General features: G+C 60.4%; 115 protein-coding genes, 6 tRNA genes and 1 pseudogene (1 of these 122 running past the window's edge). 48 read left to right on the top strand and 74 right to left on the bottom strand.

The features are described 5' to 3' along the window. Positions 1-31 precede the first annotated feature (31 nt). The gene (gene lexA / locus OS035_RS19350) at positions 32-751 is read left to right on the top strand and encodes a transcriptional repressor LexA (RefSeq protein ID WP_097625365.1); all 720 of its coding nucleotides are present in this window, start codon (positions 32-34) and stop codon (positions 749-751) included. Here lexA and OS035_RS19345 read toward each other — a convergent pair. Continuing rightward, a complete protein-coding gene (locus tag OS035_RS19345) occupies positions 732-3,161 on the bottom strand; it encodes a ComEC/Rec2 family competence protein (protein WP_183777724.1) in 2,430 nt (809 codons plus the stop codon). The two genes, lexA and OS035_RS19345, sit on opposite strands and share 20 nt — an antisense overlap. A 290-nt stretch (positions 3,162-3,451) precedes the next feature. Here OS035_RS19345 and gltA point away from each other — a divergent pair, with 290 nt between their 5' ends. Beyond that, positions 3,452-4,741, top strand: a complete 1,290-nt coding sequence (gltA, locus tag OS035_RS19340; protein WP_049735207.1) for a citrate synthase — start codon at positions 3,452-3,454, stop codon at positions 4,739-4,741. Between the two features lie 42 nt (positions 4,742-4,783). On the opposite strand, the gene lpxB is transcribed toward gltA, so the two are convergent. The 15 genes and pseudogenes from lpxB to OS035_RS19265 all read right to left on the bottom strand — a co-directional run bounded on the left by lpxB (position 4,784) and on the right by OS035_RS19265 (position 19,401). After that, positions 4,784-5,953, bottom strand: coding sequence for a lipid-A-disaccharide synthase (gene lpxB / locus OS035_RS19335; RefSeq protein WP_183777725.1), 1,170 nt, complete (start codon positions 5,951-5,953; stop codon positions 4,784-4,786). Then, positions 5,950-6,831: an LpxI family protein gene (locus OS035_RS19330; protein WP_097625362.1), complete on the bottom strand. Its 882-nt coding sequence runs from the start codon at positions 6,829-6,831 to the stop codon at positions 5,950-5,952. The genes lpxB and OS035_RS19330 overlap by 4 nt, the downstream gene beginning before the upstream one ends. Before the next feature lie 3 nt (positions 6,832-6,834). Further along, entirely contained in the window at positions 6,835-7,653 is an 819-nt protein-coding gene (gene lpxA / locus OS035_RS19325) for an acyl-ACP--UDP-N-acetylglucosamine O-acyltransferase (protein ID WP_003586666.1), read from the bottom strand. Continuing rightward, positions 7,650-8,117: a 3-hydroxyacyl-ACP dehydratase FabZ gene (fabZ, locus tag OS035_RS19320; RefSeq protein ID WP_097625360.1), complete on the bottom strand. Its 468-nt coding sequence runs from the start codon at positions 8,115-8,117 to the stop codon at positions 7,650-7,652. Before fabZ ends, lpxA begins: the two co-directional genes overlap by 4 nt. Then, positions 8,110-9,177 carry a UDP-3-O-(3-hydroxymyristoyl)glucosamine N-acyltransferase gene (lpxD, locus tag OS035_RS19315; protein ID WP_097625359.1) on the bottom strand — a complete coding sequence of 356 codons (1,068 nt, stop codon included), beginning with the start codon at positions 9,175-9,177 and terminating at the stop codon, positions 8,110-8,112. The genes fabZ and lpxD overlap by 8 nt, the downstream gene beginning before the upstream one ends. Positions 9,178-9,227: 50 nt before the next feature. Next, positions 9,228-11,567: an outer membrane protein assembly factor BamA gene (bamA, locus tag OS035_RS19310; RefSeq protein ID WP_003586671.1), complete on the bottom strand. Its 2,340-nt coding sequence runs from the start codon at positions 11,565-11,567 to the stop codon at positions 9,228-9,230. 203 nt (positions 11,568-11,770) lie between these two features. Next, a complete protein-coding gene (gene rseP / locus OS035_RS19305; protein ID WP_097625358.1) occupies positions 11,771-12,889 on the bottom strand; it encodes an RIP metalloprotease RseP in 1,119 nt (372 codons plus the stop codon). A gap of 37 nt (positions 12,890-12,926) precedes the next feature. After that, positions 12,927-13,757, bottom strand: coding sequence for a phosphatidate cytidylyltransferase (locus OS035_RS19300; protein ID WP_183777726.1), 831 nt, complete (start codon positions 13,755-13,757; stop codon positions 12,927-12,929). Further along, positions 13,757-14,500 (bottom strand): isoprenyl transferase, encoded by a 744-nt coding sequence (locus tag OS035_RS19295; protein WP_003586675.1) that lies wholly within the window; start codon positions 14,498-14,500, stop codon positions 13,757-13,759. Before OS035_RS19295 ends, OS035_RS19300 begins: the two co-directional genes overlap by 1 nt. 37 nt (positions 14,501-14,537) lie before the next feature. Next, on the bottom strand, positions 14,538-15,098 hold the full coding sequence (gene frr, locus OS035_RS19290; RefSeq protein WP_097625357.1) for a ribosome recycling factor: 561 nt from the start codon (positions 15,096-15,098) through the stop codon (positions 14,538-14,540). A gap of 63 nt (positions 15,099-15,161) precedes the next feature. Then, complete coding sequence (gene pyrH / locus OS035_RS19285; protein WP_003573378.1) at positions 15,162-15,884, bottom strand: UMP kinase; 723 nt, start codon at positions 15,882-15,884, stop codon at positions 15,162-15,164. A 96-nt stretch (positions 15,885-15,980) separates the two neighbouring features. Beyond that, complete coding sequence (gene tsf / locus OS035_RS19280) at positions 15,981-16,907, bottom strand: translation elongation factor Ts (protein ID WP_097625356.1); 927 nt, start codon at positions 16,905-16,907, stop codon at positions 15,981-15,983. 239 nt (positions 16,908-17,146) lie between these two features. Beyond that, entirely contained in the window at positions 17,147-17,914 is a 768-nt protein-coding gene (rpsB, locus tag OS035_RS19275; RefSeq protein WP_003573382.1) for a 30S ribosomal protein S2, read from the bottom strand. Between the two features lie 233 nt (positions 17,915-18,147). Beyond that, positions 18,148-18,372, bottom strand: a pseudogene (locus OS035_RS19270) (hypothetical protein); the annotation flags it as partial. Positions 18,373-18,564: 192 nt separating this feature from the next. Next, the gene (locus tag OS035_RS19265; protein ID WP_097625355.1) at positions 18,565-19,401 is read right to left on the bottom strand and encodes a cell envelope integrity EipB family protein; all 837 of its coding nucleotides are present in this window, start codon (positions 19,399-19,401) and stop codon (positions 18,565-18,567) included. A 136-nt stretch (positions 19,402-19,537) separates the two neighbouring features. Here OS035_RS19265 and OS035_RS19260 point away from each other — a divergent pair, with 136 nt between their 5' ends. From OS035_RS19260 to OS035_RS19245, 4 genes are all read left to right on the top strand, one after another. Next, on the top strand, positions 19,538-20,008 hold the full coding sequence (locus tag OS035_RS19260) for a RidA family protein (protein ID WP_183777727.1): 471 nt from the start codon (positions 19,538-19,540) through the stop codon (positions 20,006-20,008). Continuing rightward, entirely contained in the window at positions 20,005-20,724 is a 720-nt protein-coding gene (locus OS035_RS19255; RefSeq protein WP_183777728.1) for a glycerophosphodiester phosphodiesterase, read from the top strand. The genes OS035_RS19260 and OS035_RS19255 overlap by 4 nt, the downstream gene beginning before the upstream one ends. A gap of 78 nt (positions 20,725-20,802) precedes the next feature. Further along, positions 20,803-21,993, top strand: a complete 1,191-nt coding sequence (locus OS035_RS19250; RefSeq protein WP_183777729.1) for a GNAT family N-acetyltransferase — start codon at positions 20,803-20,805, stop codon at positions 21,991-21,993. A 53-nt stretch (positions 21,994-22,046) separates the two neighbouring features. Beyond that, complete coding sequence (locus OS035_RS19245) at positions 22,047-22,472, top strand: HIT family protein (protein WP_097625352.1); 426 nt, start codon at positions 22,047-22,049, stop codon at positions 22,470-22,472. Positions 22,473-22,564: 92 nt separating this feature from the next. Here OS035_RS19245 and clpA read toward each other — a convergent pair whose 3' ends face one another. From clpA to OS035_RS19215, 6 genes are all read right to left on the bottom strand, one after another. Beyond that, positions 22,565-25,057 carry an ATP-dependent Clp protease ATP-binding subunit ClpA gene (gene clpA, locus OS035_RS19240; RefSeq protein ID WP_012557540.1) on the bottom strand — a complete coding sequence of 831 codons (2,493 nt, stop codon included), beginning with the start codon at positions 25,055-25,057 and terminating at the stop codon, positions 22,565-22,567. A 10-nt stretch (positions 25,058-25,067) separates the two neighbouring features. After that, on the bottom strand, positions 25,068-25,418 hold the full coding sequence (gene clpS, locus OS035_RS19235; RefSeq protein ID WP_003586692.1) for an ATP-dependent Clp protease adapter ClpS: 351 nt from the start codon (positions 25,416-25,418) through the stop codon (positions 25,068-25,070). 277 nt (positions 25,419-25,695) lie between these two features. After that, positions 25,696-26,067 carry a phasin family protein gene (locus OS035_RS19230; RefSeq protein WP_097625351.1) on the bottom strand — a complete coding sequence of 124 codons (372 nt, stop codon included), beginning with the start codon at positions 26,065-26,067 and terminating at the stop codon, positions 25,696-25,698. A 272-nt stretch (positions 26,068-26,339) separates the two neighbouring features. Beyond that, positions 26,340-26,543: a DUF3126 family protein gene (locus OS035_RS19225; RefSeq protein WP_037094675.1), complete on the bottom strand. Its 204-nt coding sequence runs from the start codon at positions 26,541-26,543 to the stop codon at positions 26,340-26,342. Between the two features lie 125 nt (positions 26,544-26,668). Continuing rightward, positions 26,669-27,502: a serine O-acetyltransferase gene (cysE, locus tag OS035_RS19220; RefSeq protein ID WP_012557537.1), complete on the bottom strand. Its 834-nt coding sequence runs from the start codon at positions 27,500-27,502 to the stop codon at positions 26,669-26,671. 141 nt (positions 27,503-27,643) lie between these two features. After that, positions 27,644-28,429 (bottom strand): alpha/beta fold hydrolase, encoded by a 786-nt coding sequence (locus tag OS035_RS19215; RefSeq protein ID WP_097625350.1) that lies wholly within the window; start codon positions 28,427-28,429, stop codon positions 27,644-27,646. Positions 28,430-28,595: 166 nt separating this feature from the next. Here OS035_RS19215 and OS035_RS19210 point away from each other — a divergent pair, with 166 nt between their 5' ends. Together OS035_RS19210 and OS035_RS19205 are read left to right on the top strand one after the other, a co-directional pair. Continuing rightward, positions 28,596-28,841: a zinc-finger domain-containing protein gene (locus OS035_RS19210; protein WP_003539274.1), complete on the top strand. Its 246-nt coding sequence runs from the start codon at positions 28,596-28,598 to the stop codon at positions 28,839-28,841. A 28-nt stretch (positions 28,842-28,869) separates the two neighbouring features. Continuing rightward, positions 28,870-30,024: an FAD-dependent monooxygenase gene (locus tag OS035_RS19205; RefSeq protein WP_097625349.1), complete on the top strand. Its 1,155-nt coding sequence runs from the start codon at positions 28,870-28,872 to the stop codon at positions 30,022-30,024. Between the two features lie 11 nt (positions 30,025-30,035). Here the strand turns inward: OS035_RS19205 and OS035_RS19200 are convergent, their stop codons facing one another. Further along, positions 30,036-31,226, bottom strand: coding sequence for a cystathionine beta-lyase (locus OS035_RS19200; RefSeq protein ID WP_097625465.1), 1,191 nt, complete (start codon positions 31,224-31,226; stop codon positions 30,036-30,038). Positions 31,227-31,585: 359 nt separating this feature from the next. On the opposite strand from OS035_RS19200, the gene OS035_RS19195 reads away from it, so the two are divergent. The 4 genes from OS035_RS19195 (at position 31,586) to OS035_RS19180 (ending at position 35,853) form a co-directional block, all read left to right on the top strand. Beyond that, the gene (locus OS035_RS19195) at positions 31,586-32,611 is read left to right on the top strand and encodes an amino acid ABC transporter substrate-binding protein (protein WP_097625348.1); all 1,026 of its coding nucleotides are present in this window, start codon (positions 31,586-31,588) and stop codon (positions 32,609-32,611) included. Positions 32,612-32,708: 97 nt separating this feature from the next. Then, entirely contained in the window at positions 32,709-33,905 is a 1,197-nt protein-coding gene (locus tag OS035_RS19190) for an amino acid ABC transporter permease (RefSeq protein WP_097625347.1), read from the top strand. Position 33,906: 1 nt separating this feature from the next. After that, positions 33,907-35,061, top strand: a complete 1,155-nt coding sequence (locus tag OS035_RS19185; protein ID WP_097625346.1) for an amino acid ABC transporter permease — start codon at positions 33,907-33,909, stop codon at positions 35,059-35,061. 18 nt (positions 35,062-35,079) lie between these two features. Further along, entirely contained in the window at positions 35,080-35,853 is a 774-nt protein-coding gene (locus tag OS035_RS19180) for an amino acid ABC transporter ATP-binding protein (protein WP_097625345.1), read from the top strand. 78 nt (positions 35,854-35,931) lie between these two features. Here the strand turns inward: OS035_RS19180 and OS035_RS19175 are convergent, their stop codons facing one another. Continuing rightward, on the bottom strand, positions 35,932-36,504 hold the full coding sequence (locus tag OS035_RS19175; RefSeq protein ID WP_097625344.1) for a hypothetical protein: 573 nt from the start codon (positions 36,502-36,504) through the stop codon (positions 35,932-35,934). A gap of 505 nt (positions 36,505-37,009) precedes the next feature. Here OS035_RS19175 and OS035_RS19170 point away from each other — a divergent pair. Further along, entirely contained in the window at positions 37,010-37,450 is a 441-nt protein-coding gene (locus tag OS035_RS19170; protein WP_097625343.1) for a DUF3597 domain-containing protein, read from the top strand. 169 nt (positions 37,451-37,619) lie between these two features. Then, positions 37,620-37,931: a hypothetical protein gene (locus tag OS035_RS19165; RefSeq protein WP_097625342.1), complete on the top strand. Its 312-nt coding sequence runs from the start codon at positions 37,620-37,622 to the stop codon at positions 37,929-37,931. 123 nt (positions 37,932-38,054) lie between these two features. Here OS035_RS19165 and OS035_RS19160 read toward each other — a convergent pair whose 3' ends face one another. After that, positions 38,055-38,450, bottom strand: a complete 396-nt coding sequence (locus tag OS035_RS19160) for a hypothetical protein (RefSeq protein WP_003586717.1) — start codon at positions 38,448-38,450, stop codon at positions 38,055-38,057. Between the two features lie 221 nt (positions 38,451-38,671). Between OS035_RS19160 and OS035_RS19155 the strand changes: the two genes are divergently transcribed. Together OS035_RS19155 and OS035_RS19150 are read left to right on the top strand one after the other, a co-directional pair. Continuing rightward, the gene (locus tag OS035_RS19155; protein ID WP_331813984.1) at positions 38,672-39,004 is read left to right on the top strand and encodes a hypothetical protein; all 333 of its coding nucleotides are present in this window, start codon (positions 38,672-38,674) and stop codon (positions 39,002-39,004) included. A gap of 767 nt (positions 39,005-39,771) precedes the next feature. Next, positions 39,772-41,814: a choice-of-anchor Q domain-containing protein gene (locus OS035_RS19150; RefSeq protein ID WP_003586721.1), complete on the top strand. Its 2,043-nt coding sequence runs from the start codon at positions 39,772-39,774 to the stop codon at positions 41,812-41,814. A gap of 287 nt (positions 41,815-42,101) precedes the next feature. On the opposite strand, the gene OS035_RS19145 is transcribed toward OS035_RS19150, so the two are convergent. Beyond that, positions 42,102-42,178: transfer RNA gene (locus OS035_RS19145), tRNA-Pro, on the bottom strand. A 157-nt stretch (positions 42,179-42,335) separates the two neighbouring features. Next, on the bottom strand, positions 42,336-42,587 hold the full coding sequence (locus OS035_RS19140) for a hypothetical protein (protein ID WP_210298545.1): 252 nt from the start codon (positions 42,585-42,587) through the stop codon (positions 42,336-42,338). A gap of 186 nt (positions 42,588-42,773) precedes the next feature. Here OS035_RS19140 and OS035_RS19135 point away from each other — a divergent pair, with 186 nt between their 5' ends. Next, a complete protein-coding gene (locus OS035_RS19135; protein WP_097625340.1) occupies positions 42,774-43,079 on the top strand; it encodes an ETC complex I subunit in 306 nt (101 codons plus the stop codon). Positions 43,080-43,136: 57 nt separating this feature from the next. Further along, a tRNA-Arg gene (locus OS035_RS19130) sits at positions 43,137-43,213 on the top strand. Between the two features lie 32 nt (positions 43,214-43,245). Here the strand turns inward: OS035_RS19130 and OS035_RS19125 are convergent. After that, a complete protein-coding gene (locus tag OS035_RS19125; protein WP_097625339.1) occupies positions 43,246-43,734 on the bottom strand; it encodes a DUF192 domain-containing protein in 489 nt (162 codons plus the stop codon). Between the two features lies 1 nt (position 43,735). Further along, positions 43,736-44,314, bottom strand: a complete 579-nt coding sequence (locus OS035_RS19120; protein ID WP_003573434.1) for a cold-shock protein — start codon at positions 44,312-44,314, stop codon at positions 43,736-43,738. Positions 44,315-44,508: 194 nt separating this feature from the next. Here OS035_RS19120 and gloA point away from each other — a divergent pair, with 194 nt between their 5' ends. The 5 genes from gloA (at position 44,509) to OS035_RS19095 (ending at position 47,105) form a co-directional block, all read left to right on the top strand. Further along, positions 44,509-44,949 carry a lactoylglutathione lyase gene (gloA, locus tag OS035_RS19115; RefSeq protein ID WP_097625338.1) on the top strand — a complete coding sequence of 147 codons (441 nt, stop codon included), beginning with the start codon at positions 44,509-44,511 and terminating at the stop codon, positions 44,947-44,949. 165 nt (positions 44,950-45,114) lie between these two features. Then, positions 45,115-46,176 (top strand): YcbK family protein, encoded by a 1,062-nt coding sequence (locus tag OS035_RS19110; protein WP_183777730.1) that lies wholly within the window; start codon positions 45,115-45,117, stop codon positions 46,174-46,176. A gap of 197 nt (positions 46,177-46,373) precedes the next feature. Continuing rightward, positions 46,374-46,448, top strand: a tRNA-Glu gene (locus OS035_RS19105). A gap of 75 nt (positions 46,449-46,523) precedes the next feature. Continuing rightward, positions 46,524-46,598 (top strand) — tRNA-Glu (locus tag OS035_RS19100). 432 nt (positions 46,599-47,030) lie between these two features. Continuing rightward, a tRNA-Glu gene (locus OS035_RS19095) sits at positions 47,031-47,105 on the top strand. A gap of 49 nt (positions 47,106-47,154) precedes the next feature. Here the strand turns inward: OS035_RS19095 and recJ are convergent. From recJ to OS035_RS19070, 5 genes are all read right to left on the bottom strand, one after another. After that, positions 47,155-48,957: a single-stranded-DNA-specific exonuclease RecJ gene (recJ, locus tag OS035_RS19090; RefSeq protein WP_097625336.1), complete on the bottom strand. Its 1,803-nt coding sequence runs from the start codon at positions 48,955-48,957 to the stop codon at positions 47,155-47,157. Between the two features lie 80 nt (positions 48,958-49,037). Beyond that, positions 49,038-49,283, bottom strand: a complete 246-nt coding sequence (locus OS035_RS19085; RefSeq protein ID WP_097625335.1) for a hypothetical protein — start codon at positions 49,281-49,283, stop codon at positions 49,038-49,040. A 176-nt stretch (positions 49,284-49,459) separates the two neighbouring features. Next, complete coding sequence (locus OS035_RS19080) at positions 49,460-50,785, bottom strand: homoserine dehydrogenase (protein WP_097625334.1); 1,326 nt, start codon at positions 50,783-50,785, stop codon at positions 49,460-49,462. A 62-nt stretch (positions 50,786-50,847) separates the two neighbouring features. Next, the gene (locus tag OS035_RS19075; RefSeq protein WP_003586883.1) at positions 50,848-52,065 is read right to left on the bottom strand and encodes an LL-diaminopimelate aminotransferase; all 1,218 of its coding nucleotides are present in this window, start codon (positions 52,063-52,065) and stop codon (positions 50,848-50,850) included. A 220-nt stretch (positions 52,066-52,285) separates the two neighbouring features. Continuing rightward, positions 52,286-52,699, bottom strand: coding sequence for a hypothetical protein (locus tag OS035_RS19070; RefSeq protein ID WP_097625333.1), 414 nt, complete (start codon positions 52,697-52,699; stop codon positions 52,286-52,288). Positions 52,700-52,845: 146 nt separating this feature from the next. Here OS035_RS19070 and OS035_RS19065 point away from each other — a divergent pair, with 146 nt between their 5' ends. Both OS035_RS19065 and OS035_RS19060 read left to right on the top strand, forming a co-directional pair. Next, on the top strand, positions 52,846-54,696 hold the full coding sequence (locus OS035_RS19065) for a PHA/PHB synthase family protein (RefSeq protein WP_222134747.1): 1,851 nt from the start codon (positions 52,846-52,848) through the stop codon (positions 54,694-54,696). A gap of 206 nt (positions 54,697-54,902) precedes the next feature. Further along, positions 54,903-56,234, top strand: coding sequence for a DUF2778 domain-containing protein (locus OS035_RS19060; protein ID WP_097625331.1), 1,332 nt, complete (start codon positions 54,903-54,905; stop codon positions 56,232-56,234). A 37-nt stretch (positions 56,235-56,271) separates the two neighbouring features. Here the strand turns inward: OS035_RS19060 and OS035_RS19055 are convergent, their stop codons facing one another. Continuing rightward, on the bottom strand, positions 56,272-57,429 hold the full coding sequence (locus tag OS035_RS19055; protein WP_097625330.1) for a pyridoxal phosphate-dependent aminotransferase: 1,158 nt from the start codon (positions 57,427-57,429) through the stop codon (positions 56,272-56,274). 210 nt (positions 57,430-57,639) lie between these two features. On the opposite strand from OS035_RS19055, the gene OS035_RS19050 reads away from it, so the two are divergent. The 6 genes from OS035_RS19050 (at position 57,640) to OS035_RS19025 (ending at position 62,478) form a co-directional block, all read left to right on the top strand. Beyond that, positions 57,640-58,398: a DsbA family protein gene (locus tag OS035_RS19050; protein ID WP_097625329.1), complete on the top strand. Its 759-nt coding sequence runs from the start codon at positions 57,640-57,642 to the stop codon at positions 58,396-58,398. A 160-nt stretch (positions 58,399-58,558) separates the two neighbouring features. After that, positions 58,559-58,996 carry a type II 3-dehydroquinate dehydratase gene (gene aroQ, locus OS035_RS19045; protein ID WP_331813983.1) on the top strand — a complete coding sequence of 146 codons (438 nt, stop codon included), beginning with the start codon at positions 58,559-58,561 and terminating at the stop codon, positions 58,994-58,996. Between the two features lie 20 nt (positions 58,997-59,016). Next, positions 59,017-59,490, top strand: a complete 474-nt coding sequence (gene accB / locus OS035_RS19040) for an acetyl-CoA carboxylase biotin carboxyl carrier protein (protein WP_097625328.1) — start codon at positions 59,017-59,019, stop codon at positions 59,488-59,490. 4 nt (positions 59,491-59,494) lie between these two features. Further along, complete coding sequence (gene accC / locus OS035_RS19035) at positions 59,495-60,850, top strand: acetyl-CoA carboxylase biotin carboxylase subunit (protein ID WP_179867103.1); 1,356 nt, start codon at positions 59,495-59,497, stop codon at positions 60,848-60,850. 7 nt (positions 60,851-60,857) lie between these two features. Beyond that, on the top strand, positions 60,858-61,472 hold the full coding sequence (aat, locus tag OS035_RS19030) for a leucyl/phenylalanyl-tRNA--protein transferase (protein WP_097625327.1): 615 nt from the start codon (positions 60,858-60,860) through the stop codon (positions 61,470-61,472). Positions 61,473-61,548: 76 nt separating this feature from the next. Further along, positions 61,549-62,478, top strand: a complete 930-nt coding sequence (locus OS035_RS19025) for a DUF2167 domain-containing protein (protein ID WP_183853949.1) — start codon at positions 61,549-61,551, stop codon at positions 62,476-62,478. 37 nt (positions 62,479-62,515) lie between these two features. Here OS035_RS19025 and OS035_RS19020 read toward each other — a convergent pair whose 3' ends face one another. The 5 genes from OS035_RS19020 to gatB all read right to left on the bottom strand — a co-directional run bounded on the left by OS035_RS19020 (position 62,516) and on the right by gatB (position 66,060). Then, positions 62,516-62,956: a DUF2155 domain-containing protein gene (locus tag OS035_RS19020; protein ID WP_097625325.1), complete on the bottom strand. Its 441-nt coding sequence runs from the start codon at positions 62,954-62,956 to the stop codon at positions 62,516-62,518. Positions 62,957-63,071: 115 nt separating this feature from the next. Further along, complete coding sequence (locus OS035_RS19015) at positions 63,072-63,470, bottom strand: NADH:ubiquinone oxidoreductase subunit NDUFA12 (RefSeq protein ID WP_003586900.1); 399 nt, start codon at positions 63,468-63,470, stop codon at positions 63,072-63,074. Positions 63,471-63,573: 103 nt separating this feature from the next. Continuing rightward, the gene (locus tag OS035_RS19010) at positions 63,574-64,047 is read right to left on the bottom strand and encodes a GNAT family N-acetyltransferase (protein WP_310805411.1); all 474 of its coding nucleotides are present in this window, start codon (positions 64,045-64,047) and stop codon (positions 63,574-63,576) included. A 3-nt stretch (positions 64,048-64,050) separates the two neighbouring features. After that, entirely contained in the window at positions 64,051-64,554 is a 504-nt protein-coding gene (locus OS035_RS19005) for a GNAT family N-acetyltransferase (RefSeq protein ID WP_097625323.1), read from the bottom strand. Between the two features lie 3 nt (positions 64,555-64,557). Beyond that, positions 64,558-66,060 (bottom strand): Asp-tRNA(Asn)/Glu-tRNA(Gln) amidotransferase subunit GatB, encoded by a 1,503-nt coding sequence (gatB, locus tag OS035_RS19000; RefSeq protein WP_331813982.1) that lies wholly within the window; start codon positions 66,058-66,060, stop codon positions 64,558-64,560. A gap of 268 nt (positions 66,061-66,328) precedes the next feature. Here gatB and OS035_RS18995 point away from each other — a divergent pair, with 268 nt between their 5' ends. Next, on the top strand, positions 66,329-66,505 hold the full coding sequence (locus OS035_RS18995) for a hypothetical protein (protein ID WP_003586904.1): 177 nt from the start codon (positions 66,329-66,331) through the stop codon (positions 66,503-66,505). A 6-nt stretch (positions 66,506-66,511) separates the two neighbouring features. Further along, the gene (locus OS035_RS18990) at positions 66,512-66,886 is read left to right on the top strand and encodes a VOC family protein (protein ID WP_097625321.1); all 375 of its coding nucleotides are present in this window, start codon (positions 66,512-66,514) and stop codon (positions 66,884-66,886) included. 94 nt (positions 66,887-66,980) lie between these two features. Here OS035_RS18990 and OS035_RS18985 read toward each other — a convergent pair whose 3' ends face one another. After that, on the bottom strand, positions 66,981-67,466 hold the full coding sequence (locus OS035_RS18985; RefSeq protein ID WP_097625320.1) for a GNAT family N-acetyltransferase: 486 nt from the start codon (positions 67,464-67,466) through the stop codon (positions 66,981-66,983). Positions 67,467-67,764: 298 nt separating this feature from the next. On the opposite strand from OS035_RS18985, the gene OS035_RS18980 reads away from it, so the two are divergent. Then, entirely contained in the window at positions 67,765-68,022 is a 258-nt protein-coding gene (locus OS035_RS18980; RefSeq protein ID WP_003586907.1) for a YjhX family toxin, read from the top strand. Positions 68,023-68,070: 48 nt separating this feature from the next. Here the strand turns inward: OS035_RS18980 and OS035_RS18975 are convergent, their stop codons facing one another. The 4 genes from OS035_RS18975 to OS035_RS18960 form a co-directional block, all read right to left on the bottom strand. Further along, on the bottom strand, positions 68,071-68,346 hold the full coding sequence (locus OS035_RS18975; RefSeq protein WP_183777733.1) for a hypothetical protein: 276 nt from the start codon (positions 68,344-68,346) through the stop codon (positions 68,071-68,073). A gap of 102 nt (positions 68,347-68,448) precedes the next feature. Further along, a complete protein-coding gene (gene gatA / locus OS035_RS18970; protein ID WP_097625318.1) occupies positions 68,449-69,930 on the bottom strand; it encodes an Asp-tRNA(Asn)/Glu-tRNA(Gln) amidotransferase subunit GatA in 1,482 nt (493 codons plus the stop codon). Between the two features lie 57 nt (positions 69,931-69,987). After that, positions 69,988-70,275, bottom strand: coding sequence for an Asp-tRNA(Asn)/Glu-tRNA(Gln) amidotransferase subunit GatC (gatC, locus tag OS035_RS18965; protein WP_003578934.1), 288 nt, complete (start codon positions 70,273-70,275; stop codon positions 69,988-69,990). Between the two features lie 69 nt (positions 70,276-70,344). After that, entirely contained in the window at positions 70,345-71,049 is a 705-nt protein-coding gene (locus OS035_RS18960; RefSeq protein ID WP_097625317.1) for a metal-dependent hydrolase, read from the bottom strand. 227 nt (positions 71,050-71,276) lie between these two features. Here OS035_RS18960 and ruvX point away from each other — a divergent pair, with 227 nt between their 5' ends. Then, positions 71,277-71,768 carry a Holliday junction resolvase RuvX gene (gene ruvX / locus OS035_RS18955; RefSeq protein WP_097625316.1) on the top strand — a complete coding sequence of 164 codons (492 nt, stop codon included), beginning with the start codon at positions 71,277-71,279 and terminating at the stop codon, positions 71,766-71,768. On the opposite strand, the gene OS035_RS18950 is transcribed toward ruvX, so the two are convergent. The 3 genes from OS035_RS18950 to OS035_RS18940 form a co-directional block, all read right to left on the bottom strand. Next, positions 71,708-72,037, bottom strand: a complete 330-nt coding sequence (locus OS035_RS18950; protein WP_097625315.1) for a DUF6105 family protein — start codon at positions 72,035-72,037, stop codon at positions 71,708-71,710. The genes ruvX and OS035_RS18950 overlap by 61 nt on opposite strands. Continuing rightward, on the bottom strand, positions 72,034-72,207 hold the full coding sequence (locus OS035_RS18945) for a hypothetical protein (protein ID WP_003586917.1): 174 nt from the start codon (positions 72,205-72,207) through the stop codon (positions 72,034-72,036). Before OS035_RS18945 ends, OS035_RS18950 begins: the two co-directional genes overlap by 4 nt. Positions 72,208-72,339: 132 nt before the next feature. Then, on the bottom strand, positions 72,340-72,999 hold the full coding sequence (locus tag OS035_RS18940; protein ID WP_097625314.1) for a TetR/AcrR family transcriptional regulator: 660 nt from the start codon (positions 72,997-72,999) through the stop codon (positions 72,340-72,342). Between the two features lie 247 nt (positions 73,000-73,246). On the opposite strand from OS035_RS18940, the gene map reads away from it, so the two are divergent. Continuing rightward, on the top strand, positions 73,247-74,083 hold the full coding sequence (gene map / locus OS035_RS18935; RefSeq protein WP_097625313.1) for a type I methionyl aminopeptidase: 837 nt from the start codon (positions 73,247-73,249) through the stop codon (positions 74,081-74,083). A gap of 7 nt (positions 74,084-74,090) precedes the next feature. Further along, positions 74,091-74,918, top strand: a complete 828-nt coding sequence (gene radC, locus OS035_RS18930) for a RadC family protein (protein WP_097625463.1) — start codon at positions 74,091-74,093, stop codon at positions 74,916-74,918. A 64-nt stretch (positions 74,919-74,982) separates the two neighbouring features. Here the strand turns inward: radC and OS035_RS18925 are convergent, their stop codons facing one another. The 8 genes from OS035_RS18925 to iolG all read right to left on the bottom strand — a co-directional run bounded on the left by OS035_RS18925 (position 74,983) and on the right by iolG (position 83,702). Continuing rightward, positions 74,983-75,855: a MurR/RpiR family transcriptional regulator gene (locus OS035_RS18925; RefSeq protein WP_097625312.1), complete on the bottom strand. Its 873-nt coding sequence runs from the start codon at positions 75,853-75,855 to the stop codon at positions 74,983-74,985. A 118-nt stretch (positions 75,856-75,973) separates the two neighbouring features. Next, positions 75,974-77,173, bottom strand: coding sequence for a sugar ABC transporter permease (locus OS035_RS18920; RefSeq protein ID WP_097625311.1), 1,200 nt, complete (start codon positions 77,171-77,173; stop codon positions 75,974-75,976). A gap of 34 nt (positions 77,174-77,207) precedes the next feature. Continuing rightward, the gene (locus tag OS035_RS18915) at positions 77,208-78,023 is read right to left on the bottom strand and encodes an ATP-binding cassette domain-containing protein (protein WP_097625310.1); all 816 of its coding nucleotides are present in this window, start codon (positions 78,021-78,023) and stop codon (positions 77,208-77,210) included. A 76-nt stretch (positions 78,024-78,099) separates the two neighbouring features. Further along, complete coding sequence (locus OS035_RS18910; protein WP_097625309.1) at positions 78,100-79,176, bottom strand: ABC transporter substrate-binding protein; 1,077 nt, start codon at positions 79,174-79,176, stop codon at positions 78,100-78,102. 286 nt (positions 79,177-79,462) lie between these two features. Continuing rightward, a complete protein-coding gene (locus OS035_RS18905) occupies positions 79,463-80,431 on the bottom strand; it encodes a hydroxyacid dehydrogenase (RefSeq protein WP_097625308.1) in 969 nt (322 codons plus the stop codon). Beyond that, the gene (locus OS035_RS18900) at positions 80,431-81,240 is read right to left on the bottom strand and encodes an HpcH/HpaI aldolase family protein (RefSeq protein ID WP_097625307.1); all 810 of its coding nucleotides are present in this window, start codon (positions 81,238-81,240) and stop codon (positions 80,431-80,433) included. Before OS035_RS18900 ends, OS035_RS18905 begins: the two co-directional genes overlap by 1 nt. A gap of 11 nt (positions 81,241-81,251) precedes the next feature. After that, positions 81,252-82,688 (bottom strand): NAD-dependent succinate-semialdehyde dehydrogenase, encoded by a 1,437-nt coding sequence (locus OS035_RS18895; RefSeq protein ID WP_331813981.1) that lies wholly within the window; start codon positions 82,686-82,688, stop codon positions 81,252-81,254. A 3-nt stretch (positions 82,689-82,691) separates the two neighbouring features. Next, on the bottom strand, positions 82,692-83,702 hold the full coding sequence (gene iolG / locus OS035_RS18890) for an inositol 2-dehydrogenase (RefSeq protein WP_206099934.1): 1,011 nt from the start codon (positions 83,700-83,702) through the stop codon (positions 82,692-82,694). Between the two features lie 102 nt (positions 83,703-83,804). On the opposite strand from iolG, the gene iolD reads away from it, so the two are divergent. The 7 genes from iolD (at position 83,805) to OS035_RS18855 (ending at position 93,153) form a co-directional block, all read left to right on the top strand. Next, positions 83,805-85,655 (top strand): 3D-(3,5/4)-trihydroxycyclohexane-1,2-dione acylhydrolase (decyclizing), encoded by a 1,851-nt coding sequence (iolD, locus tag OS035_RS18885; protein WP_097625304.1) that lies wholly within the window; start codon positions 83,805-83,807, stop codon positions 85,653-85,655. A 1-nt stretch (position 85,656) separates the two neighbouring features. Further along, the gene (locus OS035_RS18880; RefSeq protein WP_097625303.1) at positions 85,657-86,475 is read left to right on the top strand and encodes an SDR family oxidoreductase; all 819 of its coding nucleotides are present in this window, start codon (positions 85,657-85,659) and stop codon (positions 86,473-86,475) included. Positions 86,476-86,484: 9 nt separating this feature from the next. Beyond that, positions 86,485-87,540 carry a sugar phosphate isomerase/epimerase family protein gene (locus OS035_RS18875; RefSeq protein ID WP_097625302.1) on the top strand — a complete coding sequence of 352 codons (1,056 nt, stop codon included), beginning with the start codon at positions 86,485-86,487 and terminating at the stop codon, positions 87,538-87,540. Between the two features lie 8 nt (positions 87,541-87,548). After that, a complete protein-coding gene (locus tag OS035_RS18870) occupies positions 87,549-88,724 on the top strand; it encodes a Gfo/Idh/MocA family protein (protein ID WP_239620335.1) in 1,176 nt (391 codons plus the stop codon). A 225-nt stretch (positions 88,725-88,949) separates the two neighbouring features. Next, positions 88,950-90,356: a Si-specific NAD(P)(+) transhydrogenase gene (sthA, locus tag OS035_RS18865; protein ID WP_054183296.1), complete on the top strand. Its 1,407-nt coding sequence runs from the start codon at positions 88,950-88,952 to the stop codon at positions 90,354-90,356. Between the two features lie 60 nt (positions 90,357-90,416). Continuing rightward, on the top strand, positions 90,417-91,220 hold the full coding sequence (locus OS035_RS18860; RefSeq protein WP_183777735.1) for an endonuclease/exonuclease/phosphatase family protein: 804 nt from the start codon (positions 90,417-90,419) through the stop codon (positions 91,218-91,220). 157 nt (positions 91,221-91,377) lie between these two features. Beyond that, entirely contained in the window at positions 91,378-93,153 is a 1,776-nt protein-coding gene (locus OS035_RS18855) for a B12-binding domain-containing radical SAM protein (RefSeq protein ID WP_183853666.1), read from the top strand. Between the two features lie 52 nt (positions 93,154-93,205). Here OS035_RS18855 and OS035_RS18850 read toward each other — a convergent pair whose 3' ends face one another. From OS035_RS18850 to OS035_RS18830, 5 genes are all read right to left on the bottom strand, one after another. Beyond that, the gene (locus OS035_RS18850) at positions 93,206-93,643 is read right to left on the bottom strand and encodes a nuclear transport factor 2 family protein (RefSeq protein ID WP_310805372.1); all 438 of its coding nucleotides are present in this window, start codon (positions 93,641-93,643) and stop codon (positions 93,206-93,208) included. Positions 93,644-93,799: 156 nt separating this feature from the next. Further along, entirely contained in the window at positions 93,800-95,287 is a 1,488-nt protein-coding gene (tig, locus tag OS035_RS18845) for a trigger factor (RefSeq protein WP_097625298.1), read from the bottom strand. A gap of 174 nt (positions 95,288-95,461) precedes the next feature. Then, positions 95,462-95,546, bottom strand: a tRNA-Leu gene (locus OS035_RS18840). 152 nt (positions 95,547-95,698) lie between these two features. Continuing rightward, positions 95,699-96,289, bottom strand: coding sequence for a GDYXXLXY domain-containing protein (locus OS035_RS18835; RefSeq protein ID WP_097625297.1), 591 nt, complete (start codon positions 96,287-96,289; stop codon positions 95,699-95,701). Further along, positions 96,286-97,389 carry a DUF2157 domain-containing protein gene (locus OS035_RS18830; RefSeq protein WP_331813980.1) on the bottom strand — a complete coding sequence of 368 codons (1,104 nt, stop codon included), beginning with the start codon at positions 97,387-97,389 and terminating at the stop codon, positions 96,286-96,288. Before OS035_RS18830 ends, OS035_RS18835 begins: the two co-directional genes overlap by 4 nt. A gap of 871 nt (positions 97,390-98,260) precedes the next feature. Here OS035_RS18830 and OS035_RS18825 point away from each other — a divergent pair. From OS035_RS18825 to trmFO, 3 genes are all read left to right on the top strand, one after another. After that, positions 98,261-98,407: a DUF1127 domain-containing protein gene (locus OS035_RS18825; RefSeq protein ID WP_331813979.1), complete on the top strand. Its 147-nt coding sequence runs from the start codon at positions 98,261-98,263 to the stop codon at positions 98,405-98,407. Positions 98,408-98,707: 300 nt separating this feature from the next. Further along, positions 98,708-98,851, top strand: a complete 144-nt coding sequence (locus OS035_RS18820; RefSeq protein ID WP_003539017.1) for a DUF1127 domain-containing protein — start codon at positions 98,708-98,710, stop codon at positions 98,849-98,851. A 107-nt stretch (positions 98,852-98,958) separates the two neighbouring features. Next, complete coding sequence (gene trmFO, locus OS035_RS18815; protein ID WP_331813977.1) at positions 98,959-100,392, top strand: methylenetetrahydrofolate--tRNA-(uracil(54)-C(5))-methyltransferase (FADH(2)-oxidizing) TrmFO; 1,434 nt, start codon at positions 98,959-98,961, stop codon at positions 100,390-100,392. Between the two features lie 8 nt (positions 100,393-100,400). Here the strand turns inward: trmFO and OS035_RS18810 are convergent, their stop codons facing one another. The 5 genes from OS035_RS18810 to yajC all read right to left on the bottom strand — a co-directional run bounded on the left by OS035_RS18810 (position 100,401) and on the right by yajC (position 105,123). Next, on the bottom strand, positions 100,401-100,868 hold the full coding sequence (locus OS035_RS18810) for a hypothetical protein (protein WP_331813976.1): 468 nt from the start codon (positions 100,866-100,868) through the stop codon (positions 100,401-100,403). Positions 100,869-100,939: 71 nt separating this feature from the next. Then, positions 100,940-101,797 (bottom strand): phytoene/squalene synthase family protein, encoded by an 858-nt coding sequence (locus tag OS035_RS18805; protein ID WP_097625293.1) that lies wholly within the window; start codon positions 101,795-101,797, stop codon positions 100,940-100,942. A gap of 2 nt (positions 101,798-101,799) precedes the next feature. Then, entirely contained in the window at positions 101,800-102,186 is a 387-nt protein-coding gene (locus OS035_RS18800; RefSeq protein ID WP_012557491.1) for an Mth938-like domain-containing protein, read from the bottom strand. A gap of 4 nt (positions 102,187-102,190) precedes the next feature. Next, positions 102,191-104,731 (bottom strand): protein translocase subunit SecDF, encoded by a 2,541-nt coding sequence (gene secDF / locus OS035_RS18795; RefSeq protein WP_331813975.1) that lies wholly within the window; start codon positions 104,729-104,731, stop codon positions 102,191-102,193. Between the two features lie 44 nt (positions 104,732-104,775). Continuing rightward, positions 104,776-105,123, bottom strand: coding sequence for a preprotein translocase subunit YajC (yajC, locus tag OS035_RS18790; protein ID WP_003573534.1), 348 nt, complete (start codon positions 105,121-105,123; stop codon positions 104,776-104,778). 203 nt (positions 105,124-105,326) lie between these two features. Here yajC and OS035_RS18785 point away from each other — a divergent pair, with 203 nt between their 5' ends. Further along, on the top strand, positions 105,327-106,199 hold the full coding sequence (locus tag OS035_RS18785; protein WP_331813974.1) for an ATP-binding protein: 873 nt from the start codon (positions 105,327-105,329) through the stop codon (positions 106,197-106,199). A gap of 123 nt (positions 106,200-106,322) precedes the next feature. On the opposite strand, the gene OS035_RS18780 is transcribed toward OS035_RS18785, so the two are convergent. From OS035_RS18780 to scpB, 8 genes are all read right to left on the bottom strand, one after another. After that, the gene (locus OS035_RS18780; protein WP_331813973.1) at positions 106,323-107,915 is read right to left on the bottom strand and encodes a peptidoglycan DD-metalloendopeptidase family protein; all 1,593 of its coding nucleotides are present in this window, start codon (positions 107,913-107,915) and stop codon (positions 106,323-106,325) included. Between the two features lie 139 nt (positions 107,916-108,054). Next, positions 108,055-108,708, bottom strand: coding sequence for a protein-L-isoaspartate(D-aspartate) O-methyltransferase (locus OS035_RS18775; RefSeq protein ID WP_003573541.1), 654 nt, complete (start codon positions 108,706-108,708; stop codon positions 108,055-108,057). Then, the gene (gene surE, locus OS035_RS18770; protein WP_097625288.1) at positions 108,705-109,478 is read right to left on the bottom strand and encodes a 5'/3'-nucleotidase SurE; all 774 of its coding nucleotides are present in this window, start codon (positions 109,476-109,478) and stop codon (positions 108,705-108,707) included. Before surE ends, OS035_RS18775 begins: the two co-directional genes overlap by 4 nt. A 4-nt stretch (positions 109,479-109,482) precedes the next feature. Continuing rightward, entirely contained in the window at positions 109,483-110,766 is a 1,284-nt protein-coding gene (gene serS, locus OS035_RS18765) for a serine--tRNA ligase (RefSeq protein ID WP_097625287.1), read from the bottom strand. Between the two features lie 99 nt (positions 110,767-110,865). Beyond that, positions 110,866-111,693, bottom strand: a complete 828-nt coding sequence (gene tatC / locus OS035_RS18760) for a twin-arginine translocase subunit TatC (protein WP_097625286.1) — start codon at positions 111,691-111,693, stop codon at positions 110,866-110,868. Further along, entirely contained in the window at positions 111,690-112,316 is a 627-nt protein-coding gene (gene tatB, locus OS035_RS18755) for a Sec-independent protein translocase protein TatB (protein ID WP_183777740.1), read from the bottom strand. Before tatB ends, tatC begins: the two co-directional genes overlap by 4 nt. 51 nt (positions 112,317-112,367) lie before the next feature. Continuing rightward, on the bottom strand, positions 112,368-112,559 hold the full coding sequence (locus OS035_RS18750; protein WP_003538990.1) for a twin-arginine translocase TatA/TatE family subunit: 192 nt from the start codon (positions 112,557-112,559) through the stop codon (positions 112,368-112,370). A 187-nt stretch (positions 112,560-112,746) separates the two neighbouring features. Further along, positions 112,747-113,320: the 3' portion of an SMC-Scp complex subunit ScpB gene (gene scpB, locus OS035_RS18745; protein WP_097625284.1), read on the bottom strand. 143 nt of this gene lie beyond the right edge of the window; 574 of the gene's 717 nt are visible here — the last part of the coding sequence; the start codon falls outside the window, past its right edge; the stop codon is at positions 112,747-112,749.

Genomic DNA, 113,320 nt, shown 5'->3' with positions numbered 1-113,320 from the left:
TGGATTTGTTTCAATCAGGGGTCACACGCCGATGCTCACGCGCAAACAACAGGAGCTTCTCCTTTTCATTCATGAGCGCATGAAGGAATCCGGCGTTCCGCCATCTTTCGACGAGATGAAGGATGCCCTGGATCTGGCCTCCAAATCCGGCATTCATCGCCTGATTACAGCGCTCGAAGAACGCGGTTTCATTCGCCGCCTACCGAACCGCGCCAGGGCGCTCGAGGTCATCAAGCTTCCCGAAGCCTATAGTCCCAGCATCCAGCCCCGGCGCGGCTTTTCGCCGAGCGTCATCGAGGGCAGCCTCGGCAAGCCCCAGCCGGTCGCCGCCCCCGCGCCTGTAAAACCCGTCGCCGACAACGGCAACTCGGTCTCGGTGCCGGTCATGGGCCGAATCGCTGCCGGTGTTCCGATCTCGGCAATCCAGAACAATACCCACGACATCGTCGTTCCCGCCGACATGCTCGGCTCCGGTGAACATTATGCGCTGGAGGTGAAGGGCGATTCGATGATCGACGCCGGCATCTTCGACGGCGACACGGTGATCATCCGCAACGGCAGCACCGCAAGCCCCGGCGACATCGTCGTTGCCCTCGTCGATGACGAGGAAGCGACGCTGAAGCGCTTCCGCCGCAAGGGCGCCTCGATCGCGCTTGAGGCGGCCAACCCGGCTTACGAGACCCGGATCTTTGGGCCCGACCGCGTCAAGGTGCAGGGCAAGCTCGTCGGCCTCATTCGCCGCTATCACTGACACTGGACAGGCCGGATTCGGTAAAACTGTTGCTGCGCCAGTCATAGGCGCGCTGGCGCATCCATGGCCGCGACAGCGTTTCGAATGCGGTTGCGACCTCCAGGCCGGTATCTGCGAAGCGCAGCTCGAGGGAACCGGTCTTGCGCAGCGTCTCACCGGTGAAGAGCGTCGCGCCTGAGCGGCAGCTGTTGAAACGCAGGCGGACCGGCGTCACGACGATATCGGCTGCATCGCAGGCCGGGCCGAGATAAGCGGCATTGTCGATGATGCTTACCACACGGCCATTGCCAAGCCTTGATATGCACCAGGCCTTTTTGACGCAGGAGAAGCGGTTTGTTTCACCGCCCGCGGCGGCCCCCCGCATCGCTGTCCTTGCTTCATTCTGTTGCTCGCGGGAAAGCCTGACGCGTCGGTCTTCCCCCTCCGGCGGGATAGCGGGGCCACCCAGCATCTTCGGCGGGTGATGCGTCGGCAGGACCAGCGCTCTTTGCCACTGGTCGAAGATGAAATCCGGCGGGTTTTCACGATTGGAAGCCATTGCCGCGGTCTCGACGAGCGCGACCAGACCGCCATCCTCCGAAATCACCAGATCCGGCGGCCGGGAAACCGGCAGAATCAACAGAATGAAGGTCGAAACGGCGAGGATTGCTGAGCCGGCATGGCGCAGCCGGGTGCGGAGCAGCGTCAGCAGCAGGAAGCCTGCCACGGCGATGGCGAAATACCAGGCGGGCAAGCGGCCGACGCCGATATCGCCGCCCCAGCCGGACACTGTCTTGGCGACCGCGATCACCAGATCAAGGCCGAAGCCGACCACCTTCCAGAGCGGAGCGTCCAGACCGAACGGCATGAGCAACATCGCCAGCAGCCCGGCCGGCATCACGATGAAGGAGATGATCGGCATCGTCGCGAGGTTTGCCGGCAGGCCGTAAGCGGTCAGGCGATGAAAATGTTCGATCGAAAACAGCGCCGTGGAAAAACCGCCGATCAGCGAAGTCAGGAAGACGCCGCCGAAGAAACCGGCGACCGCAACGAGCGGCCGGAAGACCGGCAGCCTCAGCAAAGCGTTTTCGCGAATGCGCCGCTCCTTCCACAACTGATAACCCGATACCAGCGCCAATGTCGCGGCAAAGGACATCTGGAAGCTCGGGCCCAGGACTTCGGAGGGCGAAATGGCGATGATGACGAGGGCCGAGAGCACGACATTGCGCAGGCTGATCGACGGCCGATCGAAGAAGACGGCAATCAGCATGATGGCCATCATGATAAAGGCGCGTTCAGCCGAGACCCCGAAGCCGGAGATCAGGTAGTAAGCGGTGACGGCGATGAGCGCGCCTGCTGCGGCGATCTTCTTGGTCGGATAGGCCTGGGCAGCACCTGGAAAGAGGCTGAGCAGCATCCGGAAGCCGACGAAGAAGATGCCGGCCGACAACGCCATGTTGAGGCCCGAGATCGCGACGATATGAGCAAGGCCGGACTGGCGCAGCGCCTCCGTCGTCGCATTCGAGATGGCGCGCCGCTCGTCGGTCACCAGAGCAGCGGCAAAAGCGCCCGTATCGCCGGGCAGGATCGATCGAATGCGATCGCCGATACCGCTGCGCAGCCGGTAAAGCCATTCGAGCATTGCTTCCGACGTCGACATTGCACCCTGCGGGCCCGCCCCCAAATCCCTCTCCGGAGCGCCATAGAAGAAGCCGTTGGCACCGATGCCGTCGAAATAGGCACTGAAGGAGAAATCGTTGAGTTCAGGCAGCGCTGGGCCTGCCGGAGGCGTCAGCCGCGCCCTGCCGGTGATGATGTCACCGATCTCGAAAGGCGTATCGGCGCCGCGGACGATCGCGGTGATGCGCCCCGGCCGCCGCTTCAGCTCCGGCGCCTCCGTGCCGGTGACGGCAAGGATGTAGCGCCAACGCCCACGTCCATCGCCTTCCCGCCGTTCGACACGGCCGGTCACCGTCGTCGTCACGGATGAATCGAGGATCACGGTCGAAGCCCTCCAGCTCTCGAATTGTGCTGAGAGCATGCCGCAGGCGAAAAGCGCCAACGCCAGGAAGCTGGCCTGCAGCACCGGCCGGCTGGGGCCGGCGACGAGAACCACGACCGCCGGCATCGCCAGGCAGAGAAGCGACGCGACGAGGGGAAAATCCCATGGCGCGAGAAACCAGAAGGCCGCCCCGGCGCCGAGGAAGACCGGCGAGAACAGCAGCAGTCGGCCATGGTCGGCCTCCTCGCCCAGCATGCGGATTCCGGCACGCAGCGATTGCGAGGCCGCGGCCGGCAGCCGGTGGCGCAACGGCATCGCGGACTGGGTCCTTGCCGACCGTTTCACCACCGCGGGCGCGGCAAAACCTGGGGAATCGGCCAGGCCGGCGCCCGCTTCCGGCCGCAATTCGACTGTCGTCAATTCCTCCATGCCCCGCCCAAGATCACCCGCGCCTGCGGGCAGAATGCAACCTTCAATCAAAACGAGCAAGAATAATCGATTGAAATATGAGGGAAAATCGCCACCGCCAAAAGAGCAGTCGAATCATTGGCTTCCGGTATGCGCGCAGCTCATCGCTGCAGTGCCTAAAAGGTGATGCCGCAATGCACAAAATGCCGTCACGGTAACTTGGCATTAGCTTCGCGATCATATAGCTATCGGTGAGGACGCTTAACCCCTATGGCGCTTTTATGGCGCCACCGCCATTTCGGAGGATCAGTATGACGGATCAAAGCGCTACAATAAAAATCGGTGACAAATCTGTCGACCTAGCCGTCAAGAGCGGCACGATCGGCCCGAGCGTCATCGATATCGGTGCTCTCTATAAGAACACCGCTTCCTTCACTTACGATCCGGGTTTTACCTCGACCGCATCTTGTGAATCCAAGATCACCTACATCGACGGCGACGAAGGTGTGCTGCTGCACCGCGGCTATCCGATCGAGCAGCTGGCCGAGCATGGCGACTTCCTCGAAGTGTGCTACCTGCTTCTCTACGGTGAACTGCCGACCACCGCGCAGAAGAAGGATTTCGATTATCGCGTTACGCACCATACCATGGTGCACGAGCAGATGAGCCGCTTCTTCACCGGCTTCCGCCGCGATGCGCATCCGATGGCCGTCATGTGCGGCTGCGTCGGCGCCCTGTCGGCTTTCTATCACGACTCCACCGACATCACCGATCCGCACCAGCGCATGGTCGCCAGCCTGCGTATGATCGCCAAGATGCCGACGCTTGCCGCGATGGCCTACAAGTACCATATCGGCCAGCCTTTCGTTTATCCGAAGAACGATCTCGACTACGCCTCTAACTTCCTGCGCATGTGCTTTGCTGTGCCTTGCGAAGAATACGTGGTCAATCCGGTGCTCGCCCGCGCCATGGACCGCATCTTCATCCTGCATGCCGATCATGAACAGAACGCCTCGACCTCGACCGTCCGTCTCGCCGGCTCGTCGGGCGCCAACCCGTTCGCCTGCATCGCGGCCGGCATCGCCTGCCTCTGGGGCCCGGCCCATGGCGGCGCCAACGAAGCAGCGCTCAACATGCTGAATGAGATCGGCTCGGTCGACCACATTCCGGAATATATTGCCCGCGCCAAGGACAAGAACGATCCGTTCCGCCTGATGGGCTTCGGTCACCGCGTCTACAAGAACTACGATCCGCGTGCCAAGATCATGCAGAAGACGACGCATGAAGTGCTCGGCGAACTCGGCATCAAGGATGATCCGTTGCTCGAGGTGGCGATGGAGCTGGAGCGCATCGCGCTCACCGACGAATATTTCATCGAAAAGAAGCTCTATCCGAACATCGACTTCTATTCCGGCATCACGCTGAAGGCGCTGGGCTTCCCCACGACCATGTTCACCGTGCTCTTCGCGCTTGCCCGCACCGTCGGCTGGATCGCCCAGTGGAACGAGATGATCGAGGATCCGGAGCAGCGCATCGGCCGCCCGCGCCAGCTCTATGTCGGCGAACCGAAGCGCGACTACATCCCGGTTTCGAAGCGCTGATCGCTTCGGCCAACATATCGGCCCGAAAAGGAGAAAACCCGGTCAGAGACGACCGGGTTTTTTCTTGTCCAGCACGTCGAGCAGGATTTCGGCGGCATGTTCGCCTGGTGGTTTTTCCGTCTGCATGCGCTGCCAGATGAGATCATAGCCTTCCTTCATCGCCTTAAGCTGGTAGGTGTCAGCCGACAGCCTTTCCATCCAGCGGGCGAGGCTTGCCCCGCGAACGACGTCGTTCAGATATTCCGGGACGACGGCGTAATCGGCAATCAGGTTCGGCAGTGCGCCAGTCCAAGTCTTGATGCTTGACGTCAGCAGACGCATGATCCAGTCGACCTTGTAGGCGGAGACGACAGGAACATCGGCAAGCGCCAGTTCAAGAATGACGGTTCCCGATGCCGCCATCGCCGCATCGGCTTCAGCGAATGCCTTCCATTTAGCTTCAGCGCCGACAACGATCTCCGGCTTGACCGCCCATCCCGCCGTCAGTTGGCGGACAAGCGCTTGCCTGTGCGTCACCGTCGGCAGAACAAAGCGCGTCGGCCCATTGCGGGCGACAAGTTCGCTTGCCGCCACCTCGAAATGGGGCAGGAGCTTCTGGATTTCCGAGGAGCGTGAGCCGGGCAGAAGCAGGATCGCGTCGTTGCCGGGCTGCCTGTCGGCGCGCCGGCGCCGGGTCTCCAAGAGCGCCGGGTCGGCGGTCAGGCGATGGCCGACATAGGTGGTTGCCGGCCCGCCAAGGCGCTGCATCGCCGCCGGTTCGAAGGGCAGGACGGCGAGCACATGATCGACATAGGCGAGCATGCGCGTGGCGCGATATTCTTTCCAGGCCCAGACGCTCGGACAGACGTAATTGACGACAGGCAGATCGGGCAGCGCGGTGCGGACGCGCTTTGCGACGCGATGGGTGAAATCCGGGCTGTCGATGATGAGGAGAATGTCGGGCCTTGCAGCGACGATGGCAGCGGTCGTCTGGCGGATCAGCGTATACAGCTTCGGCAGCCGGCTCAGCACCTGGGTGATGCCCATGATCGACAACTCGGAGAAATCGAACAGGGATCGCAAGCCCTCGGCCTGCAGCCCCTCGCCGCCGACGCCGACAAGTTCCACCGGCCCGGTGTGGACCCGCTTCAGGGCGGCGACGAGATCGGCGCCGAGCAGATCACCCGATACCTCGCCGGCAATGACGGCGATCTTCAGCGGCGCCCCGTTCATTCGAGCCCCCATGCCGGCAGCCCGCGATCGATGCCGCAGACGAAAAGCCCTGCCTCATCGGCGGCCTTGATGACGGCGGCGCGATCGAGCACCAGCGAGCGGCCGGCCTCTACCGCGATGCCGCCGAGACCGGCTTTTTTTGCGTTCAGGATCGTGGAAACGCCGATCGCCGGCAGGTCGGCGCGGATATCCTGCTGCGGCTTGCAGAGCTTGACGAGCGCGCCGCGGCGCCGCGGCGAGATGCGCCCGGCGGCTCTGAGACCCGCGACACGGTCCAGCATCTCATCCGTACCCTCGAGCCCCTCGAGTGCCACGACACGGCCGCCGATGCTGATAGCACCCTGCCCGACATCCAGCCGACCGAGCATGTCCGCGGCTTCGGCGGCGCGGCGGATATCGCGCCGGTCTTCCTCACTAGGCGTCGTCGCGCCAAGCGCACCAACAGAGGCAAGCAGATCCGGAGCAATTTCATGGGCGCCGACAACCCGGCGGCCGTTCCCCTCAATCAGCCGGATCACCATCTGCAGAACCGTGTCGTCGCCGCCGGAGAGCAGTGTGCGGATGGCGGCCGGCACTTTCATCAGAATGCGCAGTGTCGGACGCACCTCGCGCCATTCCGGTCGGCGGGCGACGCTGCCCGACATCACGACACGGCCGACACCATAACGGCTGAGCAACCCATCAAGAGCTGCGAAATCGCCGATGCCGATGACGGCGTGATCATAGTCTTCCCAGCGCCGGTCGCTTTCATCCTTCAGGGCGACGATGACGGGATTTTCACCCGCCGCACGCGCGGCTTCGGCGACATAAGAAGGCAGAAGACCGCCGCCGGCAATGATCGCCAGCCGGCCCGCAGCGGTGTCGCCTGATAAAGCCACGGATCAGCCCTTCTGCCCCCGGGTCGGCGAGGACAGAGCGCGATCGCTGTCGGCGGCGATGAAATCGAGGATCTGGACCGCCTGCTCGCAATCGGCATATTCGTCGCGGATGGCGGCGGCGTTTTCGCGGACGGAGCCCGTTCCTTCGAAGATCGACTTATAGGCGCGGCGTACCCTGTGGATGACGGCGCGGTCGACGCCGGCGCGGGTCATGCCGACGACATTCAGGCCGCTCAGCAGACCGGGATTGCCGTTCAGCATACCGTAGGGAATGACATCGTAACTCACTGCCGAAAGCCCGCCGACGAAGGCCTGACGGCCGACACGGGTGAATTGGTGAACGGCCGAGCCGCCGCCCAGAATGACGCGATCCTCGATGACGACATGGCCGGCGAGCATGACATTGTTCGACATGATCACGTGATTGCCGACCTTGCAGTCATGCGCGACATGGGAATTGGCAAGGAAGAGGTTGTTGTCGCCGACGATCGTCTGGCCGCCGAAATCGGCCGTGCCGGTGTTCATCGTCACACCTTCGCGCATCGTGCAGTTGGCGCCAACCGAAAGCGTCGTCTCCTCGCCGCCGTGATGCACGCTCTGCGGATCGCCGCCGATGACGGCCATCGGAAAGATGCGCGTGCCCTTGCCGATCACGGTGCGGCCGGTGACAATAGCATGCGACAAGAGCTCGACATTTTCATGCAGGACGACGTGCGGCCCGACATGGCAGAAGGGACCGATCTTGACGCCCTCACCGATCACAGCCCCGTCTTCGACGACAGCCATCGGATGAATGCGGGCGCTTTCGGCAATAGTGCTCATGCCTGTTCCTTACGAACGATCATTGCGCCGATATCGGCTTCGGCGACCAGGGCGCCGTCAACCTTGGCGTCGCAATGGAATTTCCAGATATTGCCGCGCTGCTTGTGCTTGGCGACATGGAATTCGACGCGGTCTCCAGGAACGACAGGCTTGCGGAAACGGGCATTCTCGATGGTCATGAAGTAGACGAGGTTGCCGGGCTGGCCTTCCTTCTTGGCACAGATCGCACCCGCGGTCTGCGCCATGCCCTCGATCAAAAGCACGCCCGGCATGATCGGAGCTTCCGGAAAATGGCCGGTAAAATGCGGTTCGTTCACCGTGACATTCTTGATGCCGATCGCCGAGTTGTCGCCGTCGATCTGGATGATCTTGTCGACCATGAGGAAGGGGTAACGATGCGGCAGCAGCTTCATGATCTCGATGATGTCCGCCGAAGAAAGCGTTGTCGTGGCTTCTTCAGTCATTTTCCTTGCCTCCAGGGTTCCGACCGCGCAACTTGGACTTCGACACTTGTTGTGCGGCCTCTCTCAGATAGTCTTTTAGCGGACGGGCCGGTACACCGCCATATTGCCCGCCGGCGGCAAGATCGGTCATGATACCGCTTTTGGCCGCGATCTGCACGCCGTCGCCGATCGTTACATGCCCCTTGATGCCGGCCTGGCCGCCGATCTGCACGCCATTGCCGATCTTCGTGCTGCCCGCGATGCCGACCTGCGCGACAATGGCGCAATGGCGGCCCATCTGGACGTTGTGGCCGATCTGGACCTGGTTGTCGATCTTGGTCCCCTCACCGATCACCGTATCGTCCATGGCGCCGCGGTCGATCGTGGTATTGGCCCCGATCTCGACGTTGTCCTGGATGATCACCCGGCCGATCTGGACGATCTTGATCATGCCGCGCGGACCGGGCGCATAGCCGAAACCATCCTGACCGATGCGGACGCCGTTATGGATGATGACGCCGTTGCCGATCAGCGCGCAGAGAATGCTGGCGCCGGCTGCAATCGAACAATCGCGGCCGATCTTGACATTCGGGCCTATGACACTGTGGGCGCCGATGCGCGTGCCTTCGCCGATTTCGGCATGCGCGCCGATAACCGCCAGGGGCTCGACGATCACACCTTTTTCCAGCCTGGCGCTCGGATCGATCACCGCGCTCGGCGCAATCTCGCTTTCACCCGGCGAAATGGCGACCGGACGCAATGCTGCCGGGTAAAACAGTCCGCCTGCCATCGCAAAGGCCGCGTGCGGATTGGACGACAGGATGATGGGGATATGCGGGGGGACGAGATCGGCCAGCGCCTTGTCGCAGATCACCGCCGAGGCTTCGCATGTCGCCAGCTCATCGCGGCTGCGACGCGACAGGATATAACAGACATCACCCGCCCGCGCCCGGTTGATTGGGGCCACGGATCGGACGACGATGTCGGCATGGTCGGAATTGGGAAGTTCCGCCCCAAGAAACTCTGCCAGCTCAGCGAGCTTCAGACCTTCATGGGGCAGAAAAAAAACGTTTTGCTCCATCGGCAATGCTCCAGAACGGAATTGAGTCTTACAGTTCCGGACTGCCGATATCAGAATTGGTTGTTGATGCCAAACTTGAAGTTCTGCGTCTTGTCGAAGTCTTCCTTGAGAACCGGGATCGCGTAATCCAGGCGTAATGAACCGAAGGGAGACTGCCAGACGACACCGACGCCGACGGAAGCGCGCAGAGAGGCGTCTTCACCATCAATGCCGTCGCCCCTCAGGTCAACGTCATTGCCGAACAGCGTGCCGGCATCGGCGAAGACCGCGCCGCGCAGGTTAAAGTCACGCGGGAAGCCCGGCATCGGGAAGGTCGCTTCGGCCGATGCGGTGAAATACGTCGTACCACCCAGAGGATCATCGTTGGTGCCGGAAACGCGCGGGCCGATGCCCTTGTTTTCAAAGCCACGAATATCGCCGTTGGTCAGGGTGAACTGATCGAAGACATTCAGATGGTCGCCGAGGCCGATGACATAACCCGCCGAAGCAGAAACCGAGCCGATGATATCGGCATCGTCAGCGAGCAGACGGTAATAACGGGCCTTGCCGTAGATCTTATAGAACTGCGAGTCGCCGCCGAGGCCAGCCAGTTCCTGCGTCGCCGTCGCATAGATGCCTTCACGTGGCAGGACGGTGTCATCAAGCGTGTTATAGGTCAGCGTCTGCGAGATCGAAGAGCGCGTCCACGGGCTGTCTTCAACGAGGTGCTGATACGGAGCTGACAGATCGGAAAGATCGCTGCTGTCCGCGTCATACTTCATCTGCTTGTAGTTATAGCGGAAAGTCGTCGCCAGGTCTTCGGTGATCGGCGCGGTGACGCGCAGAACGACGCTGGTTTCCTCATAGTCGTAGTTGTCGTTGCTCGACGTCTCGCTGTGGTTGACGTCGAAGCCTGCGGCCAGACGATAACCGAGGAAATAGGGCTCGGTGAAGCTGACGCCGTAGGCGCGCGAACCTTCCTGACCGCCGCCGGCCGAGATGCGGATATACTGACCGCGGCCGAGGAAGTTCTTTTCTTCGATGGACGCTTCAAGCAGCAGGCCGTCACCGCCGGCGGCATAACCGGCGCCGACACCGAACGAACCTGTCGACTGATCCTGCACGTCGACGACCACCACGACACGATCCGGCGAGCTGCCCGGCTGGGTTGAAATGTTGACGGACGAGAAGTAACCGAGCGCTTCGAGGCGGCGCTTGGCCTTGGTGATCATCTGCTGGTTGAAGGCGTCGCCTTCGCTCATATCGAATTCGCGGCGGATGACGTAGTCGCGCGTGCGGCTGTTGCCGCGGATTTCGATACGCTCGACATAGGCGCGCTCGCCCTGGTCGACCAGATATTCGACACCGATCGTATTGTTGTTGAGGTCGCGGTTACCGCGCGGCGTGACGCGCGCAAAAGGATAACCGGCAGACGCGACCTGATCGGAGATCGCCTCGATCGACTTCTGCACTTCCTTGGCGTTGTAGACATGACCTTCATGGGTGCGCACGAGCGGCTGCAACTGCTCGGAACCGACGCCTTCGACGGTCGACTGGACGGTCACCGGCCCGAAGTCGTAACGCTGGCCTTCCTCGATGTTGAAGGTGAGCGTGTATTTGTTGGTCGCATCGTCGAAGGTGGCATCGGAAGAGACGATGCGCATGTCGGCATAGCCGCGATTGTAATAGAACTGGCGCAGCGCTTCTTCGTCGGCATGCAGCTTGTCTTCGTTATAGACGTCCTTGCGGGTCAGGAACGACAGGAAGTTCGAACGCTTGGTGTTGATGACAGCAGCCAGGCGGCCGGCGCTGTAGGCATTGTTGCCGACGAAATTGATCGAATCGATCTTGGTGCGATCGCCTTCGTTGATGACGAAGGCAAGGTTCACGCGGCCTTCGCCGAGCGGCACCACCTGCGTCGTGACTTCGACTTCGCTGCGGCCGGTGGCGGCGTAAGCTTCTTTGATCGACTGGATGTCGGACTGGATCTGGGTGTCGCTGTAGGGGCCTGCGGCATGCGTCTGGACGATGGTCGCGAGCTTGTCATCCTTGATCTTGCGATTTCCGTTGAAGACGACCTGGTTGACGAGCTGGGCTTCCTGGACGTTGACGACAAGCGTGCTTCCGGAGACTGAGATCTTCACGTCGGAGAAGTAACCCGTCCCGTAGAGCTGCTTGACCGATTCATCGATATCGGTGTTCGAAAAGCTCTTTCCGGGAGCGATGGTGAGGTTCGACCGGACCGCTTCCGCGCCGACGCGGCTTGCGCCGCGCACATCAATGCGCTGGATGACCGCGGCCTCGGCGGCGGTAGCGGAAACGAACGTCAAAGCACCTGCGCCCGAAGCAACAACACTAGCAGACAGCGCAACCGCCGATACTGCGTTCAAAAACTTTGAACCAGCCTTCATTTCACCTATTACCTTTTTTTCCCTCGTCCCCGGCCTCAGGAAAACCCGATTCCGGTCACGTGTGTCGTTTTACCCGCTTTTGACATACAAGCAAGGGAGGTCGTTAATTTCTGTTTACTTCATTTCGAAGCGTGACCCATTCGCCACTACAGCCTTGAAACATCGTAAATAAATAGTAATTCCCCTGCTTCGCGCGTTTACCCTTAGCTCGCGCCAATGTCGTTCCAGGTCGTGAAAACCATCAATGTCAGTATCATGGCCAAGCCAATGCGAAATGCGATTTCCTGGGTCTTGGCGCCCAGCGGTTTTCCTCTGACCGCTTCCACCGCATAGAACATCAGGTGGCCGCCATCAAGTACCGGAACCGGCATCAGGTTAAGCAATCCTATCGAAACTGAAAGCATGGCAGCAAGCTGCAACACTGCCCCTATTCCAAGCTTCGCCATCTGGCCCGAAGCTTGCGCCACACGGATCGGGCCGCCTAGTTGATCGGCCCGCATCGTTCCGCGGAAAATATTGCCGATATATTTGAAGGTGCCGGTGACGATATCCCGGGTCTCGATCACACTTTCGCGCAGCGCCTGGAGCGGTGTGTAGGTCTGCAGGCGGAAATTGCCGACCTCCTTGCTGGTCACGATGCCGATCTGGCCGACCTCGATCTTGTTGCCGAACTGGTCGGTCATGTCGACGCGCTGCGGCACCATCGGCAAATCCAGCTTCTGGCCGCCGCGCTCGATGGTGACGACGATCTCCTGACTCGGGCGGATGGCGACATAGCGGCGCACATCGTCGAAGGTCTCGACCTTGCCGCCGTCGATGGCGACCAGCAGATCGCCGGGGAGGATGCCGGCGGCAGCCGCCACGCCCTCCGGCTTAACTTCGGAAACGACGGGATCGGCGACCGAGCGGCCGTAGACCGAGAAAAGAAGGGTGAAAATAGCGATGGCCAGCAGGAAATTGGCGATCGGGCCAGCTGCGACCGTTGCTGCACGTTTCCACAATTTTGCTCCGGCAAAGGAGCGCGCCCTGTCCTCTTCGGACATGGCCGCGATCTTGTCGCTGTCGGGCTTGCTCGAGGCGTCCTCGTCTCCGAAGAAACGGACGTAACCGCCAAGCGGGATCACCGAGATCTTCCAACGCGTTCCATGGCGGTCGGTGAAGCCGAATATCTCCGGACCGAAACCGACTGAGAAGGCAAGGATGCGGATGCCGCTCCAGCGTCCGACGAGGTAGTGGCCCATCTCGTGCACGAAGACGAGCAGCGAGAGCACGAGGATGAAGGTGACGATATTCCCCATCAGGAATGCGTATATATCGGCCATCACTTCTATCAGTTCCTTCCGTCAGGCTGCCGCGTCATCAAAGGCCGAACAAGGCCGCGCCGAGCGACGTCATCGCAGTCCCCTTTATCAGGGAAAATAATCCAGCTAGCAAGAACGCCGAAAAACAGGCGAAAATCAGTCCGTCGACACGGTCCATGACGCCGCCATGACCAGGAATGAGACGGCTTGAATCCTTGACGCCGAATTTCCGCTTGATGAACGATTCGAACAGATCTCCCGACTGGCTGCAAACCGAGAGAACGAGGGCTGCGACGGCAGCGATGATTACCGTGCCTGGAAGGAGAAAGTGGATAAGAACGACGCCGGCTACGACCGCCGAAACGGCACCGCCGATTGCCCCCGACCATGTCTTTCCAGGCGAGATCGAAGGGGCAAGCTTCGGCCCGCCAAGCGCCCTGCCGACGAAATAAGCAAGGATGTCGGTTGCCCAGACGACGGCAAAGACGAAGAGCATGGCATAAAGGCCGGGCCGGTCATCGCTTCTGATCGCGGCGAGCGCGAGGCCCGTGGCACCGGCATAAAACAGGCCCACGGGCAACCATCGGCTGGTGCCGTGCAGGATGATCAGCGCTATGCCGACGGCGGTGACGCCGGCCAGCATACCGGCGGCGAATTCGAAATTGCCGACAAGCACGAGGAAAGCAATCGCCGCCTGGCCGATCCAGCCGACGGCATTGGCGACCCAATCACGCGCGACGCCGGTTATTGTCGACCATTCATAATAGATCAGCAGGCCGATCACGGCCGCCAGGATGCGGAAGGCAAACCCGCCGTACCATGTGGCGGCAAGAACGATCACCGCAAGAATCAGGCCTGAAACGATGCGAAGCTTCAATTCCTGCTGCATCAGGTGCCGACCGCGGCTGCCTGCGACGACAGGCCGCCGAAGCGCCGGTCGCGGGAGGCGAATTTCTCCAGCGCCGAGCGGAAGATCTCGGGGCTGAAATCCGGCCAATACTCCGGAACGAAGATGAATTCCGAATAGGCGGCCTGCCAGAGGAGGAAGTTGGAAAGCCGCTCCTCGCCGCTGGTGCGGATGATGAGGTCCGGATCGGGGATACCGGCCGTATCGAGACGGGCGTTGATCAGCGATGGCGTGATATCCTGCGCCCTCAGGCGGCCGGCCTCGACGTCTCTCGCCAGGCTGACCACAGCCCGCGAGATCTCGTCGCGCGAGCCGTAATTGAAAGCGATGACCAGCGTCAGCGCCGTATTGTCCTTGGTCGTTTCCTCCGCCTCGAGCAGCAGGCCGAGAATGTCGTTGCGCAGGCTGTGGCGGTCGCCAATCACCTTGATCCGCACATTCTGGCGATGAAGCTCGGCAAGGTCACGGCGGATGAAAGCCTTGAGCAGACCAAGCAGGTCGGAGACCTCGGCCTCCGGCCTGCGCCAGTTCTCCGAGGAGAAGGCAAAGAGGGTCAGATATTTTATGCCGGCCGCGCCGGCGGCGCGCACTGTCTCGCGGACCGCCTCGACGCCCTTCCGATGGCCCATCGTACGCGGCAGGCCGCGCTGCTTGGCCCAACGGCCATTGCCGTCCATGATGATGGCAACATGCTCTGGCACAGTCACAAATACAGATTCCGACATTTCCCGTCCGGTCTTTCCAGGCAAAGGCACAGATCCACTAGACCTGCATGATTTCCTTTTCCTTCTCGCCAAGCAAGCGGTCGATTTCGGAAATCGTCTCGTCGGTCATCTTCTGTACACGTTCCGACTGCGCCCTGCCCTCGTCCTGGCCGATTACGCCATCCTTTTCGGCCTTCTTAAGGCCGTCCATGCCGTCACGGCGTACATGGCGAATCGCGACCTTGCTCTTTTCGGCGTAATCATGAGCCACCTTGACGAGCGACTTGCGGCGCTCCTCGTTCAGTTCGGGCAGCGGAATGCGCAGGTTCTGGCCGTCGACGATCGGGTTGAGGCCGAGATTGGATTCGCGAATGCCGCGCTCGACGGCGCTGACCATCGACTTGTCCCAGACGGAAACCGACAGCATGCGCGGCTCGGGCACGGTGATGTTGGCGACCTGGTTCAGCGGCATGCGCGAACCATAGGCCTCGATCGTGACCGGATCGAGGATGTTGGCCGAAGCGCGGCCGGTGCGCAGCGATGCGATGTCGCTCTTGAATGCGGAAACCGCGCCGTCCATGCGGCGCTTCAGTTCCTTGATGTCGATACCTTCACTCATGTCGATGCTCCCGTATAAAGCGCGTCGCGATGGCTGCGCCTGACAAAGGCGGCGCAGTCTATATCAGTTGTCGGAGACGATGGTCTTGAGGCCACCGCCCGTCAGGATTTCAGCAAAACCGCCTTTCTCGTGGATCGAGAAGACGATGATCGGAATGGAATTCTCCCGGGCGAGCGCCACGGCGGCAACGTCCATCACCGCAAGCCCCCTGTCCAGCACTTCCTGGTGCGTCAGGCGGTCAAGCCGGGTCGCATCGGGATATTTCTTCGGGTCGGCGGTATAGATGCCGTCGACCTGCGTGCCCTTGAAAATCGCTTGCGCGCCCATTTCGGCGGCGCGCAGCGCTGCGGCCGAATCGGTGGTGAAGAAGGGGTTGCCGGTGCCGCCGGCAAAGATCACCACACGTCCCATCGACAGGTGATAGAGGGTCGCGCGCTGCGAAAAGCTCTCGCAGATCTCAGGCATGGAGATGGCCGAAAGCACCACGGTATCGATGTTGAGCTTGCGCAGCGAGGTCGCCAGCGCGAGCGCATTGATGATGGTGCCGAGCATGCCCATGTGGTCGCCGGTGACCCGGTCACCGCCCTTGGACGCGACCGCGACACCGCGGAAAATATTGCCGCCACCGACGACGACGCCGACTTCCACGCCCATATGCCTTGCTTCGGCGATATCGGATGCAATGCGGTCCGCCACCGCAACATCGATCCCGAAACCCTGGCTACCCATGAGCGCTTCGCCGGAAGCCTTGAGTAGAACGCGTTTATAGACAGGCTCTAAAGACATCTTGGCTCCTCGTAAATTGCCGTGAATGCCCGATACACGAAGGGCACCGCGTTGTCACGCGATGCCCCTGTTGTTTTCCCAATTATGGCTGGAAGATCAACCCTTGACGGCAGCCGCAACTTCGGCTGCGAAATCGGTTTCTTCCTTCTCGACGCCTTCGCCGAGCAGAAGGCGGGCCATGCCGGCAACTTCGATCGGCGCGCCGACGGCCTTTTCAGCTTCCTTGACGGCGGCTGCGACGGTCAGATCCGGATTGATGACGAAAGCCTGCGAGAGAAGGGCGACTTCCTCGAAGAATTTGCGCATGCGGCCATCGACCATCTTCTCGATGATGTTGTCCGGCTTGCCGGAAGCGCGCGACTGCTCGATGAAGACGTTACGCTCGCGCTCGGCGACGGCGGCATCGACTTCCTCGGGGCGGATCGCCAGCGGTGCGGTCGCAGCGATATGCATGGCGACCTGGCGGCCGATTGCGTTCAGGGCTTCCTTGTCGCCGGTCGACTTCAGCGCGACGAGAACGCCGAGCTTGCCGAGGCCGTCGGAAACAGCATTGTGGATATAGGTGGCGACGACACCGTCCTCGACGGAGAGCGCGACCGAGCGGCGCAGGTTCATGTTCTCGCCGATCGTTGCGATCGCGTCCTTGATCGTGTCGGAAACGGACTTGCCGGATGCCGGGTAGGTCGCAGCCGCAACGGCCTCGACGGTGCCGTTTGTGGAGACGGCAACCTTGGCGATGCCGCGGACCAGATCCTGGAAGGCATCGTTACGGGCGACGAAGTCGGTTTCGGAATTGACTTCGACCACAACGGCCTTGGTGCCCTGGCTCGAAACACCGATGAGGCCTTCGGCAGCGGTGCGGCCCGACTTCTTGTCGGCCTTGGCGATGCCCTTGGCGCGCAGCCAGTCGATCGCCGCTTCCATGTCGCCGCCGGTTTCAGCAAGAGCCTTCTTGCAATCCATCATGCCTGCGCCGGTCTTTTCGCGCAGTTCCTTCACCATTGCAGCCGTAATCTCGCTCATTAGCTTCCTCTTGTCGGTTCATACGGTGGGCCGCAAAGCGCGGCGCGGCACCGGATTGAGGCACGAAATGTACCTGTATGTATGACAGCGTGATGAAGACGCGTCATAACGAAACTTATCTGGCAAAGAGCCTGATGCCCTCGCCCTGAAACAGGCAAGGCCGCCGAACTTCGATGAGTCGCGAGCGGCCTTTCCCAGTCATGCAAGCTTTGGCGGACCTTTCGATCCGCCAGCTTTCATCAGCCTTCGGCTGCTTCTTCGAGAGCCGGCTCGACCGGAACTTCGGAGGATGCGCCGAGATCGCGGCCGGAAGAGCTCTGCTGACGCGCAATGCCGTCGATGGCCGCGCGGGAGATCAGCTCGCAGTAAAGAGCGATGGCGCGCGATGCGTCGTCGTTGCCCGGGATCGGATAGTCGATCAGGTCCGGGTCGCAGTTCGAGTCGATGATGGCAACGACCGGGATGCCGAGGCGCTTGGCTTCGTCGATCGCGATCTTTTCCTTGTTGGTGTCGATGATGAACATCAGGTCCGGAGTGCCGCCCATATCGCGGATACCGCCGAGAGCCTTGTCGAGCTTTTCACGCTCGCGCTCGAGGTTCAGGCGTTCCTTCTTGGTGAAGCCCTGGGCTTCGCCGTTGAGGATCTCATCGAGCTTGCGCAGGCGCTGGATCGAGTTGGAAATCGTCTTCCAGTTCGTCATCATGCCGCCGAGCCAGCGCGAGTTGACGTAGTACTGGGCCGAACGCTTGGCGCTGTCGGCGATGATCTCGGACGCCTGGCGCTTGGTGCCGACGAAGAGAACGCGGCCGCCGCGGGCAACGGTATCGCTGACGACCTGCAGGGCGCGCGACAGCATCGGAACGGTCTGAGCCAGGTCGATGATGTGGATGTTGTTACGATCGCCGAAGATGTACGGCTTCATCTTCGGGTTCCAGCGGTGCGTCTGGTGACCGAAGTGGACGCCTGCTTCGAGAAGCTGGCGCATAGAGAAATCGGGCAATGCCATGCCTTTGTATCCTTTTCCGGTTGAACCTCCGCAAGGCGAACAGCATCCTCTTCGAGAATGCCACCGGGCGGAACGATCCGGATTTCTCCCGGACAATCCCATGCCTTACGTGTGGAATGCCGCTGCCCATACATTCCGTCCGGCATAAAAGCAAGGAAAACATTCCAATCGGCAGACAAACAAGGTTTATGCCGAGAAATTCAGCCGCTGCCCCGCCCTTCGCATGCGTCCGCTCAGCTTGCCAGCATCGTCAGCAGCGACAGCATCAGCTCGGCGTCCGGCATCGGCAGGACGGCATCGACCTCGGCCGGCAGCAGGCTGCCGATTGCGCTGTCGGCGGTGCCGGCGGCGGCTCCTGGCGGACCGCGGAAGCCGTGCCTCGTCCAGGCCAGTTCCTGCAGCTTCGGGCTCACCAGCGCCTCGATCAGCCGATCGGCGTTCTCGTCGACGACGATCAGCGAGGCGGGCTTTCCAGGCTTGCGACAGGTAATCGCCTGGAGACCCATCTTCGCAATAAGCAGGCCTTGTCACGATGGACTGGCCGCTAGGATCACACCGACCCGAAAAGCAGGACGACGGAAGACGCTGGTCGCCGCACAATAATGAACTTTATGATACAGTTTTATGACAGTTGGAAAAGCTTTGCAGGCTTACTTGCAAACCTCGGCCTTGCGGTCGAGCAGCTCGAGCTTTGCGAGCTTGCCGGTCAGAACGAAATCGCCGTAATCCATGGTCAGGTCGCGCGTGATGCCGTTCTCATAGAGCTTGAACGACATACGGTAGACCGGCAGAGCGTCGGATTTTGCATTCTCGTTGAAATAGGCGATCGTCACCGGCCAGAAGGCCGTCTTGGAGAAAGCGCCGGCATTGCCGGAATCTGCCTCCTCGGCAACCGGCGTCTCCTGTTTGCCAACGATCGTCGTCGTCACCAGCGACTTGTCGCCGTCATCCGAGCCGTCGAAGACGCGGGCCTCGAAGAAGCGCTTGCCGTCCTTTGCGTTCTGGATCACGTCGAGCATATGTTCGGTCGGGAACCGGCTTTCGGCAAGCTGCAGTTCGCGGCTCGACGGTTGCTTGAGATCGACCTTGACCCCGTCCGGCTGATCCTGAGCCGCACCGTTGACCTCTTTGTCGAGCTGTTGGTCGGTGAAGGATTTGGTGTCGAAGGTGAACTTGCCGTCCTTGAGATTCTCGAAGGTCTTCGTCTGCTGGTCGCTGACGCGGACGCTGTCGCCGGTGTCGATCTGCGTCACGAAGCGGAAGTTGGTGGTGAAGCCCTGGCAATAGCTGCCGTCGAACTCATAGACCATGCGACCGTACATGCCGGCAATGCCGGAGCGGTCAGAGGCGTCCTTCAGTTCCAGATCGTAGACCGCGCGATGTGCGACGAGGCCGGTCGCGATCGCAGCGCTTACCGCGGGCGCGGCCGCCCATGCATTGGCGGAAACGCTGGCGAAAAGCAGAGCGACAAGACCTGATCGGAACATTCATTAACTCCTGTTGGACTCGGTCGCGATGTTATAAGAACGCTTTCGGCCAAATCGAGGCTCGAACCTGTCATATTAAAGATTCTAGTCTTGATGCATAATTTTTGAAGAATTGACAACAAAAGCGGAGACGAAAATGTCGGATGAAATTGCAAAGCGCCTGACTGAGATGGGGATAACCCTGCCCGAAGCCGCAGCGCCTGCTGCAAATTACGTTCCTTACGTCATCAGCGGCAATCTCCTCTACATCTCCGGCCAGCTGCCGCTCGAAGGCGGCAAGATCGCCGTCTCCGGCCATCTCGGCAAGACCGTGGACGTTGCGAGCGGCCAGCGCGGCGCCGAGCTCTGCGCCATCAACATCCTAGCCCAGGCGAAGGCAGCACTTGGCGGCGATCTCGGCCGCATCCGGCGCGTCGTCAAGCTGAACGGCTTTGTCGCCTCGGCGCCCGACTTCGTCGAGCAGCATCTCGTCATCAACGGCGCTTCGAACCTGATTGCCGGCGTGCTCGGCGAGGCCGGCAAACATGCTCGTGCCGCCGTCGGCATGGCCGCCCTGCCGCTGAACGCCGCCGTCGAGATCGATGCTATCATGGAAATCGCGGAATGACCAATGCGGCCTGGATTCGGGACGTGCCCGTCGCCCATCGCGGCTATCACGACCTCAATAAGCTCGTCTGGGAAAACACGCTTTCGGCCTTTTCACGTGCCGTCGAAGCGGGCTTTGCGATCGAATGCGACCTGCATTACGCCTCCGACGGCGTGCCGGTCGTCTTTCACGACGAGGACCTGCAGCGGCTCTGCAATCTTCCGGGCGACATCCGCGAGCGCACCTCCCGTGAGCTCGGACTGATCGTCGTCGGCGGCACTGGAGACAAGGTGCCGACGCTCCGCCAGCTTCTCGATCTCGTCCAGGGCAAGGTGCCGCTGGTGCTGGAGCTGAAGGGCCGCGAGGCCGATGACGAGGGATTTGCAGAAGCCGTGCTCGAAGTGCTTCAGGATTATCAGGGCAAGGTGGCGCTGATGAGCTTCGACCACTGGCTGCTGCGCGATCTGAAGGCGCTTGACGCCCCCTACCCGCTTGGTCTTACCGCCAACGGCAACACACCGGAGGAGTTTGCGACGCATGCGAAGGCGATGGAGATCGGTCTCGATTTCATCTCCTATTATTATGACGACCTGCCGAACGCCTTCATCACAGGCGAACGTGAGAAGGGCATCCCCGTCATCACCTGGACGGTGCGCGACGAAGAAGCGCGCCGGCTCACCTTCGCCAACGCGGACCAGATGACCTTCGAGGGCTTCGACCCGCGTGTGGCGGTTTGACGCTCGCTTTTTGGCCAAGATCATGCGCAGACTGAGGCAGAGCCGAGATCATCCTACCACAGGCTTCGCATCTGCCCCATGACCGATGAACTATCCATTCGCGTAGAACGCTCCTTCACCGCGATTTCCCCGGAGAGCTGGTCCAGGCTTTCCGGGGCATCGAAGACTTGCCCGACGCTTGCCTATAACCCCTTCGTCTCGCACGCCTTTTTGTCTTCGCTGGAAGAGTCCGGTTCGGCCAGCGCCGAGACCGGCTGGCTCGGCCACCACCTGCTGCTCGAGACCGAGCGCGGCGAACTGATCGGCGCGCTGCCCGGCTACCTCAAGAGCCACAGCCAGGGCGAATATGTCTTCGACCATGGCTGGGCCGATGCGTTCGAGCGGGCGGGGGGGCGGTATTATCCCAAACTCCAATGCTCGATCCCCTTCACCCCGGCGACGGGGCCTCGTCTTCTCGTCGCCGAGGGACTGCAGCGGCTGCCGATCCAGAGCGCGATCGCCGAAAGCCTGAAGGAGGTCGTGCGCCGACTCGGCATCTCGTCTGCCCATGTCACCTTCGTGCCCGATGAGGAGATCGGCGTCTTCGAGATGGACGGCTATCTGCACCGCACCGACCAGCAGTTCCATTTCATCAATGACGGCTATGCCAATCATGAGGCATTTCTCGAAACGCTCGCGTCGCGCAAACGCAAGGCATTGCGCAAGGAGCGGCGCGCCGCGCTCGAAAACGGCATCAGCATCGAATGGCTGACCGGCCGTGACCTGACGGAACGCATCTGGGACCAGTTCTTCAAGTTCTACATGGATACCGGTGGGCGCAAATGGGGCCGGCCCTACCTCACCCGCAAGTTCTACTCGCTGATCGGCGAGCGCATGGCCGACGACATCCTGCTTGTCATGGCCAAGCGTGACGGACACTATATCGCCGGCGCCATCAACTTCATCGGCGGCGATACGCTCTATGGCCGTCACTGGGGCTGCGTCGAGGATCATCCCTTCCTGCATTTCGAGGTCTGTTATCATCAGGCGATCGACTTTGCCCTATCGAAAGGGTTGAAGCGGGTCGAGGCCGGTGCTCAAGGCGAACACAAGCTCGCCCGCGGCTACCTGCCGGTGACGACGCATTCGGCCCATTATGTCGCCCATGCCGGGCTTCGCCGGGCGATCGGCGACTATCTCGCCCGCGAGCGCGCCGATGTGGAACAGATGAGCGAGCTGCTGAGCGAGCACAGCCCGTTCCGCAAGGGCGAGCGCCAGCAGGAGGATTGACGCCGCCCTGCCGGCGGCGTTACCCGATCAAGAGGAAATGAGGAGATTTCGCGATGACCAGCGCCTATGACGACAACAATATCTTCGCCAAGATCCTGCGCGGCGAAATTCCCTCGCACCGTATCTACGAGGATCAGCATACCGTCGCCTTCATGGATGTGATGCCGCAAGCGCCGGGCCATGTGCTCGTCGTGCCGAAGGCGGCGTCGCGCAATATTCTCGATGCCGATCCAGCCACCCTCACCCATGCGATTACCGTCGTCCAGAAGATTGCCAATGCAGTTAAGGACGTCTTCGACGCCGACGGCGTGTTCGTCGCCCAGTTCAACGAACCGGCCGCCGGGCAGACGGTCTTTCATCTGCATTTCCACGTCATCCCGCGCCACGAGGGCGCCGCACTCAAGCCGCACTCCGGCAAGATGGAAGATGGCGCCGTGCTTGCCGCTCATGCAGAAAAGATCCGGGCGGCACTGGCCTGACATTGATCCCGAAGCGAGACAGAGGCTACGGAAAGAGCAGAAACGGAAAAAGGCCGCGATGACGCGGCCTTTTTCAATTCAACGAGGAAAGCTCACTTCTTGCGCGGAACCTTCGGAACCGTGCTGCCCTTCTTCGGGGCGTCGCGAACCTCGGGCTCGGCCTGCGGGACCGTCTTGGCGCGAGTCTTGGGCGCCGCCTTGGTCTTCAGCTCGCCGTCGCCCTGGTCGTCGGCGTCGGGATGGACGACCTCGGCTTCCGGCTTCGGCTTGATCGGCGCCGTATCCGGGATGGCCTCCAGCACGATGCCGGGCTTGCCGTCTTCCTTCGGGCCGACTGTGACGTTGACGACGCCGCCCTTCTTCAGCTTGCCGAAGAGGATTTCGTTGGCAAGCGGCTTCTTGATGGTGTCCTGGATCACGCGGGCCAGCGGGCGGGCGCCCATCTTCTCGTCGTAACCCTTTTCCGACAGCCAGGCGATCGCGTCCTCATGCAGGTCGAAGGTGACGTTCCTTTCGGAAAGCTGGGCCTCCAACTGCATGATGAACTTCTGCACGACCTTGTGAATGACGGCCGTCGGGAGTGCCGCGAAAGGAATGATCGCGTCGAGACGGTTGCGGAACTCCGGTGTGAACAGGCGGGTCAGCGCCTCCTCGTCCTCGCCAGTGCGCTTAGACGAGCCAAAGCCGATCGCCGCCTTGGCCATTTCGGACGCGCCCGCATTCGTCGTCATGATCAGGATGACGTTGCGGAAGTCGATCTTCTTGCCGTTATGGTCGGTCAGCGTGCCGTGGTCCATGACCTGCAGCAGGATATTGTAGATGTCGGGATGCGCCTTCTCGATTTCATCGAGCAGGACCACGCAATGCGGGTGCTGGTCGACGCCATCGGTCAACAGACCGCCCTGGTCGAAGCCGACATAGCCGGGAGGTGCGCCGAGCAGGCGCGACACCGTGTGCCGCTCCATATATTCCGACATGTCGAAGCGCAGAAGCTCGACGCCGAGCGACGATGCCAGCTGCTTTGCCACCTCGGTCTTGCCGACGCCGGTCGGACCGGAGAAGACATAGGCGCCGATCGGCTTGTTCGGCTCGCGAAGGCCGGCACGCGCCAGCTTGATCGAGGTCGAAAGCGCTTCGATGGCGATATCCTGGCCATAGACGACCGAGCGCAGTTCCTGCTCTAGATTGGCAAGCACCGCTTCGTCATCCTTGGAGACGGTCTTCGGCGGAATGCGCGCCATCGTGGCGACCGTCGCCTCGATCTCCTTTTCGGTGATCAGCTTGCGGCGCTTCGAGGGCGGGAGCAGCATCTGGGCAGCACCCGTCTCGTCGATCACGTCGATCGCCTTGTCCGGCAGCTTGCGGTCGGAGATATAGCGGGCCGAGAGTTCGACGGCCGACTTGATGGCATCGTTGGAATAACGCAGGTGGTGATATTCTTCGAAATAGGGCTTGAGGCCCTTCATGATCTCGATCGCGTCATCGATCGACGGTTCGCTGACGTCGATCTTCTGGAATCGGCGAACCAGCGCCCGGTCCTTTTCAAAGAACTGGCGATACTCCTTGTAGGTGGTCGACCCGATGCACCGGATCGCGCCCGACGACAGGGCCGGCTTCAAGAGGTTCGATGCATCCATCGCGCCGCCCGAGGTGGCACCGGCGCCGATCACCGTGTGGATCTCGTCGATGAACAGCACGGCGCCCGGATATTCCTCCAGTTCCTTGACGACCTGCTTCAGGCGCTCCTCGAAATCGCCGCGGTAGCGCGTGCCGGCAAGCAGCGTGCCCATGTCGAGCGAGAAGATCGTCGCATCGGCGAGCGCTTCGGGAACCTTGCCTTCGACGATGCGCTTGGCCAGGCCCTCGGCGATCGCCGTCTTGCCGACGCCGGGATCGCCGACATAGAGCGGATTGTTCTTCGAACGGCGGCACAGGATCTGGATGGTGCGGCTCACCTCGGCGTGACGGCCGATCAGCGGGTCGATCTTGCCGCCCTTGGCCTTCTCGTTGAGGTTGACGCAATAGGCCTTGAGCGCATCCTGCTGCTTCTTCGGGCCGCCCTCTTCCTCGCCGCCGCGCGCCGTCGGCTTGCTGCTCTCGGCTTCCTCCTCGGCGCCGCGCGGGGGCCGCGCTTCCGAAGCACCCGGGCGCTTGCCGATGCCGTGGGAGATATAGTTGACGGCGTCGTAGCGGGTCATCTCCTGCTCCTGCAGGAAATAAGCGGCATGGCTTTCGCGCTCGGCAAAGATCGCGACGAGCACGTTGGCGCCGGTCACTTCCTCGCGGCCGGACGATTGCACATGGATCACGGCGCGCTGGATGACACGCTGGAAGCCGGATGTCGGCTTTGAATCCTCGTCATATCCGGTGATCAGATTGGAGAGTTCGTTATCGACATATTCGACGAGCGTCTTGCGCAGCGCGTCGAGATCGACATTGCAGGCGCCCATGACCGCGGCCGCATCGGCATCGTCGATCAGGGCGAGCAGCAGATGCTCGAGCGTCGCATATTCGTGGTGCCGCTCGTTGGCAAAGGTCAGTGCCTGATGGAGCGCCTTCTCTAAACTAGGCGAAAATGTTGGCACGTTCAGATCCTCACTTCTTTTCCATGACGCATTGCAGCGGATGCTGGTGCTGCCGGGCGAAGTCCATCACCTGGCTGACCTTCGTTTCCGCCACCTCGTATGTGAATATTCCGCATTCGCCGACGCCGTGGTTATGGACATGGAGCATGATGCGGGTGGCACTTTCACGATCCTTTTGAAAAAAACGCTCCAGAATATGGATGACGAATTCCATGGGCGTGTAGTCGTCATTCAAAAGCAGCACGCGGTAGAGATTGGGCTTCTTGGTCTTCGGCTTGGTGCGTGTGATGACCGAGGTTCGATTTCCGTTCTCCCCGTTCCTATCGCTGTCGTTCTGCATCCGGATCGGCTTTGCGATCATTGTCATTCATTCCTCAAGCAATCCGGCGGAGCATGGGAGGGTGCTTTTCCCGCCGAATATCTGAAACACTAACTTAGTTCATAATAGGCCGATTTTAAGCCCCCTGTCAGTCACTGCAATCAAGAAATGGCCGGCATGCACGGGAAAGACCAAAAAAGTCCCCGGCCAATCCCACGGAGGTACTGCAGCATAAAGTGGAAACAAAAAGACCGGCTACAGATGCGTAGCCGGTCCATAATTTTCAATATGTAGCGCAGGTTGCGCCGTCGCAATCAATTCATGCAGCGGCTGGTGTGGAAGGCTGCGCCTGCCGGCTGGTCTTGGCGACGGCAGCGGCGATCGGCGCTTCATAGGGCTTGTAAGCGGATTTGGCGAGATCGGCATACATCTCGCTGAGCTTCGTCGTCTCGGAAACGAGACCTTCGAAATAGGACTTGACGTAGTTGGTCTGAAGTTCGAAAGCCGCCTCGAAGCTCTTGACGCCAGCCAGCGTTTCGAAATGCGTCACCGCGTCCTGAAAGGATTTCTTCGAATAATCCGCTGCTTCGGCAGCGATCGCCTGAAAGCCCCTGGTCGTATCCGAATAGGTTCTCAGCGCCGTATCAACGGCTTCCTTGCTCTTCTTGTTTGCGTCGTCAAAGTTGAACATGACCGTCCTCCGTTGGGCTGTGGGATGGCGGCAGGGTAGCTGCAACGCACAAATAGTCAAGTAGTCTTGTGCATTGCAAAACACCCACCGGTTGTGCAACAATAATAAAACAAAGGATGCGCGCCGGGGCACGTACGTCTTTAACTGTTTTTGCTAATATATATCAGATAAACGCAACCTGAAGCTTCAAATAAATTTTGAACTGAAGCCCAGAAAACGAAAAAGACCGAACGGATCGCGCCGTTCGGTCCCTTGGAAAGCGTTCGAGCGGATTAGAGATCGACGTCGAGGATCGCCATCGAAAAGTTGTAGGAGCGGTCGCCGTCCTCGTCATCGATATAGACGACGCCCAGAAATTCTTCGCCGAGATAGACTTCTGCAGAATCATTCTTGCGCGGACGCGCCTTGACGACGATCTGCGGATTGAGCATGCGTTTGAAATAGGCGTCGAGCTTCTTGATTTCTTCAGGCTTCACTCTGTATCTCCGTAAACGGTCTTGATTGACCGCTTCTTGCACAGGAAAAGCAGCGGTGTAAAGGCAAGGTTGCCACTTGGCAATTTTCGTCCCCGCCGACCTTTCCCAATCCTTCCGGCAGCCGATCAGATATCGGCGCCGATCACCTGGTCCATGTTGCGCGACGGCTCGGAACAACCTGCTTCGCCGACGACCTTGGCCGGTACGCCGGCGACCGTCTTCTTCGGCGGCACCGCTTTCAAGACGACGGAACCGGCGGCGATGCGTGAGCAGTAGCCGATCTCGATATTGCCGAGGATCTTTGCGCCGGCGCCGATCATGACGCCGCTGCCGATCTTCGGATGGCGGTCGGCGCCCTCTTTGCCGGTACCGCCGAGCGTGACGTTATGCAGGATCGAGACGTTATCGCCGATCACAGCCGTCTCGCCGACGACGAGGCCGGTGGCGTGATCGAGGAAGATGCCTTTGCCGATCCGGGCGGCCGGATTGATGTCGGTTTGGAAGACGCTAGAAGAACGGCTCTGCAGATAGAGCGCGAAATCTCGCCGGCCGCGGTTCAGCAGCCAATGGGCGAGACGGTGTGTCTGCAGCGCGTGGAAGCCCTTGAAATAGAGCACGGCTTCCATGAACCGCAGGCAGGCGGGATCGCGATCGTAGATGGCTTGGATGTCGACGCGCAGAATGGAACTCCATTCCGGCCAATCGGAGAGCATTTCCTCGAAGGTCTGGCGAAGCAGGTTCGCCTGCATGTCGGGGTGATCGAGACGTTCGCAGATGCGATGGATGACGCATTCCTCGAGCGAATGGTAGTTGATCACTGTCGAGTAGAGGAAGGCGGCGAGAACCGGGTCCCGTTCGGCGGCGAGCCGGGCTTCCTCGCGCAGGCTGTCCCAGATGGGATCCATCACCTTTAGCGGATGGCCTGTCTCAAAAGCACGAATATCAGTCTTGGCGACCATGGCCGCTCTCCTCGTTGCCAACAGGAATGCCGTTTTCGGAATGCCAATATATAGTGGAAAACGCCAATAACATAAATGGGTGCCGTCGCCATGGTTTTTTAGCATGGGTTTTCGGCATCATGATGATCTCACCCACCAATGTCACCCGCTGGCGACTTTCGCGTAGAAGGCCAGCACCGCCTGCTTGAAAACCTTGTCGCCGACGGCGAGCATGTGATCACGGCCCGGAATATCCAGCGCTTCGGCATCAGGCATCAGCGCCGCCAACGCCTGCGGCGAGCCGGCGATATCGTCTTTTGTGCCGACGCCGATCAGCGTCGGCATGTCGAGCCTTCCCATATCCGTGCGGGCAACGAGATCGCGCGAGCCGCGGATGCAGAGGGCAAGGGCGACGCGATCGCTCTTAGTCTGTTCGGCGAAGGCGCGGAACATGCGGCCGCGGTCATGCGTGACGTCCTCGAGCGAGGGAGCAAGCAGCGCATTGGCGATCGGATCCCAGTCGCCGACGCCGTCGGTCATGCCGATGCCGAGACCGCCGAGCACCAGCGAGCGGACCCGATGCGGATTGGCAAGGGCGGCAAAGACCGAAATGCGCGCGCCCATCGAATAACCCATGACATTGGCTTCCGGGATGCCGAGATGATCCAGAAGCGCGATCGCATCGCCGGCCATCACCCATGGACGATAGGCTTCGGCATCGTGCGGCTTGTCGCTTGCGCCGTGGCCACGATTGTCGATGGCGATCACCCGGTAGCCGGCATCGCCCAGCGTCTTCAGCCAGCCGGGGTGCACCCAGTTGACGTTTGCGGTCGAAGCAAATCCGTGGATCAACAAGACGGGCAAGCCGGCCGGATCGCCCTCATCGAAGAAGGCGAGCTTCAATCCGTCATGGGTGAAGCTTGAAAATGCAGGCGTGTTCAGGTTCATCGCGTCTTCCTTCAGGGCCTTTTCCGCGCGACCATAATCGAGCCGCCATTCATCGTGAAGCTAGAAACTGTGCCTAAAAACAGTACCCACCGCGGCGCTTTGGCTCTACACATTTGCGGCGAAGGCTTATAAGGTCCGCGCAGATTTCAAGCATTCGGAGAGCGACATGGCCGGCCACAACATTCCCCACTTCCAGAACGACGGCGGTCACCGGGTTATCGAAGTCGGCGTCAAGGAATTCATGTGCACCGGCGCTTCGGCCCCGTTCGACCATCCGCATATCTTCATCGACATGGGCGACGACAACGAGAAGGTCTGTTCCTACTGTTCGACGCTCTATCGCTTCAATTCCGCGCTCAAGCCGAGCCAGACCAACCCGGCCGGCTGCGTTTTCCACGTGAAGGCGGCGTAACCCGTCCAGATTTCGGATCGGACGGATAATGCCGGTCGAACATGCCGCCATCATCGGCGCCGGGATATCGGGGCTGACCGCTGCGCTATCGCTTTCGCGTCGGGGCATCAGCTCCGACATCTTCGAGCAGGCGGGTGAACTCACCGAGGTCGGCGCCGGCTTGCAGGTTTCGCCCAACGCCTCGCGCATTCTTGCCGAACTTGGTATCCTTGACGGGTTGTCAAAGGTCTGGCTCGAGCCGGAAACGATCCGGCTGATCTCGGGCAGTTCGCTGCGCCAGCTGGCAGCCGTGCCTGCAGGCACATTCGCACGGCAGCGCTGGGGCGCTCCCTATGGCGTCCTGCATCGCAGCACATTGCAGAAAACCCTTTTGGCCGCGGTCGAGGCCGATCCGCTCTGCCGGCTTCACCTTGGTATCAGGATGGAATCGGCGCTGCCGGATTTCGAGCGGGACGCCGATGCCGTCATCGGCGCCGACGGCGTCTGGTCGAAGCTGCGACAATTGGTTCCGGGCAGCCCCTCGCCACGGTTTTCCGGCAATATCGCCTACCGCTTCACCATTGCCGAAACCGAAGCGCCCGGCTTCCTCGACCGACAAAGCGTATGCGCTTTCCTCGGCGGCTCGGCACATCTCGTCTGCTACCCTTTGAGGGAGACTGCCAACTTCAACATGGTGGCGATAACCGCCGGCAACAGCGCGCCGCAGGCCTGGCAAAGCGAGCCGACGGCCGAGCAGCGCGCAGAACTCAGGAAACGCTTTTCGGGCTGGAACGCCGCGATCGTCTCGCTGTTCGACCAACGCCGGAAGCTGACGTTCTGGCCGCTGTTCGAAACCTCCGCCGGTGCGTGGCAGGACGGCCGCAAGACAGTTCTGATCGGCGATGCCGCGCATGCGATGATGCCCTTTGCCGCACAGGGCGCGGCCATGGCGATCGAAGACGCCTACGAACTTGCCGTGTTTCTTTCCAATCGTCCGGCGGCGGAAGCTATAAAGCTCTTTGAAAGCCATCGGGCGCCACGCATCGCGAAACTTCGCCAGCGCGGCGCCTTCAACCGGTTCGCCTATCATGCGAAGGGGCCAATCCGGATCGGCCGCGATCTCGTGCTCGGCCTCAAGCCGCCGCAAAGCCTGGCGGCGGACCTCGACTGGATTTACGGGTACCGGGCTCTGCGTCTGCCATAAAGCACAGCGTGTCAGACAGCGCTTGCGGCGGCAAAACCCCTTTCGATATCGGCCTTGAGGTCAACCACATCCTCGATGCCGATCTGCAGGCGGATGACAGCACCATCCGTCGGAGCCTTGGCGACCGTGCGGTCGTTGAGATAGGCGTGCAATGCGAGGCTTTCAAAGCCACCCCAGGAATAGCCGAGACCGAAGATCCGGAGCGCGTCGAGAAAGGCATGCGCCTTTGCCCTGGATTTTTCCGGGCCATCGGCGGCGAGCACGAAGGAAAAGATGCCGCTGGCGCCTTTGAAATCGCGCTTCCATAGATAATGAGAGGGGAAACTCGGCAAGGCCGGATGCAACACGCGGGCGACGTCCTCCCTGCCCTCCAGCCATTGCGCGATATCAAGCGCGCTTTCATAATGCCGCTCCAGACGCAGGCCCATGGTGCGCAATCCGCGCAGGATCTGGTAAGCGTCATCGGGCGCGCCGCAGATGCCGAGCACACCGTTTGCTTCCTTCAGCCGCTCCCAGTGCTCGGCATTGGCCGACACGGTTCCAAGCAGGATATCGGAATGGCCTGAGGGATATTTCGTGGATGCGTGGATCGAGATATCGACGCCGTGATCGAGCGGTTTGAAATAGAGCGGCGTCGCCCAGGTATTGTCCATCATGACAACGGCGCCGCGGCGGTGCGCCACCGCCGAGATCGCCGGGATATCCTGCATCTCGAAGGTGTTGGAGCCGGGAGCCTCGGTGTGGACGACCCTGGTGTGCGGTCGGAAGAGCGTCTCTATGCCGGCGCCGATCGACGGGTCGTAATATTCGACCTCGACGCCAAGACGCTTCAACATCGTGTCGCAGAAATGGCGCGTCGGGCCGTAGACCGAATCGACGACGAGCGCATGGTCGCCGGCGGCGACGAAACCCAGAAACGGAATGGTCACGGCTGCAAGGCCCGAGGGGACGAGGATCGTGCCGGCCGAGCCTTCGAGTGCGTCGATTGCCTCGCAGAGCGCATCCGTCGTCGGCGTACCGCGCGTTCCATAGGTGTATTTCTGCGAGCGTGTCTCCATCGTGCGCGCATTCGGAAACAGCACCGTCGAGGCATGCACGACTGGCGGATTGACGAAGCCGTGATAGTCGAAAGGGTCGTTGCCGATATGCGTCAGGCGGGTGTTGATGCCGGCATTCTGCAGCAAGCTGTCTTTTTCTTTCATGTCGGAAATAGCCTTTGGCGAGGGGCGCAAAACCAGACTTTTGGACGCCCCGCCGTTTCCGGTCAACCCCTTGACCGTGGGTTGGCGACAACGCTTGGACATGATGGAATTTCCGAATTTCGCGTTATTTTTCCGCAATCGGACGCCTATTTCATAGCCAACCGCCCTCGAATGCGGCGCAATCAACCAAAATTCTGAATTTTGCCGCAATTATTGATGGTGACACTTGACCATGGTGACATTTGCGACTGTGATAGGGCACTCGCGCCGGGAGGGTGTCGAGACATTGGGGGCGGCAGGTTTTTCCGCCGGAACTTCCCCACAAGAAAATATAAGACAACGGAAAAGGTTGGGAAAAAATGAAGAACAAGCTTCTGTCCGCCGCACTCGGCGCAGCAGTTTTCGCTCTTGGCACCTCGGCTGCCTCGGCCACCACTCTCGGAGACGTCAAAGCGAAGGGTTTCGTGCAATGCGGCGTCAATACCGGCCTTCTCGGTTTCGCGCAGCCTGATGCATCCGGCAATTGGGCCGGCTTCGACGTCGATTTCTGCAAGGCCGTCGCTTCGGCCGTCCTCGGCGATCCGACCAAAGTCAAATATACGCCACTGTCGGCGAAAGATCGTTTCCCGGCACTGCAGTCCGGCGAAATCGACATTCTGTCGCGTAACACCACCTGGTCGATCAACCGCGATACCGCACTCGGCTTCAACTTCCGCCCGGTCACCTATTACGACGGTCAGGGCTTCATGGTTCGCAAGAGCCTGAACGTGAAGTCGGCGCTGGAACTATCAGGTGCGGCCATCTGCGTGCAGTCGGGCACGACCACCGAACTGAACCTCGCCGACTATTTCAAGGCGAACAACCTTCAGTACAATCCGGTGGTTTTCGAAAAGCTTGAAGAAGTCAACGCCGCCTATGATTCCGGCCGTTGCGACGTCTATACCACCGACCAGTCCGGCCTCTATTCGCTGCGCCTGACGCTGAAGAACCCCGACGAGCACATGGTCCTTCCGGAGATCATCTCCAAGGAGCCGCTCGGCCCGGCTGTGCGCCAGGGCGACGACCAGTGGTTCGACATCGTTTCCTGGACGGCCTATGCGCTTGTTAACGCCGAAGAATTCGGCATCACCCAGGCGAATGTCGACGAGATGAAGAACTCGCCGAACCCCGATATCAAGCGCTTCCTCGGCAGCGAGGCCGATACCAAGATTGGCACCGACCTCGGCCTGACCAACGACTGGGCTTACAACATCATCAAGAACGTCGGCAATTACGGCGAAGTCTTTGAGCGCAATATCGGCCAGGGCAGCCCGCTGAAGATCGCACGCGGCCTCAACGCTCTCTGGAGCAAGGGCGGCATCCAGTACGCTCCGCCGGTTCGCTGATCGCGCACCGCTTGAAAAGCAGGGAAAGGCGGTAAAACGCCTTTCCTCTTCCAAAAAAGAAAAGCCCAAAAACGGGCTCACAGGGGATTGGCGCGGCATGACGCAAGAGGCATCTGTACCTTTGCATGCGACCGGCTGGAGTTTGAGCTCCGCCATGTACGACCCGAGAATTCGGGGTATTTTCTTCCAAATCCTAACCGTCGTGGTGCTTGTCGTGGCGATCACATGGATCGCGCACAATACGGCAGCAAACCTTGCCCGCAGCAATACGGCATCGGGTTTTGCCTTCCTGCGCGGACGCGCCGGTTTCGAGATCGGCCAGTCGCTGATCGGCTATTCGAGCGACAGCACCTATGGACGCGCCCTGCTCGTCGGCATCCTGAACACGATCCAGGTCGCCATCACCGGCATCATCACCGCGACGATCATCGGCTTCGTCATCGGCATCGGCCGGCTCTCGCGCAACTGGCTGATCGCCAAGCTCTGCACCGTCTATGTCGAAGTATTCCGCAACATCCCGCCGCTGCTCGTCATCTTCTTCTGGTATTCCGGCGTTCTTGCCGTGTTGCCGCAGCCGCGTGAATCGCTGCATCTGCCGCTCAACATGTTCCTCAACAATCGCGGGCTCGCCTTCCCGAAGCCGATCTTCGAGACCGGCATGTGGGTTGTCGGCATCGCGTTTTTGATCGGGATCGTCGCAACCGTCCTGATGACGAAATGGGCGCACAAGCGGCAGGCGGCAACAGGCAAGCAGTTCCATACGATCTGGGCGGCGATCGGCCTGATCGTCGGGCTGCCGATTCTCGCCTTCCTGCTAAGCGGCCTGCCCATGTCATTCGACATGCCGGTTGCCGGCAAGTTCAACCTGACCGGCGGCAGCGTCATCGGTCCGGAGTTCATGTCGCTCTTCCTGGCCCTCTCCTTCTACACCGCAGCCTTCATCGCCGAGATCGTACGCAGCGGCATTCGCGGCGTGGCGAAGGGCCAGTCGGAAGCGGCAGGCGCGCTCGGGCTGCATCCATCGAGCATCACGCGCCTCGTCGTGGTGCCGCAGGCCCTGCGCATCATCATTCCGCCACTGACCAGCCAGTATCTGAACCTGACGAAGAATTCGTCGCTGGCGATCGCCATCGGTTTCGCCGATTACTTCGCCGTCAGCGGCACGATCCTCAACCAGACCGGTCAGGCCGTCGAGCTCATGTTCCTGGTGGTCGTCGCCTATCTGCTGCTCAGCGTCGTGACCTCGGTCTTCATGAACTGGTTCAACGCCAAAATGGCCCTGGTGGAGCGATAAGATGTCGATATCGAACCAATCCTTCGTCAGAACCGCCATGCTGGCACCCGAACCGGCCCCTCCCGGCGAAAGGGGCGCCCTCGCCTGGGTCCGCAAGAACCTGCTTGCGACACCCAAGGATATAGTGATGACGGTGCTTGCACTCGCCGTTCTCGCCTGGGTACTGCCGCATATGATCAACTGGCTGTTCGTCCAGGCCGTCTGGAGCGGCCCGGACCGGACATTCTGCGCGACAACCGTGCAGGGCGGCATCCAGCCGGATGGCTGGAGTGGCGCCTGCTGGGCCTTCGTCAACGCCAAGATGGATCAGTTCGTCTATGGCCGTTATCCGCTCTCCGAGCGCTGGCGCCCGACGATCGTCGGCATCCTGTTCATCGTCCTGTTGGTGCCGATGCTGATCCCCCGCGCCCCGCGCAAGGGGCTGAACGCCATCTTGCTGTTCATCGCATTGCCGCTTCTGTCCATTTGGCTGCTCTGCGGCGGTTTCGGGCTTGAGCCGGTCGAGACCTCGCTCTGGGGCGGCCTGATGGTGACGCTGGTACTCTCCTTCGTCGGCATCGCCGTATCGCTTCCCTTCGGCGTCATCCTGGCACTTGGGCGGCGCTCGCATATGCCGATCATCCGCACAGTCTGCATCGGCTTCATCGAGATCGTCCGCGGCATTCCGCTGATCGCCGTGCTGTTTATGGCAAGCGTCATGCTGCCGCTCTTCCTGCCCACCGGCTGGAATGTCGACAAACTGCTCAGGGCGCTGATCGGCGTCGCGATTTTCACCTCGGCCTATATGGCGGAGGTTATCCGCGGCGGTCTGCAGGCGATCCCGAAGGGTCAGTTTGAGGGTGCCGATTCGCTCGGCCTCGGCTATTGGCAGAAGATGCGGCTCATCATCCTGCCGCAGGCGATCAAGCTGGTCATACCGAGCATCGTCAACACCTTCATCGGTACGTTCAAGGACACATCGCTGGTCTCGATCATCGGCATGTTCGATCTGCTCGGCATCGTCCGCCTGAATTTCAGCGACGCTTACTGGGCCAGCGCCGTCACGCCGCTGACCGGCCTGATCTTTGCCGGCTTCGCCTTCTGGCTTTTCTGCTTCGGCATGTCGCGCTATTCAGCATTCATTGAACGCCATCTCGATACCGGCCACAAACGATAAGAATGAGGGAAAACAATCATGGCTGAAGCTCCAGCTAAAAAGCTCACCGTTTCCGCAACGGAAGTGGCGGTCGATATCATCAACATGAACAAGTGGTACGGCGATTTTCACGTGCTGCGCGATATCAACCTTAAGGTCATGCGCGGCGAGCGCATCGTCATCGCCGGCCCGTCGGGTTCCGGCAAGTCGACGATGATCCGCTGCATCAACCGCCTGGAAGAGCATCAGAAGGGCCGCATTATCGTCGACGGCACCGAACTCACCAACGACCTGAAGAAGATCGACGAGGTCAGGCGCGAAGTCGGCATGGTGTTCCAGCACTTCAACCTCTTCCCCCACCTGACGATCCTCGAAAATTGCACGCTGGCGCCGATCTGGGTGCGCAAGATGCCGAAGAAGCAGGCGGAAGAAATCGCCATGCATTTCCTCAAGCGCGTCAAGATCCCCGAGCAGGCCAACAAATATCCGGGACAGCTTTCCGGCGGCCAGCAGCAGCGCGTGGCGATCGCCAGGTCGCTATGCATGAACCCGAAGATCATGCTGTTCGACGAGCCGACCTCGGCGCTCGATCCCGAGATGATCAAGGAAGTGCTCGACACCATGGTGGGCCTTGCCGAGGAAGGCATGACCATGCTGTGCGTCACCCATGAAATGGGCTTTGCCCGCCAGGTCGCCAACCGCGTCATCTTCATGGATCAGGGCCAGATCGTCGAGCAGAATTCCCCGGCCGAGTTCTTCGACAATCCGCAGCACGAACGCACCAAGCTGTTCCTCAGCCAGATCCTGCATTAGGCAGATCCTGCATAAGGCTGGGGAACCGAGCAATTTGAAAGACCCGCCGTGCCTTCCGGTTCGGCGGGTCTTTCACGTTCAGCGCGAGGCTGACGCCTGCAGCAGGCTGCAGAGACCGGCAAGGCCGGAATCAGAACCACCTGAGGCCGAGCCGCCAGGCGATGAGATATCAACGCAACGGACAAGCATCTTGCGTTGCTCATTGACCGGCCTCGACCGGAAGTCATCCAGGATGCGGGCCTGCGATGCGCTGAGGTTACCGTCTGCCGCGGATTTGTTGCTGCCCCCTGCCCCGCCGATGGCGAGATTGGCATCGATGCCGCTGCCGCGTCTGACCGAGGCCGTGGCATCGGTATCAAGCCCACTGGAGCCGCCGATGCGTGCATTGAGATCGGCATCAACGCCCCGGCCGCCGCCGGCATTGGCGGTCGCATTGGCGTTGACGCCGCTCGAACCGCCGACGGAAGCATTGGCATCGGCGCGGATGCCACTGCCGCCGCCAAGCGACGCCCCGACATCGGCGCTGGCGGCATTGCCGGCATTTACCGATACGCCGACATCGATGGCGTGTGCATCGCTTGCCGGCATGGCAAGCAGGGCGCAGGTGGATGCAAGCACCGCCAGGGATAGTCCATTGTGATTATGGGTCATGTTTTTCCTCCGTTTCCCATTCGCCAAGCGATCTGCCCGGCAATCGAAAATCGAGGAACGCGCGTGCCTTCGATCGTCTGGACGCCTGCAACCTGCGGGACATCCATGGCAAGGCAACGTGAAGGGATGACGAATGTTTCACAACACAGCGGGGCAAGTCGGCTCTGTGGCGTACAATGATCTTTCACGGTTATTGAAATACGAATTGCCAACCCGACTGTGCCGAAAGCGAGCATGTCTTGCATCGGCCGGAGTGCCGGCCGAGTATTTCCTTCCCGGCCGCGTCAGCAATCTTCACAGCGGGCAAGAAAAGCGCAGATCTCGATGCGACTGGACGGCGATTGATCCATTCGCAGCGTTTTGCGGGTCGCCTGCACCTTGCCTTGAAACTGGATTTTCCATCATCGATTGAGATAGGCAAAAATAACTCCCCTCCGTCTGGATATATCAGGCAGGAAGTCCATGTTTCAGCATGTTCTCATCTAATGGAACTGGAGGTTCAAGAATGGGCATTTTCGACAAGATCAAACATGCAATCTTCGGAGAAGCGAAAGCAGCCGAACCCGTTGCATCAGGCGCGCCGAAGACGCAACCCGCCCAGGCGCCCGTCTCGCCGCCGGCAGCGCCCAGTGCCGCACCTGCCGCCTCTCCCGCTCAAAGCAAGCCGGCCGCGGCACCGTCCACAGCAAATGTCGATATCGTCCCGATCCTCGACGCGGCCGTGAAAAAGAGCGGCCAGAAACTCGATTGGCGCCACTCGATCGTGGATTTGATGAAAGCGGTCGGAATGGATGCGAGCATGGCCGAGCGCAAGGAGCTCGCCTCTGAACTCGGCTATACCGGCGACATCGGTGATTCCGCCAAGATGAATATGTGGCTGCACAAGGCACTGATGAAACGCCTGTCGGAAAATGGCGGCAAAGTACCGGCCGATCTCCTGGATTGATCGAAGAGCCCGGCGCTTCGCGATCGAGGCTCATCTGTCACGGAGCGCCGGCAATCCAGTCCATGCGCCGCTCAGACCGCAGGCCACAAGTCCCCTTGCCCGCAGGCATTGGAACCAATAACGTTCCGCTCGATTACTTCGATAATCGATCAGGGGAGAACTAAATCCAATGAAATTGATGGCAGTCGTTGGCGTTGCGCTTAGCTTGGGCTGTATTTCGGCCGCGGAGTCTCCTTCAAACTATCAATCCTACAGCGGCATCCGGGTCGATACCGATCCGGTCCTCCTGGCTCGATACGACAAATCGCTCCGGTGGTGCGTGCCGGAGGCGGGTTCCTGGCGACGCGGCTCGCCGGATCCGCAAAGCCTGCATTACAACGCGGCGCTGAGAAACTGCCTCTACAGACACGGCTTCGTCGATAGAGGCGTCTACGCCTACCCGATCCCCGAGATCTACTTCGAGCATTTCCTCGATCGCTAAGAAGATCCGGGCAGCGCAGATCCGTCATGGGCCTTCAAGGTAAAACATCAGCCCGCCGTGTTGGCGGGCCGTGTCCACTGCGACTGCCCACATGTCAGCAAGTTCCTTAATCGAGCCGCAGCTTCAGCCGACCGTCGAGACCGCATGAACTTTCATATCATCGCGAACTTCGTAGAACTTGTCGCCGTCGATATAGATCGAATGGCAGCTCGGTTTTTCGCCCTTGCCATTGGAGCAAGCTTTATCGCCCTTGAATGTGAGTTTGGTTTTCACGTCGATCGTTTTGCCGCCGACATCAGCCTTACCGGTGATCGTGCCCTTCTTCCAGTTCCAGACCAGATCAGCGGTCACGGGCTTGTCCAGATCAACGATCTCCACCTTCACATGCTTGCCATCAGCAAATGCTTTAAACTCTTCCATCGTGACCTTCTTGGCGCCGGCCGGAAGATCGACGGCATAGGTGTTCACAGCCGACAGCATGAAGGCCGCAGCGCCGACGCTGGATAGGATGGTTCTCATGTTCCGCCTCCTCAGGATTGGCGGCAAATTACAACCCGTCGGGCGAAACAACATCCCGCCTATTGTGATTAGGGCAGTATACGGCAGGGCTGAACTGTCAAAATGCAGCAATTTTTCTTCTGGGCGACATCGCAATTTTTGCGCGTTGTCTTTCCTGCATCACACGAATCGAAATAAACACCAGAAACCGACCATCGGATATTTAAAGGAATAAGGTAACAATGCCTACTCGCACCATAATAGTATTGATTGCCATGGCCTTGCTCGCTGCCTGCGTACCGACTCGCCAGGAATATGATTCCTTCGTTACTTTGACGCAGGGGAGTGCAAGAGCGAGAAATGAGGCTGTCAATATTTGCGTGAAGAGCTTCGATGCAAATGCGCGCCGCAACGCTGGCATCGTGACAAACGCTTCGGACAAAGACGCTCCGCGCGTTGCCTGCAATCGGCTTCTAGCGGCGATGATTTCCGGTCGCGCCACCTACGATGACTTCGTTGACAGCAAAAGCCACAAGTTCACACCGAAGCTGATCAAGATTTTCCAAGGGCGTTAAACTGGGTCAAGCGACGGCTTGCAGCCTCGACCTTGCAAGCCGTCAACGGCCCGCTCGAAACGCGGTTTGCATTCAAACCTTAGGCACGTTTCGTTGCCGTTGTAGGTCGTATCGCCGACAGGCCTTGCAAAGCCGATGTTTCTCGGCGACGGCTGACATCGCAACAGCCGTCGGAGCAAGCTCGATGTCATAGAGCGGGACTTCCCCGGCGTGGCAGGCGCGCTTCTTGCGGCATGCCTGCCGCGGCGTTCAGAGTACCCGAATGCTGCATCGAGATCAGAAAACGAGAGCATTTCCTGATCGCCGATCCGTTTGAGCGGGGCTTATTCTGGGCCCCGAAGTGCGGGCGATTCTACGGTCCTGCCTCCCCTAACCATCGCGATCCGCCCGCATTTTTAGGGTGATTTTACCCAAAAATTGCTAAATTCAGAAAAAAATGTCGGTTCCGCCTCTGACGACAGGATTCCAGTCACGCCGTCAGGTTTTTCTAATGTTTTCAATAGACGCATTTCGCTATAGTTGCAGAAAGAATAATTCGCGAAATGCGAGACATTTATACTGCCCCAATTTGGGCGACTCGAAATTCTACAAATATTTCAAAACGTAACATCGAAGTGATTGGGATAATGTGGCAGCAATATGGCTATGTTTCTCAAGTACTTACCGTTGCGTTGCTGTTGCGCCCTCCAAAATGTCGCCCTATAACCCCCCGCCGTAAGACATGATTAACCTGAAATATTAACGGGCAGGGGTTGAGGAACAAGACAATGACAACATACTACGTAGCGACGACTGGCAGCAGCAGCGGTAACGGCAGTGCCTCCTCGCCTTTCCGCACGATCGGTGACGCGATGGCGTCGAACCTCAAGCCCGGCGACGAGGTCGTGGTGAAAGCGGGGACCTACAACGAGTCCATCAACATCGACAAGGACGGCTCAGCGGCAGGCAACATCACACTGCGCTCGGAAGTGCCCGGGGGGGCGCTGATCCGGCCGCCAGCGGGCTCATACACCGGGATCAGTGTCAACGGCAACTACGTGGTCATCGACGGCTTTGACATCAAGGGCGGCACTGGCGACGGCATCGAAGCGAACAACGTCCACCACATCCAGATCCTCAACAATACTGTCCACGACAGCGGCGAGTCGGGCATTCAGTTCAACCAATCGGACTTCATCCGGGTCGAAGGGAACGAGACGTACAATAACGCGTCGTCCGGCTGGTACTCGGGCATCTCGATCTACGAGAACCGGAACATTACCGGCGATACCTCGACGGACGGCTACCGGACGATCGTGCGGAACAATATCTCACACGACAACGTCACGAAGGCGGGTGCACACACCGATGGCAATGGCATCATCATCGACGATTTCCAGAGCACGCAGTCGAGCGGTCATCCGAACTACACGTTCAAGACCCTGGTTGAGAACAACCTCGTCTACGAGAACGGTGGCAAGGGCATTCAGGTTACCTGGAGCGACTCTGTCACGGTGAAAAACAACACCGCATACCACAACAATCAGGACAACGCGAACACCGGCACCTGGCGCGGCGAGCTCAGCAACTCCGCGTCGAACAACAACACCTGGGTCAACAACGTCGCCGTAGCGGACCCATCGGTGAACAAGAACAACACTGCGATCGATAACACGTCTACCAGTGGCGCCAATAGCAACGTCGTCTGGGCCAACAACATCACCTACAACGGCACGGCCGGCCAGGCATCGGTCAAGACCGACGGCGGCAACGCGATGCCCAGCACGGCGAACGGCAATAAGCTCGGCGTCGACCCGACATTCGCGGGGGCAGCGAGCGACAACTTCCACCTCGGCTCCGGCTCGTCGGCGATCGACAGCGGAACCAGCAAATACGGTGTCGCATCGGTCGATCTGGACGGCCACGCTCGCGTCGTTGGAACTGTCGATATCGGTGCCTACGAATCGGGCTCCAGCTCGACCCCGGGAACGCCAACCACGCCGACAACGCCGACAACGCCGACGCAACCGACAACGCCAACAACGCCAACCACCCCGACGCAACCGACAACGCCAACCGCGCCGACAAAGGAATTCGTCGGCACCAATGGCAACGATATCCTGCCACACACCGGTCAGTCGAACGGCGGCAACGAAACCTTCAAGGGTCTCGGTGGTAGTGATGTGTTGAAGGGCGGGGCCGGCGCGGACGCGCTCGACGGCGGTACTGGCAACGACACCGCCAGCTATGCGGGCTCCGGCGCGGTCAACGTCAACTTGGCGACTAAGGTCGCATCGGGCGGCGAGGCGACCGGCGACAAGATCGCCAGTATCGAAAACTTGACCGGCTCAAGCTACAACGACGTACTGACCGGCGGCAACGGCGGCGGCAACGTTCTCACTGGCGGGGCTGGCGCGGACAAGCTGGATGGCGGCGCCGGCAATGATGTCCTGATTGGTGGTGCCGGAAAGGACATTATGACCGGTGGCACCGGCGAGGATAAGTTTATCTTGAAAGCACCGACGGAAACCGGGTCCGGCTTGAACCGCGACGTCATCACCGACTTCCAGCACGGCATCGATAAGATCGACCTCTCGGCGATCGATGCGAATGGCTCTGCGGCGGGCAATGGAACCTTCCATTTTCAGGCACAGGAGAATGCCCTGTTCGACCACAAGGCTGGCGCGCTCGCTTGGCACTATGACGACCAGTCCGGAACCGCGAACGATGTTACCGTTATCCAGGCCGACACGAACGGCGACGGTGTTCATGACTTCGAGGTTCAGCTGAAGGGCTTGGTCCACTTGGGGGCAGGCGATTTTCTCCTGTAATTGTCCCCGTTGTGGCGGTCGTCCGATCGCCACAACCATCGTGCTGACATCCGAGCGCCGATCAGGCGTTCGGACACCAAGGTCTCCGTCATCGTCGACGGAAGGTTGCTGGTGACTAACGTGGCAATCATGCATAAAACAAAGCTAAAGCGCGTCGCATCAATCAAGTTTGATGCGACGCGCTTTATCTGTCTGTCATCCGTTTCCGGAAGCAGTTGGCCGACAGCACGCCCGACAATGCGGGCCATGATGCGGCTGTCAAAGATGCAAGATATCGGGATATTGAATGGTCGGAGTGGAGAGATTCGAACTCCCGACCCTCTGGTCCCAAACCAGATGCGCTACCAGACTGCGCTACACTCCGTGCCGTGGCGGGGAGATACACGGTTCACTTCGCCGTCGCAACCCATAAATCCAGCGCGGGTCGAAGAATCCCGCCTGATACGTCGATGTCTCTAGAAAAAGCTGCATGACGCGCGTCTGCGCCGCCGGACGCAACTAGACGTCAGGAGAGCGCTGCCTCAGCCGCGTTCGAGCAGACCGATATATTGAGCGTAGCTAATGGCAACGTAGAAGAAAGCCGTAATGCCGGCCCCGATCACAATGGCATTGAACTCCGCCGAACGTCTCATCATGCGTGCAATCCACTGAAATTGACTGCGCCGTAAATAGTCCCGCGGGTTGGCCGCGGCAATCAGGTTATGATCACAACATGAGACGATCGGTAATATTGCGCAACCGGCCTGTCTGCCGGTGTCTTGCTTCCGCAGCATCGCCCTATCATCGCGATGGTACCGGCAACGCGTCATACGCCGCCTTTTTTCTTGAAAAGGCGGGGATTCGCGGATAAGCAAAATTCATCTCTTCGCGCTATCTCTCAAGATGAAGCAAGAGCCTCGGCAACGAGAAATGAGACCATTAAAGGCGGGTGTTGCCCGCATAGTCGGAGATGCGCAGTCATGTCTGCCAAGATCTATCGTCCAGCCAAGACCGCCATGCAGTCCGGCAAGGCCAAGACCCATCTGTGGGTGCTTGAATTCGATCAGGAGTCGCCGCGCAAGATCGATCCGATCATGGGTTACACCTCCTCCGGCGATACGCGCCAGCAGGTGAAACTCACTTTTGAAACACAGGAACTGGCCGAAGCCTATGCCCAGCGCAACGGCATCGAATACCGGGTGATCGCGCCGAAGGATCCGGTTCGCCAGGTTGTCGCCTATCCGGATAATTTCCGCTATACCCGCACGCAGCCCTGGACGCATTGAGATTTCTCGTCCAGAACTGCCGCATCCGATCGCGCTCCCTGAACGCGATCGCCAGACGGCCCCTTAGCTCAGCTGGATAGAGCACCTGCCTTCTAAGCAGGTTGTCGCAGGTTCGATTCCTGCAGGGGTCGCCACAAATTTAATGACCTGAAGCCGCCCGGGCTCGTCACTTCGACTTCTTGGTCGTCGTGGCGCTGACGATTCTGTCGCCCGGTTTGATCCCGAGTTTGGCGGCGATGCCGGCATTGAGTTCGACGACATATTTCACCGGGGTCATCGAATCGATGATATCGCGCGAATAGGGCGTCGCGTTTTCCTTGATGTGGCGGATCGTGCCAGTGTCGTCGGCAAAAAGCATGTCGAGCGGCAGGATGGTATTTTCCATCCACATGGTTACGCGCCTGGGCTCGTCGAAATCGAAGATCATCCCGGCATCATCTGCCATCGTCTTACGAAACATCAGCCCGTAGGCGCGCTGATCCGGCGTCGAGGCGATCTCGACGGTAAAGTGCAGCACCTTGCCCGCGGCGGTCTGGATAAGAAGCGGCTCCTTGTCGAAGCGGACCTGCTCCTCGGCGAAAGCCGGCAGCGCGACCATGAAAAAAAGCGCCAGGATGGCGCTTTTGATCGCATGAAGAAGGACGATGTCACGCATATCAATGCGACCGGCTGGCCGGGCTCGGAATGTCGGGATGGATTTCCGCGGCCATCAGGCCCTTTTCGCCGTCGCCGAAGCGGACGAGCACCACCTGGCCGGGGCGCAGTTCCGTCAGGCCGAAGCGGCGGAGCGTTTCCATGTGCACGAAGATGTCTTCGGTGCCCTCGCCGCGCGTCAAGAAGCCGAAGCCCTTGGTGCGGTTAAACCATTTGACCAGCGCACGCTCGAGGCCGCTCGTCGCGGTGACCTGCACATGCGTGCGCACCGGCGGCAGCTGCGAGGGATGAACCGCAGTCGACTGATCCATCGAAAGGATCTTGAAAGCCTGGTAGCCGCGTTCGCGGCGCTGAATGAGGGCGACGATACGCGTTCCCTCGAGGATCGTCTGGTAGCCGTCGCGGCGCAGGCAGGTCACGTGCAGGAGAACATCCTGCATGCCGTTGTCGGGCACGATGAAGCCGAAACCCTTAGCGACGTCGAACCACTTGACGACGCCGGTGATTTCAACAAGATCGACCGCCTCTGCCGATAGCTCGTCAAGGTCGGAGTATTCGTTCGATGAAATCCTGTCAGCCATAGTCGCCAGCCCCTCGAATACGCGTCACACTGTTACGGTTAACTGATTCTTGAAATCAAGATTAACATCTTGGTAACGGATAAGCGCAAGTCCTAGTTTTCGGTTATTCCCAACTGCACATTTTATATCGATGACTTGCCCGAAGCTGACCTCAGCTCGCCGAAAAAGCCAGACCCAATAAAGGAGTAGATAGAATGCGTTATCTCCATACAATGGTTCGCGTCAAAGACCTGGACGCCTCACTCGCCTTTTACACCACCCTGTTCGGGCTGGAGGAGATTCGCCGGCACGAAAACGAGAAGGGCCGCTTTACCCTGGTTTTCCTGGCTGCTCGCGACGATCTCGACCGTGCGCGCAGCGAAAAGGCTCCCTGCCTCGAGCTTACCTATAACTGGGATACGGAAGATTATAGCGGAGGACGCAATTTCGGCCACCTCGCCTATGAGGTCGACGATATTTACGCAACCTGCCAGAAGCTGATGGACAACGGCATCACCATCAACCGGCCGCCGCGCGATGGGAACATGGCTTTCGTGCGCTCGCCCGACGGCATCTCGATCGAAATCCTGCAGAAAGGCAGCCCGCTCGCCGCCGCCGAACCCTGGGCCTCGATGGGCAATACCGGCGCCTGGTAAGGCTTTTCGCCGCAAGGCTTTTGCGAGGCTTGCGGCTTTTGCGATTTCGGGTCCGGCCGGCGCCTTGACGCTTGCCGCGACCCGGCCCCGCAGGCAATCTCCTGACGACTCGACGCGGAAGATGGCGGTTTTCGACCATTTTCCGCATCAATTGGAGACTGTCGCTTGCGTAACATTGAGATGCGGCCCCTGACGGGCGCTTTGCTGATCGCCACTTCGGTGCTGGCGCTGTCCGGCTGCGCGTCGGACAAGAAGGCACTCGATTCCGCCGCAGCCGTTCCGGCACCGCAGGCAGCCGCACCGCAGCTTGCCGCGGCGGCACCCGCAAGCCCTGCCCCACGTTCGGTCTACACGGATCCCCGGCTCGTCAATGTCTCCGGCGCCCAAGCCGCGCCCCAGGCCGTAGGAGCAGATCCGAATGCCCCCGTACCGCCGGCCGATCCGGCGGCGGCAGCGCCTGCCAATATCGGCGGGCTGGTGCTGCAGTCGACCCGGATCAACGCGCAGGCCATGAGCATCTTTTCCGACCACCAGCCGGCGCCGCAGAACAACAGCACGTCGACTGTCATTCAGCCGCAGGCCTATGCGCCTGTCGGTGCAGCACCCGCCAGAAGCAGCGTCTACAGCCAGCAACCCGTAACAGAACCGCCTGCGGATCCGGTGCTGCCGCAACAATCCTCGCAGAATGGCAGCACACAGCTTGCGCCCGTCCAAACGGCGTCGCTGGCGGCAGACGGCAATCCGGCCCCGACGATGAATGCGCTCTACAGCGCGCCGAAGCAGAACCTGCTCGGCAGCCTCACCGGCCTGTTGCAAAAAGCGTCCCTGCCCGGCATGACGCGGATCGCGCCGAACGGGCTGCATGTCCAGAACGACAAGGTCGAGGTCGGCTGCTTCAAGCCCGAGCTGCTGAACGTGATCAAGACGGTCGAAACCCATTTCGGCCGGCCTGTCATCGTTACGTCGGGCTATCGCGACGAAGAGCATAACCGCCTGGTCGGCGGCGCCGACGAATCGATGCACAAGAGTTGCGAGGCGGCCGACATTCAGATCGACGGCGTCACGAAATGGGATATCGCCGCCTATATCCGCTCACTGCCGAACCGCGGCGGCGTCGGCACCTATTGCCACACGGATTCGGTCCATCTCGATACCGGCAAAAGTCGCGACTGGAACTGGGGCTGCGGCGGCAAACGCGCGCCTATGGCGACCGCAAGAGCGATCTGACGGCCGCGCGTTCTTCGCATGACCTTACGGAAGCGCCGCCTCGTCTTGTTGAAGAGATAGCCGGCAGCCCGTTGATTCAGCTTCAATAATCAGCTCCTCGAACGCATTCGGATTTCCTGTCATTTTTTTGAAAGAAACCGAATTTGCCGCTTGCGGGATTCATAACGCCTGACTATAAGGGCGCCACCACGAAGGAAGCGCCCTTCGTCTATCGGTTAGGACACCAGATTTTCATTCTGGGAAGAGGGGTTCGACTCCCCTAGGGCGTGCCACTTTCTCTCCATATAGAAGCCATTGCATCCGCTTGCAGAAGTCTGCGCGTGCTCCTATTTTAACGGGGCCGGCCTGCGCCCTTCGTCTATCGGTTAGGACGACAGATTCTCATTCTGTAAAGAGGGGTTCGACTCCCCTAGGGCGTACCAATTTTATCCAAATCAACTACCGGCGCGGCACCGGATCAATAGCCTGTCCGACAGACGGTGTCGTCCCCGCCCTCTTTGACTAAGACGCTTGTTGATGGATTTCTGGGCATTCCCCATTTGCAACGAAACAGGTCGGCTCAGAATGCGTCGAACCTCGACTTCCGATTCCGAGGACAACAGTACCCGCCCGCCCCGGTCGTCTACGTACCTGCACAGCCCGCAATGCGGATCACCAACTGCAACAGACTTGGCAATGGGTCTCCTGCGCGACATTCTGAGGCGCGTATCTCTGCGGCCTCCGCAACTGGCTTATCGGCATAGCGCCACGTTTCTCCACAGCCACAAATAAATCGGCGAAAACGATGATTTTTTCGCGTCTTGGCGCTTGCGGCTTTTGAAGGTGCTGACTATAAGGGCGCCACCACGAAGGAAGCGCCCTTCGTCTATCGGTTAGGACACCAGATTTTCATTCTGGGAAGAGGGGTTCGACTCCCCTAGGGCGTGCCACTTTCTTCTCTCTGAACTCCACATCGTCAGCATTTTTTGCGCGGCTATTTTATTTTGCCGGCGCAGCATCGCAGACGCGAAGCTGGATGCGGCGGGCGCCCTGGTAATGCTCGGCACCGAGCGAGCCTGCAACATGCAGGCTGGCGCCGCGTGAATTGATGAGAAGATTGCCGAGTGCCGTATCGGCGGCGCGGAAGGCGATGCCGTCGAGCCGCGATCCATCCATTGCCTCCATCGTCACCTTCACATGTTTCTCCCCGACCAGGCGTGCATCGCGCACCCGATGCGCCGGCACGGCAAAGAGCGGCTGGGCGTGGCCGGAGCCATAGGGGCCGGCGGCCTCCAGGCGGTCGATGAGTTCGAGCGTGGCGCCGCTGGCGCCGATCGCCCCGTCGATCTTCAAGGTCTCGTTGGCGACGAGGTTCGCCACGGTTCTTGCCGACTTCTCTGTGAAGAAGGTCCTCAACCTGCCGAGATCGGCGCGCTCGACCGTCAGCCCCGCGGCCATGGCGTGACCACCGCCCTTGATCAGCAACCCTTCATCGACCGCCGCGCGCACCATCCGGCCCATGTCGAAGCCGTTGATAGAGCGGCCCGAGCCGGTGCCGCGGCCGGAGGTATCGAAGGCGATCGCAAAGGCCGGCCGTTTGAACTTCTCCTTCAGCCGCGCCGCGATCAGTCCGACGATGCCGGGATGCCATTTCTCGTGGGCGGTGACGATGACGGAGGCGCCCTCGCCGTCGCCATATTCGGCGAGCGCTTCGGCCTCAGCCTCCTGCAGCATGATCGCCTCCATCGCCTGGCGCTCGCGGTTGAGCTCATCCAGGCGCTGGGCGATCACCTCAGCCTCCCCCGTGTCATCGAGCGTCAGCAAGCGGCTTCCGAGCGCGGCATCGCCGATCCGACCGCCGGCATTGATGCGCGGACCGATCAGGAAGCCGAAATGATAGGGTGTGACAGGGCCAGCGAGCCCGGCCTTGCGGAACAGCGCTGCAAGCCCGGCATTGCTTTGGTGGCGGGCGGCGACCAGCCCCTTCACCACATAGGCGCGGTTGAGGCCCTTCAGCGGCACGACATCGCAGACTGTCGCCAACGCGACGATATCCAGCCATTGCAAGAGGTCGAGCGCCAGGATGCCCTTGTTGCCGGCCGCCCGCAGCAGCCTCAGTGTGGCGACCAGCACCATGAAGACCACGCCGGCGGCGCAAAGATGCCCCTGCCCCGACAGATCGTCCTCGCGGTTCGGATTGACGAGCGCATGGCAGGGCGGCAGCTCATGTGTCACCTGGTGGTGATCGATGACGACGACATCGATATTGCGCGCGGCGGCGGCGGCCAGCGCCTCGTGACTGGTCGAGCCGCAATCGACCGCGACGATCAGCCGGGCGCCGTTGTCGATCAGCTGGTTGATCGCCGCCGGATTGGGGCCGTAGCCTTCAAAGACGCGGTCGGGAATATAGATGTGCGCCTTGACGCCGAAATGAGTGAGGAAACGAAACATCAGCGCCGAGGAAGCCGCACCGTCGACATCGTAGTCGCCAAAGATCGCGACATTCTCGCCGCGCTCGATGGCGCTCACCAGGCGGGTGGCGGCCTTTTCGCAATCCGTCAAAACATGCGGATCGGGCATCAGGCCGCGGATCGTCGGATCGAGGAATTCGATCGCCTCGTCCACCGTCACGCCGCGCCCGGCCAGCACGCGGGCGATCAGATCCGGCATGCCGTGGATTTGCGACATGGCCAGCGCCCGGTTCTGCCCGGCCTGGTCGAGCCGCGCCACCCAGCGATTGTCGAGCGCGGATTTCTCCACGCCGAGAAACGCGCGCTGTACCGGATCGACGAGATCTGCCATGCCATACTCCGCTGACTTCATCTGCTCTTTCTACAGAAGCAGCGGAGATAACATAGCGATGGATTTACAGACACGGATTTTTACCAGAACACCGCCCAGATGATTGCGGCGACGCCGGCAAGCTGCACGAGCAGGAAGGAGAACAGCGTCAGCAGAATAGCCCAGTTGCGGCCTTCCGTGTATTCATCGCCGTCAGCCTCATCAGGGACCTCTTCGCGAATGTCACGGTAGGCCGGCTTGAGAATTTCCCCAAGCATATCAGGACGGTCCGGCGGCACCTCGCTCGGGCGGCCATACCCCTTGCCGGCGTGGCTGTCCTTGCTCATGAAATTCTCCACGCCGACGACTCACCATCTATGGTTTTATTTATATCAATATTTCGGTATTTGTTAATATAGACTTCCGTAAGGGGAGCCCGGACGATCAACAAAAAAACCGCCCTGTCTTGTTGAACTGCCAGTTCAACAAGACAGGGCGGCTGATATTCGCCGGCTGGAAAGGCTTAAGCTTCTTCTTTCGGCCGCTCGATGCGAATCACCTGCGGTTCGCCGAAGAGATAGCCTTCCGATTTGATCGAGGCGACCGCCTTGCGCACCGACTCTTCCATCGTCGCGTGGGTGACGAGAATGATCGTCTGGTGGTGCGACGGCGCCAGATGCTGCTTGGAGCGCTGGACGATCGATTCCAGCGAGATGTTGTTTTCCGCCATGCGGGTTGCGACGCTGGCAAAGACGCCGGTGCGGTCGAGCACGGTCAAGCGGATAAAGTAGCCGCCCTCGTGGCTCTGCATCTGCGCCTTGCGGTAGGGTTCCAGCGCCTTTGCGGGATGGCCGAGCACCGGTACGCGCTGTGCGCCCGGCTGGCTTTTGGCGATATCGGCGATATCACCAAGTACGGACGAGGCCGTCGCATTGCCGCCGGCGCCGGGACCGACCATCAGCAGTTCGCCGAGCACGTCGGATTCGATTGCGACAGCATTGGTGACGCCATCGACCTGGGCAATGACCGAATCGACCGGCACCATGGTCGGATGCACGCGCTGCTCAATGCCGGTGTCGGTTCGCTGGGCAACACCCAGGAGCTTGATGCGATAACCGAGCTCGGCGGCAGCGTGGATATCCTCGATCGAGATGTTGGTGATGCCTTCGAGATAGATATCGTCGGCCGCGATGCGATTGCCGAAGGCGAGCGTCGTCAGGATGGAAAGCTTATGGGCCGTGTCGTTGCCCTCGATATCGAAGGCCGGATCGGCCTCGGCATAACCCAGCCGCTGGGCTTCCTTCAGGCACTCGGCGAAGGAAAGCCCCTCCTTTTCCATCTTGGTCAGGATGTAATTGCAGGTGCCGTTCATGATGCCATAGATGCGCGAGACGGCATTGCCGGTCAGCGATTCGCGCAGCGCCTTGATGACCGGGATGCCGCCGGCGACTGCGGCCTCGAAGTTTAGAAGCGCGCCCTTCTCCTCGGCGATCGTCGCAAGCTCGACGCCGTGATAGGCAAGCAGCGCCTTGTTGGCTGTCACCACATGGAGACCGCGCTTGAGTGCGGCGCGTACGGAGGTGTTGGCAGCCCCTTCGGCGCCGCCCATCAGCTCGACGAAGACGTCGATATCGCCCTTTTCGGCAAGATCTTCCGGCCGATCGAACCAGGTAACAGCGGAAAGATCGATGCCGCGGTCTCTCCTTTTGTCACGCGCGGAGACCGCCGTGATGGTGATCGGACGCCCGCAGGTGACGGCAAGCTCGTTGCTCTTCTGCTGAATGATGCGGACTAGCGAGGCGCCAACGGTGCCCAAGCCCGCAATGCCGATTTTGAGGGCATCTGCCATGGATCGATCCTGAATGTCTGTGTGGCGGCAGCCGCAGGACGCGGCTGCCTTTAAGAGTTGGATTAACGGTGCGCGTTCAGCGAAATGACGTTGTGCATCGTTTCGTCTGCCGTCGACATGAACTTCTTGATGTTGCGCGCAGCCTGGCGGATGCGGTGTTCGTTCTCGACGAGCGCCAGACGGACGTAGTCGTCGCCCTGTTCGCCGAAGCCGATGCCGGGAGCAACGGCGACGTCGGCCTTCTCGACCAGCAGCTTGGAAAACTCAAGCGAGCCGAGATGACGGAACTTTTCCGGGATCTTCGCCCAGGCGAACATGGTGGCAGCCGGCGGCGGCACGTCGAAGCCCGCCTTGCCGAAGCTTTCGACCATGACGTCGCGGCGGCGCTTGTAGACGTTGCGAACCTCCGCAATGTCGGAGCCGTCGCCGTTCAGCGCATGCGTCGCCGCCACCTGGATCGGCGTGAAGGCGCCGTAGTCGAGGTAGGACTTGACGCGGGTGAGCGCCGCGATCAGCCGCTCGTTGCCGACGGCAAAGCCCATGCGCCAGCCAGGCATGGAGAAGGTCTTCGACATCGAGGTGAACTCGACCGTCACATCGATTGCACCCGGCACCTCGAGAACCGACGGCGGCGGAGCGCCGTCGAAATAGATCTCCGAATAGGCAAGGTCGGAAAGCACGATGATGTCGTGCTTCTTGGCGAAGGCGATGACGTCCTTGTAGAAATCGAGTGTCGCGACCAGGGCAGTCGGATTCGAGGGGTAGTTGAGGATGAGTGCCAGGGGCTTCGGGATCGAATGCCGGACCGCGCGCTCAAGCGGCGGGAAAAAGCTCTCATCCGGCTCCACTGACATGGAGCGGATCACGCCGCCCGCCATCAGAAAGCCGAAGGCGTGGATCGGATAGGTCGGGTTCGGGCAGAGGATGACGTCGCCGGGCGCGGTGATCGCCTGCGCCATATTGGCGAAGCCTTCCTTGGAGCCCAAGGTGGCGACTACCTGGGTATCCGGGTTGAGCTTGACGCCGAAACGGCGGGCATAATAGGCGGCCTGGGCGCGGCGCAGCCCCGGAATGCCCTTGGAGGACGAATAACGGTGGGTGCGCGGATCCTGCACGACCTCGCACAGCTTGTCGACGATCGACTGGGGAGTGGGAAGGTCGGGGTTTCCCATGCCGAGATCGATGATATCGGCGCCGCCCGCTCGCGCGCTTGCTTTCAAACGGTTGACCTGTTCAAAAACATAAGGCGGCAAACGCCGGACTTTGTGAAACTCTTCCATTTCATTCCCCATGGAAAGGCGGCTTTCGGGCCGCAGTCGAAGTTCGTTCCGTCTCCCGGCGGCTGCGACACGAACTTCAGAATCGCAACGCCGTATTCATCAGACCCAAGACACGCGGCAAATCTTTGACGGAAAAGCCGCATAAAGCGCATTATCGGGAAAATCTTGTCTTCCGATCCATCCGGAAGGCTTTGCGTCCAAAATGCCTGAAAGGCAAGGTCTATTTGGAGATTTCGGAGAGCGTATCAGCGCCGTGCTCGGCGGCGAGGCGGCGCATTTCGGCGGCCTTGGCCTGATATTCGGCTTCCGAGATCGTGCCGGCCTTACGCCGGGCGGCAAGTGCGGTCAGCTGATGTTGCAGTTCGGCTGCCTGCTCGTCGCTCATCTGCACATTGGCGGCCGTCAGCGGCGCGCCGAAATTTGGGTAACCGTCCGGCGACTTCGCCAGGCCGCCTTCGACCGCATCGCCCTTGGTGGCCGGCATGACCACGGCGGTCGGCGCCGCTCGCTTGGCGGCGGCTGCGGCCTTCTCCTCGGCCGTCAGATTGCATCCGGCCAGGGCCATCGCCGCCGCGGCGCAGATCAATGCGGTGCGGTTGAAGGTTGCGATGCGCCGAATGCCGTTCTTCGTCATGCCTCAAAATCCAGTTCTGACTGCGTCGACTGTTAAATTTGTCGCAGCGACAAAGCAATAGCATGAGCCGGCGCGGGTGGAACTTGTTTTCTCGTTCAATCACGATGTACAACGATTGGATAAAAAGAGTGCTGCCGCCGGAGGAAATGGTGACCGACAGCAAGCAGGAGAATGGCGGCCAGAAGAATGGCGGCAAGGCCGGTTTCGACGCGACCGATCTCGATCCCTATCTGTTGAAGGATCCCGAGGCGATGGCGATGAATTTCGCCCGGGCGCTCGAAAATCTCGGCCAGGCGGCCTCGGCCTGGCTTGCGCCGCGCGAACGCGGCGAGATCAGCGAAACCGTCGTCGATCCGATGACCGACATGGTCAAGACGCTTTCCAAGGTCACCGAATACTGGATTGCCGATCCCCGCCGCACCTTCGAGGCGCAGACGCAGCTGATGTCCTCCTTCTTCGGCATCTGGATGCGCTCTATGCAGCGCATGCAGGGCGAGCCCTCGCCTCCGGAACCGGACACCCGCAAGGACAAACGCTTCTCCGACGAGGACTGGCAGAAAAATCCGTTCTTCGATTTCATCCGCCAGGCCTATTTCGTCACCACCGACTGGGTGGAGAAGCTGGTGTCGGAGACCGACGGCCTCGACGAGCACACCAAGCACAAGGCCGGTTTCTACGTGAAGCAGATCACGGCAGCACTCTCGCCGAGCAATTTCGTCGCCACCAATCCGCAGCTCTATCGCGAGACGATCGCAACCAGCGGCGAAAACCTGGTGCGCGGGATGAAGATGCTGGCCGAGGATATCGCTGCCGGAAAGGGTGATCTTCGCCTTCGCCAGACAGACATGACGAAATTCGCCGTCGGCCGCGACATGGCGCTGACGCCGGGCAAGGTGATCGCCCAGAACGACATCTGCCAGATCATCCAATATGAGGCTTCAACCGAAACGGTCCTGAAGCGGCCGCTGCTGATCTGCCCGCCCTGGATCAACAAATTCTATATTCTCGACCTCAACCCACAGAAATCCTTCATTAAATGGTGCGTCGATCAGGGTCAGACCGTCTTCGTGATTTCCTGGGTCAACCCGGATGCGCGCCATGCCGCCAAGGACTGGGCGGCCTATGCCCGCGAGGGCATCGATTTCGCGCTCGAGACGATCGAGAAGGCGACCGGCGAGAAGGAGGTCAACGCCGTCGGCTATTGCGTCGGCGGCACACTTTTGGCCGCAACGCTGGCGCTGCACGCCAAGGAGAAGAACAAGCGCATCAAAACGGCGACACTTTTCACCACCCAGGTCGATTTCACCCATGCCGGCGATCTCAAGGTCTTCGTCGACGAGGAGCAGCTTGCAGCGCTCGAAGAGCATATGCAGGCGACCGGCTATCTCGACGGCTCGAAGATGTCGATGGCGTTCAACATGCTGCGCGCTTCCGAGCTGATCTGGCCTTATTTCGTCAACAGCTACCTCAAGGGCCAGGATCCCCTGCCCTTCGATCTGTTGTTCTGGAACGCCGATTCGACCCGCATGGCGGCGGCAAACCATACCTTCTATCTGCGCAACTGTTATCTCAGGAACTCGCTGACGCAGAACGAGATGATCCTTGACGGCAAGCCAGTGTCGCTGAAGGACGTGAAGATCCCGATTTATAATCTCGCCACCCGCGAGGACCACATCGCCCCTGCCAAATCCGTCTTCGTCGGCAGCCAGTTTTTCGGCGGCAAGGTGGAATTCGTTGTCACGGGCTCGGGACATATCGCCGGCGTGGTCAACCCGCCGGATAAGAAGAAGTATCAATTCTGGACGGGCGGCCCGGCCAAGGGCGAGTACGAGACCTGGATCGAGCAGGCGACCGAGACGGCGGGATCATGGTGGCCACATTGGCTGGCCTGGATCGAGACCCATGACGGCAGGCGCGTTGCGGCGCGCAAACCGGGCGGCGATGCGCTGAACGCGATCGAGGAAGCCCCCGGAAGTTATGTGATGGAACGCGTCTGAAAGATCCCACGCATCTCTTTTTGAGACGTCATGAAAAAGCGCAACACCGCGTAAACAAATTAGAAACCATAATTCGTCATCCTTGCGAAACAGTCGGATGTCGCGGGTGGTCTAAATTCGGCCCATTTGCGCCATTACCGGCCCCGGCGAAGTGTAGTCAGTCAGTGCCGCCGGCCTGCGTAGCGAGTTTGAAAGACGAGTTCAGTATGGCGTTTGCGGTCGGGACGTTCGATGACGTCACCCCTCTTGGCGGATCTGCTTTTCGTTTGCGCAGATCTCGTGGCTTTCTTTACGGCGTCGTCGGCGCCGGATTTCTGACCTCCACATGGTTGATTGCGACCTTGGCGACGATGCATTCGGTTGCCGCGCCCGTTTCTCCGCCCGAAAGATTCACCCAGGCCGCAGCGGCGCCGAAGCCCAGGCCGGCGACGCACGAACGGCTGATCCATGTCGGCAAGGCCGATCGCTTGGCCGCCTTCGACGCCAAGCCGGTCGTCGCCCTGACGGCCGACCTCGTCCAATCGCATGCGCAGAAAACCAATGCTACTGCAACGGCACTGGCGGCACTTACAAAACACAATCGGCTTGTCATGGCTGCCGAGCAGCCTGTGGTTGCCGCGATTTCCGACAGCGCCAAATTCCGCAAGGATGACGTGGTCACGCCGCCGGCCGTCGAGGTTGCCTCGGCAGAGAGTGTAGAAGAAGATGACGGCGACCGGATCGTCGTTCCCTCGAAGGAGGCCGTCGCCGCTGCCGAACTCCCGGCCCTGCTGGCGCTTGCCGATGCCGGACCGCAGCAGATTGCGCCTGCCCCGGTCCAGCCCGCCCTCAAGACGGCGTCACTGCCGCAGGAAAAATCTGCGCCCGTAGAAATTGCCGCGGCCGAAGACCCGCAGCCTTTCGATCTCGTTCTGGCGCCGGATGCCGGTTCCGTACCGCTGCCGATGGCGCGTCCTGACGGCCTTATCGGCAAACCGGCACCGGCCGCCAAGGGTTCGCAGCGCGCCGGCGAGCCTGCCCTTGCCTATGCCCAGCCGAACTCGCCGATCGAAGACGACCAGGACGATGCAGTGCCGCGCTACGACAAGCCGGTCTTCTCGCCGAAGCTGCGCGCCGGCGTCGCCATCTACGACATCGAAAACAGCACGGTTTATCTGCCGAACGGCGAGAGGCTGGAAGCTCATTCCGGGCTCGGCAAGATGCGCGACAATCCGCGTTACGTCGACAAGAAGATGCGCGGGCCGACCCCGCCACATACCTACGCCCTCACCATGCGCGAAAGCCTTTTCCACGGTGTCGAGGCGCTGCGGCTGACTCCGCTCGAGGGGTCGGACGCCATCTATGACCGTGTCGGCCTGCTCGCCCACACCTACATGCTCGGCAAGAACGGCGATTCCAACGGCTGCGTCTCCTTCAAGGATTACAAGCGCTTCCTCGCCGCCTACAAGCGCGGCGACATCAGGCAGCTCGTAGTCGTGCCGCGCCTGAACAACAAGCCGTCTTCGACGCTCGCCTCGCTGTTTTCGTCGCGCAGTTAAGCGATGGGAGAGCAGCAGCCGCTGGTGTGCCTGCGCGCTACTTCAACCAGACTGCAATCCGCTCCACCGCCTCGGCGATCTCGGCTTGCGAGCCCGCGTAGGACAGGCGCAGGGTGCGATGTCCCTCCAGCGGATCGAAGTCGAGACCGGGTGTTGCGGCGACGTCGATTTCCGCGAGCATGCGCTTGGCAAAACCCATGCTATCATTGGTGAAGCGGGTGACGTCGAGATAGGCATAGAAGGCGCCGTCCATCGGCGAGGCGATCGAAAGACCGATCTGCGGCAGGCGCTTCATCAGCAAATCGCGGTTGGCGGCATAGCTCGCCTTATAAAGATCGAGTTCGGCGCCGGCGCCGAGCGCGGTCGTGGCGGCGATCTGGGAGAGTTCGGGCGGGGAGATATAGAGGCTCTGCGCCAACCGCTCGATCGGCCGCACCAAGCGCTCTGGCAGCACCATCCAGCCGATTCGCCAGCCGGTCATGCAGTAATATTTGGAGAAGGAGTTGATGACGATCGCCTCGTCGGTCAGTTCGAGTGCACTCGCCTCCTCGCCGGCGAAAGTCAGCCCGTGGTAGATTTCATCGGAGATGAAGGCGATGGAATGGGCCGCGCAGTAATTCGCAAGCGCCTTCAGCCCATCGCGGCCGGTCACCGTGCCGGTCGGGTTGGCGGGGCTCGCCAGCAGCACGCCCTTCAGGCTCACGCCGCTTTGCTTCTGCGCCGCCTCGAGGCTCTCAGGGGTGAGTGTGAAGTGGGTCTCGGCGGTTACCGGCACTTCGACAACCCTCAGGCCGAGCGCACCGAGGATATTGCGATAGGCGGGATAACCGGGCCTTGCGATCGCCACCGCATCACCGGCATCGAAGAGCGAGAGAAAGGCGAGATTGAAGCCTGCAGAGGAACCGGTGGTGATGGCGATCCGCGTGGGATCGATTTCCAGGCCGTGACGAAACCGGTAATGCTGGGCAAGAGCCGTTTTCAGCCGCGCCGTCCCCAGCGCATCGGTATAACCGATCCGGCCTTCGGCAAGGGCTGCGCGCGCCGCTTCGAGGGCCGCCTGGGGGGCTGGATGCGAGGGCTGACCGACCGCCATCGAAATCACCGGATGGCCGGCTACGCGCCGTTTCGTCGCCTCCGCCAGCACGTCCATGGCATGAAAAGGCTCGACTTCGCTGCGTTTCGATATGGAAAACAAGATCGCTTCTCGCTCGGCTTCTGCAATGATGGCCCGACAATTGCCGCATTAATCGGCTCATCACAATCCCGCGAGGGCCGCGCGGGGGTGAAATTTCCTGTTTGAGCGGAACTCAACGCGCCGTACCTTGACGCGACGCATTCAAGTCCATTAACCCGGCGACGGTCATCTCGCCCAGGAGACGACCCCATCGCCGTTGACGAGGATATCATGGCCTTTCTTCCGAAAACCTTCACCGCACTGGCGCTTGCCGCATCGATCGCCCTTCCCTTTCCGGCAGCAGCGCTCGACGACCAGCAGAAGAAGGAGTTCGGTGAATTCATCAAGCAATATCTGATCGAAAATCCCGAGATCATGCTCGATGTCCAGGACGCTTTGCAGAAGAAGCAGGAAGCCCAGCGGCTGGTGAAGGCCAATATGGCGATCGAAGAGAACACCAACGACATCTTCGATTCGAAGAACGACGTCACGCTCGGCAATCCCAAGGGCGATGTCACCGTCGTCGAATTCTTCGATTATAATTGCAGCTACTGCCGTCACGCGCTTCCCGACATGCAGGCAATGCTGAAGAAGGACAAAAACGTCCGCTTCGTGCTCAAGGAATTTCCGATCCTCGGACCGGATTCGGTCGCTGCCCACAAGGTGGCCGACGCCTTCCGCAAGCTGGCGCCTGAAAAATATTCCGATTTCCATGTCGCCCTGCTCGGCAGCGAAGGCCGCGCTTCGGACGAAACGGCGATCGCGGTTGCCGCTTCGCTCGGCGTCAGCGAGGACAAAATCCGCGCCGAGATGGCGAAGAACCCGAATGACGGCATCGTCCAGGCTACCTACCAGCTCGCCTCCAGTCTCGGCATCAGCGGCACGCCGTCCTATGTGATCGGCACCGAACTGGTGCCGGGCGCCGTCGGGCTCGACGATCTCGAAACCAAGGTCAAGAACATGCGCAGCTGCGGCAAGACCGCCTGCTGAGCACGTCAGCCGCCGGACGGCTGCCCATCAAATCGCCAAAATCGAAGCGTTTCAACCATGTGGACAAATGTGGCGCGATTCCTGCCGGCAATCCGTAAGGGCTTTCATTCGGCCTTCGCGGAGTCTATAGGTTGCCGTCGTACATTTTACGGAACATTCGATGACGCAAACGATTTTTGTCCTGAACGGCCCTAACCTCAACATGCTGGGCAAACGAGAGCCCGGCATTTATGGCGGCAAAACGCTGAAGGACATCGAGGCGGACTGCAGAGCCGCCGGCCGCGAACTGGGCTTCGACATCGATTTCCGCCAGAGCAACCACGAAGGTACGCTCGTCGACTGGTTCCATGAGGCCGACGAGAAAGCCGCTGGCGTCGCTATCAATGCGGGCGCCTATACGCATACATCGGTTGCGCTGCATGATGCGATCCGCGCTATTTCCATTCCCGTCATCGAACTCCACATATCCAACGTCCATGCACGGGAAGAATTTCGCCACAAATCGATGATCGCGCCGGCATGCAAAGGCGTGATCTGCGGTTTCGGGCCTCACAGCTACATCCTGGCGCTGCAGGCGCTGAAGAACATCACGGCATAAGAAGAAGACAGGGCAACACCATGGTTGAAAAGAAATCGGGTATCGATCAGGCACTGATCCGCGATCTCGCCAATATCCTCAACGAGACCGACCTGACCGAGATCGAGGTCGAGCAGGACGACCTGCGCATCCGCGTTTCGCGCGCCGGCACCCAGCAATATGTCCAGGCGCCGATCGCAGCGCCTGCCTATGCCGCACCCGCAGCAGCCACTCCGGCAGCAGCAGGCGCTGCACCGGCCGCAGCTCCCGCCCGCAACCCCGCCAATACAGTCAGCGCACCGATGGTCGGCACCGTCTACATGGCGCCGGCACCGGGCGCGCGCCCGTTCATCGAAGTCGGCGCCACCGTCAAGGAAGGCCAGACGCTGATCATCATCGAAGCGATGAAGACGATGAACCAGATCCCTTCGCCGAAGTCAGGCAAGGTGACCGAGATCCTCGTCGATGACGGACATCCCGTCGAATACGGCCAAGCCCTCGTCGTCATCGAATAGGCCGATGCCCATGATTTCGAAAATTCTCATCGCCAATCGCGGGGAAATCGCCCTTCGCGTGCTCCGGGCCTGCAAGGAGCTCGGCATCGCCTGCGTCGTGGTGCATTCGACCGCCGACGCCGATGCCATGCATGTGCGGCTTGCCGACGAAAGCGTCTGCATCGGTCCGCCCTCCTCGCGCGAGAGCTACCTCAATATCCACCAGATCGTCGCCGCCTGCGAGATCACCGGCGCCGATGCCGTGCATCCAGGCTACGGCTTTCTGTCGGAGAATGCCAAGTTCGCCGATATTCTCGAAGCCCACGGCATAACCTTCATCGGGCCGACGGCGGACCATATCCGCATCATGGGTGACAAGATCACCGCCAAGACGACGGCGCTGGAGCTCGGCATTCCCGTCGTTCCGGGCTCGGACGGAGAAGTGAAGACCGAAGAGGACGCGCTGAAGACGGCCGCCGAAATCGGCTATCCAGTGTTGATCAAGGCAACGGCCGGCGGTGGCGGACGCGGCATGAAGGTCGCCAAGAGCGAGGTCGACCTGATCGAGGCCTGGTCGACGGCGCGCACGGAAGCGGCAGCCGCCTTCGGCAACGATGCCGTCTATATGGAAAAATATCTCGGCAAGCCGCGCCATATCGAAATCCAGGTGTTCGGCGACGGCGAAGGCAATGCCATCCATCTCGGCGAGCGCGACTGCTCGCTGCAGCGCCGCCACCAGAAGGTCTGGGAAGAGGCGAATTCGCCGGCGCTCAACGTCGAGCAGCGCATGAAGATCGGCCAGGTCTGCGCCGACGCCATGAAGAAGCTGAAATATCGCGGCGCCGGCACGATCGAATTCCTCTATGAGAACGGCGAGTTCTATTTCATCGAAATGAACACCCGCCTGCAGGTGGAGCATCCGATCACGGAAGCCATCACCGGCATCGATCTGGTGCACGAGCAGATCCGCGTCGCCTCCGGCGGCGGTCTCTCGGTGACGCAGGATGAAGTGCATTTTTCCGGTCATGCCATCGAATGCCGCATCAATGCCGAGCACCCGCGCACTTTCGTGCCCTCGCCCGGCACGATCACGCATTTCCACGCGCCGGGTGGTCTCGGCGTGCGCATCGATTCCGGCGCCTATCAGGGCTACAAGATCCCGCCCTATTACGACAGCCTCATCGGCAAGCTGATCGTGCACGGCCGTACCCGCGTCGAATGCATGATGCGGCTGCGGCGGGCGCTCGACGAATTCGTCGTCGACGGCATCAATACGACGCTGCCGCTGTTCCAGGATCTCGTCTCCAACCAGGATATCGCCAACGGCGACTACGACATCCACTGGCTGGAACACTACCTCGCCAACGAACCGGCGGCATAGGGCAGGAATGGCGGGATCGCGCAGGAAGTCACCAGGCATTACCCCTGAAATTCTCCTGCGCGCCTACTCCATCGGCCTTTTCCCGATGGCTGAATCCGCCGACGACCCGGAGATTTTCTGGGTCGAGCCGGAATTGCGCGGTGTGCTGCCGCTCGACCATTTCCACCTGTCGAAGAGTCTTGCCAAGACGGTGCGCAGGAAACCCTTCGAAATCCGTTTCGATCACGCTTTCGAGCAGGTGATCGCTGCCTGCGCCGAGGAGACATCCGGTCGCCCGAGTACCTGGATCAACAAGACGATCAGGTCCCTTTATGCGACGCTCTTCGACATGGGCCATGCCCATACCGTCGAAGCGTGGGACGGCGACGAGCTGGTCGGCGGCCTCTACGGCGTCTCGCTCGGCTCGGCCTTCTTCGGCGAAAGCATGTTCTCACGCCGCACGGACGCTTCGAAGATCTGCCTCGTGCATCTGGTCGAGCGACTACGGGAAAGAGGCTTCACGCTGCTCGATACACAGTTCACCACCGAGCACCTGAAGACGTTCGGGGCGATCGACGTTGCGAAGGCCGATTATGGCGTGCTGCTTGAAGCCGCGATGGTATCGCCACACCTGAAGTTTTAAGCGCGATCATTTCATCCCTGCGTTGATTTTCCAGCCGATTTGAATAGGTTCGGAAAATGCAATGGGGGATAGAATTTTGAGACGATATTTTGCGGCGGCGATCCTTTTCGCCTTGTTCACAGGCCAGGCCGACGCCCGACCTTACCAGGAGATGTTCCCGGACAGGAGCGATTTTTCCGAAGCGGAAAAACCGTTGCTGGAGAAGCTCGATTTTCAGCAGGGTGCGATCAAGCTGCCTGAGGCAAAGGCGACGCTGAACGTGCCCCAAGGCTTCTATTACCTCAATTCCGCCGACACGAAAAAGGTGCTCGTCGATATCTGGGGAAATCCCGCGGCTGCGGCGGAGGGAAAGATGGGGATGATCTTCCCGGCGAAATACGCGCCGACCGATATCGAGGCCTGGGGCTCCGTTGTGGAATACAGCGCGGACGGCTATGTCTCTGACGCCGATGCCGCCACGACGAATTACGACGAACTGCTGCAGAACATCAAGGATTCCATCCGAGAAAACAACGTCGAGCGCGAAAAGCAGGGTTTCGAGAAGATCACGCTTGTCGGCTGGGCCTCGACACCGCATTACGACAAATCGGCGCATGCGCTGCACTGGGCGCGCGATCTGGTCTTCGGCGATGATGCACAGGGGCAGCACACGCTGAACTATTCCGTGCGTGCGCTCGGCCGCGAGGGTGTCTTTCAATTCAACTTCGTCGCTGCCCTCGACCAGTTGAAGGAGATCGAGGACGTCATTCCGACAGTCACGAAGCTCGTGCAGTTCGACAAGGGAATGGCCTATGCCGACTATGTCGAAGGCGACAAGATCGCGGCCTATGGGATGGCGGGAATGATCGCTGCGGGCGCCGGCGCCAAGATTGCCGCGAAGGTGGGATTGCTGGCCGTTGCCCTCGCCTTTTTCAAAAAGGCCGGCATCCTTGTCGTCATCGCGGCCGGCGCTGTGCTTCGCTTCGCCAAGGGCCTTTTCAACAGGAACAAGACGCCCACTGCATAGATCCTGCTAGGGCCAAGATCACCGCCGGCGACACGCGTTAGCGCGCTGTCGCCTTGGCGTTGTCAGGCGCGGGGACATCCGAGTTTGCCTTGCAGTCCTTCAGCCAGACGTCGTAGATCGGATGCTCGACGGCGTTGAGGCCGGGGCTGGCGGCAAACATCCAGCCGGTGAAGATGCGGCGGATCTTGCGGTCGAGGGTGATCTCGTCGACTTCGACGAAACCGTCGATCTTCTGCGCTTCGGCCTGGTCGCGCGAGTAACAGGCCTTCGGCGTTACCTGCAGCGCGCCGAACTGGACGGTCTCGTTAACGTAGACGTCGAAGGTGGTGATGCGGCCGGTGATCTTGTCGAGGCCAGAGAAAACGGCTACCGGGTTTTCAATGCGTGCAGCACGTGCCGCAACCGGCGGAAGCAGGACCGAGAGCGCCAGCAGCGACCCGGCGGCACGCAGCGCCCTGTTTCGCGTGAAGAGCTTCATGTGTACCCGTCTCCAGATATTCTTCGTTCACGGCCGCGGTCAAGCGCGGCCAACCTGCGGGTAAAGGTCAATTGTGGCCAAAAGCCGGGTTTGGGATTGCCCCGGTCGAGCCGTCTCAGTTGCCCGGCGTCCAGGCGTCGTAATCGCCGGTGACCCGCGGACGCTCGCCCGGAACGGCGATGGATCCTGGCGGACGGTAGGCCTGCGGAGAACCGGTGAAGTTGGGACGATGCGCCTTCTGCCATTCCTTGGCGACGTAGTTTTCCTTGGACGGCGGAACATCGGTGCGGTGATGCATCCAGCCATGCCAGCCCGGCGGGATGGCGGAGGCATCGGCATAACCCTTGTAGATCACCCAGCGCTTCGGCAGACCGTAGGACGACATGCCGCCTTCATAATAGACGTTGCCGAATTCATCCTCGCCGACGCGCTTGCCGAAACGCCAGGTCGCAAAACGCGTGCCCATCGTCTGACTGTTCCACCAGGTAAAGGTCTGAACCAGAAGATTCCACATGTCTTTTCCTTGTGCCCGCCAGATGCGGGCCAAACCAGAATTCGTTTTCTCGCTTATGCCGCCGCCAAGCCGAATTGTCCAGCGATTCCGCGACAGCCAAAGGTCATTTCAAAGCCATCTTGAAGCCGAGATGCGAGGGCTTGAAGCCCAGTCTTTCATAGAAACGATGCGCATCCTTGCGGATCGCATTCGAGGTCAAAGCTACCCGCTTGATCCCGCGGCTTTTTGCCTCGGCAATGGCGAACTCGATCATCCCGGCGCCGATCCCCTGCCCACGCATGTCGGCCCGCGTCTGCACCGCCTCGATGATCATCGCCGACGAGCCTCGGCCAGTCAGCGTGGTCGTGACCATCGTCTGGAACGTGCCGACAACCTCGCCGCCGCGCTCCGCGACATACAGCACCTGGTCGGGCGAAGCCTCGATGGCCGCGAAGGCCCTGACATAATCGGCAAAGGCCACTGGATCGGTGGTGTCGCCATGACCGCCGACGGCGTCGGCGGCAAATATTGACACGAGAGCGTGCAAATCCTCCCTGCGCGCCTGGCGAATGCGAATGTCGGGCAATTCGCCTTCCACGCCTCAATGCCCCTCGAGCGTTTTTTCGAGGATCACCGCCGGGATGCCGGATTGCCCAGGCGCGCTATTCTCGTTGCGTCCGACTTCGGCAAAGCCGTGCGCCTGATAGAAGGCGATCGCCGCTGCATTTTGCGGCTCGACTTCGAGGCGCATGATCTCCGCATCCGGAAAGCAGGTTTCGAGCTCGGCGAAGAGATCGCGGCCGATGCCCTGGCGCTGTAGCGCCGGAGCGACATAGAGCAGATGCAGCATGACCGTCTTCGTCAGCTCCTGCGACATCGCCGCATACCCCATGCCGCCGATTTTGCGGCCGTCGTCGGCAACGAGGAATTCGGCATCCTTGCGCACCAGGCGCGTTTTCAGCGCCTCCGGCGAAAACAGCTGGGCAGTGAGCTCCTCCACCCTGGCTCTGCCGTGGAGACTGTCATAGGTCGCGTGAAAACTTTCCACCAGCAGGGCGCGGACCTTCTCCAGGTCGCGCTCGCCGGCAGTGCGGACGAAATACACCGCTTATTCCTCGATGCCGAGCTTCGCCTTGACGAGCGCCTGGACGGCCTGCGGATTGGCCTTGCCGCCGGTCGCTTTCATCACCTGGCCGACGAACCATGCGGCCAAGGTCGGCTTCGCCTTGACCTTCTCCACCTGATCGGGATTGGCGGCAATGATCTCGTCCACGGCCTTTTCGATGGCGCCCGTATCCGTCACCTGCTTCATGCCGCGCGCTTCGACGATCTCGGCGGGATCGCCGCCCTCGGTCAGCACGATCTCGAAGAGATCCTTGGCGATCTTGCCGGAAATGGTGCCAGCCTTGATGAGATCGATGATGGCGCCGAGCTGGGCCGGCGAAACCGGCGTCTGCTCGATATCCTTGCCGGTGCGGTTCAGCGCGCCGAGCAGGTCGTTGATCACCCAGTTTGCCGCTGTCTTGCCGTCGCGGCCTGCAGCCACGGCTTCGAAATAATCGGCGATCGCCTTTTCGGAGACGAGCACCGAGGCGTCATAGATCGACAGGCCGAGCTCGCGCACGAAGCGCTCCTTCTTGTCGTCAGGCAATTCCGGCAGATCGACGGCGAGCGCCTGGACGAAGGCGTCGTCGAATTCGAGCGGCAGCAAGTCCGGATCGGGGAAATAACGATAGTCGTGCGCATCCTCCTTAGAGCGCATCGAACGCGTCTCGCCCTTGTTCGGGTCGAACAGCCGCGTCTCCTGCTCGATCGTGCCGCCATCTTCCAGAATGCCGATCTGGCGGCGGGCTTCATATTCGATCGCCTGGCCGATGAAGCGGATGGAGTTGACGTTCTTGATCTCGCAGCGCGTGCCGAAACCTTCGCCGGGGCGGCGGACGGAGACGTTGACGTCGGCGCGCATCGAGCCTTCGTCCATGTTGCCGTCGCAGGTGCCGAGATAACGCACGATCGAACGCAGCTTGGTCATATAGGCCTTGGCTTCGTCGGACGAGCGCATGTCGGGCTTGGAGACGATCTCCATCAGCGCGACGCCGGAGCGGTTCAGATCGACATAGGACATGGTCGCATGCTGGTCATGCAGCGACTTGCCGGCATCCTGCTCCAGATGCAGGCGCTCGATGCCGATCTCGATATCCTCGAACTGGCCCTGGCGGTCCGGCCCGAGCGAAATGACGATCTTGCCCTCGCCGACGATCGGATCCTTGAACTGCGAGATCTGATAGCCCTGCGGCAGGTCGGGATAGAAATAGTTCTTGCGGTCGAAGAGCGAGCGCTTGTTGATCTGGGCCTTGAGGCCGAGACCGGTGCGCACGGCCTGCCTGACGCATTCCTCGTTGATGACGGGCAGCATGCCGGGCATGGCGGCATCGACCAGCGAGACGTTCGAATTCTGCGGCTTGCCGAATTCCGTCGAGGCGCCGGAGAAGAGCTTCGAATTGGACAGCACCTGGGCATGGACTTCCATGCCGACGATGACTTCCCAGTCGCCGGTGGCGCCGGAGATGAAGCGTTTCGGATCAGGCGTGCGGACGTCGACAAGGGTCATCTGATACTCTTTGCAGGCTGTTCTTTTCCACTGGTGAGGTAACGGAAATGGGATGTCGGTGCAAGGCTTTCGCGGAATTGTGTAGCAGTGGCCGTTGCCCGCTTCCGCCCAGATCGAGGCGGCTTTGCACCTGAAGCGCGACGGCTCAATATTTGATCATGCTAATGGACATGAGTTTAGCCCGCTCCCGGTTGTCGTCAGCATCAGGATCTCTATCTTCAGCCACGATGCCGCTTTGATTTGAGATCTTCGCACGACGGAGGCAGTATTGAAGGATTATCTTCCCTATCTGGCCGGAGCCTTGGCGGGAGTGCTGATCGCGTTGACCATTTCCGCCCTGTTGACGCTGCAGGGAACACCACAACTCATTCTTTTCGCATTGCTGCCGGCAATCGGCGGAGCGATCTTTGAGCGCGTTCTCCAGCGTCGATCGGATAAGTTGTAAAGCGTTATGGCAAAGCTGAAAGAAATCGTGGTTGATTGCGACGTCCCCTCACGGGTTGCTCGTTTCTGGGCGGCTGCGCTCGATGGCTACGAAGTGATGCCCTATGACGATGCGGAGTTGGCCCGCCTCGCCGCGATCGGACTGACACCTGACACGGACCCGACCGTGATGGTCGATGGTCCGGGCCTGCGCTTTTGCTTCCACCTTCGTCGGGGAGAACGTCCCATCCGCAACCGCGTACATCTCGATATCGCCGCTCCAGATCGAGAAAAAGAAGTTCAGCGGCTCTTATCCCTCGGTGCGACATTCGTCCGCGAAACGAATAGCTACAGCGTATTGTATGATCCCGAAGGCAACAATTTTTGCGTGACGTCCGAATAGTCCGCTATGGGCTGAACACTGATATTCGCAAAGCGAGCAATCTTTCGCTTTCCGCCTGACTTTCGAAATGTCAGAATTCCTGCCCGTACCCACCCTAACCGTCCGAAACCAGCGATTTCGTCAGCCCGACCGAGGGCACGTCGCGGTCGAGCTTCGGATTATAGGCGACCGAGAGCCAGTGGATGCTGTAGCCGTGCTTGCGGAAGAAGCCGATCGCCTCGTTGTTGCCGGAATGGGTTTGCATCGCCGCCTTTTCCAGGCCCTGCTCGGCAATCTCCTTTTCGATCCGCTCGAGAAGGGCGGAGCCCAACCCCTGGCCGATGAAGGCCGGATCGATCCAGAAATCCGAGATGGTTTCGTCCAATCCCTCGCGCGCTGCCCAGCCTGCGACCTGGCCGTTCTGCTCGACGACGGTGATGGTCAGCCAGTCGTTTTCCACGAAGTTGCGAAAGGCGTTGCGGGCTGCATCGATCATCGCGTCCGATTCGCCGATCGACGCCATCGCTTTTTGCCAGGCCCTCAGCCCGATCTCGCTCAACAGCTCCGCTTCGCCGTCGCGGGCATTGCGAATGTGGATCAACGACACCTCCGCGTTACCCCGCAACTAGACCATTGAGTCGGGGAATTTACCAGTACCCCCCAGCGGGACGATGGCTGGAAACTGGAGTTTTCGACCGGTTTGATCGGCGATCGCGGTCTTGACCGCCTTTTGCGATCGAAATAATAAACTCCTTATGTTGAGCCAGTCACAGACCCGGTAAAGGCCCTGCCCGCAAGTCCGCTTGCGCGCATGGCCCGAAAAAACGAAGCCCTGACGTTCGAAGGAGCGCCAGATCGTTTTTGTGCGCCCTGCCGGGCGCGATACCGGATCTCAACAGATGGACATTTCCCGCACGGAGCAGCGCATCCTGCATCTCATGGCCCAAGGCGGCCGCATCGAAATTTCCCGCGACGACGACAGGAAGATCGAGGCGGTCAGCTGCTTCACCCGCGATGGCTGGCTCTATCCCGGCGTCGACCTCGATCTCTTCCGCAGGCTGAAGCGGCTGAGAGCGATCAAGTCCTCCAGTGGCCAGCCCTACCGGATCACCGAAAGAGGGCTGAAGCTGGTCAGGTCGCAGCTGAACAACAGATAGCAACCAACCATCCTGGCCGCGTCTCGAACGGCGCGGTCAGGACTAGTCTCAGGCCTTTGCAGAGAGTTCCGTCCGCATCGCCGACCATTCCTCGGCCATCGTGCCCGTGCCGCGTCGCTTGCCGGCGCGGCGATACCAGTAGTCGGCATTCCAGTCGTCGCCTTCGATGCGATGGCAGAGCGCATGGCCCCAATCGAACGGTTGCTCGCCCTCGTGGCGCTGACAGATTTCGTGAACCGCCTGCCAATCCGCGCCCACGGTGAAGCCGCCGGCTGCAAGGCGATCAGTTGCCTCGATCAATCGCGCAAGATCATTGGTCGCCACACGCTCCTCCTGATTCCCGTTATCGATCAGCCAACAGCTTCTTAAGATGCACCTTTTCGCATTCGACGCCCATGCTCTGGAAGAGCGGGATCGTGCGGCCTGTTACCACCACTTGGCCGGCGTGAACCGGCCGGCTGCCTGCTCGATGACGTGAGCAGTCTTGAAGAGGGTTTCCTCGTCGAAGGGCTTGCCGATCAGCTGCAGGCCGAGCGGCAGGCCCTTCTGGTCGAGACCGGCGGGCACGGCGATACCAGGCAGGCCGGCCATGTTGACCGTGACGGTGAAGATGTCGTTCAGATACATCTTCACCGGGTCGGCAGCGAGGTTCTCATCGGCGACGCCGAAGGCGGACGACGGGGTTGCCGGCGTCAGGATGGCGTCGACGCCGGCGTCGAAGGCGAGTTCGAAATCGCGCTTGATCAGCGTGCGGACCTTCTGGGCGCGGATATAATAGGCGTCGTAATAACCGGCCGACAGCACATAGGTGCCGATCATGATACGGCGCTTGACTTCCTGGCCAAAGCCGGCGGCGCGCGTCTTCTCGTACATGTCGACGATATCCTTGCCGTCGACGCGCAGGCCGTAGCGCACGCCGTCGTACCGCGCCAGATTCGATGATGCCTCGGCCGGAGCGACGATGTAATAGGCCGGAAGTGCGTATTTGGTGTGCGGCAGCGTGATGTCGACGATTTCGGCGCCGGCATCCTTCAGCCAGGCGATGCCCTGACGCCAGAGGGTCTCGATCTCCTCAGGCATGCCGTCGACCCGGTATTCGCTTGGAATGCCGATCTTCATGCCCTTCAGCGACTGACCAAGGGCTGCCTCATAATCCGGAACGGGCAGATCGACCGACGTCGTGTCCTTGGCGTCGACGCTGGCCATCGACTTCAGAAGGATGGCGGCATCGCGCACGTCACGGGCGATCGGGCCCGCCTGGTCGAGCGAGGAGGCGAAGGCGACGGTGCCCCAGCGTGAGCAGCGGCCATAGGTCGGCTTGATGCCGACGGTGCCGGTAAAGGCGGCGGGCTGGCGGATCGAGCCGCCGGTATCGGTTGCGGTGGCGCCGGCGCAAAGATGCGCGGCAACGGCCGCGGCCGAGCCGCCGGAGGAGCCGCCGGGAACGAGCTGCTGGTTGGACCCTGCTGCACGCCAGGGGTTGATCACCGCGCCATAATGCGAGGTCTCGTTGGAGGAGCCCATGGCGAACTCGTCCATATTCAGCTTGCCGAGCATGACGGCGCCGTCATCCCAGAGGTTCTGCGTGACGGTCGATTCATAGCGCGGCTCGAAACCATCGAGAATATGGCTGCAGGCTTGGGTGTGGACGCCTACCGTGGCAAAGAGATCCTTGATGCCGAGCGGGATGCCTTCGAGTTCGCCGGCCTTGCCGGCAGCGATGCGCTCGTCGGAGTTCTTCGCCATCAGGCGGGCGAGATCCGGCGTCACCTTGATATAGGCGTTAAGATGACCATTGGCCGCATCGATCGCCGAGATATAGGCCTCGGTCAGTTCGAGTGCGGTGATTTCCTTGGCGCGCAGCTTGCGGCGGGCTTCGGCAATGGTCAGGCTGGTGAGTTCGCTCATGATGTTTTCGCTTCAGATCTGAAAATGGCAACAGGGGTCGGAAAGAGGCTTGAAGCCCTATTCGACGACTTTCGGCACCAGGAAGAAATTGTGATCGGTGACGGGCGCATTGGCAACGATATCGGCGGCCTTGCTGCCGTCGGTCACCTCATCCGTCCGCTTCTTCATCGCCATCGGGGTGACGGATGTCATCGCTTCGACGCCATCGACATTGACTTCGGAGAGCTGCTCGACGAAGCCCAGGATACCGTTCAGCTCGCCGACCATGCGATTTGCCTCGTCCTCGGAGACGGCAATACGGGCAAGGTGGGCAACGCGCTTCACGGTGGCAAGGTCGACGGACATGGCATTCTCCGGATGGGATTTTTCCTACCCGCTATAAAGGCCATGTCCGCCCGGTGCAACGGGATTTCGTCAGATCGACAGGCTCTCCGCGGGCTTCAGCGCCTTCACATCCGTCTTCGATCCCTCCATGCCGGCAACGAATTTATCGGCCGTCTGCTCGATGATCGGGAAGGTGCCGTAATGGCAGGGAATCGCGGTCTTAAAGTTGAAATAGCGCCGGCAGGCAAGGGCCGCCACGGCGCCGCCCATGGTGAAGCGGTCGCCGATCGGCACGAGGCCGATATCGGGCTGGTGCAACTCATTGATCAGCGCCATGTCGGCGAAGATGTCGGTATCACCCATGGCGAGGATCGAGGCTTCATCCTCGAAATGCAGCATCAGGCCGTTGGCATTGCCGAGCGCATGCGAGACGCCGTCTTCGGTGATCTGGGCAGACGAGTGCAGCGCATTGGTGAAGGTCGCCGAGAAACTGCCGAGCGCGATCGTGCCGCCGGTATTGCCCATCTCGAGCCTGTCGAGACCCTTGGAGCCGAGCCAGGCGGCAAGATCGGCATTGGCGAGAACGACGGCGCCGGTTTCCTTGGCAAGCGCCACTGTATCGCCGACATGGTCGCCGTGCCCATGCGTCAGCAGGATATGAGTAACGCCTGCAGAGACATCCTTGATATCCTGGCCGGAGAAGGAAGCGTTATGGCTGAGGAACGGATCGAGCAGGATCGTCGCTTTTCCGATCTCGATGCGGAAGGCGGAATGGCCAAGCCAGGTGATCTTCATCAAATCTCTCCTTTATTACGTGATGCAAAAGCCCGTTCGGGAAGGTCCAGATGATTTCAGGCCGGATCTGCCTAAAATCTGAATCCGCATCTCAATCAAACAATTGGAGCATGATGTCATGAGAAAACCGCTCACACTTTTCGGCATCATGCTCTATGGACATATCTCATGCGGCCGCAAAGAAAAGCGGTGGCGACTTCAATTTCTTTTGACGGGATGAAATGGCGATGACGGTGCTGACGATCGAGGAAATGGCCGAGACGCTTGCCCCGCGGCAGGCCATTGCCGGCCTCGATCTCGGCACCAAGACGATCGGGCTTTCGATGTCCGATCTCGGGCGGCGTTTCGCCACGCCCCGCCCGGTGATCCGGCGCGTCAAGTTCACCATCGATGCGCAGGCGCTCATGGATTTTGCACAATCGGAAAAGGTCGCGGGTTTCGTCATCGGTCTGCCGATGAACATGGACGGATCGGCAGGTCCGCGGGTGCAGGCGACGCGCGCCTTCGTGCGCAATATGGAGCAGAAGACGGCGCTGCCCTTTGTCTACTGGGACGAGCGGTTATCGACGGTGGCGGCTGAACGGACGCTGCTCGAAATGGACGTCTCGCGCGCCAAACGGGCCGAACGGATCGATTCGGCCGCCGCGAGCTTCATCCTTCAAGGCGCGCTCGACAGGCTTTCCTTGCTGGCGAGATCCGATGGAGACGAATTCAGCTGACGCGCCTTCCACCAGGCGACGATCGACCTGCGTTTCCGGAAGCCGAGGATGGCGAAGACGACGAGACTGTCGACGGCGATGGCGCGGGCAACGAGCGGCGGAATGTTTTCCGGCGGAATGCCGAGCGCCTCGCCATAGAGCTGGAACGTCAGGTCATGGACCTGCCGCGACAGCATGAAGATGCCGAAATTCATGTCGTAATAGGAGAGCCAGTACCATCCGCCCAGAAAGACGATGGGGCCGGCCCAGAAGATCAGAAACCACTTCATGCGGCCTCACCTCCATGCTTGCGCGCGACGGGCAGATCGAGGGAAACCAACCGGGTCGACAATGCCATGATGCACAGCACCAGCGTCGGAATTGCGATATCCAGCGCCAGGACCGCGAAGAACATCATCGCAGTCACGAGAAAGGCGGCTTTGGCGATCCTGGTTCCCATTGATGTCAACTCGGGGGCTCTTACTCATTCCATCTCTGCTCCCCTTCACACTGTCGGGTTAACCCAGGCCAGGCAACGTAAACCATTCATTAAGGTTAACGCGGCAGCCGCTGCCTGTGGATGAATGAGCTGTCAGCCGTAGACGCCGCGCACGATGCGCTTCAGCGCCATCGCCGCCTTCTCCCAGTCCTTCGGCGTCTTCAGCGACAGACCGGCGCACTGCCCGCCGCTTGCTGCGGCAAGCACGAGATGCTGGATCGCGGCGATGATGACGGCATTGACGGCCGCGGCATCAACACCTTTCGGCGGCGCCAGCGAGCCGCGCATGCGCTCCAGCCAGAGAGCCAAAGCCTTCGAACGCGCTTCGGAAAGCCGCCTCACCTGCTCGGTGTTCTCAGATATCTCCCAGGCGAGGATGCGGCGCATCAGCGGATCGTTTCTCAAAGCGTCGAGCAGGAGAAGCGACAGCCGCTCCATCAGGTCGCCATAGGTCAACAGGAACATGCCGCCGGCATCTTCGGGAATGCGATCCTTCACCCAAGTGCCGAGATCGGCGCCGATCGCCTCGACCAGACCGTCAAGACCGCCGTAATAACGATAGATCAGCTGCTTGTCGCAACCGGCGCGGCGGGCGACCGCATTGATGCCGAAATTCTGGAAGCCCTCCTCGGCCAGCAATCCCTTGGCGGCGGCAAGGATGGCGCGCTCGGTGGCGCCCCGATCGCGCACTCGCCGCTCCGGCTCGCCGCCGGCCTCAGGCAAATTTTCAAGTTTTACCGCTTCATCAAGCACGAACGACCCTTCCCCACTGTCACCATCGGTGAGTAGCGAGGAGGCTTCATGCAATCAATCCTATCCTCTTGAGAAGATTGTGGATATTCCATCCTGTCCGAGGATTTGACGATGAGCCGATGCGGGAGGCTGCCCGCTATGCGATTAGGATCTGCTGAGAAATCTCGTCCCGACGGTTGATCGCGATGGACGAACCCGGCATAGCTACATTATGAACAATTCTAATATTCTCCGCTAAGGCCCTGCAATGGTGAACTATATCGAAGCCTCTTCCGCGCCCTCGAAGAATACGGGCGCCATCCGGCTTTACGACGCGCAAGCATTCGAAGGCATGCGCAGGGCATGCCAGCTGACGGCGCGCTGCCTCGATGCGCTGGCCGACATCGTCAAGCCGGGGCTGGTGACCGATGACATCGACCGGTTCGTCTTCGATTTCGGCATGGATCACGGCGCCCACCCGGCGACGCTGAATTATCGCGGCTACACCAAATCGACCTGCACCTCGATCAACCACGTTGTCTGCCACGGCATTCCGAACGACAAGCCGCTGCGTGAGGGCGATATCGTCAATATCGACGTCACCTTCGTGCTCGACGGCTGGCACGGCGATTCCAGCCGGATGTATCCGGTGGGAACGATCAAGCGCGCCGCCGAGCGACTGCTCGAGGTCACCTATGAATCGCTGATGCGCGGCATTTCCGCCGTCAGGCCCGGCGCCCGCACCGGCGCAATCGGCGAGGCGATCCAGACCTATGCCGAGGCCGAGCGTTGTTCGGTGGTGCGCGATTTCTGCGGCCACGGCGTCGGCCGGCTGTTCCACGATTCACCGAATATCCTGCATTACGGCCGCGCCAATGAAGGGCCGGAACTGCGCGAAGGCATGATCTTCACCATCGAGCCGATGATCAATCTCGGCCGGCCGCATGTGAAGGTGCTGGCCGACGGCTGGACGGCGGTCACCCGCGACCGGTCGCTTTCGGCGCAGTACGAACACACCATCGGCGTCACCTCCGACGGCTGCGAGATCTTTACGCTGTCGCCAGGCGGGCTCGACCGCCCGGGCTTGCCATCGTTTGCCGGGTGACGATCCGATGGCGAAGAGGCCGGTTGCGACATCTTCCGACGACGAGCTGCCTTTTGAGACCGAAGAGCCTGTTGCCGCCGACGAACGCTCGTTCTTCGGCGGACAGCCGCAAAAACCGGCCGCGCCGAACGCCAAGGCCGCCCTGCCCGCTTCGCTCGCCGCTCAGGAGCATTATCACGGCCATCGCGAGCGGCTGCGTGACCGCTTCCGCGAACAGGGCGACATCGCCCTTGCCGACTATGAAATCCTTGAACTCCTGCTTTTTCGCCTGATCCCGCGGCGCGACACCAAGCCGATCGCCAAGGCGCTGATCGAACGCTTCGGCTCGCTTTCCGGCGTTTTTGGCGCGCCGGCGGCGCTGCTGACCGAGGTGAAGGGCGTCGGCGAGGCCGTGGCGCTCGACCTGAAACTGATCTCGACGGTGGCCCACCGGACGCTGAAAAGCGAGATCAGAAGCAAGCAGGTGCTCTCCTCCTGGTCTTCGGTCATTCAATACTGCCACGCCGCCATGGCGCACGAGACCCGCGAACAATTCCGCATCCTCTTCCTCGACAAGCGCAATGTGCTGATCGCCGACGAGGTGCAGGGCCGCGGCACGGTCGACCATACGCCGGTCTATCCGCGCGAAGTGGTCAAGCGCGCGCTCGAGCTTTCGGCAACGGCGATCATCCTCGTCCACAACCACCCGTCCGGCGACCCGACGCCCTCACGTGCCGACATCGACATGACCAAGGTGATCATCGAGGCGGCCAAGGCGCTCGATATCACCGTCCACGACCACGTCATCATCGGCAAGGACGGCCATGTCAGCCTGAAGGGGCTGAAGCTGATCTGAAAGCACAGGGCCGGCGGAAGCGGCAGTCGAATCGACGGATTGGATTTTGAGGGAAATGGGCGCGCTATTGTCCGGTAACGATCGGAATACGAGGATCATCCTTGCTGCCCTGGAGGCGGCTTGCCAACGCAACAGTCAAAGCCTGGGCCAGGCACATCGGAGCAGCAAGAGAGCGCGAGAACGTGTATTCATGCTCCGGGACAGGGAAGAGAACCGTCGCAGACTTGGCCAAAGGTGAAAGTGTGCTGTCGGAAATGGCGACGATAGAAATGCCCCGGGCGGCCGCATCTTCCACCACGTTCACAACTTCAGTCGCATAGAAACGAAACGATACGGCAAAGAGGAGATCCGTATCCTTCATCGTACGCCCCATATATGTGGCAAGCCCACCACCTGGGTCGAGAAGAACACATCGCTTTCCAAGCATGGTAAGAACGTACCGTAGCAATTCAACCACTGGCGCTGAACGCAGCTGACCGATTAAGAAGATTGTCTCGCTTTTTTCCAGAAGGTCGACCGCTGTGGCCAAGTCCTCACCGGAAATTTGCGCAAGAATGTCCTGTAAGGACGCTATATCGCGCACCACGAGGTCGCGAAGGAATCCCGCCTCGCTTCTATCCGTCCGCGCACCGAGCTCCGTCTCCAATGCCTTCTTTCGCGCTTCGAAACCAGGAGCGGCGGTGGAGAGCCGGCGCTGAAACAAGCCTTGCAGATCCTTGAAGCCCTCATAGCCGAGGTACTGGGCGAAACGGACGAAGCTGGAGGCGTGAATGCCACAGCGCTCCGCGATCGCATTGACAGAGAGGACTGCCACATCATTCGGGCTCTGGGTAAGATAGACTGAGATTTTCTGATAGGTTTTGCTCATGTCGCCGTAGCGGTCATGAACCAGACGAATGAATTCCTCGTAATCTCGCGGTGGTTCGATCTTCGCCATTTCCTAAACCTGCAAATCTCATTGCATCATGCGCTGAACAGCAAAAGATTGGCAATGTCAAATCGATCTGCCTTGCCGGGCGGCTACCGGAGCCGCCCGCAACCCTTGCAGCGCAAGATCAAAAGGACTGTTGTCCCGTCAGCTTTTCAATGATCTTGTCTATGGAAACGGCGAGGACCAGCAGAAGCCCGGTGACGATCAGACGAACTTCGTTCTCCACACCCATGAGATTAAGGCCGTTTTGGACCGTGCCGATGACCAGGGCTCCCAAGAGTGCTGCGTGGATAGCGCCTCGCCCCCCGAACAGGCTCACGCCACCGATGACCGCCGCCGCGATTGATTCCAGCAACAGTGTTCCACCGCCGACGCCGCCGCCAGAGAAGACACCGACGCCGAGAGTTCTCGACGATGCAACGATCCCAGCAATTGCCGCAATACCGCCGGCGATTGCAAAGGCAGCCATTCGAATGAGTGGCACGTTGATGCCGGCTCGGCGTGCCGCTTCGTCATTATTTCCAACCGCATATAGATAAAGGCCGAATTGAGTTTCGCCTAAGACATAGCCGCCGATACCAAGGAGAAACACAAAGATCAGAACGGGCAACGGAATGCCTTGACTGGCATTGAGGACGAGCACAACCAGTGCCCCCAGAATGCCTGCTCCGAGGAGAGGAAGCAGCACGCTATGAAGAATCGATACTTCAAGGCCTGCTCGCTGTCGCCGGACGACGCCAGAAAAAATCAACCCTCCGAGCAGTATCAACCCAACTGCCCAGGCGATCCAGGCGCTGGCGCCTGCGACAGTCGTCTGCGCTATGTATTCAACCCCTGTCCCCATCAAGGCATAACGCGCGGTCGCAGGAAGCAGAAGCAATTGAATGCCGTTGAGTGCAAGCCCCAGGCCCAGGGTGACGACGAACGATGGCACTCCCACCCAGTTTACCCACCGCGCGGAACAAGACCCGATCGCTGCGCCGATCACAATTGCAACAGGCAGCGCCAGCCAGGGCGAGAAACCATAATCGACGATCAGCTTTGCGCTGAAGACTGCCGTGACCCCATGTATTGCCGCGATCGAAAGATCGATCTCCTTAACCAGGAGGACAAACATCAAACCGAGCGCCATCATGCCGACGACCGTCGATTGCTGAAGCAGGTTCGATAGATTTCGCGGCGTGAGGAAAATATCGCTCTGAGTGGCAAAGAAGATCCACAGCGCGATCAGCGCGATGACCACGGGCAGCGCCCGCAGATCGCTGTTGAGAAGCTCTCCGAAAGTGCGTCGCTTCGGCGCGGCGGTTGTGGAGATGGAGGCCATGGTATTCGTTCCTTGACTATGGAAAGAGTTCTGGTCAGCCGGCAAGATTGACACCCTCGTTGCCGCCGACCATCGCGTTGACGACCATTTCCCCGGTCACATCCTTGGAGCGAAAGCTCGCCGCATTCGCGCCAAGTCGCATGACTTCGATGCGGTCGGTCGAATTCACGACAAAGTGGTGGATGTCGTGACTGACAATGACGATACCCAGTCCATCATCGGCCAGGCCGCGGATAAGGTCTGCGACCTGTTGCGCCGCCGAGTGGCTAAGGGCTGCGGTGGGCTCGTCGAGGATGACCACCTTGGGCTTCCAAAGAATGGATCTTGCTATCGCGATGTTCTGACGTTGGCCGCCGGACATGGCGCCAACGGGCCGGGTCAGCGAAAGGTTGCCCAGACGCATTCTCGTCATGACTTCGCGGGCGCGCACTTCGCATTCCGCGCGGCGGATGCGGCGGCCGAAAATGCCCGAGCCGGTCAATTCACGACCGAGAAACAGATTCTGGACAGCGTCCAGATTGTTGCAGAGCGCAAGATCCTGATAGACCGTCGCAATGCCTTGCGCAGTGGCATCCGCCGGGGTTCGGATCGTAACCGGCTTACCTTCGATCTCATATTCTCCGGAGTCAGCCGCGTAGACGCCTGCCATCACCTTCACGAGCGTCGATTTACCCGCGCCGTTATCGCCCACCATCGCGACGATTTCGCCGGCATGGACTTCAACGGAGGCTCCTCGCAGGGCGTGAACCGAGCCGAACGATTTGTGAATGTTGCGCATCGAAATGAGCGGAACAGACTTTTTGGTTGAAAGGGCTTTATCCTGTGAACGCCCTGAATCGGTCACGGTCATGTCATCCTCGGAAGGGTCTTGATCCTGCAACGGAGGAAGACGGCCGCGCCGCCCTCCCCCGCAACAACCGATCAAATTAAAGATTTTTCTTGCAGACGTCGGCCGTTTCGATGCCTTTGCAGATTTCTGCCCAGGTCCAAACGCTTTTCGAGACCACGTCGCCAAGATTGTCCTTCGTGATGTTGCTCACCGGCAGGAACACGGCCGGGACGTCCATGAAGGTGTTGTTGACCTTGCCGTTGACCAGGTCTTTCGGCACCCCCTTGCCCGCAACGATCGATGCGACGACTTCCGCGGCTTCGTTTGCCTGGACCTTCAGGTCCTTGAGAACGGAGTTGTCCTGCCAGCCTTGCGCGATGTAGCGGAGCGCCTCTACCGTGGCATCCTGGCCGCCGGTGACGAGCTTCTCTCCCGGCTTTGCTCCCTGGGAGATCAGCGCCGCAACAGACCCACCGGTAGTGCCGTCATTCATGCCGAGAAAGACGTCGACGTCGCCACCATTCTTCGTCAGGCAATCTTCGGCGAAGTTCTGAGCCAGCACCGGATCCCAGTTCTGCGTGTACTGTTCGCAAACGACCTTGACCTTTCCGGAGTCGATCAGCGGCTGAAGAAATTCATTCTGGCCTTTTTCGTATTGCCCGGTGCCGTACTCGCCCTGGTTACCCTTGACGCGTGCAACCTTGACCGGCGATTTCGACATGGCCTTGATCAGTTCCGCAGCGCGTTTGCCCTGCGCCTGACCAACCGCCAGCGAGTCGAAGACGATGTGGGCTTCGGCCTTTCCGCCGACAGCATCGTGATCGTAGAGAACGACAGGAACATTCGCCTTGGCCGCCGCGGCAAGCTCACCGGCGGCAAGGTTCGCGTCTGCAGACGTGAGCAGAATGACCTTTGCCCCCTGAGCGATCGCATCTTCGACCTGAGCCTGCTGTTTATTGGGATCGCCCTGCGCATTCTGAACCACGACTTCAACGTCGGGCGCCTTTTCCTTCATCGCCTGAACGAAGAACGGCGCATCGCGGCTTTCGAAGCGAATTGTCGTTTGATTTGGCAACAAGAAGAAGACTTTCGCCTTGTCCTGCGCGACTGCCACGCCGCCCATTGCGACTGCGATAACTGTTGTGGCCATAAGGCCACGGATCAGACGTTCCATCTCTTACCTCCCATGGAACAAAGTGCATCCAGGACCGACAGATTTTCTAGGAACGACGCCTCCCAGCGCCAAACTTCTGCCTGCCCATGATTGCTGTCGAGAACCTCAATTGCAACAACCATTGCAAAATAAACTAATCAGCAATAATCACTGAGTCAAACCATATTTCAATGCTTAATGTCATTTTTAATACGTGCAATTTTCATTGCTAGTTACGCATAGAATTTCGTGGGCGCGGAAGCCAGGCCCTCACAACATTCAGATTGTAACTTATCGGCTTGCTGGCCTAGGTCGCTTGCAAGTACTGGGCGTTCACAACGAGGCTCGGATCTATTCTTCCGGCAAAAAAATCGAGCACATTTTGAACCGATGCTACGGCCATCCGCTCACCGCATTCACGGGTCAGTCCGGCGATATGCGGTGACAGCACCACCTGATCGAATGCTAGAAGGCGGCAATCCTCAGATGGTGGTTCGTCGTCAAAAACGTCGAGCCCTGCTGCGCCGAGACGACCGGATTGCAGTGCTTCGATCAAAGCTGCCTCATCGACAACACCACCGCGGGCTGTATTGACGAGGATGGCACCGGGGTTCATCGCGGCAAGTTCATCTTTGGCTATTATCGGTCGATCGGCCTTTGGAACATTGACCGAGACTACGTCAGCCCACCGAAGGCCATTGAGGAGGCTGCCCTCGGGCAAGACCGCCCCCCCGGGCCAGCCTTGGGCCTGCAGATAAGGATCAAAAGCTCGGATCTCCATGCCAAAGCCGGCGGCCATTCTGGAGAGATGACGCCCAATGCGACCGAACCCGATGATCAGCAGGCGCTTTCCCGAAATCTCTTCCGCCTCCAGCCGATTCCGCCATCCCCATTCCGATGGATTGCGCACGGCACGATCGCCGCGAAGAACCCGTTTCGCCGCCGACAGGATCAACATCATGGCGTGTTCCGCCACCGACACCGAATTCACGTCGCCGACTACTGCAAGTGCAATGCCTCTTTCATTGAGCGATGCCAGATGTACGGCATCGTATCCAACGCCATGGCGTGAGACGATCTTTAAGCGGTCCGCATTCGCAACAGTCGATGCTGAAAGCGGCTGCGTGCGCAACACCAGGGCGTCAGCCTTGCTGATAAATGGATGATAGGATTGCTCCGACACTTCTTCCACGTAGTCGAACGTCACGCCCGGAGCGCTTTTCAAGAGCGCCATGCCTGACGGATGCAACTTTCCCGCAATGAGAATATGGGGCATCAGTAGGCCCCCTTTTCAGCTATACCCGCCGTCTGTCCTACGAGGTCGCGGAACTTCGCGACGCTCGCCGCCGCTGCAGCCGCCAACAGTCTGGTGTCGCCGGACACAGTTGTCATATCGAAACCCCACTGAATGGCGCGGGCGGCATATTCCGGCGTGCCGCAATGAAGGGCGGCGCGAATTCTATTCTTCTTGCAAACAGCGACGATGCGCTGGAGAGCGTCGATCATTTCCGGCTCTTCGCGATCGAAGGCCGGCGCAAGCCGACCGTCGGTCAAACTGAAGGTCAGATCGGCTGGACCGACATAAATGCCATCCAACCGTGGCGTTGCGGCAATTGCATCGAGGTTCTCCATCGCTTGCTTGGTTTCGACCATGGCGAAAGCAAGGACTTCTCCATTCGCCTCAGCCGCATAGTTCGGCCCGGCGGCGAAGCTGACGCGTGTCGGCCCGAAACTGCGCTGACCGTGAGGCGGATAGCGTAGATAGCTGACGAATTCGGCCGCCTGTACGGCAGTGTTGACCATCGGGCAGATCACGCCATAGGCGCCTGCATCCAGCACCTTCATGATAATGCCGGGCTCCAGCCAAGGCACGCGTGCCATTGGCACGACACCGGAGGCGCGCATGGCCTGAAACATCGGCAGCACCGAACCGTAGTCCAGCGCACCATGCTGGATGTCGATCGACACTGAGTCATAGCCTTGAGCTGCCATGATCTCCGCCGTGAACGCATTGCCGATTGACAGCCAACCATTGATCGAGGGGCGACCTTGAGCCCAGATTTCCTTCAACCTGTTCTTGATCATACCGGCAGCCCTCAAAACACGATCTGGGCAAGCTTGATGTCGAGATAGTCGCCAATGCCTTCAATCCCGCCCTCTCTGCCCATGCCGGAATGGTTGGTGCCGCCAAACGGTGCCTCGGACGCCGCCAGCGCAAAGCTGTTAATACCGACCATCCCTGCCTTCAGCGCCGATACCGTTCGCCGCGCCCGATCCGGCGACCGGGTAAAAGCGTAGGCCGACAGTCCCATGTCTGAAGCGTTGGCGCGCGAAAGAACTTCATCCTCCTCGTTAAACCGTGTGATTGCGGCAATGGGGCCAAAATTCTCGTCGGCGAAGACTTTCATATCGTCGGTGACATTGGTCAGAACGGTTGGCTTGTAGAAATGACCAGCGTTGAATTCCGACGCGCGTTCGCCGCCCGCCGCAACGTGCGCACCTGCTTTCACAGCATCCGAGACAATCGACTCAATCTCCGATAGGCGTCCGCCATTGATCAGAGGCCCCATTTGCACGGAAGGATCGAGGCCGTCGCCGAGTTTGAGCGCGTTTGTGCGGGAAACGAACCCGTCAACAAACGCGTCGTGCAAGCGTTCATGCACGAAGAAGCGATCCGGGGTCACGCAAACCTGGCCAGCATTTGCAAACTTTGTCGGCACGGACACGTTCAGTGCGAGCTCGAGATCGGCGTCGTCATAGACGATCAGCGGAGCGTTGCCGCCGAGTTCCATCGATACTTTCTTCACTGTATCGGCGGCATCGCGGATCATCTGCTGACCAACGCGTGTCGAGCCGGTCAGGGACACCTTGCGCACCGACTTGTCCGCCATGATTGGCACGTAGGTCGTCGCTGTCGGACCGACGACGAGATTGACGACGCCATCGGGCAAGTTGCCCGCCCGCATGCAATCGACCATGACCATGGCAACGCCCGGCGTCTGGGTCGAAGGTCTGATAATGATTGCACAACCCGCCGCAAGCGCCGGTGCCGCCTTGCGCGCGACGAGTGCCGCGGGAAAATTCCAAGCGGTAAAGGCGCCAACGATGCCGACCGGCTCACGTGACACCTCGAAGCGACCACCCGGCACGCGCGATTCAATGATCCGGCCATAGATGCGGCGTGCCTCTTCCGCGAACCACCGAAACTGATCGATGGACAGTCCCCATTCGCGCTCTGACTGCGCGATCGGCTTGCCGGTCTCGGCGGAAATCATCCTTTTCGCCTCATCGGCACGGCGGAGCATCTCGTCGGCAATCCGATGCAGGGCGTCGGCACGTGCGAAAGCGGCCGTCGTCCGCCAAGCCGCGAAGCCTTTGCTGGCTGCAGCCAGGGTTTCCTGCGTGTCGGCGGTCGTCGCTACGGGAACTGCGCCAAGAGCGCTCTGAGTGACGGGGCTTAGGACGTCAGCCGTTGCGCCGTCGGAGGCACGGCGCCAGTTGCCGTCGATATAGAGTCCAAACTTCTGATACATGGGTCACCCAATTTCGCTGGTTTTTATGGCGCGGCCTTCGGCCGCCGATTTGATTGCCGCTTCGGCCAGGATCAGAGCCTGACGACCATCCTCAAATCCAACCTCCGGAGCCTTGCCGGCGCCAATCGCATCGACGAAAGCGCTGATTTCAGCCATGAAGGCCTCGGCGTAGCGATCGATGAAGAAGTTGAGAAGCGGCGCGCCTTTGCCGGTGAAATCGGCACCGTGCAGCGTCGTCATGTTTGGGCGGCGATTTTCGGAGACGACCATTCCCTTTGTGCCGAGCGCCTCAACCCGCTGGTCATAGCCGTAGACGGCCTGGCGAGAATTATTGATGATGCATTGCTTGCCCGATGTGGTCTTGAGGACGACCGTCACGGTGTCGTAGTCGTCCAATCGCTGCATAAGAACCGGATCGACAAGACGGCTACCCACGGCCGAAACCTCGATCACCTCTTCGCCGAGCATGAACCGTGCCATATCGAAGTCATGGATGGTCATGTCGCGAAAGATGCCGCCGGATGCTTCGGTATAGGCGACCGGCGGCATTCCGGGGTCGCGCGAGGTTATAACGACCTGATGAAGGTCCCCGATATCGCCTGCACGGATAGCATCGCGCGCCGCCCTGTGGCCGGGATCGAAGCGGCGGACAAAACCGAGCATGATCGGTACCCTGGTCGTCCCAATTGCCTCCGCACATTGCTGGACACGCTTGAGGCTCAAATCGATCGGCTTCTCGCATAATATCGGCTTGCCGGCCGCGACGGCTTTCTCGATGAAATCTGCGTGTGTCGGTGTCGACGTGGCGATCAGGACCGCATCAACGGCGCTGCTGGAGAACAATCGCTCGGCAGAATCAAAGACGGCCACACCGTGTTTGCTCCCAACATCGTCTGCCGCAGAGCGATGAACGTCGAAGACGCCCGCAAGCGTCGCCCGCGGATGGGCAGCTATGTTTTCGGCATGCATGCGGCCAATACGGCCGCAGCCGAGAACGGCAATTTTCAACATCAAGATCCTCTCATTTCTATTTTTGCAATGATTGTTGCGGAACTATTGCTTTGTCAATTAATATTTCGTAACGTCGAAAAAACATGATCCATGGGAGGAGACCGGATGTCCCGGAAGACCGTACGCCTGACGATGGCGCAAGCGCTTGTGCGCTACTTATGCAATCAATTCACGGAGATCGATGGCGAGCGCTTACCGCTTTTTGCCGGCGTGTTCGGCATTTTCGGTCACGGCAACGTGACTTGCTTGTCGGAGGCGCTGGAGTCGGTGCAGGATCAGTTGCCAACCTGGCGCGGTCAAAATGAGCAGTCGATGGCACTCGCAGCGATCGCTTTTGCCAAAGCCAAACGCCGACGCCAATTGATGGTCGCGGCGACCTCGATCGGACCCGGTGCGGCCAACATGGTGACAGCGGCTGGCACAGCCCATGCCAACCGCCTGCCGGTGCTCCTGATCGCGGGAGATACGTTCGCAAACCGAATTCCCGATCCAGTTCTTCAGCAGGTTGAGCATTTCAGTGACCCGACCGTGACGGTCAACGACGCCTTCAAGTCAGTCACCAGATATTGGGATCGCATCGTTTTGCCTGAACAGATCATCTCATCCTTGCCGCAGGCAATCGCCACGATGCTTGATCCCGCAGACTGCGGTCCCGCATTCATTGGCCTTGCACAGGATGCTCAGGAAGTCGCGTTCGACTATCCCGCCGCGTTCTTCGAGCCCGCTGTATGGTCCATACCCCGCCCCCGTGCCGACAGAACAAGGCTTGTGGAAGCAGCCGCATTGCTCCAGGCCGCGAAGAGACCGCTGATCATTTCGGGAGGTGGCGTCCGCTATTCGTCGGCCGAAGAGAAGGTCGCGGAATTTGCTGTCAAACGCGGCATCCCGATCGTCGAAACAATCGCCGGCAAAGGCGCGATGACGCACAACCATCCCGCTCACGCCGGCCCCATCGGGATCGTTGGATCAACCTCGGCGAATGCGCTTGCCGGTGAGGCGGATGTCATTCTGGCGATCGGTACACGATTGCAGGACTTCACAACCGGTTCATGGACCGTGTTTCAGCAGGATGCAAAGTTCATTTCGATCAATGCCGCGCGCTTTGACGCGGTAAAGCATCGCGCACTTGCCGTCGTCGGGGATGCTCTCGAAACGGTGATTGAACTGGACGAGGCTCTCGGTGACTGGAAGGCCGATCCGGCGCTGCTTCCGAAGGCGCAGTCGCTATTTGCCGATTGGAACAAGCTCCTCGATCGGCATCAAGCGGTCACGAATGGGCCGATCCCGACCTACGCGCAGGTGGTCGGCATCGTCAACGAAACTTCAAAGCCGAACGATACGCTGATCGCAGCGGCAGGCGGCACACCCGGTGAGGTGACCAAGGGCTGGCGCGTCAAGAATCCCAACACGTTCGACTGCGAATTCGGCTTCAGTTGCATGGGATACGAGATCGCCGCAGGTTGGGGCCATGCGATGGCGAAAGCCGGTAACGGCACGCCGATCGTGATGATCGGCGACGGCACCTACATGATGATGAACTCCGACATCTATTCGACGGTATTGACGGGCCACAAGATGATAGTCGTCGTCTGCGACAACGGCGGTTATGCCGTCATCAATCGTCTCCAACAGTTCAAGGGCGTGCCTGGTTTCAACAATCTCATCAAAGATTGCCGCGTCAAGGAGCCTTTTGCCGTCGACTTCGTCAAACATGCTGAATCGATGGGTGCGCTCGCCCGGCGCTGCGAAAGCCTTGCCGATCTGAAAACCGCAATGGAGTGGGCACAAACGACCGACCGGACGACGGTCATCACCCTCGTCACCGATGCCCATGCCTGGGTGCCGGGCGATGCGGATTGGGACGTCGGCGTTCCTGAGGTCTCGGAGCGTAAATCCGTTCAAAAAGCACGCGCTGATCAGGAAAAGATCCGCCAGAAGCAGCGCGTAGGTGTTTGAGATGAACAGTATCGAGGGAAAAATCGCCGTCGTCACGGGTGGGACGCAGGGACTGGGTGCGGCAATTGCGCGACTTTTCGCCAAAGCAGGTGCCGCCGGCATCATCACCTGCGGACGAAATGCCGGGAAAGGCAACGCCGTTGCGGCCTCGATAACGAGCGAAACCGGGGTGCCGGTGACATTTGTCCCGGCGGATCTTGAGAAGGTCGAAGATTGCCGGTCGATCATCGCCAAAGCGGACTTCGAATTCGGCAGAGTCGATATTCTGGTCAATGCCGCGGGCCTCACTGACCGAGGCAATCTTTTGAATTCGTCTCCAGATCTTTTCGATCGAATGTTCGCCGTCAACGTTCGGGCACCGTTCTTTCTGATGCAGGAAGCGGCGAGACTGATGATCCGTGGTGGCGTCAAGGGCAGTATGGTCAATATCGGCTCGACATCGGAGCATGCGGGCCAGCCATTTCTAGCTCCCTATTCTGCGTCGAAGGGTGCGCTGGCGACGCTCACCCGGAACTCCGGCTACGCCCTGATGCGCAACCAGATCCGCGTGAACCAGCTCGATATCGGTTGGATGGCGTCTGACGGCGAAGATCGCATTCAGCGCGAATACCACGGGGCCGACCCCAACTGGCTCGCCACGGCCGCGGCGGCGCAACCCTTTGGCCGCATTCTGGCGCCCGAAGAAGTCGCCCGGGCCGTCCTCTTTCTCGCATCGAACGATTCGGGAATGATGACAGGCTCCGTCGTTCATTTCGATCAATCGGTCTGGGGAGCCTATGACGGCGGCCCCCCGGCGCCGGCAGAAGCCTTATCCGAATAGGAAAAAAGCATGAAAACGATCAAGGGACCGGGCATCTATCTCGCCCAATTCGCAGCTGACGAAGCCCCCTATAACTCGCTTTCCAGCCTCTCCAGGTGGGTCGCGGCCAGAGGTTTCGCCGGCGTTCAAATCCCGACCTGGGATAATCGCCTGATCGATATGAAGATGGCAGCCGAAAGCAAGACGTATTGCGATGACCTCAAGGGGGTGCTGGCGGAAAGTGGCCTTGAAGTGACCGAACTGGGCTCGCATATCACGGGCCAGCTCGTTGCCGTCCACCCTGCCCATGACCGGATCATGGACAGTTTCGCCCCCGCCAATGTCCACAACAATCCGGCCGGGCGCCGAGCATGGGCTGAGGAACAAATGCGTTTTGCTGCCCGCGCCTCGCGGAATCTCGGTATTGATCGCCATGTTAGCTTCACCGGATCGCTGCTGTGGCCCTATCTCTACCCCTATCCGCAATGGCCGGAGGGCCTGGTCGACGAGGCTTTCGATGAGCTTGCAAGGCGCTGGATGCCAATTCTGAACGACTTCGATGAACAGGGCGTCGATCTCTGCTTCGAGATCCATCCCTGCGAGGATGTCCACGACGGACTGACCTTCGAGATGTTTCTTGAGCGCGTCGGCAATCATCGCCGCTGCAACATCCTCTACGATCCGAGCCACTTCGTCCTGCAGGCGCTCGACTATCTAGAATTCATCGATCACTACCACGAGCGCATCAAGATGTTCCACGTCAAGGATGCCGAGTTCAGGCCGAACGGCAAAACGGGCGCCTATGGCGGATTCCAGCCTTGGTCGAAGCGCGCCGGACGATTCCGGTCACTCGGCGACGGTCAGGTAGATTTCGGCGCTGTCTTCACCAAACTGGCAACCTATGACTTCGATGGATGGGCGGTACTGGAGTGGGAGTGCTTCATCAAACATCCGGAGGACGGTGCCGCGGAAGGCGCAAAGTTCATCCGCGAGCACATTATCAGGGTAGCGGACCGTGCGTTCGATGACTTCGTGAAATCCGGCGCCAACAAGGACGCCAATCGAGCCATGCTCGGACTTGATTGAGGACAGCCATGACGACAAACTCTTCTTCGCAAATGCCGCTCCGCCTCGGAATGGTGGGGGGCGGCAACGGCGCCTATATCGGCAATATTCATCGTATCGCGGCTCGCCAGGACAGGGCGTGGGCCTTGGTCGCTGGCGCATTCGACGTCGATGCTGCCCGCGGTCACGCCTTCGCGGCAAGCGAAGGTTTGGATCGCACGCGCTCCTATGATGATTTCAAGGCGATGATCGCGGGCGAAAGCCGCCGTGAGGATCGGATCGATGCCGTTGCGATCTGCACGCCCAATTTCACTCATTTCCCCATCGCCAAGGCTTTTCTGGAAGCAGGTTTCGACGTCATCTGCGAGAAACCTTTGACCGCAACTTTGGAAGACGCTGTCGCGCTCGAAAACTTGGTTCGCAGTAGCGGCCGGTTCATGGGGGTCACATATACCTATTCTGGCTATCCGATGATACATGAAGCCAAGCATATGGTTGCGACCGGTCAGCTCGGAAAGATCCGTACCGTCCAAGTTGAATACCCGCTGGAATGGATGGCAACCGCCATTGAGACAAAAGGCAATGCTCAGGCCGCCTGGCGCACTGATCCGAAGAAAAACGGTCGTGGTGGCTCGATCGGCGATATCGGCACGCATGCCTACCATCTGGCTGGCTTCGTCTCAGGCCTCAAGCTTCAATCGTTGACCGCGGATCTCGCCACCTTTGTTGAAGGGCGCGCCTTGGATGACAACGCTCATGTCATGCTGCGCTATGAAGGCGGCGCCCGTGGACTTCTCTGGTCTTCACAGGTAGCGCTTGGATCATCAAATGGCGTGCGGCTCCGGGTGTTTGGCGAGCAAGCCTCGCTAACGTGGTTCCAGGAGCAACCGAACGAGCTCGTGCACGCTCGGCTGAACGGAAGGACTGAAATCATCAAACGCGGTGCGGACGACCTTAGCGAAGGCGCCAAAGCGCGGATCCGCACACCTCCCGGCCATCCCGAGGGTTATCTCGAGGCATTTGCGAATCTGTATGCCGGCTTTGCTGAAGCAATCCGTGCCAAGCGCGAAGGACGCGAACCGACAGCGATCGGACGCGATATTCCGACTGCACATGATGGGCTCAAGGGTGTCGCATTCGTCGATGCCGTTGCTGACTGCGCAGCGGCAGCCAATCAGCCTTGGTTTACGCCAATTGCCGTTTAACCATTCAAGCCCGTCAACGCGGCCAAGGCGCTCCGGTATCCCCGTCCACGACGATGGCATCATCGGCGGGGATGGCCATGTCAGCCTGAAGGGGCTGAAGCTGATCTGAAAAGCACAGGCGGGCTTGAATCGACGCTCGTAAAACAATCTGTAACATTGACCGGCTACCGATAGAGGGGCGACATTTCGCGGCGCAATGATTCCTTTCCAATCCGGGGCCAGATGATGCTTCAGTACGATCTTGTTGTGGTGGGCAGCGGTCCCGCAGGGCGCCGCGGCGCGATCCAGGCTGCGAAACTCGGCAAGAAAGTGCTTGTCATCGAGCAGGGCAAACGCGTCGGCGGCGTCTCCGTGCATACCGGCACCATCCCCTCCAAAACGTTGCGCGAGACCGCCCTCAATCTTTCAGGCTGGCGCGAACGCGGCTTCTACGGCCGGTCTTACCGCGTCAAGGAGGAGATCAGTGCGGATGATCTGCGCCGCCGCCTGCTGATCACGCTCAATCACGAGGTCGAGGTGCTGGAACATCAGTTTGCCCGCAACCGCGTGCAGCATATTCGCGGCAAGGCGAGCTTTATCAATGCGTCGACGCTGCAGGTGATCAAGGATGACGGCGAGATCACCCAGGTCACCGCCGCCAGCGTGCTGCTTGCCGTCGGCACAAAGCCGTTCCGTCCGGATTACATCCCCTTCGACGGCAAGACCGTTCTCGACAGCGACGAGTTGCTCGATATCCAGGAATTGCCGCGCTCGATGGTCGTCATCGGCGCCGGCGTCATCGGCATCGAATATGCGACGATCTTCAGCGCGCTCGACACGGCCGTCACCGTCATCGACCCTAAGGCGACGATGCTCGACTTCATCGACAAGGAAATCGTCGAGGACTTCACCTATCAGCTGCGCGACCGCAACATGAAGCTGCTGCTTGGCCAGAAGGCCGACAAGGTGGAGACGCTTGAGGGCGGCAAGGTCGAGCTGACACTCGACAGCGGCCGGCGCCTGACAACGGATATGGTGCTGTTTGCCGCCGGCCGCATGGGCGCAACCGACGCGCTGAACCTTCCGGCGATCGGCCTCGAAGCCGACAGCCGCGGCCGCCTCAAGGTCAATCCGGAAACATTCCAGACATCGGTTGCCAACGTCTATGCCGCCGGCGACGTTGTCGGCTTTCCGAGCCTTGCCTCGACCTCGATGGAACAGGGTCGCATCGCCGCCCGCGTCGCGATCGGCGCGGTTGCCAAGGAGCCGCCGAAATATTTCCCCTACGGCATCTATGCCGTGCCGGAAATTTCCACCTGCGGTCTGACCGAAGAGGAGATGAAGGAGCGCGGCATTCCCTACGAATGCGGCATCGCTCGTTTCCGTGAAACCTCGCGCGGTCATATCATGGGCCTCGACACCGGGCTTTTGAAGTTGATCTTCTCGCTGAAGACACGCCGCCTGCTTGGCGTGCATATCGTCGGCGAAGGCGCCACCGAGCTGGTGCATATCGGCCAGGCGGTGCTCAATCTCAAAGGCACGGTCGAATATTTCGTCGAAAACACCTTCAACTATCCGACGCTTGCGGAAGCCTACAAGATCGCCGGCCTCGACGCCTGGAACCGGATGGGCGACATCAAGTCGGAACTCTGAGGGCGTCTCATAAGCGGCGGGCTCGTCTAGATCCGGCCGCCAAAACGGAGCCGAACGCTATTGCGCATCATTTCGCTGAACGCCTGGGGCGGCAGGCTGCACGAGGCCCTCATTGACTATGTGAGACGGGCCGATGCGGATGTGCTGTGCCTGCAGGAGGTGTTGCGGGCGCCGGGGGCGAATGAGGGATGGTCGATCTATCGGGATGGGGAGCTGGAGCTGCCTCAGCGCGCCAATCTGTTTGCAGAGATCGGCGCCGCCCTGCCCGGCCACGACGGCTTCTTCTGCCCGACATCGAGAGGTGAGCTGTTTAACGGCGATAGCGCCATTGCCGCCGAATTCGGGCTGGCGACCTTCGTGCGCAAATCGCATTCGGTCATCGCCCAGGGGCTGGACTTCGTGCATGGCAGGTTTTCCGCCAATGGCTGGGGTGAACATCCGCGGCCGCGGAACGCCCATTGCATCCGCGTCTTCAGCCATGAGCACGCTTCCAGCCTGACCATCGCCCATATGCATGGCCTGCGTGATCCGGCCGGCAAGGGCGACACACCCGCCCGCGAGAAGCAGGCGGCCGCACTGGTTGCGCTTGTCGAGCGGGTCTGGCCCGGCAACGAAGGGCTCGTCGTCTGCGGCGATTTCAACATATTGCCCGACAGCGAGACTTTCACGATTCTCGCCAGACTCGGGCTTTCCGAGCTGGTCACCGGAAACGGCCTTGTAGACACGCGAACCTCCTACTATCTGAAGCAGGGCCGCTTTGCCGATTACATGCTGGTCACACCGGAGGTGAAGATTGCCAGGTTCGAAGTGGTCGAGGCGCCCGAGGTCTCCGACCACCGCGCATTGCTGCTCGATATCGGGTAGTATATTGAGGAATGTGCTGCGAGAAGCGTTTTGCGTGCAGCGCCGTTTTTTTACGCCTTAGTTTGACCGCCTGAATCGTATTGATACGCCATGCCTGATAGATGCATTCAACGCCATTTTGCCTCCGGCAAAAGCTTCTGAAGAAAGATAGATAATCTTGTCCCATGTCTTGGAAGCTGCACGCCGACGTTTTCAGCTGATCCTGATCAAGCCGTCGCATTATGACGACGACGGCTATGTCATCCGCTGGTGGCGGGCGATGATCCCTTCCAATTCGCTCGCGGCTCTCTATGGCATCGCTGCCGAATGCGCGGAACGCAAAGTGCTCGGGCCCGATACGGCGATCGACATCACCGTGATCGACGAGACCAATACGCGGATCGACTTCGCCGGGCTACTCGCACAGTTCAAGCGCCACGACAATTTCGGCATGATCGCGCTGGTTGGCGTCCAGACCAACCAGTATCCACGTGCGCTCGATATTGCCCGGCCCTTCCGCGATGCCGGCCTGCCGGTTTCGATCGGCGGCTTTCATGTTTCCGGCTGCCTGTCGATGCTGGACGGCAAGGCGGTCGGGCTCGAAGCCTGCCGCGATATGGGCATCTCGATGTTCGCCGGCGAGGCCGAGGGCCGGCTGGAAATGGTGCTGCGCGATGCCGCAGGCGGCGAGCTGAAGCCGCTCTACAATTTCATGAATGACCTTCCCGGCATCGGCGGCACGCCGGTTCCCTTCCTGCCGAAGGACAATATCCAGCGCACGCTCGGGCTCAGCACCAGCTTCGATGCCGGGCGCGGCTGTCCCTATCAGTGCTCGTTCTGCACCATCATCAACGTGCAGGGACGCAAGTCGCGCTTCCGCTCGGCCGATGACGTCGAAAAGCTTGTGCGGATGAACTGGGCGCAGGGCATCCACAAATTCTTCATCACCGACGACAATTTCGCCCGCAACAAGGATTGGGAAGCGATTTTCGACCGGCTGATCGAGCTCAAGGAGCGGGACGGCATTCCGCTCGGTCTGATGATCCAGGTCGACACGCTCTGCCACAAGATCCCGAATTTCATCGAAAAATCCCGGCGCGCCGGCGTCACCCGCGTCTTCATCGGCCTCGAAAACGTCAATCCTGACAATCTGACGGCCGCCAAGAAGAACCAGAACAAGATCACCGAATATCGCAAGATGCTGCTCGCCTGGAAGGCGCAGGGCATCATGACGCTCGCCGGTTATATCCTGGGCTTCCCCGCCGACACGCCGGAATCGATCCGCCGCGACATCGCAATCATCCAGGAAGAGCTGCCGCTCGATGTCATCGAATTCTTCATCCTGACGCCACTGCCCGGCTCCGAGGATCATCAGGTCCTATGGAAGAAGAATGTCGAGATGGACGCCGATCTCAACATCTACGATGTCGAACACGTCTGCACCGCGCATCCAAAGATGAGCAAGCAGGAGTGGGAAGATATCTACCACGAGGCCTGGGCGCTCTATTATTCGCCTGATCACATGAAGACGCTGCTGCGCCGGGCCGTGGCGACCGGGGTACCGCTCGCAAGACTTGTCAAGGTTCTCGTCTCCTTCGCAACCACCGTGCCGCTGGAAAACGTGCATCCGCTGCAGAGCGGCCTCCTCCGCCTGAAGACGCCTTCGGAGCGGCGCCCTGACCTGCCGCGCGAAAATCCGCTGGTCTTCTGGCCGCGCTTTGCCTGGGAAACATTCAGAAAACACGCTTCGCTCGCCGGCACCATCATCGGCCTGACCATTTCGGCATTCCTGATTTCAAGGGAAGCGAAGTCGAAGACCTATATGGATCAGGCCCTGACGCCGGTCGCCGACGATGAGGAAGAAACACTCAGCCTCTTCACCAAAACAGCAGGCGGCACTGCTGCCGTCAGCCATGTGAGAAAAGTCGCGGAGCTGACACGGACCGCGCATTGAATTGCAATTCCGCTGAAGCGCGTCGCATGAATCAAGTTTGATGCGACGCGCTTTAGCGGCTTGAGGTTTGAGCGTCCTGGTTTATCTGGATGATCTCAGCCACTTGCAGCGTGTCGACGAATTCGACGATCTTGACTGGTTTCCCATCCTTGAAATGGATTTTGTCGACGAATTCCGTATGGAAGCTCACGCCCGATGGAATGTGCCGGACCTCACCTTCGCGATGGGCGAAGACCATATGCTCGTCTTCGTCCACATAAATGCCGGTTGTCTTGATCTTGGATAGATCCCAGACAGTGATGAGCTGCTCTATCACCTGACGAAAGGCAGGCCCGCCGGATTCAGTCGAAAGAGGCGCCATCCGTGCATTGCCCGCCATCCGAAAGGTACAATCCTCCCCGAACAGCGCCAGCGTGCCCTCGATATCGCCGCGGCCACGCACAGCATAGATATCCTCTACCAGCTTCTTCATGTCGTTCTTTGCGGTCACTTTCAGGTCCCTCCACCCACCAGCAAATCTGCACCGAATTATACTTTATTGCAACTATTTGTTGTTTCCGATGAAGACGAGGGACTGCCGGATGCTCCGTAAAAGAAAAGGCCCCGCACGATGGCGGGGCCTTCAAACATCAAAACCGGGAAGCGATTATTCGGCGCTTTCGTCGGCTGCCTTCTTCTTCGGAGCGGCCTTCTTCTTCGGAGCGGCGGCTTCTTCGCCTTCGCCGGCGTCGGCAGCTTCAGCTTTGGCGGCAGCCTTCTTCTTCGGGGCGGCCTTCTTGGTTTCAGCCTTCGCCTCGCCCTCTTCCTCGGCGAGCAGTTCTTCCTTGGTCACCTTCTTGTCGGTGACGTCGATTTCGGTCAGCAGATGATCGATGACCTTCTCTTCGAAGATCGGCGCGCGGATCGAAGCTGCGGCGCCCGGCTGGCTGCGGAAGAATTCGAGGATCTGCTTTTCCTGGCCCGGATACTGGCGCAGCTGATCGTAGATGGCGCGCTGCATCTCGTCTTCGGTGACTTCGACGCCGGCCTTTTCACCGATTTCGGAGAGAACGAGGCCGAGGCGGACGCGACGCTCTGCAAGCGTCTTGTATTCCTCACGTGCCTTCTCTTCGGTGGTCTCTTCGTCCTCGAAGGTCTTGCCTGATTGAGCGAGGTCATTGTTCACCTGGCTCCAGATGCCGTTATATTCGGCGTCGACGAGCGAGGTCGGGGTCTCGAACTTGTACATCTCATCGAGCTGGTCGAGGATCTGACGCTTCAGCTTCTGGCGGGTCAGCGAGCCGTACTGCGATTCGATCTGGCCACGGACGATCTCCTTCAGGCGATCGGCGGATTCGATGCCGAGCTTGGAGGCGAGTTCGTCATTGATCTCGACGGCGCCGGGGGCTGCAACATCCTTGACCGATACGTCGAAGGTGGCTTCCTTGCCGGCAAGGTTCTTGGCCGGATAGTCGGCCGGGAAGGTCACGGTAATGGTCTTCTCGTTGCCGGCCTTGACGCCGACAAGCTGGTCTTCGAAGCCCGGAATGAAGCGGCCGGAGCCAAGCACCAGCTCGGCGCCCTGGTCGGTGCCGCCTTCAAAGGCTTCGCCGTCGACCTTGCCGACGTAATCCATGGTGATGCGGTCGCCGTTGGCAGCCTTGCCGGTCTTGGTCTCGTAAGCGCGGGCGCTTTCGGCAACCTTCAGGACCTGCTCGGTGACTTCGTCGTCAGAGATGTCGATGACTTCGCGGGTGACCTTGATGCCCTTGACCGACTTCAGCTCGATCGGCGGCAGCACTTCATAGGAGAGCGTGAATTCGAAATCCTGCTCGGCGGCGAGGATCTTGTCGGCTTCGTCCTTGTCCTCGGTCATGGCAATTTCCGGCTGCGTGGCAGACTTCTCGCCGCGGCTGGAGAGGATGGCGGACGGCTGCTCGCGGACGATCTCGTTGACGAGCTCGGCCATGATCGACTTGCCGTAGACCTTCTTCAGGTGAGCAGCGGGTACCTTCCCCGGACGGAAGCCGTTGATGCGGACCTTGTCCTTCACATCGGCAAGACGCTCGTTCATCTTGTCTTGCATGTCCTTGGCCGGGATAACGACCTTGATTTCGCGCTTCAGCCCTTCAGCGAGCGTTTCGATAACCTGCATGTCTTCCTACCTTCATGTCCTGGCGGCCGTGCCCAGACGCCGTTCGTTTCAATGAGCACGACGCCGGCAGCGTGCCGCGCGTGGCTTTTCCCAATTCCTGTATCATTCCACCCAAAGGGGAACGGCACTCGCTTCCGGGTATTCGGGACGACTATCTCCCGCCTGCAAACAGCTTGGTGCGGGTAGAGAGACTTGAACTCCCACGCCTTGCGGCACCAGAACCTAAATCTGGCGTGTCTACCAATTTCACCATACCCGCGTTCACAAAACCGCATGCCTATGCCTGCGCATGAGGCCTTCCGGAGCGCGGCGTCTCTATATCACCCGATTTGGTCGAGGCAAAGGAAAAATGAACGGGAAATGACAGGGATTTGCGGCCCGCAAACCGCGCTCATCCGACGAGCCGCCGGATCAGTAGAGCGGCTCGTCGTAAACCGGCTTGCCGTCAACGAGAAGACCGCGGATCTGCGCGCTTCCCGCCGGCGAGACGCGCACGGCGATTGCGACATTGCCGCCGTTGCGGGCCTCCTCGATCGGCTTGCCCTGACCTTCGGGAACGTAGTAGCGCTCGATGCCGTATTCGACGCGGATGCTGTCGCCGGCGGCAAGTCCACCGCTGTAGAAGGGCTGGCTGCGCAGGATCACGGTTTCCGGCAGCGGCGGCAGTTGGTGAAAGGACGATTCGATCACCGTCCAGAAACCGTCTTCCTGCTTCTTCAACCGAACCCATAACGTGCGCTCGCCGGGTTCTGCCGGAATGCCGCCCGAGACCGTCTGCACCGGCACCGAGGAAATGTCATAGTTCAAGACGACATAATCACCGCGCAGGAAATCGCGCGGGTCGACGGGCGCGGTCTTCAGCAGCACTTCAGCGCCATTGTTGAGGATCGACGCGCGGCTTTGGATGATCGTGCCGAGGATCACGGTCTGCAGGCCGGCGACGATGATTGCCGAAAGCAGATAACCCTTGCCGGATTGCAGCCTTGCCATCAGCGAGTTCATGCGCCCTCCCCCTGTGCATTCGCCGAAAAGCGCCGTTCAAGACGAATGACGATCCAGGCAACCAGCGCGACGACGAGACCGGAGAACAGGAAGAGGCTCGACGTGCCGAGGATCGAGCCAACGGTGACGGAAGCGAGATAAAGCATCTCGGCGGCAAAGGTCGTATAAGCGAGATAACGCACCGCGCCGTTGTCCCGGCCATGCAGAGCGATCGCCAGCACCGAGGCGGCAAGCGTCGCCACGCCCAGCACCACCAGCCGCCAGCCGTCCTCGATTTCGATATGCAGCAGCAGGAAGCCGATCGCGGCGACGAGGAAGCTGTAGAAGGCCGGGGCCGCACCGGCGCTCCGGACCAGGGAGGCGACAGACCGGGTAGGCAACGCCGTCAGGACGAAAGCCACCATGCCGCCGATCGCGAAGGCAAGCGCCACGGCGATCTCCTCGTAAAGCGTATAGAGCCAGGCAAGCCAGCCGATCAGCAGCAGATAGGCGAGATGGCGGGCCCGTTCGGCGCCAGTATACCGCACCAGCCCGATGACGATCGCCGCCATGACGGGCGCCATCCAGGGATCGAGCCCTATCCAATGCGTGTCGTAATTCTCGAGATAGACGGCAAAGGATGCCCAGGACAGGAAACCCGCGACGACGGCCACGGCACCCGAGCGGAACAGGATCGCCGAGATCGTCGCGATGGCGAACCAGAGATACATCACCGTCTGCTCGTCGCCGGAGAGATGATACATCTGTCCGACCAGAGAGATGGCGCCGCCGAAACTCATCGCGCCGATGATCAGCAAGCCGCTTGCCGCCGCTGACGCACCGCGGGCAAGCATTCGGGCGGCGGCAAGGTGTACCCCCCAGATCAGGGCAAGGATCACGCCGACGCGGATAAGCCGCGGAATGGCCTCCCAGTTGGAGGCGACGACCAGCAGGATGGCGGCTGCCAGCAGCACCGCCGCCAGCGCCATCAGCACCCGCCCAAGGCTGAAGCTTGCCGGGCGGCTGTCATATTCGGCAAGAAGCGCGCCTGCCGTTTCCTGCCCCAGCAGGCCTTTGCCCACCCAGAGGGAGAGATCCCGCTCCAATCTTCCGCGATACATGCTCCCACCCTTATTTCCGCGACGCTCGTTCCGGCGCTGCGGCTTTCGTCGTTATAGACGCAGCATCGAGGTTCGCAAACGTCCTCCCGACAAATATACAAATTCCTCATTGGTCTAAATTGGGGCGAGTATTAACCGGCCGCTAACGTCATTAGCGCTATTATAAGTGCATGTTCGAAGAGGTATGCATACTGCGCATATCCCTCATGAATTTATTGCACTGCAAAAATCCAATTAGTCATACTATTTAGAGATAACATCGAAGCACGGGGATGGCGCCCCGGCCCGGTTCTGCCGGATGCCCGCGGAATGATTGTCCGTGACGAGATTCGCAGCCGCGCACTCCTCCTCCCAAGCGCGATGCGATAAGACTGGCAACACTCCTCCTCCCAGTTGCCAGTCGTCATAATGCGCCCGCCGGATCCTCCCCCGGCGGGCGCTTTCTTGTGCAAGAACGCATTAAAGCATTGGCGTCCCAGGATTTCGGCCGGTTGATCCGGTCGTGCCACACCGCCGCCACCCCACCCTCGCAGAGGCTGCGGATACATGGGCGGCTGTCGATCCGAGGCGAAACGCCTCATTGTGGTGGACGCACAGGCGGAACCGCCGGAGGGAACAGCGCTTTGACGCAAGAACGCCCGTTCGGTGCGCCAGTCCAGATTGCTTCCCTCGGAATCATTTTGCCTATTCGTTGACCAAAAAACGGTAAGTCTTGGTCAATCACCCTTTGAGCATTGCATACTCCGCATAGGTGATCTGAAAACTTGGCTGTTTTCCTCTTTCGCGCCGCAACATATATTCGGGTCATCAAATAGAGGTCAGCGCCGATCAGTGGCTGCTGGCAGATCAAACCCTCGGAAAGGGGCTTAACATGAACTTCTCTCGCTCTTTCAATAACTGGCGCAAGTACCGTCAGACCGTCACCGAACTCGGCCGCATGAGCAACCGCGAATTGCACGACCTTGGCATCGACCGTTCGGACATCCAACGTGTTGCCCGTGAGGCTTCCGCCCGCTAGTTCAAGGCGATCGCTGCATCCTCCCAAGCAGTTCGTCCTCGATCGAAACGCCCGCTGTACCAACAGCGGGCGTTTTCTTTGTCCTACGCACTGCCGCTGTGGTTGCACGCCGTTAACCGTTTCCTTAGCCCGCTCAAAAAGTATCCACCGCCTAATTGGCAAGCATCACATTGCACAATTGCATAGCAGACGCCTTTTATTTGCACTGCACAAAAGCGCGGTTCTCGCCTATATAAACATCAACCGCAGAGAGATAGGCGATCCCGCCATCCAGCGGACATTTGTTTGAGGAAAAAGACAATGAACCCGATCCGCATTGCAAGAAGCTGGCTCAGCTACCGCCGTACGCTCAACGAACTCGGCGGGCTCTCGAACCAGACCCTGTCCGATATCGGCGTCAGCCGTTACGACATCCGCAACATCGCATCCCGCTCGTTCCGTTAATAGCCCGTCGCTAACAACGGGCTTGATGCTTCCAAGACGGCGCCTCAAGGCGCCGTTTTTGATTCCCGGGTGTTGGATCGTACCTGCCGACATGGTATCAGCCCGGAATGAACACGATCTCTTCCTATTCCCCCATCCATGTTGTCGGCGGCGGACTTGCCGGTTCGGAAGCCGCCTGGCAAATCGCCAGTTCCGGTATTCCCGTCATCCTGCATGAAATGCGCGGGGTGCGCGGCACGGATGCACACAAGACCGACGGACTTGCCGAGCTGGTCTGCTCCAACTCCTTCCGCTCCGACGATGCGACCAGCAATGCCGTCGGCGTCATCCACGCCGAGATGCGCATGGCGGGCTCGCTGATCATGGCGACCGCCGATCGCCACCAGGTGCCGGCCGGCGGCGCGCTCGCCGTCGATCGCGACGGCTTTTCCGAAGCCGTGACCCGGGCGATCCACGACCACCCGCTGATCACGGTCGTGCGTGAAGAGATCACCGGCCTGCCGCCTGGTGACTGGGATCTCGCCATCGTCGCCACCGGGCCGCTGACCGCACCGTCGCTCGCAAGCGCCATCCAGGCGCAGACGGGCGAGGATTCGCTCGCCTTCTTCGATGCCATCGCGCCGATCGTCTACCGCGAGAGCATCGACATGGATATCTGCTGGTATCAGTCGCGCTACGACAAGATCGGTCCCGGCGGCACCGGCAAGGATTACATCAATTGCCCGATGGACGAGGCGCAGTACAATGCCTTCGTCGACGCACTGATATCGGGTGACACGGTCGGTTTCAAGGAATGGGAAGGTACGCCTTATTTCGACGGCTGCCTGCCGATCGAGGTGATGGCCGAACGCGGCCGCGAGACGCTGCGCCACGGGCCGATGAAGCCGATGGGGCTGACCAATGCGCATAACCCGACGGTCAAGGCCTATGCCGTCGTGCAGCTGCGCCAGGACAATGCGCTCGGCACGCTCTACAATATGGTCGGCTTCCAGACGAAGCTGAAATATGGCGCGCAGGCGGAAATCTTCCGCATGATCCCCGGCCTGGAAAATGCGGAATTCGCCCGCCTCGGCGGCCTGCACCGCAACACCTATATCAACTCCCCCACCCTGCTCGACCCGTCGCTGACCTTGAAATCGCGGCCCGGCCTGCGTTTCGCCGGCCAGATCACCGGCTGCGAGGGGTATGTGGAAAGCGCCAGCGTCGGGCTGATGGCCGGGCGTTTCGCCGCCGCCGAACGCAAGGGCGAGGCGATCTCGCTGCCGCCGGCAACGACGGCGCTCGGCTCGCTGCTCGGTCATATCACCGGTGGGCATATCGTCACCGACGAGGAGCCGGGCAAACGCTCGTTCCAACCGATGAACATCAATTTCGGGCTGTTTCCGGAACTTCAGCCCGGATCGATCGTCAAGCCCGAGGGCGTCAAGCGTTTCCGCGGTAAGGACAAAACGATCATGAAGCGGCAGTTGATCGCGCGGCGCGCGCTTACGGACTGCGCCGCCTGGCTGGGCCAGAACTCGCCGCTCGCCGAAAGCGCCTAACTCGCTATTTAGTGCTTGTTCGCCGCCGAAATATGGTCGAACGGCAGATCCTTATCCGGCCCGGCGATATAGTTGCCGAGCAGCCAGAGCGCGACTTCCGCGGACTCCTTGGCGGAAGCGAATTCGAAATCGCCGTTGTGATGCGGCGCATCGAGGAAATCGATCACCAGGCCCCTGCCCGTTTGCGAGCTGACGACGCGCACCCGGCCCGGCTCGATCAGATGACAGGCGAAGTGGCGCGACATGTTGCGCATGAAGCCGGCCTTGTTGTCATGCAGGCGCACGAAAATGGCCTGGCCGTTGTCCGTCGCCTGCAACTGGCGGATCGCTTCGTTCGGAAATGCGCGGCCGAACTCGATGATGGCGAGGCCCGTGTCATGCAGGCCGTCTTCCTTGTTCTGCGCAGCCATGCGCGTTACCACGAAGGCAAAGAAGATGACGATGGCGAATAGAACGCACCAGACGATAATGCCCACGCCGAGTCTCCGTTCAAAAGGTAGCGGTTCAAGCCTTGTAACGCGCGAGACTTGCGCGAGTTTGACCGGTGTCAGATTTTTCTGCGGACGGCCGAAAGGGCCATACCGAGCTGGCGGCGCCATTGCGGCGGCTGCAGCGGCCGGTCGAACAGGACGGCGCCGAGCTTCTGCGCCCTGAAAAGCACGGGTTCGGCAAGCGTCGCCGGCAGGAAGGCCGGAAAGACCGCGGGCGCGATCGGCCCTGCCGCCCTTGCCTTTGCCAGATGTTCGCGACCGAGGCCGGCAAAGGCTTCGATGGCGGCGGAAATGCGCGGCCGGTCTTCGCCGGCAAGGAAGGTATCGCGGTTGAGACCGGTGGCGGACAGGATCTGCAGCGGAATATAGACCTGGCCGCGGCGGCGATAGAGCGGCATCAGCAGCAACAGGCCGGCGACCGCCTGGGCTACACCGGCATGACCGGCGGCGTCGGCCGATCCTGCGGCTTCCTCGGGCGAAAGCACCAGGCTTGCAAGCTGAATGAGGGCCGATGCGGTCTCGCCGGCATACCCTTCGAGCGACAGACGCGTTTCCATCGGATCGTCATAGAGATCGAAGGTGCGGGCCTCGATCATATCGATCAGCGTCTTGCGCGGCAGGCGGTGCGTTTCGATCGCCGTCAGAAGTGCTGAAGCGACGGGATTGGCCGCCGTCGAACCGTGGGCGCTGCCTTCCAGCAGGTCGCGCCAGTATTGCAGCCGCACCTCGCCGGGCAACGGCTCGTGCACGAGATCGCGAATGCGGGCAAGCTCGGCATTGAAGGCATAGAGGGCTGCAAGCGCGCCGCGCTTGTCCTCCGGCGACAGCAGGCAGGCAAGGTAGCGGTCGCGATCGCTGTCGCGCAGCATCGCCAGACAGATCTCCTGGTTCGTCGCCGTCTTCGCTTCAACCATCGTCAGACCGCAATCAGAGCCGCGGCGACGGCGCGCTGCTCGGCGAGCATGATATTGAAGGTGCGTACCGCAGCACCTGTGCTCATCGGATCGGAGGCGATGCCGCGCGCCTTCAACGCCTGCTTCAATGCCTCCGGCAAACGGCGAAGCTCGGTTCCGGTCCCGACGAGCAGAACCTCGATATCATCGGCCTCATCAAGCACACGGCGGAAATTTTCCGGCGATAGCGGTTTCGACATGTCCATGTCCCAGCCGTGAATGCCGGAGGGCAGGCAAAGGATCGAGCCGCGATGCGACATATCGGCAAAACGGAAGCCGCCATTGCCGTAAGTATCGATCGGCGCGCGCCCTGGAAAATGCGCGGCGCGGATTTCTATGCCTTTTGCCATGTTTTCAAACCACCGTGCCGGATTTTACACCAGCATCCGTCTTGTTGCTCTCTTCCCCGTCAGGGCTTTCCGGCCGCAGCCGGAAGACGATCAGCACAGGAGCGGCGATATAGATCGAAGAGAAAGTGCCGAGAGCGACGCCGAAGAGCATCGTAAAGGTGAAGGAGCGGATGACCTCTCCTCCGAAAAGATAGAGCGCGAGCAAGGCTAGCAGCGTCGTCGCCGCCGTCAGTATGGTGCGCGACAGCGTCTGGTTGATCGACGCATCGATCAGGATCGGCAGCGGCATCTTCTTGTATCGCTTCAGATTCTCGCGCATTCGGTCATAGATCACGACCGTGTCATTCAGGGAATAACCGACAACGGTCAGCACGGCGGCGATGCTCGTCAGGTTGAATTCCATGCCGGTCAGGACGAAGAGACCGAGCATGATGATGACATCATGCAGCGTCGCGACGATGGCGCCGACCGCGAACTGCCATTCAAAGCGGATCCAGATGTAGATCAGGATCGCCGCCAGCGCTGCCAGCACGCCGAGAGTCGCCATCATCGTCAATTCACCGGAGATGGCGGGGCCGACGACCTCGACGCGGCGAAAATCATAATCCTCCTGGAGCTCGCCGCGCACCAGCGTCGCCGCGGACTGCTCGGCATTCTCGCCGCCGCCCTGGGAGGCGATGCGGATCCGTGCGTTCGACGGCCCGCCGGCGCGCTCGACGCTGACCTCACCGAGATTGAGGTCGTTGAGGCGCGCTTGAAGATCGGCGAGGTCGGCATTGCCCTGCTTCGCCGTCACCTCGATGAGCGAGCCGCCGGTGAAATCGATGCCGAGACGCAGACCGGCAGTGGCAAAGGCGGCCATGGCGATCAGTGAAATGATCGCCGACGCCGTGAAGACGTAGCGGCGGATCCCCATGAACCGGATATTGGCGTGTTCGAAAAGATGGGTCAGAACACTTTTCGGCAGATGCCGGGGGTGGCGCCGCCGCAGCCAGACGGCAACGATCGAGCGCGTCAGCGTGAAAGCCGTGATGACGGTCGTGAGGATGCCGACCGCCAGCGTCACCGCGAAACCGCGGATGGATTCGCTGCCGAGGAAAAAGAGGATGATTGCGGCGATGAAGATCGTCACATTCGCATCGACGATCGTTGCGAAGGCGCGCGAGAAACCGCGGCCGGCAGCCTCCGCAAAGGAATGGGCAGTTTTTTCCTCTTCACGGATACGCTCGTAGATCAGAACGTTCGAGTCGACCGCCATGCCGACGATGAGTACGATGCCGGCAATCCCGGGTAAGGTGAGCGTCGCGCCGGCTAGGCTGAGCACCGCGACGATGAGGATCAGGTTGAAGACGAGCGAGACGACGGCGATGACGCCGAGAATGCGATAGAGCGCGATCATCAATGCCGCGACCAGCACGACGGCGACGAGGCCGGCAATGAGGCCGGAGAAGATGGAGTCAGCGCCAAATCTCGGGCTGACACTGCGCTCCTCGACGCTCGTCAGCGTCGCCGGCAGAGCACCGGCGCGCAGCATGATCGCCAGGTCGCGGACGCCATCCTCGGAGAAGTTTGCCGAAATTGCCCCCTCGCCGCCGGTGATCGCCGCATCGATGGCCGGTGACGACATCACCTGGTCATCGAAGACGATGGCAAGGTGCTTGCCGATATTCTGCCCCGTCACCTCAGCCAGCCGCCGCGTTCCTTCGGCATCGAGGCGGTAGGCAATCGAGCTATCCTGGGTCTGCGGATCGACGACCGGCTCGATACCGACCATGTTGCTGCCCGTGACGAAAGCCGTGCGATCGACGAGATAAGGAACCGGCGGATCGTCCAGCGAATAGAGCACCTGCGATGTCGCCGGCCAGCGGCCGTTCAGCGCCTCCTGCCCCGACATGCTTGCGTCGATCAGATGAAAGGAAAGCTTGGCCGGCTGGTTGAGGAGGTTTTTCAGCCGCTCCGCATCGACCGATCCCAGCACCTGCACGACGATCCGGTCGGCACCATCGGGGCGAACGAGGAAATTCGCATGGCCGAATCCAGCGATACGGCGGGCAACGATATCAAGCGACCGAGTCCGGGCGGAAGCGACGTCGGCGGTAATGCCGGCGTCGGAAATCTGCAGCGAGAGTTGCCCGTCCTCGTCCTGCCGCAGCGCGACCTCCGGTCCGGCACGTCCGCCGGGCGCCGTCAAAGGCTTCAGGAGATCGACCGCCTTTTGCGTCTCAGCCGGATCGGTGATCCGGACGGTGACAGTCTGGTCGTTGCCGGTCAGCCCGGTATAGCGGATGCCGGCGCCGCGCAGCGTGTTGCGGACATTGGCGACCGCCTCTTCCAGGCGGTCCTTGACGATATCGGAACGCTCGACCTTCAGAACAATATGCGAGCCGCCCTGCAAATCGAGACCGAGCGTTAAGCGGTCCTGCCGCAGCCAGCCCGGCAGCGAGGAACGCTGTGCCTCGCTCAGCAGATTGGGCGCAGCGAGGACGATGGCAGCAAACGCGGCCAGCCAGATCAGAAGTGTTTTCCAGCGGGAAAAATGCAACATTCTCTCGACGATCTTCCGATCCGGCGGTGCTGCCGGTTCGCTTGTTACGCTGCGTCGGCCTTGACGGGTTCACCCTTGACGCGCACATCCGAAATACCGCTGCGGACGATGCGCACACGAACACCATCGGCAATCTCGACTTCGACTTCCTTGTCGTCAATAACTTTGGTGACTTTACCGACGAGACCGCCACCGGTGACGACCTGATCGCCGCGACGGATCGCCTTCAGGGTTTCCTCACGCTTCTTGGCCTGTGCGCGCTGCGGACGGATCAGCAGGAAGTACCAAACGACCATCAGCGGCACGAACAGGATGATCATTTCGAAACCGGAGCCGCCGAAACCGGTTGCGGTATCGGTGGCACTCTGGGCGAATGCCGGGGTGATGAACATGCTAAACTCCTCAGGCTTGGCGGCGGAACTCCGCCTCATTTTTCAGGTTGCCGGACTATAATTGCCGCTTCGATGAATGCAACAGAAACAGCCCGAAACAGTACCGATTCCGCTGCCTCATAACCTTTCCGCCGGCAAAACGCCATGCTACCCCGCATCGAAAGATAAAGCGGATTGCCGCAGCAAGAAATCAGGAGCTTGCGATGACCGAGGAAATCAACACCGCGCTTCTTGCCGAGCTGAAGCGGCTTGCGAATGCCGTCGAGCGCCTTGCCGGACCAGCGCCTGCCGTCAACGATTGGGATGCGGCCGACTGTTTCGTTTGGGCGCCATCGCGCCTGCATCTGCAGCCGGTGAAGAAGCCGAATCGAGTGGCGCTGAAGCTCATCCGCGGCGTCGATCATGTGCGCGACATCCTGCATGAGAATACAGTGCGCTTCGCCGAAGGTTATGCGGCGAATAATGTGCTGCTCTGGGGTGCGCGCGGCATGGGAAAATCCTCTCTGGTCAAGGCCGTGCACGAGGATGTCAGGTGCGAAAGCGGCTCTGCGCTGAAGCTGGTCGAGGTCCATCGCGAGGATATAGCGAGCCTGCCCAACCTGCTCGACCTCGTGAAGGACACGCCGTACCGCGTCATCGTCTTTTGTGACGATCTCTCCTTCGACCACGACGACACCGCCTACAAGTCGCTGAAGGCGGCACTCGACGGCGGCGTCGAAGGGCGGCCGGACAATGTGCTCTTCTACGCCACATCGAACCGGCGCCATCTGCTGCCCCGCCACATGATGGAAAACGAGCAGTCGACGGCGATCAATCCGTCTGAGGCCGTCGAGGAGAAGGTTTCGCTATCCGACCGCTTCGGTCTCTGGCTCGGCTTCCACAAATGCAGCCAGGAAGATTATCTCGGCATGATCGACGGCTATGCCGACCATTTCAAGCTCGGGCTCGAACGCGACAGGATGCACGCCGAGGCACTGGAATGGGCAACCACGCGCGGCGCCCGCTCCGGCCGTGTCGCCTGGCAGTATATCCAGGATCTGGCCGGACGCATGCGCGTCCATATCGAGCGAGGTTGAAGCGCGTCGCGCTCTTTCAGATCCGTCGTTGCCGCAAAACCGCAGCACACTTTTGCGCGACATGCCTTAAATGACAAAAGCCCGGCGGGTGGCCGGGCTTTTGCGCTTCCTGGGACGCTGTACCTATTCCAGGAAAGTCATCGGGTTGACCGGGGATGCGTCCTTGCGCACCTCGAAATGGACCTGCGGCTGCTTGACGTCGCCGCTCATGCCGGAGACGGCGACGGTCTGGCCGCGCTGGATCTTCTGGCCTCGGGCGACGCTCAGCGTATCGGCATTTCCATAGACGGTGACGGTGCCGTCGTCATGACGGACGAGAACAGTGTTGCCGAGTTCCTTCAGGCCGTTGCCGGCATAGATGACAACGCCGTTTTCGGCAGCCTTGATCGGCGTTCCCTGCGGCACCGAAATGTCGATGCCGTCATTGCGGTTGCCGTTGACGTTGGCGCCGTATGAAGCAATGACCTGGCCGCGGACCGGCCAGCGATACTTGCCGATGCCGGTCGATTCCGGTGCGGCGGAGCTGACATCGGACTTCTTTTCGACATCGTCGACCGTCTGAGTGGCGACCGGCGCCTTGTAGGGTGCGGGCTCGACGGAGGCCGTCTGCTGGGCGGGCGCCGTTTGAGCTGGCTTCGGATCGACCTTCTGCGGCTGGATCGATGCTGTCTTGATATTGTCGGCGGTGCCGTTCGGGATCTTCAGCGCCTGACCGACCCTCACCGAGCTGGCTGACAGATTGTTGGCGGCCTTGAGATCGTCGATCTTGGTGCCGGTCGCCTTGGCGATCTTTGCCAGCGAATCGCCTTGCTTGACGACATAGGTGCCGGCAGGCGCTTTCGGATCCTTGCCGGCGCCGGGCGGAAGCTTGCCGGTGGCATCGGCGCTCGCCATGGTCTTGTCGCGAGCGGAATTGGCGCCGGGAACGACAGCGACGTTCTGCTCAGGCGCCCTTACCGGTTCCGGCATCTTGCCGGGCTTGGAGAGGTCAGCCGCCTGCGACGCTGCCTTGACAGCGTTGCCGCCATTGAAGGTCGGGATCAGGATCGCCTGGCCGGGCATGGCGGCGGAAGCCGTCTTCAAGTTGTTGACCCGCAGGATTTCCTTTTCTGGAACACCGAAGCGCCTGGATAGCGTGGCAACGCTTTCACCCGGACGCAGCGTCACGGAAGGGGCATTGGTCCCGGACCAGCCGGAAACCTTCGGCGTCGTGCCCGTCGTAAGGGTATCAGGCGTCAGCTTCGGCGCGGTCGGGGCCACCAATCGGTTTTTTTCGGCCTGGGGCGCTGAAGGGAAAGGCTGGGCGAGCGCGACTTCCTTTTCCCGTTGCCGGACCGGTGCAACGGCGCTCGGAGCTGCAAGCTCGGAACGCTGCACCGCAACCGGCGCGGAAGCCATACGGGCGCTCGACGTGCGGACCGGATCATAACTAGGGTTCGACGGGTAAGGCTGGTTCAGTGCGCCATTGCCGCCGCCATAACCCGACTGACTTGCAACGGCGGAGCCGCCGAGATCGGCGCGCGGCACCGGATCAGACTGAGCGCCGCCCCTGCGCGGAATGGAACTTGTGGTGATCTGATCCTGCCCTGAGGAGGAAAACAAGCCGCCAAACCGTGTCACATCGGAACTGCAGCCCGTTGCGGCACTTGCCAGCAGGCCCACAACCAGAAGATTACCGGCCGACTTCCCGAACTTCGGCGAAAGACTGAAACGCATTGACTCGACCCACTGAGAACGCAACCATTTGTGAGTCTATTAAAACGCGTTAGTATTACCACGCAGTTAAGATGCTGGAATCAGTGCGATATTTTTGAGAAGTTGATAACCATAGCTTACGGGTGAAAAATCGTAGAGCTTATAGCAGCGAGGCAAGGCGCGGAACGATGGGCAGATAAGGGGCTTCGAACAGTTCCTCGCGTTCGAAACGGCTGCCGGTTTTCGTCAGCCGCACCATGCGGCATTCGTTCTCGGAGATCATCAGCGGCGCGATCATCGAACCGCCGGAAACAAGCTGATCGGTATAAAAGCGCGGCATCGCATTGAATGCCGCCGTCACCAGAATGCGGTCGAAGGTGCCCTCGCCCTGCATGCCGGCACTGCCGTCGGCGTGGCGGATGATGACGTTGCGCAGACCAAGCGATTCCATGCGCCGCTGCGCAGCCGATGTCAGCGTCTTATAGCGGTCGATGGACAGAACACGCTCGGCCATGCGGCCCATGACGGCGGCCGTAAAGCCGCTGCCGGTGCCGATTTCCAAAACGCGCTGACCGGGTTTGAGCTTCAGGTGATGCAGGATGCGGACGACAAAATCGATGCCTTCAAGGAAGGAGCCGCATTCGATCGGGATCGTCCGGCTCGAATAGGCGTCATCCGAAAATTGCGGCGGCACGAAGAGCGAGCGCTGCGTCTGCTCGACCGCGGTCAGCAGATCGAGGTCGGAGATGCCTTCGGCACGCAATCTGAGGACGAGCGCCGCAAAGCCCTCTTTCTCGGCCAGTCTTGCCGTCAAACCTGTGCTCCGTATCCCAAGGCCCGCGCCACGCGGTCCGTTACGGAATAATCGGTCAGATCCAGTTTCAAAGGCGTTACCGAAATCTTGTTATGCTTCAAGGCGTGAATATCGGTGCCTTCGATGAAGGCGCCGGCGCGTTCGCCGAACTTCAGCCAGTAATAGGGAAAGCCCCGGCCATCAGAGCGGGCATCGACCTGCAGGTTGAAGGCGAGCTTGCCCTGCATGGTCACCTCGGCGCCGTCGACCTCGCCCGGACGGCAGTTCGGGAAGTTGAGATTGAGGAACGTGCCCTCCGGCAGATCCAGAACCATCAGCTTTTCCAGAAGAGCCGGCGCATGCGTCTCGCAGACCTCCCATGGCACAATGCGCGCACCATCTTCATAGAGATAGGCCTGGCTCAGCGCGAAGGAGCGCACGCCCTGCATCGTGCCTTCGATGGCGCCGGCGATCGTGCCGGAATAGGTTACGTCGTCCGCGACGTTGGAGCCCGAATTGACGCCTGACAGCACGAGATCGGGCCTGATGTCCATCACCTGCCGGATGCCCATGATCACGCAATCGGTCGGCGTGCCGCGCAAGGCGAAATGCTTGTCAGAAATCTTGCGCAGCCGTAAAGGCTCGGACAGGCTCAGCGAATGGGCAAGGCCGCTCTGGTCGGTCTCGGGCGCCACGATCCAGACATCGTCGGACAGCGTGCGGGCGATCCGCTCCAGCGCGGCCAAGCCTTCGGCGTGAATGCCGTCGTCATTCGTAAGCAGGATGCGCATTGCCTTAGGCCGCCCGTTCGATCTTGGTCAATCCGCCCATATAAGGCAGCAAAACGTCCGGAATCGTGACGGAACCATCGTCGTTCAAATAATTTTCAAGCACGGCGATCAAGCAGCGGCCGACAGCGGTTCCGGAGCCGTTCAGCGTGTGCACGAACCTGTTGTTCTTGTCGTCCTTGCCGCGGTAGCGCGCATTCATCCGCCGGGCCTGGAAATCGCCGCAGACCGAGCAGGAGGAGATTTCGCGGAAGGCATTCTGTCCCGGCAGCCAGACTTCGAGATCGTAGGTCTTGCGCGAGCCGAAGCCCATGTCGCCGGTGCAAAGCGTCATCGTGCGGAAATGCAGGCCGAGGCGCTTCAGTACTTCTTCGGCGCAGGCGGTCATCCGTTCATGCTCGGCGATAGCATTCTCGGCGTCGGTGATCGAGACCAGCTCGCATTTCCAGAACTGATGTTGGCGCAGCATACCGCGGGTGTCGCGGCCGGCCGAGCCCGCTTCCGAGCGGAAGGACGGCGTCAAGGCGGTGAAGCGGAGCGGCAGCTTTTCCTGGTCGAGGATTTCCTCGCGCACCAGATTGGTCAGCGTCACCTCCGCCGTCGGAATGAGATAGCGGCCATCCGTCGTCTTGAAGAGATCCTCTTCGAACTTCGGCAGGCTGCCGGTGCCGAACACTGCTTCAGCGCGAACCATCAGCGGCGAGCTGACTTCGGTATAGCCGTGCTCGCGGGTGTGGAGATCGATCATGAACTGGCCAAGCGCCCGCTCGAGCCTGGCGAGCGGCCCTGTGAGAACCGTGAAGCGCGAACCGGAGAGCTTGGCGGCGCGCTCGAAATCCATATAGCCGAGCGCCTCGCCGATTTCGAAGTGCTCCTTCGGCGTGTGGTTCCAGAGCGGCTTTTCACCGACGATGCGGGTGACGACATTGTCGTGCTCATCCTTGCCGACCGGAACGTCGTCGAAGGGAATGTTCGGGATGCGCGACAGCGCGTCGTTAAGTTCGGCCGTCAGTTGACGGTCCTCTTCCTCGACCATCGGCAGCATAGCCTTCAATTCGGCGACCTCGACCTTCAGCTTCTCGGCGAGTTCACCGTTCTTCTGCGACAGCGCCGCGCCGATCTCCTTGGAAGCGAGGTTGCGGCGGGACAGCAAGTCCTGCGCCTTCTGCACGGCGGAGCGGCGCTTTTCATCGAGGGCAACGAGATTTTGGGCCAGAGGCTCCGCACCGCGTTTGGCGAGGGCGGCATCGAGCGCTTCGGGATTCTCACGGATCCATTTGATATCGAGCATCGTCGTTCCAGGTCGTTGCAACAGAAGTGACCCGGCCAAAGCCTGACCGGGCTTCGACCGTATGAGACGGCGTTCGTGAAAGGATTTCCGGATTGCCGCTCAGACGCTGTCCGTCTTGGCAACGTCCGCGGATTCGGTGTCCTTTTCGACCGCCTGCCGGGCACGCTGGCGCTCTACGAGTCGCGCCGCATGGATGGAAATCTCGTAGAGAAGGATCGTCGGTATCGCAAGGCCGATCTGGGACATAGGATCGGGCGGCGTCAGTACGGCGGCGACGATGAAGGCGAGGACGATGGCGAACTTGCGCTTTTCGGCGAGCCACTGCGACGTCAGCAGGCCGACGCGGGCAAGCAGCGTGGTGATGACCGGCAGCTGGAAGACGAGGCCGAAGGAGAAGACCAGCGTCATGATCAGGCTCAGATATTCCGAGACCTTGGGCATAAGCGAGATTGCCACTTCGTCTTGACCCGGCGCCTGCTGCATCGACAGGAAGAACCACATGACCATCGGCGTGAAGAAGAAATAGACGAGTGCCGCGCCCATCAGGAACAGCACCGGCGAAGCGATCAGGAACGGCAGGAAGGCCTGGCGCTCATTCTTGTAGAGGCCCGGCGCGACGAACTTGTAGACCTGTGCTGCAATGATCGGAAACGCAACCACGAGGCCGCCAAACATCGCCACCTTCACCTGCGTGAAGAAGAATTCCTGCGGCGCGGTGTAGATCAGCTGCGCCTTCTCGACGTCGAGATGCGCCCATATTACGGCCGTCTTGTAGGGAATGACCAGGTAGTTGAAGAGATGCTTGGCAAAAAAGAAGCATGCGATGAAGGCGACGAAAAATGCGCCGATCGACCAGATCAGCCGCGTGCGCAGCTCCATCAAGTGCTCGATCAACGGCTGCGGCTTGTCTTCGATATCACCGCTCATGCCTCGTCCTTTTTCTTCATCTGCGCCGGCGTCTTCGGCGCTGCGGGCTTCCTGGCAGCAGTCGTGCGCTTAGGCTTTTCCGCAGGCACGTTTTCCACGGGCGCGGCGATGGCAAAGGCCGCCTTATCCGCAGCCTTGGCCCGCGGCTTGCGCACCGCTTTCGGCTTGGCGGCTACCGTATCGGCCGTGGCGACCGCGGCAGCAACGGGCTCCGGCGTCGGCGCAGGTGCCGGCACCAACGGCGGCGTTTCCGGCAGGCCCATCGACGGCGTCGGCGCGGAAACGGCAGCCGGCGGCACCTCCGTCTTGTTTTCCGGGACTGCGGTCGCCTTCTGCAAGTCGGCCTTGATCTCGTTGCCCATCTGGCGAAGCGGGTTCATCGCCTCGCGCAGGCTGTTGACCGGGTTGAGCTTCTGGGCGTCACTGAGCGTCTGGCGGACATCGTCAAGCTCGGCCTCGCGCAACGCTTCGTCGAACTGCGCACGGAATTCACCCGCCACCTTGCGGGCGCGCTGCGTCATCTTGCCGAAAGCGCGCAGCATCGGCGGCAAATCCTTGGGACCGACGACCACGATCAGGACGACCGCGATGACCAAAAGCTCGGTCCAGCCAATATCGAACATGCAAGGCTCCTGGACGGGAAGCGCGGGGGCTGCGCTTTTTCCCGCACTTGGTTACTTCGTTTCGTCGGCCTTGTGATCGACGGTCTTGGCCGTGTCGGGCGCATCTTCGTCCGTCATGCCCTTCTTGAAGCTTTTGATGCCCTTGGCGACATCGCCCATCAGTTCCGGGATCTTGCCGCGGCCAAACAACAACAGCACGATGACCAGAACGATCAACCAGTGCCACATGCTAAAAGAACCCATCATTTGCACTTACTCCCTTTATTCGATGTTCCCATGATGTAAGAATTTCCGACAGCGTTTCCAACATCAAGCCCTTTGAACTGCGCTTAATGTCACGGTATCGCCCTTTGTGACAAGCCACCGAACCGCCGAAAAATGGTGAGCACCATTGTTTTCGTCATGCATGGCAAAAGCAAGACGAAGTCCTTCAATCTTCGGAGGTAGAACGCGGGGCGAGCAACCCAAGTTCTTCGAGATCCATCTGGGTAATGGGGTCTTCGTCCTCGCTTAGCTCGTCGTTCATCAATGGCGAGGGAATGTTGAAATTCGCCGGAATGCGCCCCGAGAGCAGGCCAGCGCCCTTCAATTCTTCGAGACCGGGCAGATCGCGCAGCTCCTCGAGACCGAAATGGTCGAGAAAATCGCGGGTGGTGCCTAATGTCACCGGCCGGCCCGGCGTGCGACGGCGACCGCGAAACCGTACCCAGCCCGCCTCCATCAGCACGTCGAGCGTGCCGCGCGAGGTCTGCACGCCGCGGATATCCTCGATCTCGGCGCGCGTCACCGGCTGGTGATAGGCAATGATCGCCAGCACTTCCAATGCGGCGCGCGAGAGCTTCTTGACCTCGTTGTCATCGCGGCGAATGACGAAGGAGAGATCGGCGGCGGTGCGGAAGGCCCAGGCACCCTCGATCTGCAGGAGGTTGACGCCGCGCGGTGCATAGTGTGCCTTCAGGCGCAGCATGATGGCGCGAACATCGGTCTTCTCGGGCAGGCGCTCT

Origin of the sequence: Rhizobium sp. 268, from assembly GCF_036571585.1 — a bacterium.
Taxonomy (GTDB): Bacteria; Pseudomonadota; Alphaproteobacteria; order Rhizobiales; family Rhizobiaceae; genus Rhizobium; species Rhizobium redzepovicii.
This window is presented reverse-complemented; position numbering and strand designations above follow the sequence as displayed.

Coding starts and splice junctions, on each gene's coding strand:
- lexA (WP_097625365.1), top strand. CDS start 32: ATGCTCACGCGCAAACAACAGGAGCTTCTCCTTTTCATTCATGAGCGC.
- OS035_RS19345 (WP_183777724.1), bottom strand. CDS start 3,161: ATGGAGGAATTGACGACAGTCGAATTGCGGCCGGAAGCGGGCGCCGGC.
- gltA (WP_049735207.1), top strand. CDS start 3,452: ATGACGGATCAAAGCGCTACAATAAAAATCGGTGACAAATCTGTCGAC.
- lpxB (WP_183777725.1), bottom strand. CDS start 5,953: ATGAACGGGGCGCCGCTGAAGATCGCCGTCATTGCCGGCGAGGTATCG.
- lpxA (WP_003586666.1), bottom strand. CDS start 7,653: ATGAGCACTATTGCCGAAAGCGCCCGCATTCATCCGATGGCTGTCGTC.
- fabZ (WP_097625360.1), bottom strand. CDS start 8,117: ATGACTGAAGAAGCCACGACAACGCTTTCTTCGGCGGACATCATCGAG.
- lpxD (WP_097625359.1), bottom strand. CDS start 9,177: ATGGAGCAAAACGTTTTTTTTCTGCCCCATGAAGGTCTGAAGCTCGCT.
- bamA (WP_003586671.1), bottom strand. CDS start 11,567: ATGAAGGCTGGTTCAAAGTTTTTGAACGCAGTATCGGCGGTTGCGCTG.
- rseP (WP_097625358.1), bottom strand. CDS start 12,889: ATGGCCGATATATACGCATTCCTGATGGGGAATATCGTCACCTTCATC.
- OS035_RS19300 (WP_183777726.1), bottom strand. CDS start 13,757: ATGCAGCAGGAATTGAAGCTTCGCATCGTTTCAGGCCTGATTCTTGCG.
- OS035_RS19295 (WP_003586675.1), bottom strand. CDS start 14,500: ATGTCGGAATCTGTATTTGTGACTGTGCCAGAGCATGTTGCCATCATC.
- frr (WP_097625357.1), bottom strand. CDS start 15,098: ATGAGTGAAGGTATCGACATCAAGGAACTGAAGCGCCGCATGGACGGC.
- pyrH (WP_003573378.1), bottom strand. CDS start 15,884: ATGTCTTTAGAGCCTGTCTATAAACGCGTTCTACTCAAGGCTTCCGGC.
- tsf (WP_097625356.1), bottom strand. CDS start 16,907: ATGAGCGAGATTACGGCTGCAATGGTGAAGGAACTGCGCGAAAAGACC.
- rpsB (WP_003573382.1), bottom strand. CDS start 17,914: ATGGCATTGCCCGATTTCTCTATGCGCCAGCTTCTCGAAGCAGGCGTC.
- OS035_RS19265 (WP_097625355.1), bottom strand. CDS start 19,401: ATGTTCCGATCAGGTCTTGTCGCTCTGCTTTTCGCCAGCGTTTCCGCC.
- OS035_RS19260 (WP_183777727.1), top strand. CDS start 19,538: ATGTCGGATGAAATTGCAAAGCGCCTGACTGAGATGGGGATAACCCTG.
- OS035_RS19255 (WP_183777728.1), top strand. CDS start 20,005: ATGACCAATGCGGCCTGGATTCGGGACGTGCCCGTCGCCCATCGCGGC.
- OS035_RS19250 (WP_183777729.1), top strand. CDS start 20,803: ATGACCGATGAACTATCCATTCGCGTAGAACGCTCCTTCACCGCGATT.
- OS035_RS19245 (WP_097625352.1), top strand. CDS start 22,047: ATGACCAGCGCCTATGACGACAACAATATCTTCGCCAAGATCCTGCGC.
- clpS (WP_003586692.1), bottom strand. CDS start 25,418: ATGATCGCAAAGCCGATCCGGATGCAGAACGACAGCGATAGGAACGGG.
- OS035_RS19230 (WP_097625351.1), bottom strand. CDS start 26,067: ATGTTCAACTTTGACGACGCAAACAAGAAGAGCAAGGAAGCCGTTGAT.
- cysE (WP_012557537.1), bottom strand. CDS start 27,502: ATGGTCGCCAAGACTGATATTCGTGCTTTTGAGACAGGCCATCCGCTA.
- OS035_RS19215 (WP_097625350.1), bottom strand. CDS start 28,429: ATGAACCTGAACACGCCTGCATTTTCAAGCTTCACCCATGACGGATTG.
- OS035_RS19210 (WP_003539274.1), top strand. CDS start 28,596: ATGGCCGGCCACAACATTCCCCACTTCCAGAACGACGGCGGTCACCGG.
- OS035_RS19205 (WP_097625349.1), top strand. CDS start 28,870: ATGCCGGTCGAACATGCCGCCATCATCGGCGCCGGGATATCGGGGCTG.
- OS035_RS19200 (WP_097625465.1), bottom strand. CDS start 31,226: ATGAAAGAAAAAGACAGCTTGCTGCAGAATGCCGGCATCAACACCCGC.
- OS035_RS19195 (WP_097625348.1), top strand. CDS start 31,586: ATGAAGAACAAGCTTCTGTCCGCCGCACTCGGCGCAGCAGTTTTCGCT.
- OS035_RS19190 (WP_097625347.1), top strand. CDS start 32,709: ATGACGCAAGAGGCATCTGTACCTTTGCATGCGACCGGCTGGAGTTTG.
- OS035_RS19185 (WP_097625346.1), top strand. CDS start 33,907: ATGTCGATATCGAACCAATCCTTCGTCAGAACCGCCATGCTGGCACCC.
- OS035_RS19180 (WP_097625345.1), top strand. CDS start 35,080: ATGGCTGAAGCTCCAGCTAAAAAGCTCACCGTTTCCGCAACGGAAGTG.
- OS035_RS19175 (WP_097625344.1), bottom strand. CDS start 36,504: ATGACCCATAATCACAATGGACTATCCCTGGCGGTGCTTGCATCCACC.
- OS035_RS19170 (WP_097625343.1), top strand. CDS start 37,010: ATGGGCATTTTCGACAAGATCAAACATGCAATCTTCGGAGAAGCGAAA.
- OS035_RS19165 (WP_097625342.1), top strand. CDS start 37,620: ATGAAATTGATGGCAGTCGTTGGCGTTGCGCTTAGCTTGGGCTGTATT.
- OS035_RS19160 (WP_003586717.1), bottom strand. CDS start 38,450: ATGAGAACCATCCTATCCAGCGTCGGCGCTGCGGCCTTCATGCTGTCG.
- OS035_RS19155 (WP_331813984.1), top strand. CDS start 38,672: ATGCCTACTCGCACCATAATAGTATTGATTGCCATGGCCTTGCTCGCT.
- OS035_RS19150 (WP_003586721.1), top strand. CDS start 39,772: ATGACAACATACTACGTAGCGACGACTGGCAGCAGCAGCGGTAACGGC.
- OS035_RS19140 (WP_210298545.1), bottom strand. CDS start 42,587: ATGCTGCGGAAGCAAGACACCGGCAGACAGGCCGGTTGCGCAATATTA.
- OS035_RS19135 (WP_097625340.1), top strand. CDS start 42,774: ATGTCTGCCAAGATCTATCGTCCAGCCAAGACCGCCATGCAGTCCGGC.
- OS035_RS19125 (WP_097625339.1), bottom strand. CDS start 43,734: ATGCGTGACATCGTCCTTCTTCATGCGATCAAAAGCGCCATCCTGGCG.
- OS035_RS19120 (WP_003573434.1), bottom strand. CDS start 44,314: ATGGCTGACAGGATTTCATCGAACGAATACTCCGACCTTGACGAGCTA.
- gloA (WP_097625338.1), top strand. CDS start 44,509: ATGCGTTATCTCCATACAATGGTTCGCGTCAAAGACCTGGACGCCTCA.
- recJ (WP_097625336.1), bottom strand. CDS start 48,957: ATGGCAGATCTCGTCGATCCGGTACAGCGCGCGTTTCTCGGCGTGGAG.
- OS035_RS19085 (WP_097625335.1), bottom strand. CDS start 49,283: ATGAGCAAGGACAGCCACGCCGGCAAGGGGTATGGCCGCCCGAGCGAG.
- OS035_RS19080 (WP_097625334.1), bottom strand. CDS start 50,785: ATGGCAGATGCCCTCAAAATCGGCATTGCGGGCTTGGGCACCGTTGGC.
- OS035_RS19075 (WP_003586883.1), bottom strand. CDS start 52,065: ATGGAAGAGTTTCACAAAGTCCGGCGTTTGCCGCCTTATGTTTTTGAA.
- OS035_RS19070 (WP_097625333.1), bottom strand. CDS start 52,699: ATGACGAAGAACGGCATTCGGCGCATCGCAACCTTCAACCGCACCGCA.
- OS035_RS19065 (WP_222134747.1), top strand. CDS start 52,846: ATGGTGACCGACAGCAAGCAGGAGAATGGCGGCCAGAAGAATGGCGGC.
- OS035_RS19060 (WP_097625331.1), top strand. CDS start 54,903: ATGGCGTTTGCGGTCGGGACGTTCGATGACGTCACCCCTCTTGGCGGA.
- OS035_RS19050 (WP_097625329.1), top strand. CDS start 57,640: ATGGCCTTTCTTCCGAAAACCTTCACCGCACTGGCGCTTGCCGCATCG.
- aroQ (WP_331813983.1), top strand. CDS start 58,559: ATGACGCAAACGATTTTTGTCCTGAACGGCCCTAACCTCAACATGCTG.
- accB (WP_097625328.1), top strand. CDS start 59,017: ATGGTTGAAAAGAAATCGGGTATCGATCAGGCACTGATCCGCGATCTC.
- accC (WP_179867103.1), top strand. CDS start 59,495: ATGCCCATGATTTCGAAAATTCTCATCGCCAATCGCGGGGAAATCGCC.
- aat (WP_097625327.1), top strand. CDS start 60,858: ATGGCGGGATCGCGCAGGAAGTCACCAGGCATTACCCCTGAAATTCTC.
- OS035_RS19020 (WP_097625325.1), bottom strand. CDS start 62,956: ATGAAGCTCTTCACGCGAAACAGGGCGCTGCGTGCCGCCGGGTCGCTG.
- OS035_RS19015 (WP_003586900.1), bottom strand. CDS start 63,470: ATGTGGAATCTTCTGGTTCAGACCTTTACCTGGTGGAACAGTCAGACG.
- gatB (WP_331813982.1), bottom strand. CDS start 66,060: ATGACCCTTGTCGACGTCCGCACGCCTGATCCGAAACGCTTCATCTCC.
- OS035_RS18990 (WP_097625321.1), top strand. CDS start 66,512: ATGGCAAAGCTGAAAGAAATCGTGGTTGATTGCGACGTCCCCTCACGG.
- OS035_RS18980 (WP_003586907.1), top strand. CDS start 67,765: ATGGACATTTCCCGCACGGAGCAGCGCATCCTGCATCTCATGGCCCAA.
- gatA (WP_097625318.1), bottom strand. CDS start 69,930: ATGAGCGAACTCACCAGCCTGACCATTGCCGAAGCCCGCCGCAAGCTG.
- gatC (WP_003578934.1), bottom strand. CDS start 70,275: ATGTCCGTCGACCTTGCCACCGTGAAGCGCGTTGCCCACCTTGCCCGT.
- OS035_RS18960 (WP_097625317.1), bottom strand. CDS start 71,049: ATGAAGATCACCTGGCTTGGCCATTCCGCCTTCCGCATCGAGATCGGA.
- ruvX (WP_097625316.1), top strand. CDS start 71,277: ATGACGGTGCTGACGATCGAGGAAATGGCCGAGACGCTTGCCCCGCGG.
- OS035_RS18950 (WP_097625315.1), bottom strand. CDS start 72,037: ATGAAGTGGTTTCTGATCTTCTGGGCCGGCCCCATCGTCTTTCTGGGC.
- OS035_RS18945 (WP_003586917.1), bottom strand. CDS start 72,207: ATGGGAACCAGGATCGCCAAAGCCGCCTTTCTCGTGACTGCGATGATG.
- map (WP_097625313.1), top strand. CDS start 73,247: ATGGTGAACTATATCGAAGCCTCTTCCGCGCCCTCGAAGAATACGGGC.
- radC (WP_097625463.1), top strand. CDS start 74,091: ATGGCGAAGAGGCCGGTTGCGACATCTTCCGACGACGAGCTGCCTTTT.
- OS035_RS18925 (WP_097625312.1), bottom strand. CDS start 75,855: ATGGCGAAGATCGAACCACCGCGAGATTACGAGGAATTCATTCGTCTG.
- OS035_RS18920 (WP_097625311.1), bottom strand. CDS start 77,173: ATGGCCTCCATCTCCACAACCGCCGCGCCGAAGCGACGCACTTTCGGA.
- OS035_RS18915 (WP_097625310.1), bottom strand. CDS start 78,023: ATGACCGTGACCGATTCAGGGCGTTCACAGGATAAAGCCCTTTCAACC.
- OS035_RS18910 (WP_097625309.1), bottom strand. CDS start 79,176: ATGGAACGTCTGATCCGTGGCCTTATGGCCACAACAGTTATCGCAGTC.
- OS035_RS18905 (WP_097625308.1), bottom strand. CDS start 80,431: ATGCCCCATATTCTCATTGCGGGAAAGTTGCATCCGTCAGGCATGGCG.
- OS035_RS18900 (WP_097625307.1), bottom strand. CDS start 81,240: ATGATCAAGAACAGGTTGAAGGAAATCTGGGCTCAAGGTCGCCCCTCG.
- OS035_RS18895 (WP_331813981.1), bottom strand. CDS start 82,688: ATGTATCAGAAGTTTGGACTCTATATCGACGGCAACTGGCGCCGTGCC.
- iolD (WP_097625304.1), top strand. CDS start 83,805: ATGTCCCGGAAGACCGTACGCCTGACGATGGCGCAAGCGCTTGTGCGC.
- OS035_RS18880 (WP_097625303.1), top strand. CDS start 85,657: ATGAACAGTATCGAGGGAAAAATCGCCGTCGTCACGGGTGGGACGCAG.
- OS035_RS18875 (WP_097625302.1), top strand. CDS start 86,485: ATGAAAACGATCAAGGGACCGGGCATCTATCTCGCCCAATTCGCAGCT.
- OS035_RS18870 (WP_239620335.1), top strand. CDS start 87,549: ATGACGACAAACTCTTCTTCGCAAATGCCGCTCCGCCTCGGAATGGTG.
- sthA (WP_054183296.1), top strand. CDS start 88,950: ATGCTTCAGTACGATCTTGTTGTGGTGGGCAGCGGTCCCGCAGGGCGC.
- tig (WP_097625298.1), bottom strand. CDS start 95,287: ATGCAGGTTATCGAAACGCTCGCTGAAGGGCTGAAGCGCGAAATCAAG.
- OS035_RS18835 (WP_097625297.1), bottom strand. CDS start 96,289: ATGAACTCGCTGATGGCAAGGCTGCAATCCGGCAAGGGTTATCTGCTT.
- OS035_RS18830 (WP_331813980.1), bottom strand. CDS start 97,389: ATGTATCGCGGAAGATTGGAGCGGGATCTCTCCCTCTGGGTGGGCAAA.
- OS035_RS18825 (WP_331813979.1), top strand. CDS start 98,261: ATGAACTTCTCTCGCTCTTTCAATAACTGGCGCAAGTACCGTCAGACC.
- OS035_RS18820 (WP_003539017.1), top strand. CDS start 98,708: ATGAACCCGATCCGCATTGCAAGAAGCTGGCTCAGCTACCGCCGTACG.
- trmFO (WP_331813977.1), top strand. CDS start 98,959: ATGAACACGATCTCTTCCTATTCCCCCATCCATGTTGTCGGCGGCGGA.
- OS035_RS18805 (WP_097625293.1), bottom strand. CDS start 101,797: ATGGTTGAAGCGAAGACGGCGACGAACCAGGAGATCTGTCTGGCGATG.
- OS035_RS18800 (WP_012557491.1), bottom strand. CDS start 102,186: ATGGCAAAAGGCATAGAAATCCGCGCCGCGCATTTTCCAGGGCGCGCG.
- secDF (WP_331813975.1), bottom strand. CDS start 104,731: ATGTTGCATTTTTCCCGCTGGAAAACACTTCTGATCTGGCTGGCCGCG.
- yajC (WP_003573534.1), bottom strand. CDS start 105,123: ATGTTCATCACCCCGGCATTCGCCCAGAGTGCCACCGATACCGCAACC.
- OS035_RS18785 (WP_331813974.1), top strand. CDS start 105,327: ATGACCGAGGAAATCAACACCGCGCTTCTTGCCGAGCTGAAGCGGCTT.
- OS035_RS18780 (WP_331813973.1), bottom strand. CDS start 107,915: ATGCGTTTCAGTCTTTCGCCGAAGTTCGGGAAGTCGGCCGGTAATCTT.
- surE (WP_097625288.1), bottom strand. CDS start 109,478: ATGCGCATCCTGCTTACGAATGACGACGGCATTCACGCCGAAGGCTTG.
- serS (WP_097625287.1), bottom strand. CDS start 110,766: ATGCTCGATATCAAATGGATCCGTGAGAATCCCGAAGCGCTCGATGCC.
- tatC (WP_097625286.1), bottom strand. CDS start 111,693: ATGAGCGGTGATATCGAAGACAAGCCGCAGCCGTTGATCGAGCACTTG.
- tatB (WP_183777740.1), bottom strand. CDS start 112,316: ATGTTCGATATTGGCTGGACCGAGCTTTTGGTCATCGCGGTCGTCCTG.
- OS035_RS18750 (WP_003538990.1), bottom strand. CDS start 112,559: ATGGGTTCTTTTAGCATGTGGCACTGGTTGATCGTTCTGGTCATCGTG.